The sequence below is a fragment of the Saccharomonospora cyanea NA-134 genome, assembly GCF_000244975.1.
GTDB lineage: Bacteria > Actinomycetota > Actinomycetes > Mycobacteriales > Pseudonocardiaceae > Saccharomonospora > Saccharomonospora cyanea.
In genome coordinates this window covers 1,968,325-2,082,256 of sequence record NZ_CM001440.1, presented here as the reverse complement: position 1 = coordinate 2,082,256, position 113,932 = coordinate 1,968,325, and the positions used below count along the sequence as shown (strand labels likewise).

At 70.7% G+C, this 113,932-nt stretch carries 107 protein-coding genes and 1 riboswitch (1 of these 108 cut by a window edge); of the genes, 49 read left to right on the top strand and 58 right to left on the bottom strand.

The window, feature by feature from the left end; genetic code table 11:
* A protein-coding gene (locus SACCYDRAFT_RS09970) for a serine hydrolase (protein WP_005455848.1) crosses the window boundary here: on the top strand, positions 1-430 show its 3' end. Its footprint begins 494 nt before the window's first position; the window shows 430 of its 924 coding nt (coding positions 495-924); the start codon falls outside the window, past its left edge; its stop codon occupies positions 428-430.
* 20 nt (positions 431-450) lie between these two features.
* Here SACCYDRAFT_RS09970 and SACCYDRAFT_RS09965 read toward each other — a convergent pair whose 3' ends face one another.
* A complete protein-coding gene (locus tag SACCYDRAFT_RS09965) occupies positions 451-1,230 on the bottom strand; it encodes an SDR family oxidoreductase (RefSeq protein WP_005455847.1) in 780 nt (259 codons plus the stop codon).
* Entirely contained in the window at positions 1,227-1,979 is a 753-nt protein-coding gene (locus SACCYDRAFT_RS09960; protein WP_005455846.1) for an SDR family oxidoreductase, read from the bottom strand. The genes SACCYDRAFT_RS09965 and SACCYDRAFT_RS09960 overlap by 4 nt, the downstream gene beginning before the upstream one ends.
* A 44-nt stretch (positions 1,980-2,023) precedes the next feature.
* Between SACCYDRAFT_RS09960 and SACCYDRAFT_RS09955 the strand changes: the two genes are divergently transcribed.
* Positions 2,024-2,650 carry a TetR/AcrR family transcriptional regulator gene (locus SACCYDRAFT_RS09955; protein ID WP_005455845.1) on the top strand — a complete coding sequence of 209 codons (627 nt, stop codon included), beginning with the start codon at positions 2,024-2,026 and terminating at the stop codon, positions 2,648-2,650.
* A gap of 109 nt (positions 2,651-2,759) precedes the next feature.
* On the opposite strand, the gene SACCYDRAFT_RS09950 is transcribed toward SACCYDRAFT_RS09955, so the two are convergent.
* Positions 2,760-3,545, bottom strand: a complete 786-nt coding sequence (locus SACCYDRAFT_RS09950; protein WP_005455844.1) for a DeoR/GlpR family DNA-binding transcription regulator — start codon at positions 3,543-3,545, stop codon at positions 2,760-2,762.
* 185 nt (positions 3,546-3,730) lie between these two features.
* On the opposite strand from SACCYDRAFT_RS09950, the gene SACCYDRAFT_RS09945 reads away from it, so the two are divergent.
* The 10 genes from SACCYDRAFT_RS09945 to SACCYDRAFT_RS09900 all read left to right on the top strand — a co-directional run bounded on the left by SACCYDRAFT_RS09945 (position 3,731) and on the right by SACCYDRAFT_RS09900 (position 13,861).
* Positions 3,731-4,681 (top strand): 1-phosphofructokinase family hexose kinase, encoded by a 951-nt coding sequence (locus SACCYDRAFT_RS09945; protein ID WP_005455843.1) that lies wholly within the window; start codon positions 3,731-3,733, stop codon positions 4,679-4,681.
* Positions 4,682-4,871: 190 nt separating this feature from the next.
* The gene (locus SACCYDRAFT_RS09940) at positions 4,872-5,024 is read left to right on the top strand and encodes a hypothetical protein (protein WP_157606479.1); all 153 of its coding nucleotides are present in this window, start codon (positions 4,872-4,874) and stop codon (positions 5,022-5,024) included.
* Positions 5,025-5,440: 416 nt separating this feature from the next.
* Positions 5,441-6,865 (top strand): Gfo/Idh/MocA family protein, encoded by a 1,425-nt coding sequence (locus SACCYDRAFT_RS09935; protein WP_005455841.1) that lies wholly within the window; start codon positions 5,441-5,443, stop codon positions 6,863-6,865.
* Between the two features lie 5 nt (positions 6,866-6,870).
* A complete protein-coding gene (locus SACCYDRAFT_RS09930) occupies positions 6,871-7,890 on the top strand; it encodes an NEW3 domain-containing protein (RefSeq protein WP_157606478.1) in 1,020 nt (339 codons plus the stop codon).
* A 43-nt stretch (positions 7,891-7,933) separates the two neighbouring features.
* Entirely contained in the window at positions 7,934-9,157 is a 1,224-nt protein-coding gene (locus SACCYDRAFT_RS09925; RefSeq protein WP_005455839.1) for an extracellular solute-binding protein, read from the top strand.
* A gap of 71 nt (positions 9,158-9,228) precedes the next feature.
* Positions 9,229-10,149: a carbohydrate ABC transporter permease gene (locus tag SACCYDRAFT_RS09920; RefSeq protein ID WP_005455838.1), complete on the top strand. Its 921-nt coding sequence runs from the start codon at positions 9,229-9,231 to the stop codon at positions 10,147-10,149.
* Between the two features lie 10 nt (positions 10,150-10,159).
* A complete protein-coding gene (locus tag SACCYDRAFT_RS09915; protein ID WP_005455837.1) occupies positions 10,160-11,089 on the top strand; it encodes a carbohydrate ABC transporter permease in 930 nt (309 codons plus the stop codon).
* Between the two features lie 7 nt (positions 11,090-11,096).
* Positions 11,097-12,140, top strand: a complete 1,044-nt coding sequence (locus tag SACCYDRAFT_RS09910) for an ROK family protein (RefSeq protein ID WP_005455836.1) — start codon at positions 11,097-11,099, stop codon at positions 12,138-12,140.
* Positions 12,137-13,021 carry an SIS domain-containing protein gene (locus SACCYDRAFT_RS09905; RefSeq protein ID WP_005455835.1) on the top strand — a complete coding sequence of 295 codons (885 nt, stop codon included), beginning with the start codon at positions 12,137-12,139 and terminating at the stop codon, positions 13,019-13,021. Before SACCYDRAFT_RS09910 ends, SACCYDRAFT_RS09905 begins: the two co-directional genes overlap by 4 nt.
* Positions 13,022-13,024: 3 nt before the next feature.
* On the top strand, positions 13,025-13,861 hold the full coding sequence (locus tag SACCYDRAFT_RS09900; protein WP_005455834.1) for a class II fructose-bisphosphate aldolase: 837 nt from the start codon (positions 13,025-13,027) through the stop codon (positions 13,859-13,861).
* Between the two features lie 155 nt (positions 13,862-14,016).
* Here SACCYDRAFT_RS09900 and SACCYDRAFT_RS09895 read toward each other — a convergent pair whose 3' ends face one another.
* Genes SACCYDRAFT_RS09895 through SACCYDRAFT_RS09860 form a run of 8 tightly spaced genes read right to left on the bottom strand, consistent with a single transcriptional unit; the run spans position 14,017 to position 23,913 of the window.
* On the bottom strand, positions 14,017-14,631 hold the full coding sequence (locus SACCYDRAFT_RS09895; RefSeq protein WP_005455833.1) for a TetR/AcrR family transcriptional regulator: 615 nt from the start codon (positions 14,629-14,631) through the stop codon (positions 14,017-14,019).
* Positions 14,621-15,472, bottom strand: a complete 852-nt coding sequence (locus SACCYDRAFT_RS09890) for an SDR family oxidoreductase (protein ID WP_005455831.1) — start codon at positions 15,470-15,472, stop codon at positions 14,621-14,623. The genes SACCYDRAFT_RS09895 and SACCYDRAFT_RS09890 overlap by 11 nt, the downstream gene beginning before the upstream one ends.
* A gap of 53 nt (positions 15,473-15,525) precedes the next feature.
* Entirely contained in the window at positions 15,526-16,683 is a 1,158-nt protein-coding gene (locus SACCYDRAFT_RS09885; protein WP_005455829.1) for an acyl-CoA dehydrogenase family protein, read from the bottom strand.
* A complete protein-coding gene (locus SACCYDRAFT_RS09880) occupies positions 16,680-18,674 on the bottom strand; it encodes an ATP-binding protein (protein ID WP_005455827.1) in 1,995 nt (664 codons plus the stop codon). The genes SACCYDRAFT_RS09885 and SACCYDRAFT_RS09880 overlap by 4 nt, the downstream gene beginning before the upstream one ends.
* A gap of 7 nt (positions 18,675-18,681) precedes the next feature.
* Positions 18,682-20,289, bottom strand: a complete 1,608-nt coding sequence (locus tag SACCYDRAFT_RS09875; RefSeq protein ID WP_005455826.1) for an acyl-CoA carboxylase subunit beta — start codon at positions 20,287-20,289, stop codon at positions 18,682-18,684.
* Complete coding sequence (locus tag SACCYDRAFT_RS09870; protein WP_005455824.1) at positions 20,286-21,440, bottom strand: acyl-CoA dehydrogenase family protein; 1,155 nt, start codon at positions 21,438-21,440, stop codon at positions 20,286-20,288. The genes SACCYDRAFT_RS09875 and SACCYDRAFT_RS09870 overlap by 4 nt, the downstream gene beginning before the upstream one ends.
* A complete protein-coding gene (locus SACCYDRAFT_RS09865; RefSeq protein WP_005455822.1) occupies positions 21,437-23,122 on the bottom strand; it encodes an acyclic terpene utilization AtuA family protein in 1,686 nt (561 codons plus the stop codon). The genes SACCYDRAFT_RS09870 and SACCYDRAFT_RS09865 overlap by 4 nt, the downstream gene beginning before the upstream one ends.
* Entirely contained in the window at positions 23,119-23,913 is a 795-nt protein-coding gene (locus tag SACCYDRAFT_RS09860) for a TIGR03084 family metal-binding protein (RefSeq protein WP_005455820.1), read from the bottom strand. The genes SACCYDRAFT_RS09865 and SACCYDRAFT_RS09860 overlap by 4 nt, the downstream gene beginning before the upstream one ends.
* A gap of 184 nt (positions 23,914-24,097) precedes the next feature.
* Between SACCYDRAFT_RS09860 and SACCYDRAFT_RS09855 the strand changes: the two genes are divergently transcribed.
* The 4 genes from SACCYDRAFT_RS09855 to lysX all read left to right on the top strand — a co-directional run bounded on the left by SACCYDRAFT_RS09855 (position 24,098) and on the right by lysX (position 27,515).
* Positions 24,098-24,958, top strand: coding sequence for an enoyl-CoA hydratase-related protein (locus tag SACCYDRAFT_RS09855; protein WP_005455818.1), 861 nt, complete (start codon positions 24,098-24,100; stop codon positions 24,956-24,958).
* On the top strand, positions 24,955-25,578 hold the full coding sequence (locus tag SACCYDRAFT_RS09850) for an acetoacetate decarboxylase family protein (RefSeq protein ID WP_005455816.1): 624 nt from the start codon (positions 24,955-24,957) through the stop codon (positions 25,576-25,578). Before SACCYDRAFT_RS09855 ends, SACCYDRAFT_RS09850 begins: the two co-directional genes overlap by 4 nt.
* A gap of 120 nt (positions 25,579-25,698) precedes the next feature.
* Positions 25,699-26,019, top strand: a complete 321-nt coding sequence (locus SACCYDRAFT_RS09845) for a helix-turn-helix domain-containing protein (protein WP_083844737.1) — start codon at positions 25,699-25,701, stop codon at positions 26,017-26,019.
* Positions 26,016-27,515 (top strand): bifunctional lysylphosphatidylglycerol synthetase/lysine--tRNA ligase LysX, encoded by a 1,500-nt coding sequence (gene lysX / locus SACCYDRAFT_RS09840; protein ID WP_005455811.1) that lies wholly within the window; start codon positions 26,016-26,018, stop codon positions 27,513-27,515. The genes SACCYDRAFT_RS09845 and lysX overlap by 4 nt, the downstream gene beginning before the upstream one ends.
* Here lysX and SACCYDRAFT_RS09835 read toward each other — a convergent pair.
* Positions 27,502-28,467 carry a helix-turn-helix domain-containing protein gene (locus SACCYDRAFT_RS09835; protein ID WP_043536338.1) on the bottom strand — a complete coding sequence of 322 codons (966 nt, stop codon included), beginning with the start codon at positions 28,465-28,467 and terminating at the stop codon, positions 27,502-27,504. The genes lysX and SACCYDRAFT_RS09835 overlap by 14 nt on opposite strands.
* A 75-nt stretch (positions 28,468-28,542) precedes the next feature.
* Here SACCYDRAFT_RS09835 and SACCYDRAFT_RS09830 point away from each other — a divergent pair, with 75 nt between their 5' ends.
* The 6 genes from SACCYDRAFT_RS09830 to SACCYDRAFT_RS09805 all read left to right on the top strand — a co-directional run bounded on the left by SACCYDRAFT_RS09830 (position 28,543) and on the right by SACCYDRAFT_RS09805 (position 37,319).
* Positions 28,543-30,042, top strand: a complete 1,500-nt coding sequence (locus SACCYDRAFT_RS09830) for a flavin-containing monooxygenase (RefSeq protein WP_005455809.1) — start codon at positions 28,543-28,545, stop codon at positions 30,040-30,042.
* A gap of 204 nt (positions 30,043-30,246) precedes the next feature.
* Complete coding sequence (locus SACCYDRAFT_RS09825) at positions 30,247-32,712, top strand: ribonucleoside-diphosphate reductase subunit alpha (RefSeq protein WP_005455808.1); 2,466 nt, start codon at positions 30,247-30,249, stop codon at positions 32,710-32,712.
* A gap of 35 nt (positions 32,713-32,747) precedes the next feature.
* A complete protein-coding gene (locus tag SACCYDRAFT_RS09820; protein ID WP_005455807.1) occupies positions 32,748-33,797 on the top strand; it encodes a ribonucleotide-diphosphate reductase subunit beta in 1,050 nt (349 codons plus the stop codon).
* 322 nt (positions 33,798-34,119) lie between these two features.
* Positions 34,120-36,015, top strand: a complete 1,896-nt coding sequence (locus tag SACCYDRAFT_RS09815; RefSeq protein WP_005455806.1) for a diguanylate cyclase domain-containing protein — start codon at positions 34,120-34,122, stop codon at positions 36,013-36,015.
* A complete protein-coding gene (locus SACCYDRAFT_RS09810; RefSeq protein WP_005455805.1) occupies positions 36,012-36,470 on the top strand; it encodes a peroxiredoxin in 459 nt (152 codons plus the stop codon). Before SACCYDRAFT_RS09815 ends, SACCYDRAFT_RS09810 begins: the two co-directional genes overlap by 4 nt.
* 140 nt (positions 36,471-36,610) lie before the next feature.
* A riboswitch (cobalamin riboswitch) is annotated at positions 36,611-36,838 on the top strand.
* Between the two features lie 46 nt (positions 36,839-36,884).
* Positions 36,885-37,319 (top strand): acyl-CoA thioesterase, encoded by a 435-nt coding sequence (locus SACCYDRAFT_RS09805; RefSeq protein ID WP_005455803.1) that lies wholly within the window; start codon positions 36,885-36,887, stop codon positions 37,317-37,319.
* Positions 37,320-37,395: 76 nt separating this feature from the next.
* Here SACCYDRAFT_RS09805 and SACCYDRAFT_RS09800 read toward each other — a convergent pair whose 3' ends face one another.
* The 3 genes from SACCYDRAFT_RS09800 to SACCYDRAFT_RS09790 all read right to left on the bottom strand — a co-directional run bounded on the left by SACCYDRAFT_RS09800 (position 37,396) and on the right by SACCYDRAFT_RS09790 (position 41,278).
* Positions 37,396-38,568 (bottom strand): LCP family protein, encoded by a 1,173-nt coding sequence (locus tag SACCYDRAFT_RS09800; protein WP_198285010.1) that lies wholly within the window; start codon positions 38,566-38,568, stop codon positions 37,396-37,398.
* Positions 38,569-38,705: 137 nt separating this feature from the next.
* On the bottom strand, positions 38,706-39,413 hold the full coding sequence (locus SACCYDRAFT_RS09795; RefSeq protein ID WP_005455800.1) for an alpha/beta family hydrolase: 708 nt from the start codon (positions 39,411-39,413) through the stop codon (positions 38,706-38,708).
* The gene (locus SACCYDRAFT_RS09790; RefSeq protein ID WP_005455799.1) at positions 39,410-41,278 is read right to left on the bottom strand and encodes an ABC transporter ATP-binding protein; all 1,869 of its coding nucleotides are present in this window, start codon (positions 41,276-41,278) and stop codon (positions 39,410-39,412) included. Before SACCYDRAFT_RS09790 ends, SACCYDRAFT_RS09795 begins: the two co-directional genes overlap by 4 nt.
* A 131-nt stretch (positions 41,279-41,409) precedes the next feature.
* Here SACCYDRAFT_RS09790 and SACCYDRAFT_RS09785 point away from each other — a divergent pair, with 131 nt between their 5' ends.
* On the top strand, positions 41,410-42,765 hold the full coding sequence (locus tag SACCYDRAFT_RS09785; protein ID WP_005455798.1) for a glycosyltransferase family 87 protein: 1,356 nt from the start codon (positions 41,410-41,412) through the stop codon (positions 42,763-42,765).
* Here the strand turns inward: SACCYDRAFT_RS09785 and SACCYDRAFT_RS09780 are convergent.
* From SACCYDRAFT_RS09780 to SACCYDRAFT_RS09770, 3 genes are all read right to left on the bottom strand, one after another.
* The gene (locus SACCYDRAFT_RS09780; protein ID WP_005455797.1) at positions 42,752-42,961 is read right to left on the bottom strand and encodes a helix-turn-helix domain-containing protein; all 210 of its coding nucleotides are present in this window, start codon (positions 42,959-42,961) and stop codon (positions 42,752-42,754) included. The genes SACCYDRAFT_RS09785 and SACCYDRAFT_RS09780 overlap by 14 nt on opposite strands.
* Before the next feature lie 371 nt (positions 42,962-43,332).
* Positions 43,333-44,961: an ABC-F family ATP-binding cassette domain-containing protein gene (locus tag SACCYDRAFT_RS09775; protein WP_005455793.1), complete on the bottom strand. Its 1,629-nt coding sequence runs from the start codon at positions 44,959-44,961 to the stop codon at positions 43,333-43,335.
* Between the two features lie 138 nt (positions 44,962-45,099).
* A complete protein-coding gene (locus tag SACCYDRAFT_RS09770) occupies positions 45,100-45,768 on the bottom strand; it encodes an acVLRF1 family peptidyl-tRNA hydrolase (RefSeq protein WP_005455791.1) in 669 nt (222 codons plus the stop codon).
* A 51-nt stretch (positions 45,769-45,819) separates the two neighbouring features.
* Between SACCYDRAFT_RS09770 and SACCYDRAFT_RS09765 the strand changes: the two genes are divergently transcribed.
* Positions 45,820-46,047, top strand: a complete 228-nt coding sequence (locus SACCYDRAFT_RS09765) for a hypothetical protein (protein ID WP_005455789.1) — start codon at positions 45,820-45,822, stop codon at positions 46,045-46,047.
* 36 nt (positions 46,048-46,083) lie between these two features.
* The gene (locus tag SACCYDRAFT_RS09760; protein WP_005455787.1) at positions 46,084-46,461 is read left to right on the top strand and encodes a TA system VapC family ribonuclease toxin; all 378 of its coding nucleotides are present in this window, start codon (positions 46,084-46,086) and stop codon (positions 46,459-46,461) included.
* A gap of 3 nt (positions 46,462-46,464) precedes the next feature.
* Here SACCYDRAFT_RS09760 and SACCYDRAFT_RS09755 read toward each other — a convergent pair whose 3' ends face one another.
* From SACCYDRAFT_RS09755 to SACCYDRAFT_RS09745, 3 genes are read right to left on the bottom strand one after another with little or no spacing between them, the layout of a single operon-like run.
* Positions 46,465-48,039, bottom strand: a complete 1,575-nt coding sequence (locus SACCYDRAFT_RS09755) for a deoxyguanosinetriphosphate triphosphohydrolase family protein (protein ID WP_005455785.1) — start codon at positions 48,037-48,039, stop codon at positions 46,465-46,467.
* 40 nt (positions 48,040-48,079) lie between these two features.
* Positions 48,080-48,742 (bottom strand): response regulator transcription factor, encoded by a 663-nt coding sequence (locus tag SACCYDRAFT_RS09750; RefSeq protein ID WP_005455783.1) that lies wholly within the window; start codon positions 48,740-48,742, stop codon positions 48,080-48,082.
* Complete coding sequence (locus tag SACCYDRAFT_RS09745; RefSeq protein WP_005455782.1) at positions 48,739-49,986, bottom strand: sensor histidine kinase; 1,248 nt, start codon at positions 49,984-49,986, stop codon at positions 48,739-48,741. The genes SACCYDRAFT_RS09750 and SACCYDRAFT_RS09745 overlap by 4 nt, the downstream gene beginning before the upstream one ends.
* A gap of 368 nt (positions 49,987-50,354) precedes the next feature.
* On the opposite strand from SACCYDRAFT_RS09745, the gene SACCYDRAFT_RS09740 reads away from it, so the two are divergent.
* Positions 50,355-52,331, top strand: a complete 1,977-nt coding sequence (locus SACCYDRAFT_RS09740; RefSeq protein ID WP_005455780.1) for an ABC1 kinase family protein — start codon at positions 50,355-50,357, stop codon at positions 52,329-52,331.
* Between the two features lie 112 nt (positions 52,332-52,443).
* On the opposite strand, the gene SACCYDRAFT_RS09735 is transcribed toward SACCYDRAFT_RS09740, so the two are convergent.
* The 7 genes from SACCYDRAFT_RS09735 to SACCYDRAFT_RS09705 all read right to left on the bottom strand — a co-directional run bounded on the left by SACCYDRAFT_RS09735 (position 52,444) and on the right by SACCYDRAFT_RS09705 (position 58,921).
* Positions 52,444-52,848, bottom strand: a complete 405-nt coding sequence (locus SACCYDRAFT_RS09735; RefSeq protein WP_005455778.1) for a metal-sulfur cluster assembly factor — start codon at positions 52,846-52,848, stop codon at positions 52,444-52,446.
* Positions 52,845-53,297 (bottom strand): Fe-S cluster assembly sulfur transfer protein SufU, encoded by a 453-nt coding sequence (gene sufU / locus SACCYDRAFT_RS09730; RefSeq protein WP_005455776.1) that lies wholly within the window; start codon positions 53,295-53,297, stop codon positions 52,845-52,847. The genes SACCYDRAFT_RS09735 and sufU overlap by 4 nt, the downstream gene beginning before the upstream one ends.
* Positions 53,297-54,586, bottom strand: coding sequence for a cysteine desulfurase (locus SACCYDRAFT_RS09725; RefSeq protein WP_005455774.1), 1,290 nt, complete (start codon positions 54,584-54,586; stop codon positions 53,297-53,299). The genes sufU and SACCYDRAFT_RS09725 overlap by 1 nt, the downstream gene beginning before the upstream one ends.
* 37 nt (positions 54,587-54,623) lie before the next feature.
* A complete protein-coding gene (gene sufC, locus SACCYDRAFT_RS09720; RefSeq protein WP_005455772.1) occupies positions 54,624-55,388 on the bottom strand; it encodes a Fe-S cluster assembly ATPase SufC in 765 nt (254 codons plus the stop codon).
* Between the two features lie 62 nt (positions 55,389-55,450).
* Positions 55,451-56,629, bottom strand: coding sequence for a Fe-S cluster assembly protein SufD (gene sufD, locus SACCYDRAFT_RS09715; RefSeq protein ID WP_005455771.1), 1,179 nt, complete (start codon positions 56,627-56,629; stop codon positions 55,451-55,453).
* A gap of 1 nt (position 56,630) precedes the next feature.
* Positions 56,631-58,079 (bottom strand): Fe-S cluster assembly protein SufB, encoded by a 1,449-nt coding sequence (sufB, locus tag SACCYDRAFT_RS09710; protein ID WP_005455769.1) that lies wholly within the window; start codon positions 58,077-58,079, stop codon positions 56,631-56,633.
* Positions 58,076-58,921: a helix-turn-helix transcriptional regulator gene (locus SACCYDRAFT_RS09705; RefSeq protein WP_005455768.1), complete on the bottom strand. Its 846-nt coding sequence runs from the start codon at positions 58,919-58,921 to the stop codon at positions 58,076-58,078. Before SACCYDRAFT_RS09705 ends, sufB begins: the two co-directional genes overlap by 4 nt.
* 120 nt (positions 58,922-59,041) lie before the next feature.
* Between SACCYDRAFT_RS09705 and mptB the strand changes: the two genes are divergently transcribed.
* The 5 genes from mptB to SACCYDRAFT_RS09680 all read left to right on the top strand — a co-directional run bounded on the left by mptB (position 59,042) and on the right by SACCYDRAFT_RS09680 (position 64,611).
* A complete protein-coding gene (mptB, locus tag SACCYDRAFT_RS09700; RefSeq protein ID WP_043537182.1) occupies positions 59,042-60,649 on the top strand; it encodes a polyprenol phosphomannose-dependent alpha 1,6 mannosyltransferase MptB in 1,608 nt (535 codons plus the stop codon).
* Between the two features lie 25 nt (positions 60,650-60,674).
* The gene (locus SACCYDRAFT_RS09695) at positions 60,675-61,601 is read left to right on the top strand and encodes an ABC transporter ATP-binding protein (protein WP_043537181.1); all 927 of its coding nucleotides are present in this window, start codon (positions 60,675-60,677) and stop codon (positions 61,599-61,601) included.
* Positions 61,598-62,404 carry an ABC transporter permease gene (locus SACCYDRAFT_RS09690; protein ID WP_005455762.1) on the top strand — a complete coding sequence of 269 codons (807 nt, stop codon included), beginning with the start codon at positions 61,598-61,600 and terminating at the stop codon, positions 62,402-62,404. The genes SACCYDRAFT_RS09695 and SACCYDRAFT_RS09690 overlap by 4 nt, the downstream gene beginning before the upstream one ends.
* Before the next feature lie 147 nt (positions 62,405-62,551).
* On the top strand, positions 62,552-63,523 hold the full coding sequence (locus SACCYDRAFT_RS09685) for a COX15/CtaA family protein (RefSeq protein ID WP_043536333.1): 972 nt from the start codon (positions 62,552-62,554) through the stop codon (positions 63,521-63,523).
* A 143-nt stretch (positions 63,524-63,666) separates the two neighbouring features.
* A complete protein-coding gene (locus SACCYDRAFT_RS09680) occupies positions 63,667-64,611 on the top strand; it encodes an acyl-CoA desaturase (RefSeq protein WP_005455758.1) in 945 nt (314 codons plus the stop codon).
* A gap of 18 nt (positions 64,612-64,629) precedes the next feature.
* Here SACCYDRAFT_RS09680 and SACCYDRAFT_RS09675 read toward each other — a convergent pair whose 3' ends face one another.
* From SACCYDRAFT_RS09675 to SACCYDRAFT_RS09660, 4 genes are all read right to left on the bottom strand, one after another.
* Positions 64,630-65,502 (bottom strand): ATP-grasp domain-containing protein, encoded by an 873-nt coding sequence (locus SACCYDRAFT_RS09675; protein WP_005455756.1) that lies wholly within the window; start codon positions 65,500-65,502, stop codon positions 64,630-64,632.
* Positions 65,499-66,635 (bottom strand): phosphatase PAP2 family protein, encoded by a 1,137-nt coding sequence (locus tag SACCYDRAFT_RS09670; protein WP_232283806.1) that lies wholly within the window; start codon positions 66,633-66,635, stop codon positions 65,499-65,501. Before SACCYDRAFT_RS09670 ends, SACCYDRAFT_RS09675 begins: the two co-directional genes overlap by 4 nt.
* Positions 66,636-66,707: 72 nt before the next feature.
* A complete protein-coding gene (locus SACCYDRAFT_RS09665) occupies positions 66,708-67,403 on the bottom strand; it encodes a DUF3159 domain-containing protein (protein WP_005455747.1) in 696 nt (231 codons plus the stop codon).
* 103 nt (positions 67,404-67,506) lie between these two features.
* Complete coding sequence (locus SACCYDRAFT_RS09660) at positions 67,507-68,481, bottom strand: DMT family transporter (protein WP_005455745.1); 975 nt, start codon at positions 68,479-68,481, stop codon at positions 67,507-67,509.
* A 114-nt stretch (positions 68,482-68,595) separates the two neighbouring features.
* On the opposite strand from SACCYDRAFT_RS09660, the gene SACCYDRAFT_RS09655 reads away from it, so the two are divergent.
* Positions 68,596-69,567 (top strand): quinone oxidoreductase family protein, encoded by a 972-nt coding sequence (locus tag SACCYDRAFT_RS09655; RefSeq protein WP_005455744.1) that lies wholly within the window; start codon positions 68,596-68,598, stop codon positions 69,565-69,567.
* A 62-nt stretch (positions 69,568-69,629) separates the two neighbouring features.
* Here SACCYDRAFT_RS09655 and SACCYDRAFT_RS09650 read toward each other — a convergent pair whose 3' ends face one another.
* From SACCYDRAFT_RS09650 to SACCYDRAFT_RS09640, 3 genes are all read right to left on the bottom strand, one after another.
* The gene (locus SACCYDRAFT_RS09650; RefSeq protein WP_005455743.1) at positions 69,630-70,241 is read right to left on the bottom strand and encodes an FKBP-type peptidyl-prolyl cis-trans isomerase; all 612 of its coding nucleotides are present in this window, start codon (positions 70,239-70,241) and stop codon (positions 69,630-69,632) included.
* 10 nt (positions 70,242-70,251) lie between these two features.
* Positions 70,252-72,651, bottom strand: coding sequence for a HelD family protein (locus tag SACCYDRAFT_RS09645; protein ID WP_005455742.1), 2,400 nt, complete (start codon positions 72,649-72,651; stop codon positions 70,252-70,254).
* Positions 72,652-72,800: 149 nt separating this feature from the next.
* Positions 72,801-73,781 (bottom strand): heme o synthase, encoded by a 981-nt coding sequence (locus SACCYDRAFT_RS09640; RefSeq protein WP_005455741.1) that lies wholly within the window; start codon positions 73,779-73,781, stop codon positions 72,801-72,803.
* Positions 73,782-74,160: 379 nt separating this feature from the next.
* On the opposite strand from SACCYDRAFT_RS09640, the gene tkt reads away from it, so the two are divergent.
* The 7 genes from tkt to SACCYDRAFT_RS09605 all read left to right on the top strand — a co-directional run bounded on the left by tkt (position 74,161) and on the right by SACCYDRAFT_RS09605 (position 83,963).
* Positions 74,161-76,254 carry a transketolase gene (tkt, locus tag SACCYDRAFT_RS09635; protein ID WP_005455740.1) on the top strand — a complete coding sequence of 698 codons (2,094 nt, stop codon included), beginning with the start codon at positions 74,161-74,163 and terminating at the stop codon, positions 76,252-76,254.
* Between the two features lie 89 nt (positions 76,255-76,343).
* Complete coding sequence (gene tal, locus SACCYDRAFT_RS09630; protein ID WP_043536330.1) at positions 76,344-77,465, top strand: transaldolase; 1,122 nt, start codon at positions 76,344-76,346, stop codon at positions 77,463-77,465.
* Positions 77,465-79,081 carry a glucose-6-phosphate isomerase gene (locus tag SACCYDRAFT_RS09625; RefSeq protein WP_005455738.1) on the top strand — a complete coding sequence of 539 codons (1,617 nt, stop codon included), beginning with the start codon at positions 77,465-77,467 and terminating at the stop codon, positions 79,079-79,081. Before tal ends, SACCYDRAFT_RS09625 begins: the two co-directional genes overlap by 1 nt.
* Positions 79,078-80,607, top strand: a complete 1,530-nt coding sequence (gene zwf, locus SACCYDRAFT_RS09620) for a glucose-6-phosphate dehydrogenase (RefSeq protein ID WP_005455736.1) — start codon at positions 79,078-79,080, stop codon at positions 80,605-80,607. The genes SACCYDRAFT_RS09625 and zwf overlap by 4 nt, the downstream gene beginning before the upstream one ends.
* Before the next feature lie 114 nt (positions 80,608-80,721).
* Positions 80,722-81,819, top strand: a complete 1,098-nt coding sequence (gene opcA / locus SACCYDRAFT_RS09615) for a glucose-6-phosphate dehydrogenase assembly protein OpcA (RefSeq protein ID WP_005455734.1) — start codon at positions 80,722-80,724, stop codon at positions 81,817-81,819.
* The gene (pgl, locus tag SACCYDRAFT_RS09610; RefSeq protein WP_005455733.1) at positions 81,816-82,610 is read left to right on the top strand and encodes a 6-phosphogluconolactonase; all 795 of its coding nucleotides are present in this window, start codon (positions 81,816-81,818) and stop codon (positions 82,608-82,610) included. Before opcA ends, pgl begins: the two co-directional genes overlap by 4 nt.
* Positions 82,611-82,751: 141 nt before the next feature.
* Positions 82,752-83,963, top strand: a complete 1,212-nt coding sequence (locus tag SACCYDRAFT_RS09605) for a sensor histidine kinase (RefSeq protein ID WP_005455731.1) — start codon at positions 82,752-82,754, stop codon at positions 83,961-83,963.
* A 139-nt stretch (positions 83,964-84,102) separates the two neighbouring features.
* On the opposite strand, the gene SACCYDRAFT_RS09600 is transcribed toward SACCYDRAFT_RS09605, so the two are convergent.
* The 6 genes from SACCYDRAFT_RS09600 to SACCYDRAFT_RS09575 all read right to left on the bottom strand — a co-directional run bounded on the left by SACCYDRAFT_RS09600 (position 84,103) and on the right by SACCYDRAFT_RS09575 (position 88,661).
* The gene (locus tag SACCYDRAFT_RS09600) at positions 84,103-84,444 is read right to left on the bottom strand and encodes an RNA polymerase-binding protein RbpA (RefSeq protein ID WP_005455730.1); all 342 of its coding nucleotides are present in this window, start codon (positions 84,442-84,444) and stop codon (positions 84,103-84,105) included.
* 54 nt (positions 84,445-84,498) lie between these two features.
* The gene (gene secG, locus SACCYDRAFT_RS09595) at positions 84,499-84,729 is read right to left on the bottom strand and encodes a preprotein translocase subunit SecG (protein ID WP_005437548.1); all 231 of its coding nucleotides are present in this window, start codon (positions 84,727-84,729) and stop codon (positions 84,499-84,501) included.
* A gap of 60 nt (positions 84,730-84,789) precedes the next feature.
* Positions 84,790-85,575: a triose-phosphate isomerase gene (gene tpiA, locus SACCYDRAFT_RS09590; RefSeq protein ID WP_005455729.1), complete on the bottom strand. Its 786-nt coding sequence runs from the start codon at positions 85,573-85,575 to the stop codon at positions 84,790-84,792.
* A complete protein-coding gene (locus tag SACCYDRAFT_RS09585; protein WP_269744654.1) occupies positions 85,575-86,777 on the bottom strand; it encodes a phosphoglycerate kinase in 1,203 nt (400 codons plus the stop codon). The genes tpiA and SACCYDRAFT_RS09585 overlap by 1 nt, the downstream gene beginning before the upstream one ends.
* 10 nt (positions 86,778-86,787) lie before the next feature.
* Positions 86,788-87,792, bottom strand: a complete 1,005-nt coding sequence (gene gap, locus SACCYDRAFT_RS09580) for a type I glyceraldehyde-3-phosphate dehydrogenase (RefSeq protein ID WP_005455724.1) — start codon at positions 87,790-87,792, stop codon at positions 86,788-86,790.
* A gap of 401 nt (positions 87,793-88,193) precedes the next feature.
* Positions 88,194-88,661, bottom strand: a complete 468-nt coding sequence (locus SACCYDRAFT_RS09575) for an SRPBCC family protein (RefSeq protein ID WP_005455721.1) — start codon at positions 88,659-88,661, stop codon at positions 88,194-88,196.
* Positions 88,662-88,743: 82 nt separating this feature from the next.
* Between SACCYDRAFT_RS09575 and SACCYDRAFT_RS09570 the strand changes: the two genes are divergently transcribed.
* The 7 genes from SACCYDRAFT_RS09570 to SACCYDRAFT_RS09540 are packed head-to-tail and all read left to right on the top strand — an operon-like array spanning position 88,744 to position 93,767.
* Positions 88,744-89,214 carry a hypothetical protein gene (locus SACCYDRAFT_RS09570; protein ID WP_005455720.1) on the top strand — a complete coding sequence of 157 codons (471 nt, stop codon included), beginning with the start codon at positions 88,744-88,746 and terminating at the stop codon, positions 89,212-89,214.
* Between the two features lie 47 nt (positions 89,215-89,261).
* Positions 89,262-90,257, top strand: coding sequence for a phytoene/squalene synthase family protein (locus SACCYDRAFT_RS09565; protein ID WP_052309183.1), 996 nt, complete (start codon positions 89,262-89,264; stop codon positions 90,255-90,257).
* A complete protein-coding gene (locus tag SACCYDRAFT_RS09560) occupies positions 90,257-90,622 on the top strand; it encodes a lycopene cyclase domain-containing protein (RefSeq protein WP_005455718.1) in 366 nt (121 codons plus the stop codon). Before SACCYDRAFT_RS09565 ends, SACCYDRAFT_RS09560 begins: the two co-directional genes overlap by 1 nt.
* Entirely contained in the window at positions 90,619-90,939 is a 321-nt protein-coding gene (locus tag SACCYDRAFT_RS09555) for a lycopene cyclase domain-containing protein (protein WP_005455717.1), read from the top strand. Before SACCYDRAFT_RS09560 ends, SACCYDRAFT_RS09555 begins: the two co-directional genes overlap by 4 nt.
* Positions 90,936-91,676: a class I SAM-dependent methyltransferase gene (locus tag SACCYDRAFT_RS09550; RefSeq protein ID WP_005455716.1), complete on the top strand. Its 741-nt coding sequence runs from the start codon at positions 90,936-90,938 to the stop codon at positions 91,674-91,676. The genes SACCYDRAFT_RS09555 and SACCYDRAFT_RS09550 overlap by 4 nt, the downstream gene beginning before the upstream one ends.
* Positions 91,673-93,244: an FAD-dependent oxidoreductase gene (locus tag SACCYDRAFT_RS09545; protein WP_005455714.1), complete on the top strand. Its 1,572-nt coding sequence runs from the start codon at positions 91,673-91,675 to the stop codon at positions 93,242-93,244. Before SACCYDRAFT_RS09550 ends, SACCYDRAFT_RS09545 begins: the two co-directional genes overlap by 4 nt.
* A gap of 10 nt (positions 93,245-93,254) precedes the next feature.
* Positions 93,255-93,767 (top strand): MSMEG_6728 family protein, encoded by a 513-nt coding sequence (locus SACCYDRAFT_RS09540; RefSeq protein WP_005455712.1) that lies wholly within the window; start codon positions 93,255-93,257, stop codon positions 93,765-93,767.
* Between the two features lie 35 nt (positions 93,768-93,802).
* Here the strand turns inward: SACCYDRAFT_RS09540 and SACCYDRAFT_RS09535 are convergent, their stop codons facing one another.
* From SACCYDRAFT_RS09535 to uvrC, 7 genes are all read right to left on the bottom strand, one after another.
* Positions 93,803-94,843, bottom strand: a complete 1,041-nt coding sequence (locus tag SACCYDRAFT_RS09535) for a DUF5914 domain-containing protein (protein WP_005455710.1) — start codon at positions 94,841-94,843, stop codon at positions 93,803-93,805.
* Between the two features lie 66 nt (positions 94,844-94,909).
* The gene (locus SACCYDRAFT_RS09530; protein ID WP_005455708.1) at positions 94,910-95,335 is read right to left on the bottom strand and encodes a PPOX class F420-dependent oxidoreductase; all 426 of its coding nucleotides are present in this window, start codon (positions 95,333-95,335) and stop codon (positions 94,910-94,912) included.
* A gap of 17 nt (positions 95,336-95,352) precedes the next feature.
* Positions 95,353-96,366 carry a glucosyl-3-phosphoglycerate synthase gene (locus SACCYDRAFT_RS09525; protein WP_005455707.1) on the bottom strand — a complete coding sequence of 338 codons (1,014 nt, stop codon included), beginning with the start codon at positions 96,364-96,366 and terminating at the stop codon, positions 95,353-95,355.
* A 221-nt stretch (positions 96,367-96,587) separates the two neighbouring features.
* A complete protein-coding gene (gene whiA, locus SACCYDRAFT_RS09520) occupies positions 96,588-97,574 on the bottom strand; it encodes a DNA-binding protein WhiA (protein ID WP_005455705.1) in 987 nt (328 codons plus the stop codon).
* Positions 97,575-98,543: a gluconeogenesis factor YvcK family protein gene (locus SACCYDRAFT_RS09515; RefSeq protein WP_005455703.1), complete on the bottom strand. Its 969-nt coding sequence runs from the start codon at positions 98,541-98,543 to the stop codon at positions 97,575-97,577.
* 8 nt (positions 98,544-98,551) lie between these two features.
* Positions 98,552-99,409 carry an RNase adapter RapZ gene (gene rapZ / locus SACCYDRAFT_RS09510; RefSeq protein WP_043537176.1) on the bottom strand — a complete coding sequence of 286 codons (858 nt, stop codon included), beginning with the start codon at positions 99,407-99,409 and terminating at the stop codon, positions 98,552-98,554.
* A gap of 50 nt (positions 99,410-99,459) precedes the next feature.
* Positions 99,460-101,451: an excinuclease ABC subunit UvrC gene (gene uvrC / locus SACCYDRAFT_RS09505; RefSeq protein WP_005455693.1), complete on the bottom strand. Its 1,992-nt coding sequence runs from the start codon at positions 101,449-101,451 to the stop codon at positions 99,460-99,462.
* A gap of 71 nt (positions 101,452-101,522) precedes the next feature.
* Here uvrC and SACCYDRAFT_RS09500 point away from each other — a divergent pair, with 71 nt between their 5' ends.
* Positions 101,523-102,137 (top strand): GNAT family N-acetyltransferase, encoded by a 615-nt coding sequence (locus tag SACCYDRAFT_RS09500; RefSeq protein ID WP_005455692.1) that lies wholly within the window; start codon positions 101,523-101,525, stop codon positions 102,135-102,137.
* Positions 102,138-102,257: 120 nt separating this feature from the next.
* On the top strand, positions 102,258-103,037 hold the full coding sequence (locus tag SACCYDRAFT_RS09495; protein WP_043536327.1) for an exodeoxyribonuclease III: 780 nt from the start codon (positions 102,258-102,260) through the stop codon (positions 103,035-103,037).
* Here the strand turns inward: SACCYDRAFT_RS09495 and SACCYDRAFT_RS09490 are convergent.
* A complete protein-coding gene (locus SACCYDRAFT_RS09490; protein WP_043536325.1) occupies positions 103,027-103,929 on the bottom strand; it encodes a LysR family transcriptional regulator in 903 nt (300 codons plus the stop codon). The genes SACCYDRAFT_RS09495 and SACCYDRAFT_RS09490 overlap by 11 nt on opposite strands.
* Positions 103,930-104,002: 73 nt before the next feature.
* Between SACCYDRAFT_RS09490 and SACCYDRAFT_RS09485 the strand changes: the two genes are divergently transcribed.
* A complete protein-coding gene (locus SACCYDRAFT_RS09485; protein ID WP_005455689.1) occupies positions 104,003-104,965 on the top strand; it encodes a DMT family transporter in 963 nt (320 codons plus the stop codon).
* A 4-nt stretch (positions 104,966-104,969) separates the two neighbouring features.
* Here the strand turns inward: SACCYDRAFT_RS09485 and SACCYDRAFT_RS09480 are convergent, their stop codons facing one another.
* The 9 genes from SACCYDRAFT_RS09480 to SACCYDRAFT_RS09440 all read right to left on the bottom strand — a co-directional run.
* On the bottom strand, positions 104,970-105,434 hold the full coding sequence (locus SACCYDRAFT_RS09480) for a PH domain-containing protein (protein WP_005455687.1): 465 nt from the start codon (positions 105,432-105,434) through the stop codon (positions 104,970-104,972).
* 14 nt (positions 105,435-105,448) lie between these two features.
* A complete protein-coding gene (gene ribH / locus SACCYDRAFT_RS09475) occupies positions 105,449-105,955 on the bottom strand; it encodes a 6,7-dimethyl-8-ribityllumazine synthase (RefSeq protein ID WP_005455684.1) in 507 nt (168 codons plus the stop codon).
* Positions 105,952-107,271 (bottom strand): bifunctional 3,4-dihydroxy-2-butanone-4-phosphate synthase/GTP cyclohydrolase II, encoded by a 1,320-nt coding sequence (locus tag SACCYDRAFT_RS09470; protein ID WP_005455683.1) that lies wholly within the window; start codon positions 107,269-107,271, stop codon positions 105,952-105,954. Before SACCYDRAFT_RS09470 ends, ribH begins: the two co-directional genes overlap by 4 nt.
* Positions 107,272-107,273: 2 nt before the next feature.
* A complete protein-coding gene (locus tag SACCYDRAFT_RS09465; protein ID WP_005455682.1) occupies positions 107,274-107,900 on the bottom strand; it encodes a riboflavin synthase in 627 nt (208 codons plus the stop codon).
* Positions 107,901-108,977: a bifunctional diaminohydroxyphosphoribosylaminopyrimidine deaminase/5-amino-6-(5-phosphoribosylamino)uracil reductase RibD gene (gene ribD / locus SACCYDRAFT_RS09460; protein ID WP_005455681.1), complete on the bottom strand. Its 1,077-nt coding sequence runs from the start codon at positions 108,975-108,977 to the stop codon at positions 107,901-107,903. It abuts the gene before it with no gap.
* The gene (gene rpe, locus SACCYDRAFT_RS09455) at positions 108,974-109,645 is read right to left on the bottom strand and encodes a ribulose-phosphate 3-epimerase (RefSeq protein WP_005455680.1); all 672 of its coding nucleotides are present in this window, start codon (positions 109,643-109,645) and stop codon (positions 108,974-108,976) included. The genes ribD and rpe overlap by 4 nt, the downstream gene beginning before the upstream one ends.
* A gap of 207 nt (positions 109,646-109,852) precedes the next feature.
* Positions 109,853-111,280: an RsmB/NOP family class I SAM-dependent RNA methyltransferase gene (locus SACCYDRAFT_RS09450; protein ID WP_005455679.1), complete on the bottom strand. Its 1,428-nt coding sequence runs from the start codon at positions 111,278-111,280 to the stop codon at positions 109,853-109,855.
* A complete protein-coding gene (gene fmt, locus SACCYDRAFT_RS09445; protein ID WP_005455678.1) occupies positions 111,277-112,209 on the bottom strand; it encodes a methionyl-tRNA formyltransferase in 933 nt (310 codons plus the stop codon). Before fmt ends, SACCYDRAFT_RS09450 begins: the two co-directional genes overlap by 4 nt.
* Before the next feature lie 231 nt (positions 112,210-112,440).
* On the bottom strand, positions 112,441-113,932 hold a 1,492-nt coding region (locus SACCYDRAFT_RS09440; protein WP_005455675.1), incomplete at its 5' end, for a hypothetical protein.

Genomic DNA, 113,932 nt, shown 5'->3' with positions numbered 1-113,932 from the left:
CGACGACTTCGGGCTGGCCCTCGAACTGGCGATCCGGGACGACGCCACGCGCCGCTACTCCATCGAAACCCTCGATCCGGCGCACGGCAACGTCGGCACCGCGACGGCCCTGGTCGATCTGTTGCAGCGAGTCTGGCTCGACCGGATCTCGCACCCGTCGGCCAGCGCGGAGCTACGGCGGCTGATGGGCCTACAGGTGTTCACCCACCGGCTCTCCAGCGACCTGCGCACCGACACGGTGAAGATCAGCGGCAAGACCGGCACGTTCCTGCACCTGCGGCACGAGATCGGCGTCGTCACGGCGGAGTCCGGAGACCGAGTGGCGATCGCCGCGTTGACCCGCTCCCGTCGCAGGGCGAGCATCGCGCACGACATCGACCTCGCGATCGGCGCCGCCGCGCGGACCGCGTTCGAAAGCCTGCGCCGCTGAGCCGGGCCGGCCGGCCACCGTCACGACGCGTCGTCGAGTTTGCGCTGGAGCTTGTTCATCCCGGTGAGCCAGCGTTCGGTCTGCGTGGCGCGGTGCGCGTAGTACTCGGCGACCTCCGGGTGCGGCAGGATGAGGAACCGGCCGTCGCGCAAGCCGTCGACGGTGACGTCGGCGACCTGCTCCGGCTCGATGGCACCCGGCCCCAGCAGCGCCTCCCCCGCCGGTCCGGCGTCGGCGAGCATGTCCGTGCGCACCCCCTGCGGGCAGATCGCCTGCACCCGGATTCCCCGGTGCCGGTACGTCACGGCGAGCCACTCGGCGAAGCCGAGCGAGGCGTGCTTGGTCACGGAGTAGGGCGCCGACCCGAGGTTGGTGAGCAGCCCCGCGGCCGACACGGTGGCGAGGAAGTGCCCCCGGCCGCGCTCCAGCCAGCGCGGCAGCAGTTCCCGTGCGGCGCGGACGTGGGCCATGACGTTGACCTCCCACACCCGCGCCCACTCCTCCTCGGGCGCCTCGGGACCACCGGACACGGCGATACCCGCGTTGGCGCAGAACAGGTCGATCTCCCCCAGGTGGGCTCGCGCGGCGGCGACGAGGACACGCACACCCTCCTCCGACGCCGCGTCACCGGCCACGGCGAGACCGCCGATCCGCTCGGCGACGGCCGACGCGGCGTCACCGTCGAGGTCGGAGACCACCACCCGCGCGCCCTCGGCGGCCAGCCTGGCCGCGAGTGCCGCGCCGATGCCCCTACCGCCACCGGTGACGACGACGCCGGCTCCGGCGAGCTCCGATGTCACAGTCCACCGCCGAGCGTGACACCGCCGTCGACGACGAGCGTCTGGCCGGTGATCCATGCCGCCTGTTCCGACAGCAGGAACACCACCGCACCGGCCACATCGGACGGAACACCGAGTCGCTTCATCGGGTACGAGGCGGCGACCTCGTCCTCCCTGTCGGCGTACAAAGCCGTGGCGAACGACGTCTTCACCACGGCGGGCGCCACGGCGTTGACCCGGATGGACGGTGCCAGCTCCTGGGCGAGTTCGGTGGTGAGCCGGATCAGTGCCGCCTTGCTCACGCCGTACATGCCGATGCCCGGCGACGTGCGCAGTCCCGCGATCGACGACACGTTGACGATCGCACCGCCGTGCTCGCCCAGCCACGCGTCGCGGACCTTCCGCGTCCACGCCAGCGGTGAGAGCACGTTGACCCCGAAGATCTTGGCCGCCGCCTCGGGCTCCACGTCGAGAATCGACCCGTAGACGGGGTTGATGCCGGTGTTGTTGACGAGGAAGTCGATGCGACCGAAGGTCTCCAGCGTGCGCTTCACCACCTCGTCCTGGTGGGCGGAGTCGTCGGCCTTGCCCGGCACCCCGAGGGCGACCCCCTCACCGCCGAGCTTCTCGACCGCCTCGGCGAGGGGGTCTGGTTTACGGGCGGTGATGGCGACCTTCGCCCCGGCGTCGACGAGTGCCTGCGCGACCCCGAACCCGATTCCCCGGCTGGCCCCTGTCACAATGGCGACACGGTCTGTCAGTGCTCCCACGGCCGTTCTCCAATCCACGCTAAGCGCTCGCTTACAATTCGGGCATGACGATGTCGTTGTCGGCCGAGCTGTGGCCGGATGTCCAACCGGACGCGGCCCGCCGCCTCATGCTGGCCGGGGTCGAGTCCTTCGCCCAGCGTGGCTACCACGCCACCACCACCCGCGACATCGCGACCAACGCGGGCATGAGCCCGGCCGCGCTGTACGTGCACTTCCCCTCGAAGGCCGCGCTGCTGTTCGCGATCAGCCGTAGCGGGCACGAACAGGCACTCGAACTCGTCAGGACCGCCGCCGAGTCGGCCGACGCACCCACCCGCGCGATGCGGGAGATCGTGGAGCGGTTCGTGGCCTGGCACGCGCGGCGCCACACGATCGCCCGTGTGGTGCAGTACGAGCTCGGTGCGCTGCCGGAGAAGGAGTACCGAGTCGTCGCCGAACTGCGCCGTGACATCGAGCGCATCGTGCACGACCTCGTGGTGAAGGGCGCGAACGCGGGCGTCTTCACCGTGTCGGACCCCATGACGGCCGCCCGCGCGGTGCTCTCGCTCGGCGTGGACGTCGCACGCTGGTACACGGACCGCTCGCGCAAGTCCCCCACCGCACTGGGCCGGGAGTACGGCGAACTCGCGTTGCGCATGCTCGGCGCCGACCCCGCCCGCTCGCCGAGCTGACCGCGTCGCACGCACACCTCCCGCACCGTCACGCCGGTTCGCTCCCGCCGGCCAGCGACATACTAAGCGCTTGCTCAGGCGCTGCGCCACCCCCGCTCTGGACCGCCGCTCACACCCGAACCACCTCCACGCCGCTTCGGCGCAGCTCCTTCACCAGCCCCCGGTCGGCTCCGGTGTCGGTGACCAGCGTGTCCACCGCCTCGATCCCGCAGATGGTGGCGAACGCCGTCCGGCCGAGCTTGGCCGAGTCCGCCACCACCACCACGCGGTTCGCCCGCGCGACGAGCGCACCATTCACCGCCGCCTCACCCTCGTGGTGCGCCGCGGCGCCACGCGTGGCGTCGATCGCGTCGACTCCGAGGAACAACACGTCCAGCGAGACCTGCTCCAGGATCGGCGTCGCGAGCGGCCCGGTCAGCTCGTAACTCAGTGCCCGCGCCACTCCCCCCGTGACGACCACCCGCAGGTGCGGACGCACGGCCAGCTCGTTGGCGATGTTGACGGCGTTGGTGACGACGACGACCTCGTCGCCGGGGGCGGGAGCACGCAGTTCGGGTCGCAACGCGATCTCACGCGCCACCTCGGTGGTCGTGGTGCCGCCGTTGAGACCCACCACCTGCCTCGGCTCCACCAGCGACGCCGCCTCCCGCGCGATGCGCGTCTTCTCCTCGGCGTGCCGCGTCGTCTTGTACCGCAGGGGGAGGTCCGATGAGCCGGGGGCGGTCGTGGCGCCGCCGCGCGTGCGCGTGATGAGCTGCTGCTCGGCGAGCTCGTCGAGATCACGCCTCACCGTGGCCGCCGAGACACCGAGCTCGCGCACGAGGTCGTCGACGTGGACGCTCTCTCGTTCGATGACGAGTTCGAGCAGTCCCGCTAGCCTCTCATGGCGCTTCATCGACACTTCTCTTCCCTTTGTCATGTCCCGGCGACGGTGTCCAGTGCTATCGTCCTCATCGTACTGCGCTCGTGATGAAAAGTGATTGAAACTCCGGAAAAACGAGCAGTAGAGAGCATTTCAACACTGTGACACTCCGGACACTGCGGGCTGCCATCGCATCCGGCAGCGGGAAGTGAGCACCCATGATCCTCACGATCACACCCAACCCCGCCCTCGACGTCACCTACCACCTCCAGCGGGTGCACTGGGGAGACGTGAACCGGGTCGAGGCGGTCTCCGAGACAGCCGGAGGCAAGGGCGTCAACGTGGCCCGAGTGCTCCACCAGCTCGGCGAACCGGTGACGTGCACGGGATTCCTCGGCGGCGAGACCGGTGAACGGCTGCGCGGACTGCTCACCGGCGTCGAACAGCGGTGGGTTGCGGTCTCGGCCCCCACCCGGCGCACGACCGCCGTCGTCGACTCCACCGGAACGACACTGTTCAACGAACCCGGCGCCCCGGTGCCTGACGAGGCGTGGACCCGGCTGCGCACGCTGGCCACCGACCTGGTCGGCGACGGGGACGTGGTGGTGGCGTCCGGTTCGATGCCACCCGGCACGTCCGAAGCGGCGGTGACCTCACTCGTCACGACGGTGGTGAAGCGCGGCGCGCACGTCGTCGTCGACACCTCCGGCCCGCTGCTGCGTGCCGCCGCCCGTGCCGGCGCCACGCTCGTCAAACCGAACCACCACGAACTGCGCGCCGCGACGGGGCGCGACGACGTGCTCGCGGGTGCCCGCGTTCTGCTCGGCGACGGGGCCGGCTGCGTGGTGGTGTCGAGGGCGGAGGCGGGCCTGCTCGCCGTCGTCCGGCAGGACACGGACGCCGACGATCCACTCCGGACGTGGCACGCACGGCCGGGGTCGGTCGTGCGGGGCAACCCGACCGGTGCCGGTGACGCGGCCGTCGCCGCGCTCGCCCGCGCGTTGCACCGTTCGGACAGGCCGCTTCCGGACATCGTCGCCGCCCAGCTCGCCGACGCCGTGGCGCTGTCCGCGGCGGCTGTGGCCAAGCCGGTGGCGGGTGAGGTCGACCTGGCGTTCTACCGGCGCGCCCGGTCCGCAGTGGTGATGTCGGGGCCCGACGACCGCTGAGGGCGCGCCCTCGTCTTATCCGCCGGGGAGTGCGCGGCGCCCTCACCACGGCCGCTCGGCAACGTGACCGAGGACCACTGCCCCTCTCCGCGACCGGCTCGAAGGCCCCGCGACCGCCCTTCCCACGAGTGGTGCCGGTGAGCCGATCGTGTTCACGGTCACCGGAAGTGGGTACCTCGGCGGAGCCCAGGTGACCGTTCGAGGAGCCCGGATCGGCGCGGACGGCACGTTCGGCTTCTTCTGGAGCACGTTCGCGGCCGCCGACGGCACGGTCACGATGCGGCTCCCGGTTCCGCGCGTTCCCGGCATCACGATCACGGTGAACGGCATCCGCCCAGGCTGACCGGAACCGGTCACGTGGAGCGGATCCCGCCTGGCTTCGTGGTGCGTCGGGCAACGCCGGCACGAGGAGACGGAAAGTCACGCGCGGCGGTCTCGGCGGCTTACCACCGCTCGGTCGTGGTCCCGCCGTCCGGGCCGGTAGGCCGGTCGACGACGCTCGTTGCTCCGTTCGCCGTACCGGAACTGCGAACGCCTGTACGCCAGGTGCGGACACGCGTGCACAATCTGCGGACACGATGTCGTCTTGATTGATTTTGATCGGAACTGCGTCGGTCCAATCAACTCTTGACAGCTTGTTGGCGGCAGGGCAAAGATTGCCGCCACGCAACGGAGCAGACGGCATCCCGCGGTTCCCGCACCCGGCGACACCGGGGTTCGCACCGATGCCGACCACGTCGACGCCGACAGGGAGAAGTCATGGTGGAAGCCAGGCCGAGCCGACGGTCGTTCTTGCAGAGCATGGGACTGGCAGCGGGAGCAGCGGGGGCACTCGCCGCAGGTGGCGCGCTGCCAGCGAACGCGGAGACGAGCACCGCCACCGCACCGGCACGCGCGGCGGGGCAACGCTCGATGATCGGCGTGCCGTTCGAGCGCCACGACGAGGTCCGGATCGGTCTCATCGGACTGGGCAACCGTGGCATGGGCATGCTGTCCGGCTGGGTCGCCGTGCCCGGCGCCGTCGTCACGGCGGTGTGTGACACGCTGCCCGACCGCGCGAACCGGGCCGCCGACACCGTCCGGTCGAAGACCGGACTGCGGCCCACCGTGTACACCGGTGGCGACCACGCCTACGAGGAACTGTGCGCGTCCGACGAGGTGGACCTGGTCTACGTCGCCACGCCGTGGGAATGGCACTTCCGGCAGGGCATGGCCGCGCTCGAGGGCGGTAAGCACGTCGGTATCGAACTGCCGATCGCCACCGAGCTGAAGGAGCTGTGGAAGCTCGTCGACACCTCGGAACGCGCGCGGCGCCACCTGTTCCTCATGGAGAACTGCTCGTACGGGCGCAACGAGCTCGCGATCCTGCGCATGGCCCACGACGGACTGTTCGGCGAGCTCACCAACGGGCACGGCGGCTACCTGCACGACCTGCGCGACCTGCTCTTCAGCGGCTACTACGAGCCCGACGACTGGCGGCGGGCGTGGCACACCAGGATCGACGCGAGCTTCTACGCCATGCACGGTCTCGCCCCGATCGCCGCGTGCATGGACGTCAACCGCGGTGACCGGTTCACCTATCTCACCGCGACGAGCTCCGCCGCTCTCGGGCTCGCCGACTACCGTGAGCGGTTCATGCCCGCCGACCATCCGTCGTGGACGGAGACCTACGTCAAGGGCGACCGCACCACGAGCATGCTGATGACGGCCAAGGGTCGCATGGTGCGCGCCGAGCACGACGTCAGCTCGCCACGCCCCTACAGCCGCATCAACAGCATCGCGGGCACGCGGGGCCTGTTCGAGGACTACCCCACCCGAATCTACGTGGAGCCGGACCACAGCGGACACCAGTGGGCCGACGCCCAGCCGTACCTCGACCGCTACGACCACTGGCTGTGGCGCAAGGTCGGTGACGACGCCGCGAACAACGGCGGCCACGGCGGCATGGACTACATCCTCCAGTGGCGGATCGTGCAGCAGATGCGCGCGGGCCTGGTGCCGGACATCGACGTGTACGACTCGGCGGTGTGGTGCTCGTCGGTTCCCCTGTCGGCGGAGTCGATCCGTAAGGGGAGCCGGCCCGTGGCGGTGCCGGACTTCACCCGCGGACGCTGGCAGGAACTGCGCCCGGGACTCGACTCGGAGGAGACCGACATGCCCGCCGTGGCGAGAAAGGGGCGGTGAGGCCGGTGAGGCGCCGTACCCCCAGTGTCCTCGCCGGTGCACTCGCGGCCGGTGTCGCGCTCACCCTGATCGTGGGCGCGACACCGGCCACGGCGGCCCCAGTGACGACAGCGGCGACAGAGACGGCGACGACGGAGGACGCCGACGCTCCCGCAGCCGTCACCGTGGGCGCGATCGACCTCGACGGTCCGCGCATCTCGCCGGTGACGGTGACCGTGGAGAACACGGGCACCACCAAGCTCCAGCGGTTGGAGGTGTCGCTGCGGGGCCCACTCGGCTGGAGCGTGTACCCCGCCACCGTCGAGGTTCCGGGCTCTCTGAAGCCGGGTCAGGAGACCACCACGACGTTCGACGTCCGCGTTCCCGAGCCCACGGACGACTTCCGGCTTCGCACGTTCACCGCGACCGCGACCTACCGCGCCCAGGGCACGACGGGTGAGGTCACCGGCAGCCGGACACAGCACACGGGAACCGCCTACCCGTCGCTGGCCGAGGCGTATGACAACGTCGGCGTCACCGACGACGCGAACCCCACCGTCGGCGACTTCGACGGCGGCGGCAACAGCTACTCCGCTCAGGCTCTCGCCGAGGCCGGGGTCGAACCGGGCACCGCCCTCTCCGCGTTCGGGGCGAGCCTGACCTGGCCGGACGTCCCGGTGGGCACCCCGAACAACGTGGCGGGCGGGCGCACGATCGCGGTCGACGCCTCCGGTGAGCGACTGGTGTTCCTCGGCGCGGCCACCGGGTTCGGGGCGGGCACGGTGACCGTCACCTACGCCGACGGCGCGGTGAGCAGGCTCCCGCTCGGGTTCCCCAACTGGTGCTGCGCCGACCCGAACGAGCACGGGGCCGTGCCGGTGATCCAGACCCACTACCGCAACACTCCGAACGGTCCCGCCAACCACGGAATCGCCTACCGCGTGTACGCGAACGCCGTGCCGCTCGACCCGACTCGCACGGTCGCGTACGTGACGCTGCCGTCGAGCACCCACCTGCACGTCTTCGACTTCGCCGTCGTGTCCTGACGGTGAGGCACAACCAGCACACCGACATGAAGGAGAAACGGCCGTGACCCGACGGACGCGAGCCACGGCCCTGGTCGCGGCGACCGCCATGACGCTCGCCGCGTGCTCGGGCGGTGATTCAGCAGAGGACGGCACCGTCGAGCTGACCATGCTCGCGGCGTCCTACTCGGACAACACCAAGAAGCTGTGGGAGGAGGTGATCGCCGGGTTCGAGAAGGCCAACAAGGGCGTGACCGTGAACCTGGAGATGCAGTCCTGGGAGAACATCAACGACGTCATCCGTACGCGGGTGCAGTCGAACGAGGCTCCCGACATCCTCAGCATCGACGCGTTCGCGGGCTACGTCGAGGACGAGCTGTTGTACTCGGCCGAGGAGGTGCTGTCGCAGGAGACGATCGACGACTTCCAGGACTCGTTCCGCGAGAACGCGTCCGTGAACGGCACCCAGTACGGGTTCCCGCTGATCGCCTCGGCGAGGGCCCTGTTCGTCAACAACGACCTGCTGGAGCAGGCGGGGGTCGAGGAACCGCCCACGACCTGGGACGAGCTGTACGACACGGCCAAGGCCGTCACCGACAACACCGACGCGTACGGTTACGGCCTGCCGCTCGGTTCGGAGGAGTCACAGGCCGAGGCGGGCATCTGGTTCCTCGGCGCGGGCGGCGGTTACGGCACGCCCGAGAAGATCACCGTGGACACGCCGCAGAACCTGGAGGCGGCGCGGTTCATGAAGAAGCTCCACGACGACGGGCTCACCCAGCCCGATGCCGGGGCCACGCAACGCACCCCGATGCTCGACCAGTTCATCCAGGGGCGCTTCGGCATGGCGATGGGCCTGCCGCCGATCGTGGGCATGATCGAGGAGAAGAACCCCGACCTCGACTACTCCATCGTGGACATCCCCACCAAGGACGGGGAGAAGGTGACGCTCGGTGTCGCCGACCACCTCATGGCCTTCCGCAACGACGAGGACAAGGCCGAGCAGATCGGCGCCTTCCTCGACTACTTCTACCAGGCCGAGAACTACGTGAAGTTCGTCGAGACGGAGGGCTTCCTGCCCGTCACCAAGTCGGGCGCGGAGCAGAGCACGAACGAGGCCATGAAGCCGTTCCTCGACCTGCTGCCGCACGCGCGCTTCTACCCGTCCACCAACCCGACGTGGGCCACCACGCAGGCGGCGATGCAGTCGCAGATCGGACTGATCGCCACGGGTAAGGACCCGAAAGAGGTCCTGGCCGGAATCCAAGCCGAGGTCGACAACGCCTGAGGCGCGAGAGCCGGGCGCGGTCCGCGAACGACGCCGACCGCGCCCGGTGCGTCCACGAAGAGGGAACGTCCATGCCACGCACACCAGCCGACACCGCACGCCGCGGCGGATCAGCCCGTGATCTGCTGAGGGCACTGCCGTGGATCGGCCCCAGCCTGCTGCTCATCGCCGGGGTCGTCCTCTACCCGGCGGTGCTCATGATCGTCAACTCCACGCGGGAGATCTCGCAGACGGGCAAGGACCGGGGAAGCGCGGGGTTCGAGAACTACGAGGCGCTGTTCGACCTGCCCGCCCTGTCCGGCGTCCTGCTGCGCACGGTGGTGTGGGTGGCGGTCGTGGTCGTGGTCACCATCGTGCTGTCGATGGCGCTGGCGAACCTGCTCAACAAGGCGTTTCCGGGACGGCAGTTCGTGCGGCTGGCGGTGATCGTGCCGTGGGCGGCATCGGTGGTGATGACCACGACGGTCGTCTACTACGGTCTCGAACCCGGCTACGGCATCGTGCAGCAGTTCCTCCACGACGTCGGGGTCATCGACTCGCCGGACTTCGGGTTCACCAAGTCGATGCCGTCGGCGTTCCTCGTGGCCATCGGCATCGCGATCTTCGTGTCGTTGCCCTTCACCACCTACACGTTGCTGGCGGGACTGCAGTCGGTGAGCCCGGAGCTGCTGGAGGCGGCCCGGATCGACGGCGCGTCCCCGCGGGTGACGTACTTCCGGATCGTGTTGCCGCACCTGCGGCCCGCCCTCGCGGTGGCCACGATCATCAACATCATCAACGTCTACAACAACTTCCCGATCCTCGCCGTCGTCACCGGCGGACTTCCGGGCTACGACGCCGACACCACCACGACGCTGATGTTCAAGATCCTCCAGGACATGCGTGACTCCGGCATGGCCTCGGCGCTCGCGGTGATCAACCTCGTCATCGTGATCGCGGTGATCGCGGTGTACGTGCGGATCGTGAAACCACTGAAGGCGATCGACGAATGAGTACTGACGAATGAGCACTGTTGCCGACACCACCGCCCCGGCCGGGGCACCGGATTCCCCGACCGCCCGGCGGATGTCCCGGCGGCGCGCCCGGCGGGTCCAGGAAGCACCCGGTGCGCGCGGCTCGACCCCGCTGCGGATGGTCGCGGGCGCCGTCGTCGCGCTGGTCTTCCTGCTGCCCTACGTGGTGATGCTCGTCGGCTCGTTCAAGTCGCGGCCCGAGATCCTCCGCGTTCCGCCGACGTACCTGCCGGAGGAGTGGCATCCGGACAACTACGTCTCCATGTGGTCCACTCCGGAGACGCCGCTGCCCGACAACCTGACCTCGACCCTCGTCATCGCGGGCTGCGCCACGCTGCTGACACTGGCGGTGGCCACGCCCGCCGCGTACTACACGGCCCGGTTCCGTTTCCCCGGCAGGCTGGCCTTCCTGTTCTGCGTGCTGATCACCCAGATGCTGCAGCCTGCCGTGCTGGTCGCCGGGTTGTTCCGGCAGGTGCTGTCGTGGGGCATCCAGGACACGTGGCTCGCGATGATCCTCATCAACGCGGCGTTCAACATGTCGTTCGCCACCTGGATCATGCACTCGTTCTTCGCCTCGATCCCGAAGGAACTCGACGAGGCCGCGCAGATCGACGGCGCGAGCCGGTGGACGGTGTTCTTCCGCGTCACGTTGCCGCTCGTGTGGCCCGGCATCGTCACGGCCGTCATCTTCACGTTCGTCGCCGCGTGGAACGAGTTCGCCGCCTCGCTGGTGATCCTCACGTCAGCGGAGAACCAACCGCTGTCGGTGGCGCTCACCAAGTTCGTCGGCCAGTACGACTCGGCGTGGCAGTACGTGTTCGGCGTCTCCATCGTGGCGATCGTGCCGGTGGTGCTGTTGTTCGCCGGGATCGAGAAACGACTCGTGGCGGGACTCACCGCCGGAAGCGTCAAGTAGGTGGGGCGTGTCCGACGCACTCGACACCAGCGCACCGGCACCGCACCGGCCCGCCGTCGTCGCCCTCGACGTGGGCGGAACGTTCGTCAAGTGGCTCGTCGCCGACCACACGGGCGTGCTCCGGCAGGGCAGCTCCCCCACGCGCGCGGCGGACGGCCCCGAGCGCGCCTTCCGGGGCGTGCTGGACACGGTGGACGCCGCGCTGGCAGCCATACCCGCGACACACACCGCGGTGGGCGTCGGTGTCGCCGTCCCCGGCACCGTCGACGAGCGGCGGGGGGTGTGCGTGCACTCGGAGAACCTCGGATGGCGTGAGCTGCCCGTGGCGCGGCGTCTCCGGGCGCACACCGGCCTGCCGGTGGGGTTCGGCCACGACGTGCGCACCGGAGCGACGGCGGAGTGGCGGCTCGGTGCGGGCCGGGGCGTGGCGGACCAGGTGTACGTGTCGGTGGGTACCGGTCTGGCCGCCGCGCTGCTGCTCGACGGGCGGATGGTGAGCTCGGGCGGCTACGCGGGCGAGATCGGCCACGGTGGCGCCGCCGACGGGGAGGCGTGTGTGTGCGGCGGGCGCGGCTGCGCCGAGACCGTCGCCTCGGCCGCCGCGATCGCCCGCCGCTACACCGCGGCCTCCGGTGTGGCCGTCGACGGTGCCCGGGACGTCCTCGCCCGTGCCCTCGACGGCGACCTTCTCGCCCGCCGCGTGTGGGACGACGCCGTCGAGGTGCTCTCCGCGCTGGTCGCCGACCTGGTCCGGGTGACCGGCGCCGCGCACGTCGTCGTCGGCGGCGGCCTGGTGCACGCGGGCGACGCCCTGCTCACACCGCTGCGGGAGCAGGTCCGCGCACGGCTCACCGTGCACCCCGACCCGCGGATCGTGCCCGCCGCGCTCGGTGGGTCCGCCGGGTCGTGGGGCGCGGCGCTCCTCGGTTGGCAGGCCGCCGAAGCCGACCTCGACCCGATAGTCGCCGCGTACGCGGACGAGGCGCGAAGACCTGCCGAGCGCCCTCACCGCACCCCAGGCCACCCGTTTCGACAAAGGAGCGAACAGTGACCACTCCCCTCGTCTCCGAGGAGATCGCCAGTCAGCCCCACGCCTGGCGTCAGGCCGCGGCACTCGCCGCCTCGGCCCCGCTGCCCGCCCGCGGTCTGCGGGTCGCCGTCGTCGGCTGCGGTACGAGCTGGTTCGTCGCCCAGGCGTACGCCGTGCGCCGGGAGAGCCTCGGACACGGCGTGACCGACGCCTTCGCGGCGAGCGAGTTCCCGGTCGAGCGTGACTACGACCTCGTCGTGGCCATCTCGCGGTCGGGAACCACGACGGAGGTGCTGGACCTGCTGGGCACGCTGCGAGGCCGGGTGCGCACGCTCGCCGTGATCGGCGACCCGGAGTCTCCCGGCCGCGGTGCCGCCGACGACGTCGTCGTGTTGCCGTTCGCCGACGAGCGGTCGGTGGTGCAGACCCGGTTCGCCACCTCCGCGCTGACCCTGTTGCGCGCCGGGCTGGGTGACGACACCGAGTCGCTGGCCGCCGCCGCGGACGAGGTGGTGCACTGGCCCGTGCCCGAGGCGCTGCTGGAGCGCACCCAGTTCACGTTCCTCGGCCGGGGCTGGAGTGTCGGGCTCGCCCACGAGGCCGCGCTCAAGGCACGTGAGGCGGCCATCGCCTGGACCGAGTCGTACCCGGCCATGGACTACCGCCACGGTCCGAAAGCCATCTCCGACTCCGACTCGGCCGTGGTGTTCCTCGGCGAGCGGCCGGACGGCCTCGTGGCCGAGGTGGAGGCCACGGGAGCGCTGGCGCTGTGGTTCGACGAGGACCCGCAGCTCACGCTGGTGCGCTGCCAGCGGTTCGCCGTGGAGTACGCGCTGTCGAAGGGACTCGACCCCGACCGGCCCCGCAACCTGACCCGCTCGATCGTCCTGTCGGGAGAGTGAACAGTGCCTCTGGTCACCCCACACGCGGCGCTGCGGCGAGCCCACACCGAACGGCGTGGGCTGGCGGCGTTCAACGTGATCCAGCTCGAACACGCGGAGTCGTACGCGACGGCGGCGGAAGCGGCGGGACGCACGATCGTGCTCCAGATCAGCCAGAACGCCGTGCGCTACCACGGCGCGCTGACACCGCTGGCGAAGGCGGTGATCGCCGTCGCCGAGGCCTCCACGGCGCCGCTCGTACTGCATCTCGACCACGCCGACGACCGGACGCTCGTCCGTGAGGCGCTCGATCTGGGGTTCACGTCGGTGATGTTCGACGCCTCCGCCCTGCCCTACGAGGACAACGTCGCGAACACGGCCGAGGTCGTGGCCGAGGCGCACGCCGTCGGCGTCACGGTGGAGGCGGAACTCGGCGAGGTCGGGGGCAAGGACGGCGTCCACGCGCCGGGCGTGCGGACCGATCCCAAGGAGGCCGTGGCGTTCGTCCGCGACACCGGGGTGGACTCACTCGCCGTGGCCGTGGGCTCCTCGCACGCGATGACCGAACGCACGGCCAGCCTCGACCTCGACCGCATCACCGAACTCCGGGAGGCTCTGGACGTGCCGCTGGTGCTGCACGGGTCGTCGGGCGTGCCCGACGAGACACTGACCGCAGCGGTGCGGGCGGGCATGACGAAAATCAACATCGCCACGCACCTCAACCACGCGTTCACCGACGCGGTACGCGCCTATCTCGCCGAGCGGCCCGAGGTGGTGGATCCCCGCAAGTACCTCGGCGCGGGTCGCGCCGCGATGACCGCCGAGGTGATCCGCCTGCTGGACGTCCTCGACGCGGTGTGAGGTCCCGCGAAGACCTGGAGAAGCAGCGGCACGGCACCTGCTGTTGGAAGCAGGTGAGACCTTCCAGCTCAGAGGAGCGATCGCCCCGGACACTGGGGCACGTGACCTGGTCCACACGGAGACCCGACCCGCCGCCACACGCGCCGAGACCGCACTCACGGTACGGGTCGGTCTCCACCCTCCCCGACGATGGGTTCGAGCACCTTCGCCCACTGGCGTACCAGGCGCTGCCGGCGTTTCGAGTCGTCGCTGAGCAGGTCCGCCAGCCCGAGGCCACGGGCGAGGTCGAGGGTCGCCTGCACGGTCTCGCGCACGCCCGGCCGGGACTCGTCCGCGCCGAGCAGGTCGACGGCCACGCGGTGCGACTCCCGGCCCACCTTCGCCTCCAGCGGGGCCAGCACGGCCCGCAGTGCGTCGTCGGTGGACGCCGCCACCCACAGGTGCAGCGCGGCCCGGAACTTCGCCCCCGTGTAGAGGTTCAGGAGCATGCGCGCCACCGGTTCGGCGCGGCCCCGGCCCTGCGGCAGGGTCTCGGCCCGCCGCCGGACCTCGGTGATCTGTTCCTCGGTGAGGAACTCGACGGTGGCCACCACGAGGTCCTCCCGCGTCGGGAAGTGGTGCTGGGCCGCGCCCCGGGACACACCCGCCCGTTCGGCGACGACACCCACCGTGGTGCCGGTCCAGCCGAGTTCGGCCAGACACTCCACGGTGGCGTCGATCAGCCGACGGCGGGTCGTCCGGCTGCGCTCCTGCCGGGGTTCACGCGCCATCGGTGCCGTCGGCGGGCTCGACCCAGAAGTCGAGTTGCAGGTCCTCCTCGCGCTCGGCGAGCCGGTAGCGGGAGAAGTCCGTGACGCCCTCGGCGGCCAGCACCTCGTCGTCGATGAGGAACCGCCCCGTGAGCTCGCGGCTCGGCTTCGTGAGCACCGCGTACGCCGCGTCGGCCATGATCTCCGGTGTGCGCGACCGGCTCGACAGTTCCGAACCGACCACGTTGCGGATGGCCGCGGTGTCGATGGTGGTGCGCGGCCACAACGAGTTCACGGCCACCCCGGCGTCCTTCAGCTCCGCGGCGAGCCCCACGGTGACCAGGCTCATCGAGTACTTCGCGATGCTGTAGGCGAGGTGGCCGCCGGTGAACCACTTCTCCTCCAGCCGGATCGGCGGCGACAACGTCAGGATGTGCGGGTTGTCCGAGCGGCGCAGGTGCGGGATCGCCGTGCGCGACAACAGGAACGAGCCGCGCGCGTTGATGTCCTGCATGAGGTCGTAGCGCTTCATGGGGATGACCTCGGACGGCGTGAGGTCGATGGCGCTCGCGTTGTTCACCACGATGTCCACGCCGCCGAACTGCTCGACGGCGCTCTCGACCGCCCGCACCACGGTCTCGTCGTCACGGATGTCACCCACGATCGGCAGCGCGTGGCCGCCCGCGGACTCGATGGCCTTCGCCGCCGTGTGGATGGTGCCGGGCAGCTTGGGGTGCGGATCGGCGGTCTTGGCGAGCAACGCCACGTTGGCGCCGTCGCGCGCCGCGCGCACGGCGATGGCCTCGCCGATGCCGCGGCTGCCGCCGGACATGATGATGGTCTTGCCTGACAGGTCGGTCACGGACAACTCCTCGTTCGAATCACGGGTCGGTAGGACTTCGGAAGTCCCGGACTTCAGTAGGACTTGGGAAGTCCCAGACTGTGCTGGGCCACGTAGTTCAGGACCATCTCCCGGCTCACCGGGGCGATCCTGCCCACCCGCACCGCGGCCAGCATCGTGCCAAGACCGTACTCGGAGGCCAGTCCGTTGCCGCCGTGCACCTGCACGGCCTGGTCGACGGCACGCACGGCCACCTCGGCCCCGGCGTACTTGGCCATGTTGGCGGCCTCACCCGCCGCGGCGTCGTCACCCGAGTCGTAGATCGCGGCGGCCTTCTGGGTCATGAGCCTCGCCAGTTCCAGTTCGATCTTCACCTCGGCCAGTGGGTGGGCCAGCCCCTGGTGCGATCCGATGGGTACCCCGAACACGCTGCGCTGCCTGGCGTAGGTCACCGCCTTGTCCAGGGCGTAACGCGCGATGCCTGCGGAGAACGCCGCCCCCATGATCCGTTCCGGGTTCAGCCCCGCGAACAGCTGCGCGATCGCCGCGTCCTGGCTTCCCACAAGGGCGTCACCGGGCAGCCGCACGTCGTCGAGGAGCAGCTCGAACTGCTTGTCGGCCGACACGAGATCCATCGGGATGGCCCGGTACTCGAAGCCCGGCGTGTCGGTGGGCACGACGAACAACGCGGGCTTGAGCCTGCCCGTGCGGGCGTCGGAGGTGCGGCCCACCACGAGCACCGCGTCCGCCTCGTCCACTCCGGAGATGAAAACCTTGCGTCCACTCAGGATCCAGTCATCGCCGTCGCGGCGGGCCGTGGTGGTGATGCGGTGGGCGTTCGACCCGGCGTCGGGTTCGGTGATGGCGAAGGACATCCGCACCACTCCGGTGGCGAACCCGGGAAGCCAGCGGGACTTCTGCTCGTCGGTGCCGAACCGCGCGATCACCGTCGCGCAGATCGCGGGTGAGACGACCATGAGCAGCATCGGGGTACCCGCAGCGCAGAACTCCTCGCACACGGCCGCCAGCTCGCCGATGCCCGCACCCCCGCCGCCGTACTCCTCCGGCACGGACACGCCGAGGTAGCCGAGCCTGCCCGCCTCGTCCCAGAGTTCGCTGGTGTGTCCGCCGCCGCGGGCCTTCTCCAGGTAGTACTCGTGGCCGTACTTCGCCGCGAGCTCGGCCACGGCTTCGCGCAGCGCCGACCGTTCGGCGGGTTCGGTGAAGGTCACGCTGACTCCTCCGTTGTCTCGACTGCCCCGACGTCGGTGGCTTCCCCTGCGGTGACGACGGCCATGACCGCACCCTGCTCCACCTGAGCGCCCTCGGCCACGGCGAGCTCGGTGACCACGCCGTCGGCGGGTGCGGTGACACGGTGCTCCATCTTCATCGCCTCCAGCCACAACAGCGGCTGTCCCGCCCGCACCTCGTCACCGACGGACACGGCCAGGCGCACCACCGTGCCGGGCATGGGCGCCACGAGCGAACCCTCGGCGAGTTCGGCGGCCGGGTCGGTGAAGCGCGGCACGGGTGCGAGGCTCACCGAACCCAGCGGGGAGTCCACCACGACCAGACCGGGATGGCGAGTCACGTGGAACGTGCGGCGCACGCCGTCACACGACAGCAGCACCCGCTCCGGCGTCACGGCCACCACGGTGACCTCCGGGTGTTCCTCCAGCACCGGACCGGTGCGGGTGGCGCTGTAGCGGACGGAGCGGTCGGTGCCGTCGTGCCGGTACGTCTTCACCTGCGGGGCCGACGGCACGTTGCGCCAGCCGCCGGGGAGCGACCCGAGCACCCGGGCGTGCGTTCGGTTGTGCTCCGCGTCCGCCAGCGCGGCGGCCAGTACCGACAGCCGCGCGCCCGCCTCGCCGGGCCCCGCGTCGAGCACGCGGTCGGCATGCCGGGTGAGGAAGTCCGTGTGGGTGTCGCCGGCGAGGAAGTCGGGGTGCCGCAGCACGGCCACCAGCAGGTCGCGGTTGGTCACGGGCCCGTGCACGCGGGCCGAGGCGAGTGTCCCGGCGAGCATCCGCGCCGCCGAGGTGCGGTCCGGGCCCCAGGCGATCACCTTGGCGAGCATCGGGTCGTAGTGCACACTCACCTCGGTGCCGTCGGCGACACCGCTGTCGAGCCGGATTCCGTAGCGATCGGGCACCGTGAACTCCGCCCGCACGTCCCGCACCGCGAACCGGTGCAGCGTCCCGCTGCCGGGACGCCAGTCGGAGCGCGGGTCCTCGGCGTAGAGGCGGGCCTCGATCGCGTGGCCCCGGGGTCGCGGCGGCTCGCCCTGCAGAGCCTGCCCCTCGGCGATCCGCAGCTGCCACGCCACGAGGTCGAGCCCGGTGACGCATTCGGTGACGGGGTGCTCCACCTGCAAGCGCGTGTTCATCTCCAGGAAGAAGAACTCGCCGTCGTCGGTGACGAGGAACTCCACGGTGCCCGCGCCGACGTAGTCGGTGACCCGGCACACCTCACGCGCGGCCTCGAACAGCCGCTGCCGCAGTCCTTCGTCCACACCGGACGGAGCTTCCTCCACCACCTTCTGGTGCCTGCGCTGGATGGAGCACTCGCGTTCCCCGACGGCCCACACGGTGCCGTGGGTGTCGGCCAGCACCTGCACCTCGATGTGTCTGCCGCGTTCGAGGAAGCGTTCACAGAACACGGCCGAGTCCCCGAACGCCGACGCGGCCTCGGCACGGGCCGCCGCCACGGCCTCGGCGGCCTCGGCCCGGTCGCGGACCACACGCATGCCACGACCACCCCCGCCCGCCGACGCCTTCACCAGCACGGGCAGGTCTTCCTCGGTGAGGCTCTCCGGGTCGAGCTCGGCCAGCACGGGCACTCCGGCGGCGGCCACCACGCGCTTGGACTCGGTCTTCGAGCCCATGAGCGCGATGCTCTCCGGCGACGGCCCCACCCACACCAGGCCCGCGTCGAGCACGGCGCGGGCGAACTCCGCGTTCTCGGACAGGAAACCGTATCCGGGGTGGACCGCGTCCGCGCCCGCGGCGAGCGCGGCCGACACCACCGCGTCCACCCGCAGGTACGTGTCGGCCGGAGCGGCCCCGGGCAGGCGGACGGCGGCGTCCGCGGCGGCGACGTGCAGCGCGTTCGCATCCGGGTCGGAATGCACGGCGACGGTGCCGACACCCCACTCACGGCACGTACGGAAGATCCGGAGTGCGATCTCGCCACGGTTGGCGACCAGCAGATTCGTGATCACGACAACCTCACATCCGGAAGACGCCGAAGCCGGTGCCGTCGAACGAGGCACCCTGGACGGTCTGGGAATGCACGGCCGACAGGCACAGACCGAGCACCGTGCGCGTGTCCCTGGGGTCGATCACGCCGTCGTCGTAGAGACGGCCGGACAGAAACAGCGGCAGCGACTCCGCCTCCACCTGCGCCTCGACCGCCGCGCGCAGCGCCGCGTCGGCATCCTCGTCGTAGTCCTGGCCCCGCGCCTGTGCCGCGTTGCGCGCCACGATGGACAGCACCCCGGCGAGCTGCGCGGGCCCCATCACCGCCGACTTCGCGCTCGGCCACGCGAACAGGAACCGGGGGTCGTACGCGCGGCCGCACATACCGTAGTGCCCGGCTCCGTAGGACGCTCCCATGAGGACGGACAAGTGCGGCACCCGGCTGTTCGACACGGCGTTGATCATCATGGCGCCGTGCTTGATGATGCCGCCCTGTTCGTAGTCCCTCCCGACCATGTACCCCGTGGTGTTGTGGAGGAACACGAGCGGGGTGCTCACCTGGTTGGCGAGCTGGATGAACTGCGCGGCCTTCTGGGACTCCTCGCTGAACAGCACGCCCTGGGCGTTGGCGAGCACCCCGACGGGGTAGCCGTGGATGCGGGCCCAGCCCGTGACCAGGCTGGCGCCGTAGAGCGGTTTGAACTCGTCGAAGTCCGAGTCGTCCACCACCCTGGCGAGCACGTCCCTCGGGTCGAACGGCACCTTGAGGTCGTCAGGCACGATGCCCAGCAGTTCCTCGGGGTCATAGCGCGGCGGTGCCACGACGGCGGGCGCGGGACCGCGCTTACGCCAGTTCAGCCGCTTCACGATGTTCCTGCCGATCCGGATGGCGTCGACCTCGTCGCGCGCCAGGTGGTCGGCCAGGCCGGAGGTACGCGCGTGCATGGCCGCACCCCCGAGCGACTCGTCGTCGGAGACCTCTCCGGTGGCCATCTTCACCAAAGGCGGACCGCCGAGGAACACCTTGGACCGCTCCTCGACCATCACGACGTGGTCGGACATTCCGGGCACGTACGCGCCACCGGCCGTGGAGTTGCCGAACACGAGCGCGATCGTGGGGATTCCGGCCGCCGACAGCCGGGTGAGGTCGCGGAACAGCCGCCCACCCGGAATGAAGATCTCCTTCTGGCTGGGCAGGTCCGCCCCACCCGACTCGACGAGGTTGATCACGGGCAGCCGGTTCTCCAACGCGATGTCGCACGCCCGGAAGATCTTGCGCACGGTCCACGGGTTGCTCGCGCCGCCGCGCACCGTGGGGTCGTTGCCGACGACGAGGCATTCGACGCCCTCGACGACCCCGATCCCGGTCACCACGCTGGCACCCACCGGGTAGTCGCTGCCCCAACCCGCCAGCGGGGAGAGTTCGAGGAACGGGGAGTCGGGGTCGAGGAGCAGCTCGATGCGCTCCCGCACGAGCAGCTTGCCGCGGCGGCGGTGCCGCTCGACGTACTTCTGCCCTCCACCCGCGACGGCCTTGGCGTGCTCGGCCTCGATCTCGGCGAGCCTGGCGAGCATCGCCTCGCGGTAGGCGGTGTGGCGCGGTTCCGTGGTGTCCACGCCCGACTTCAGGATCGTCATGCGGCGTACCCCAGTCGCTTGGCGGCCAGTTGCGTCATGATCTCCGACGTGCCACCCCCGATACCCAGGATCCGCACGTCCCGGTAGTGCCGTTCCACTTCGGACTCCCGAAGGTAACCGAGCCCGCCGTGCAACTGGACGGCCTTGTCCACCACCCAGGCTCCCGCCTCGACGGCCGTGTTCTTGGCGAAGCACGTCTGTGCGACGACCTCCTCGCCGGCCGCGTGCCGCACCGCCACCTGCCGCACGTAGGAGCGGGCGACGTCGACCCGGCGGGCCATCTCCGCGAGCGTGTGCTGCACGGTCTGCCGGGAGATCAGCGGCCTGCCGAACGTCTCCCGCAGGCGGCACCACTCCACGGTGAGGTCCAGGGCGCGCTGCGCCGTCGCGTACGCCTGCACGGCCAGCGTGAGCCGTTCGGTGACGAACTGTGTCGCGAGCTGGGTGAACGCGCTGTTCTCGGCTCCCACCCGGTGCCGGACGGGTACCCGGACATCGCTGAACGACAGCTCGGCCGTGTCGGAGCAGTGCCAGCCCAGCTTCTCCAGCCTGCGGCTCACCGTGAAGCCCGGCGTGCCCTTCTCGACCACGAGCAGCGACAGGCCGTGGGCGCCCTGCTCACCGGTGCGCACCGCGGTGGTGACGAAGTCGGCCCGACAGCCCGACGTGATGAAGGTCTTCGCCCCGTTGACGACGTAGTGGTCGCCGTCGCGGACGGCGGTGGTGCGCAGGGCCGAGACGTCCGAACCGCCGTCCGGCTCGGTGACGGCGAGTGCCCCGACGGTGCGGCCGGCCAGAGTGGGCCGCACCCACCGGTCGATCTGCTCGGTGTCGCCCGCCGCGACGATGTGCGGCAGGGCGATGCCGCCGGTGAACAGCGCCGCGATCACACCGCCCGACGCACCCGCGTAGTGGGCTTCCTCGACGACCGTGACGACGTCGAGGACGTCACCGCCGGAGCCGCCGACACTCTCCGGGAACGACAGCCCGAGCAGCCCGAGCCCCGCCGCCTTGCTGTGGAGCGTGCGGGGCAGCTCGCCCTCCCGTTCCCAGTCGTCCAGGTACGGCAGCACCTCGGTGGTCACGAATCGCCGCACCGTCTCACGCAGCATCCCGCGTTCGGGGGTGGCGAAGGGGTCGGTCGGGGTCACAGCAGCACCTCCGGAACGTCGACGAGGCGACTGCGCAGCCACTCGCCCAGCGCCTTGCCCTGCGGGTCGAACCGGGCTCGCGAGGCCACTCCCTCGCCGAGGATTCCGTCGACGACGACGTTGACCGCCCACAGGTTGGGCAGGAGGTACCGGCGCACCGGCAGGTCGGCCACCTCGGGCAGCAGCGTCCGTACCGCGTCGACGGTGAGCGTGTGAGCGAGCCAGCGCCACGCCTCGGGGGAACGCACCCACACGCCGATGTTCGCGCTGCCGCCCTTGTCACCGCTGCGAGCGCCCGCGACCGTGCCCAGCGGCACACGCCGGCTCGGCCCGTCGGGCAACGGCGCGGGCAGCGGGGGCTCGGGCACCTCGGTGAGTTCCCTCCTCGACGCGGGCGGGGCGATGTCCATCCTGGTCCCGTCGGGAAGCACGGCGACGTGCGGCACGGTGGCCGCGTCCACGAAGGCGTCGCCGAACACGCCGTACGGAGCCGCTTTTCCCGGCGGCGCGGTGAGATGGAAACCCGGGTAGCTGGACAGGCCCAGCTCGACCGCCGCACCGCTGAACGCGCGCCCCACCACGTCGGCGTCGTCGTCGCGGACCGCGCAGTGCAGCAACGCGCTCGCCGTCTCCTCGGTGTCGGCGTCGGCGTGGTCGGTGCGGGCCAGCGTCCACCGGACCGAACGTGGGGGGGCCTCACCCAGCGCCTCGGTGAGCTGGTGCCGCACCCACTGGGCCTTGGCCTCGACGTCGAGTCCGGTGAGGACGAACGTCACCTCGTTGCGGTACCCGCCGAGGGTCGTGCAGCCCACCTTCAGCCGCGGGGGAGGCGGTTCCCCGCGCACTCCGCTCACCCGTACGCGGTCGGGTCCGTCCTGTTCGAGCCGGATGCTGTCGAAGCGCGCCGTGACGTCGGGTCCGGCGTAGCGCGGGCCCGCGATCTCGTACAGCAACTGCGCCGTGACCGTGCCGACGGTGACGGCGCCTCCGGTGCCGTCGTGCTTGGTGATGACGCTGGAGCCGTCCTCGGCGATCTCCGCGACCGGAAAGCCGGGGAGGCCGCGCGGGTGTTCGGTGAAGAACGCGTAGTTTCCGCCCGTGGCCTGCGCACCGCATTCGAGCACGTGACCGGCGACCACGGTACCGGCGAGCGCGTCGTGGTCGGCGGGCGTCCAGCCGAAGTGCGCCGCGGCGGGACCGACGACGAGCGAGGCGTCCGTGACCCGCCCGGTCACCACCACGTCGGCGCCCGCCCGCAGGCTTTCGGCGATCCCGAACGCGCCGAGGTAGGCGTTGGCCGTCACGGGTGTGCCCAGGCCGAGTTCCTCCGCCCGGGCGACCAGGTCGTCGCCCTCGACGTGGGCGACCTTCACGGTCACCCCGACCCGCTGCGCGAGCTCACACAGCGCCTCGGCCAAGCCCGCGGGGTTGAGGCCGCCTGCGTTGGCCACCACCGTCACGCCCGCGTCGACGGCCAGTCCGAGGCACTCCTCCAGCTGCCGCAGGAACGTGGTGGCGTAGCCGCGCGCGGGGTCTCTCAACCGGTCCCTGCCGAGGATGAGCATCGTGAGTTCGGCCAGGTAGTCGCCGGTCAGCACGTCGAGCGGGCCGCCGGTGAGCATCTCGCGCACGGCCGAGAACCGGTCACCGTAGAAACCGGAGGCGTTGCCGATGCGGATCACTGCCGGGTCCCCTCGCGGGCGCGGCCGGGCCCCGGCGGACCGGCGAAGGCCTGCGCGATGTCCAGCCACGCCGTGGCCTGCTCACCGTCGGCGCGAAGGTCGGTGTCGGCCCTGTGCACCCGTTGGGTGACGAGCAGGCAGAAGTGGTGGGCACTTCCGGTGACGCGCTGCGCCGCGTCCTCCGGCCCGAACGTCCAGGTGTCGCCGTCGGGCGCGGTGAGCTCCACCCGGAACTCCTCGGTCGGCGCCGCCAGCCCGCGCACGCCGAAGGCGAAGTCGCGGGTGCGCACCCCGAGCCGGGCGACGTGCCACAGCCTGCCCGTCGGCGCGCGGCGCACGCCGAGGGCGTCGGCGATGTCCTGGCCGTGGGCCCACGTCTCCATCAGGCGGGCCGAGGCCATCGACGCCGCGCTCATCGGCGGGCCGAACCACGGCAGTCGCGTGCCGGAGGGCACCGCGCGCAGCGCCTCGCCGAGCTCCCGGCGCTGTCGCCGCCACGTCTCCAGCAACCGGTCGGGTGGTGTCCGGGCGCCGGCTTCGGCTCCCTCGTCGACGTAGTTCCCGCCCCCGGCCAACGCGGAGGCGACCTCCTCGGCGAACGCGTCCGGCGTGCGGACGGCGATCAACGTCTTGGCGTCGGTCCACACCAGGTGCGCGATCTGGTGGGCGATCGTCCACCCCGGCGCGGGCGTCGGTAGCGACCATCGCGGCGGGTCCAGGTCGGCCACGAGGGCGTCGACCTCCTCGCTCTCGCCGTCCAGGTCCCGCAGGACCGCGCTCGCTCCCGCCACGTGCCACCTCCTCGTGGACGGCCACGCCGCCCTGCCGACCGCCTCAGCCTGACATCGGGAGGTCAAAAAAAGCAAGCACGCATGATTGTTTTCCCTCTGTTGGCGTCGTGTCGTCTGTGGTGCAATGACAGCGCCGACGACGCGACAGCGCTCGACATCGCGCGAGAGTGGCGGGGAGACGTTCATGACGGAGACCGGACGCGACTACGCACAGATCACGTACTCGGTCGCCGAGCGGATCGCGACCATCTCCCTCGACCGGCCGCACGCCCGCAACGGGTACACCGTCACGATGGCCGACGAACTCGCCGACGCGCTCGGTAGGGCGGACCACGACGCCGACGTGCGTGTCGTCGTGCTCACCGGAAACGGCCGCGACTTCTGCGTCGGCGCCGACCTGTCCCAGGGAGACTTCGACTTCGACACCGAAACCGGGCCCGACGCCGCGTGGCGGGAACCCGCGGGCCGCGTGTCACGCCGGATGTTCGCGTCGAACAAGCCGGTGATCGCCGCGTTGAACGGCGCGGCGGTCGGCGCGGGGATCACCATCGCGCTCGCGGCCGACTACCGACTCGCCGCCACCGACTCACGGTTCGGGTTCGTGTTCACCCGCCGCGGCATCTACCCCGAGGGCGCGTCCGCGTGGTTCCTGCCCCGGCTCGTCGGGATGGGGCGGGCCCTCGACTGGATGATCAGCGGTCGGGTGTTCGGCGCCGACGAGGCACTGCGGTCCGGGCTCGTCCACGGTGTGCACGAACCCGAGCAACTGCTGTCCGCGGCTTACGACCTGGCCGCCGAACTCGTCACCACCACGGCTGCCGTGTCGGTGGCCGTCACCCGACAGCTCCTCTACCGCATGTCCGGCATGGACTCCCCCGGCCCACTCCACGACCTCGACTCCCGCCTGGTCGCGAGCATTCCCCACAGTCCGGACGCCGTCGAGGGAGTACTGTCGTTCCTCCAGAAGCGGCCACCCGACTTCCACGGGCGTGTCCCCGAGGACCTGCCCGGCTTCCTGCCCTGGACCCGGGAGGACACCACGTGAACGCCGAGTACCCGGACGAACCGTGGCGGCTGGCAGGCGAGGCCTTCGTGTCCGTGTGGACGGTGCCGCACCGAAAGCTTCCCCGATTGAGCGACGCCGTCACCCCCCACACCGTCGGAGGACGGGCCGTGGTCGTCACGGCGTGGATCGACTACACCCCGCCGGGACAGCTCAGTTACCACGAGTTGCTCGCCACGGTCGCCGTGCGGCACGGACTGTCACCGGCGGGCAGCATCACCGAGATCTGGGTCGACAGCGAGACCTCGCTCGCGGGCGGGCGCGCGTTGTGGGGCATCCCCAAGGAACTCGCGAGCTTCGAACTCGACCGCGCGGACGCGTTCACCGCGTCGGCCGCCACTCCGGACGAGTGGATCGCCACCGCGACGTTCGTCCCACGAGGCCCGTCGGGGCCCGAGACCCGGGCGAGGTTCTCGATCATCCAGTCCGTCGCAGGCAGGCCCCTCGTCAGCCCCGTACGGGCCCGCGTCCGTCCGCGGTCCACCTCCGCGACGTGGTCGGTGAACCCGGACGGCCCGCTCGGCTACCTCGCCGGGCGCCGTCCCCTCGTCAACACCCACCTGCGCGACGCGCGCCTGCTCTTCGGCACCACCCGACGGTGACGTCCGCGGTCACGACGCCAGGAACACCAGCGTGACGGCGAGCGTGAGCGCACCCGCGACGAGCACGAACACCACTGCTCTCCGGCGAAGGCCGGGACCGCAGACGGGTGTCTCGCGGCGCTGGCCCTGCGTCCCGACGTGCCGGTGAGCAGGCGGGCGCTGCTGAGCGACGTATGGGGGTCGCAGGCTCCGGAGGGCAACGTCGTCCAGGTGTACGTCTACCGGTTGCGCAAGTACCTGCGACGCGGCGGCGACTGCGATCCGGTGATCGGCAGGGACCGGTTCGGCTATCGCTTCTCCGGGGCCGGGCCAGCACTCGACGTCAGCCGCCTCCACGAGGCCGTCCTGCGGGACGAGCCGCCCGGTGGCCGGTGGCCGGCGCGGCGTAGCCGGGACGTCTCGCACCCCGGCCTAGCTGGGCGGATACACTCGTCGCTGTGAGTGACGCGCTGGACGATTTCCACGAGGACCTACCCGAGCAGATGCGTATCCGGCGAGCCAAGCTGGATCGGCTGCGCTCCTCGGGCAGGGAGCCCTACCCCGTCGGTTTCGGCAGGACCACCACGATCGCGGAGGTCCGCGAACGGCACGGTGGCCTGGAGCCCGACCACCACACGGGCGAGCGCGTCTCGATCACCGGTCGCGTCATGCTGTACCGCACGGGCGGCAAGCTCTGCTTCGCCACGATCAAGGACCCCGGCGCCCAGATCCAGATCATGCTGTCGCTCGACAAGGTCGGCGCCGAGGCACTCGACTCCTGGAAGAGCGACGTCGACCTCGGTGACCACGTCGGGGTCACCGGCGAGGTGATCACCTCCAAGCGCGGTGAGCTGTCGGTGCTGGTGGACGAGTGGACGCTGACGTCGAAGGCACTGCGTCCGCTGCCCGAGAAGCACAAGGGCCTGACCGACCCCGAGGCCCGCGTGCGGCAGCGCTACGTGGACCTGATCGTCAACGACGAGGCCCGCGACATGGTGCGCAAGCGCGCCGCCACCGTCCAGGCGCTGCGGCAGGGCCTGCTGGAGCGCGGGTTCCTCGAGGTGGAGACACCGATGCTGCACCAGGTGCACGGTGGAGCCACCGCCCGTCCGTTCACCACCCACATCAACGCCTACGACCTCGACCTCTACCTGCGCATCGCTCCCGAGCTGTTCCTCAAGCGACTCATCGTGGGCGATCTCGACGCCGTGTTCGAGATCAACCGGTCGTTCCGCAACGAGGGCGCCGACTCCACACACAACCCCGAGTTCACGATGCTGGAGTGGTACCGCGCCTACGGCGACTACAACGACGGCATGGGCATCACCCAGGACCTCGTGCGCCGGGCGGCGGAGGCGGTGTTCGGCGAGACCATCGTGCGCAACCCCCGCTACGGGGAGGTCGACCTCAGCGGCGACTGGCCTCAGATCACCCTCTACGGGTCGGTGTCGGAGGCGCTGGACGCCGAGATCACCCCACGCACGTCGATCGACGTGCTCCGCAAGCACGCCGACGAGCGGGAGATCAGCTGGGACCCGGCGTGGGGACCGGGCAAGTTCGTTGAGCACCTGTTCGAGGAGCTGGTCGAGCACACGCTGATCCAGCCCACGTTCGTGCGGGACTTCCCGGTGGAGACGAGCCCACTGACCCGCCAGCACCGCGACGACGAGCTGCTCACCGAGAAGTGGGACCTCATCGGGTTCGGCATGGAACTGGGCACCTGCTTCTCCGAGCTGGTCGACCCGGTGGAGCAGCGCAGGCGGCTCACCGAGCAGTCCCTGAAGGCCGCGGGCGGCGACCCGGAGGCCATGCAGCTCGACGAGGACTTCCTGCGCGCGCTGGAATACGGGATGCCGCCGACCGTCGGCGCGGGCATGGGCATCGACCGCCTCCTGATGGCCTTCACCGGCAAGGGCATCCGGGAGACGATCCTGTTCCCGATGGTCAAGCCCGTCTAGGAACCGGCCGTTTCCCCCGGCCCGTCCGCGCGTACCGACCGGGGGAAACGCCCGTCCACCGCATGAAGGCGCGGACGAACGCAGCCGCATCGCCGTAGCCGAGCCGGTGGGCCACCTGCTCGACCGACATCGAGCGGGTGGCGAGGAGTTCCTCGGCGAGGGCCTGCCGAACCTCGTCGAGCAGTGCCCGGAACCCGGCGCCCTCGGCGGCCAGCCGCCGTCGCAGCGTCCTCGTGGTCATGCCGAGCTCGGCGGCCACCGCTGCCATACCGAGGCCGAGCCCGTCGACGGCGAGCAGCCGGTCACGCACCGTCCTCGCCACGCCGTCCCGCGCCCTCCGCTCGGCCAGCAGGTTCCGGCACTGTTCCTCGCACATCGCTGCGGTGTGGTCGTTGGCCTGCGGCATCGGGCGGTCCAGCAGCTCGCGGGGCAGGGTGAGAGTTCCGCACCGGAGAGGCGGGGTGGGTGTGATCCCGAGCAGGTCCTCGATCAGGGTGTGGATCGCGGCCACGTCACGGGCGAGCAGGAACGGCCGGACGTCGGCGGGCACGGTGTCGGTGCGGCAGTCGAGCACCGCGAGATCGCCCTCGACGCGCAGGTCGGGAACACAGAAGACATACGTCAGTTCGACGTAACGCAGAGCGAGCCGCATGGCGTCGCCGACGGTGCGGCTGCTGGTGACGGCGAAACCCCAGATGCCGTAGACGGTGGCGTGGTAGCGGCGGCCGAGGTCGCTGCCGAGTTCGGCGTCCGAACCGGCACAGCGGGCGAGCAGGTTACGCACGACCGCGAGTTCCTGCCGCGCTTCCGCCTGTGCGTACGGGTTCCGCACCGTGGAGAGGTCGAGCCCGGTGCCCTTCAGCACGTCGTCGGGCGGAACACCCCGTTCGGCGGCGAAGTCGACGAGAAGCGCGACGCTCGCGACGCCGCGAGGGAAGTCCCAACCGGCCACGTGTCCGAAAATATCAACTTCCGGTCCCGCGAGGACCTGGAACGGTCTCCGCACCGACTCTAGCCTTCCGGGTTCATGGGGATCATCGACACCAGTGTGCTCGTGATCGGCGCGGGCTTCGGGGGCATCGCCATGGCCGTGGAACTACGGCGGGCAGGCATCCACGACGTCGTCGTGCTGGAGGCCGCAGGCGACGTGGGCGGGGTGTGGCGGGAGAACACCTACCCCGGTGCGGGGTGTGACGTGCCGTCACCGCTGTACTCTTTCTCGTTCGCCCAGAACCCTGACTGGCCCCGGCGCTACGCGTTGCAACCCGACATCCTGGCTTACCTGCGCCGGGTGGCCCGCCGGTTCGGTGTGTACAACCTCGTGCGGTTCCACAGCGAGGTCACCTCGGCCGACTTCGACGCCGAAACCGGGCGCTGGCTGGTGCGTACCGCCGACGGCACCGGCTACTCCGCACGGGTGCTGGTGCCCGCCACCGGGCAGCTGTCGCGGCCGGTGTACCCGTCCGTCCCCGGAGTCGACACCTTCACGGGGACGTCGTTCCACTCGGCACGGTGGGACCACGGCTGTGAGCTCTCGGGCAAGCGGGTCGCGGTGATCGGCACCGGCGCCAGCGCCGTGCAGTTCGTGCCGTTCCTGGGACAGCGGGCCGCATCGGTGACCGTGTTCCAGCGGACCGCACCGTACGTTCTGCCCAAACGCGACCGCGTTTACACCGAACGCGACAAGGCGATCCTCCGCGCGTTTCCGGTTTTGCAGAAGATCGACCGGCTCGGTTTCTGGCTCTACACCGAGTTCGCGCAGCAGTGCCTGTCCAAGTGGCGGTTCCTCAGTCCACTGTTCTCAGTCCAAACACGACGCCATCTTCGCCGATCGGTGTCCGATCCGGACCTGCGGGCCGCTCTGACACCGGATCACCAGCTCGGCTGCAAGCGCGTGCTGTTCAGCAACGACTACTACCCCGCGCTCGCCTCATCCACTGTCGACGTCGTCACCACGGAGGTCGTCGCCGTCACTCCCACCGGCGTCCGCACTGCCGACGGAACCCACCACGAGGTCGACGTCATCGTCTACGGAACCGGCTTCGCCGCGACGGAGTTCCTCGGCTCCATGACCGTGCGGGGCCTGGAAGGCCGCGACCTTTCGGACGCGTGGCGGGACGGCGCGCGGGCCCACCTCGGAATCACGGTGCCGGGTTTTCCCAACCTGTTCCTGCTGTACGGACCCAACACCAACCTCGGTGGCGGCTCGATCGTCCACATGCTCGAAAGCCAGGCACGTTACGTTCGTGAAGCGGTGCGGTGGCTCGCCTCCCACTCCGACCACTACCTCGACGTGCGCCCCGAGGTGGAGCAGCGGTGGGACCGTGAGGTGCAGGACAGGCTCGCGCGGTCGGTGTGGACCCGCTGCCGTAGCTGGTACCGCGACGCGGGCGGGCGGGTGGTGTCCATCTGGCCCGGACGCACGTCCGAGTACCGGCGTCACACGCGAGCTCTGCGGCTGGCCGACTTCCGTCTCGGACGTGTCCGCACGCCCTCGACGACGCCCGAACCGGCCCCCGTACGGTGACGCTCAGGAGTCTCCGCCCAGGTCATCCAGCGGTACACCGCCGTGACGCGATGTGACGACACGCCCATATCTTGGGTGCTGCCCACTCTCGGACCACCACATGTAGGCTTCGATCACCGAGAGCTGAGCACAACCAAACACCGGCCGAACTCGCGGGCGCCCCTGCCCGCGAGACGGTCGAACGCACCCTTTTGGAGTCGTCGCATGTCAGTGGAAACCGCACCGGAAGCTGCCCCGTCCCGCTCGGGCAGGGCCACGCAGGTGCCGTGGGACCGCGTCGAGAAGGCCGTACGCGAGGCCGTCGCAGGCCTTCCGGACACCTCCGCCGAGGCGGTCCTCGCCGAGTTGGAACGCAACGTCTACGACGGCATCAGCGCAGGTGACCTCGCACTCGCGCAGGTCATGGCGGCCCGCACGCTCGTGGAGCGCGAACCGGACTACTCGTTCGTGGCCGCCAGGCTGCTGCTGGACTCGCTGCGCGGTGAAGCCGTCGGCTACCTCGCGGGCGAGCCCCGGCACCCGGACTACCCCGAGATGGCCGCCACGTACGGCGACTACTTCCGCGACTACCTCCGGCGCGGGGTGGAACTGCACCTGCTCACCGAGGACCTCGCGACGTTCGACCTCGACGTCATCACGGCGGCGCTGCGCCCCGAACGCGACCTCGACCTCGGCCTGCTGGGCCTGCAGACGCTGTACGACCGTTACCTGCTGCGCGACCCCCACGCCGGCACGCGCTTCGAGCTGCCGCAGGCGTTCTTCATGCGGGTGGCGATGGGGCTCGCCGTCGCCGAACCCGACCGCGAGGCCAGGGCCGTCGAGTTCTACGAACTGCTGTCCTCACTGCGGTTCATGACCTCCACGCCGACGCTGTTCAACTCCGGCACTCGCCGCCCGCAGCTGTCGTCGTGCTTCCTCACCACGGTGTCCGACGACCTGGCCTCCATCTTCAGCGGCTACCGCAACAACGCGATGCTGGCGAAGTACTCCGGCGGGCTCGGCAACGACTGGACCCCGGTACGCGGCCTCGGCGCCCACATCCGGGGCACCGGAGGCAAGTCGCAGGGCGTCGTGCCGTTCCTCAAGATCGCCAACGACACCACGGTGGCGGTGAACCAGGGCGGCAAGCGCAAGGGTGCCGCGTGCGCCTACCTGGAGACCTGGCACATCGACATCGAGGAGTTCCTCGACCTGCGCAAGAACACCGGTGACGACCGCAGGCGCACCCACGACATGAACACCGCCAACTGGGTGCCCGACGAGTTCCTGCGCCGGGTGGAGACCGACGAGGACTGGACCCTGTTCTCCCCCGACGAGGTCTCCGATCTGCACGACCTCTACGGCACCGCGTTCGCGGAACGCTACCGGGCGTACGAGGAGGCCGCCGACGCGGGAGAGATCCGGGTGTTCCGCCGGGTGAGCGCGAAGCAGCTGTGGCGGCGGATGCTGACCATGCTGTTCGAGACGGGCCACCCGTGGATCACGTTCAAGGACCCGTGCAACCTGCGGTCGCCGCAGCAGCACGCCGGTGTGGTGCACTCCTCGAACCTGTGCACGGAGATCACGCTCAACACCAGCGCCGACGAGATCGCCGTGTGCAACCTCGGCTCGGTGAACCTCGCCCGCCACGTCGGCGAGGACGGCCTGGACGTCGAGGCACTGCGCCGCACGGTGACCACCGCGGTCCGCATGCTCGACAACGTCATCGACATCAACTTCTACACCGTGCCGGAGGCGGAGCGGTCGAACCTGCGCCACCGGCCGGTGGGCCTCGGCCTCATGGGTTTCTCCGACGCGCTGTTCGAGCTGGGTGTCCCACAGGCGTCGCAGGCTGCCGTCGAGTTCGCCGACCGCAGCATGGAGGTGCTGAGCTACCACGCCATCTCGGCGTCGGCGGACCTCGCCGAGGAGCGGGGCGCGTACTCGTCGTTCGACGGGTCGCTGTGGAGCCGGGGAATCCTGCCGATCGACTCGCTGCGGCTGCTGGCCGAGGCGCGGGGTGAGGGCGAACTCGACATCGACACCACCACCACTCTCGACTGGGAGTCGCTGCGCGAGCGCGTACGCACGGTCGGCATGCGCAACTCCAACGTGCTTGCCATCGCCCCGACGGCGACCATCTCGAACATCTGCGGAGTCGGGCAGTCGATCGAGCCGCTGTTCTCGAACCTCTTCGTCAAGTCCAACATGTCCGGTGAGTTCACCGTCGTGAACCCGCACCTCGTGCGCGACCTCAAGCGGCGTGGCCTGTGGGACGACGACATGGTCGCCGAACTGAAGTTCCACGACGGGGTGCTCGCCCCCATCGACCGCATCCCCGACGACCTCAAGGCGCTGTACGCGACGGCGTTCGAGATCGACAGCCGGTGGCTGGTCGACGCGGCGTCGCGGCGGCAGAAGTGGATCGACCAGGCGCAGTCGCTCAACCTCTACCTCGCCGAGCCGAGCGGGCGTGCGCTGGACGCGCTGTACCGGCACGCGTGGCGACGTGGTCTCAAGACGACCTACTACCTGCGTTCGCGGGCCGCGACACAGGTCGAGAAGAGCACGTTGCGCGGCACCGACGGGCGACTCAACGCCGTCACTCCCACGGTGCCCGCCGCTGTCGTCGAGGCGAGTGCCACCGCGGCCTGCCGGATCGACGACCCCGACTGCGAAGCCTGCCAGTGAGCACCCGACAACCGATCTCTTCGAAAGGACACTCGTTGAGCCAGAACCTCACCCTCGACTTCGGTGCCGCGCGCGTGAACGTGGACGACAAGGCGATGATCAACGCGCGCGCCGACGTCAACCAGCTGCTGCCGATGAAGTACGGCTGGGCGTGGGAGAAGTACCTCGCGGGGTGTGACAACCACTGGATGCCCACCGAGGTCGCGATGCAGGCCGACATCGCGCTGTGGAAGTCGCCGGACGGCCTGACCGACGACGAGCGGCTGATGCTCAAGCGCAACCTCGGTTTCTTCGCCACCGCGGAGTCGCTGGTGGCGAACAACCTGGTGCTCGCCGTCTACCGGCACCTCACCAATCCCGAGTGCAGGCAGTACCTGCTGCGGCAGGCGTTCGAAGAGGCCGTGCACACCCACACCTTCCAGTACGTCTGCGAGAGCCTCGGTCTCGACGAGGGCGAGCTGTTCAACGCCTACCGCGAGGTGCCGTCGATCGCGGACAAGGACTCCTGGGCGTTGCGGTACACGCGCAACCTGGAGAACCCGGACTTCCGCACGGGCACCGTGGAGGCCGACCAGGAGTTCCTGCGCGACCTCGTGGCCTTCTACGTCGTGTTCGAGGGCATGTGGTTCTACACCGGGTTCGCCCAGGTGCTGTCACTGGGCAGGCGCAACAAGATGGTGGGCATCGCGGAGCAGTACCAGTACATCCTGCGTGACGAGTCGATCCACCTGAACTTCGGCATCGACTGCATCAACCAGATCAAGGCGGAGAACCCCCACCTGTGGACGCCGGAGTTCCAGCGCGAGGTGCGCGACATGCTCGTGGAGGCATGCGCGCTGGAGGTGGCCTACGCCCGGGACACCATGCCGAGGCCGATGCTCGGGTTGTCGGCGGAGCTGTGTGAGCAGTACATGCACTTCATCACCGACCGCAGGGCCGCCCAGCTCGGGTTGGAACCCGTGTTCGGCGAACCGGAGAACCCGTTCCCGTGGATGTCGGAGGCCATGGACCTGCGCAAGGAGAAGAACTTCTTCGAGACCAGGGTCACCGACTACCGCAGTGGTGCGGCACTGGAGTGGGACTGACCTCTCCCGCCACGGAAAGCCCGTCCGCGGCACCCGGCATGGCCACCTGCGAGGATGACCGGCGGCGTCATTGGTGAGCAGAGGGTACGGTCGGACCCGGCGGGGGTGAACCCGCCGGGTCCGACCGCCGTCAGGCCCTCGCCGGAAGTCGCACAGGCAGTAGCGCCGCGCGACACGGTGGTGTGATCAATCCACCCTTCCAGGCGGTAGACAAGATGCTCATTGCATGATGCTGTTGCAGAGTTGCGGACCGTGGTCCGGAAAAATCCGCCGCTGTGCGGGCAACAGCCCCATGGGTCGACGACGTTGTGCGAGGTGAAGCGTGTCGGAACCTGGTGACACGCCAGGGCTGGGTGACATCGTGCGCCGCTGGGCCGCGCGTCTTGGCGAGGTCGACGGCGTGTCGTTGCCCGCGGAGACGTTGGAACCCGCGCTGCTCGCGGTCGCGCGCGAGGCACAGGCGGAGGCACGGACGGCCCGCGACGCGGCCGCTCGCCGGTTCGCCGATCTCTATGCCGCCACACCGATCGGCGTCGTGCTCGGGGCCGCGGACGGCACGATCCACGACGTCAACCCCGCCTTCGTCGAACTGGTCCACCACACCCGCGCCGAACTCGTCGGGCAACCGCTCACGCGGCTCGCCGCCACACCGAACGACGCGCGGGTGCTGGCCGCGGCCGTCGACGAAGCGCTCCTGCCGGCCCGGCGGCCCCGGCAGGAGCGAGTCACGCTGACGCACGGCCGGGACGGCACACTGCGGACCCGAGTGACCGTCGCCACCATCACCGCCGACGGCCCAGGACTCCCCCATCCGGTGCTGCTGATCGAGGACATTCACGAACTCGCCCTGCTCAGCGAGCAACTGCGCAGGCAGAACGTGCAGGACCCGCTCACAGGGCTGCCGAACTCGTACCACTTCGACAACAAGCTGGACACCGCCCTCGCCACGTCGCCAGGTGGCCGGGTCGCCCTCGTCTATCTCGACATCGACGGGTTCCGGGTCGTCAACGACGGCCTGGGTCCGGGCGCGGGCGACGAGGTCCTCCGGCAGGTGGCGCGCAAGCTCGAGGCCGGATTCGCCGCACAACCGCAGTACGAGGCGGTGGTGGCCAGGTTGTCCGGTGACGGTTTCGCCGTACTCCTCCACGACGGGCAGGACGGCGAACTGGACACCGCCACCGTGGTCAATCTCGTCGAGGAAACGATGCGCGACCTCGCCGAACCCGTGTACGTGGACGGCACGGGCGTCGGGGTCAACGTCAGTGTGGGCATCGTCGTCAGCGAGGTGCCCGGGCGTACCCGCGAGGAACTGCACCGCGCGGCCGAGCTGACCCTGCACCGCGCCAAGGAGAACGGCAAGGCCCAGTGGATGCTGTTCGAGCGGGAACTGCACGACCGCGACCGGCGGCGCTTCGGCATCGGCGCCGCGATCGGCGGTGGTCTGGAGAACGGTCAGTTCGGCGTGGACTACGAGCCCACGGTCACACTCGACGGCCACGAACGCATCGCGGTGGTCAACGCCCAACTCCGTTGGGACCACCCCGAACACGGGGTGTTGCGGCCACGCGACTTCTCCGCGCTGGCCGACACCACCGGCATGACCCCCGCCTTGGGGGAGCTGCTGCTGGCCCAGTCCATCGCCGACGCCGCCACGTGGCAGCGCGAGTTCGGTGGCGCGCCCGATCTGTGCGTCCGGCTGCCCACCCGGCTCGCCATCGACCCGAACCTGGTCCGTATCGTGCGCACCGAGCTCGACCGCACCGGCCTGCCACACGACAAACTACGCATCTGCGCCGACAGCGCGGACCTGACCGATCCCCGTGGTGAGGTGCTGGAGAACCTGTCCGTCCTCGCCGAACTCGACGTCAAGATCACCCTGGCGGTGTCCGGTGCCGCCGACCTCGAACTGATCCACCGGCACCGGCTCCCCGTCGGCTTCGTCATCGTGTCGGGCACGTTGGTCGACGCGCTCGCCGAGGACGGCGAGAGCTCGCAGGGAGCACGCCGGCACTTCGCCATGCTGGTGGAGCGCGCCCGGGAACTCGGAATCTTCCGGATCGGCGTCGACGGCGTGCACGGCACCGAGCACGCGCGCAGGCTCGCCGAGCTGGGCGCCGTCGCGGGTCGCGGCAAGCTGTTCGGGGAGGAGGTCGACGCGGCGGGGATTCGATCGCTGCTCGCCGAGTCCGCCGGGCGCATGGGACCATCGCGGCCATGAAACAGTCGGCCACCGCACCGGACTTCACGTTGCCCGACGAGGCGGGTGTTCCCCGCCGGCTGACCGAGTTCCTCGCGACCGGCCCCGTCGTGCTGTTCTTCTACCCGGCGGCCATGACCGCGGGCTGCACGGCCGAGAGCTGCCACTTCCGGGACCTCGCCTCCGACTTCGCCGAGCTCGGTGCCCGACCGGTGGGCGTGAGCCCCGACCCGGTGGACACCCAACGGGCGTTCTCCGAGGCCCACGCCCTCGGCTTCCCGCTGCTTTCCGACGCCGATGGCACAGTCGCGAGCCGGTTCGGCGTGCGGCGGGCGTTCGGTCCACTGCGCACCAGGCGACACACGTTCGTCATCGACACCGACCGGACCGTTCTCGCGGTGATCCGTAGCGAGCTCCGCATGTCCGTCCACGCCGACAAGGCCCTGGAGGTCCTGCGTTCGCGCGGGAGGGCTTGACCACCGCGCGAGTCGTGGGAAACCCCGGCGTGACGCGGAACAAGCCCGTGATGTTCGTCGGCCGCTCGCCGCACAGGAGCGGGACGATGGTTCGACCACCGCCGGAGCCTCGGCCTCACCGGCCTCACCGGCCGCGCCGTAAGGTGGTGTGCGCAGTGGGTTCGCCCCGTCCCCGGGGCGTCGTAAGAGGGAACCCGGTGCGAATCCGGGACTGCCCCGCAGCGGTGAGTGGGAACGACCGCCGTCATCGAGCACTGGGCCACCCGGCCTGGGAAGCGACGGCCAGTAGGAGCCTGTCCTCCGGATCCCTTCCGGAAGCGACCGAAGTGCCCACGAGTCCGAAGACCTGCCCGCCGCCCGTGCGCGACCACGCGCACGGTGCCGTCCCGCCGCGACTCGCGAAGGAGAGATCACGTGGCCGACCAGAGCACGGTGCGTTCCACGCCCAAGACCCCAGCGGATTCCCAGGTCACCCTCGCTCACATCATGAGCGAGCACGACACCAACCTGTACGGCACCATCCACGGTGGTGTGGTGATGAAGTTGATCGACGACGCGGCGGCTGCCGCCGCGGCCCGCCACGCCGACGGTCCCGCCGTGACCGTGTCGGTGGACCGGATGACCTTCCTGGCCCCGGTACGGGCCGGTGACCTGCTCAGCGTCCACGCCGAACTGGAGCGAGCCGGACGGACCTCGATGACCACCGTGGTCAGGGTGACCTCCGAACGGTGGAACACCTCAGGGCCGGTGACGGAGGTTGCGACCGCTCGGTTGACGTTCGTCGCGATCGACGCGGACGGCAGGCCCCGGCCGGTCCCGGCCCTGGTGTCGCAGGCCCGGCAGAACTGACCTCACGAGGACGCTTTCGAGCGATCGAGACCGCCACGGCCGTGTGGGACACGGCCGTGGTCCACACGGCCGTCGGTCACTCCATGAGGATCTCCTCAGGAATCGGCGAGTCGGTACGCAATGCCTCGAACAGCGTCTCCGACTTCGCCGGATCCCAGGTCTCGGCGGAGGCGGAGGTGACCGGCACGGTGGTCGTGACCACGCCGCCGTCACCGATGCCCCGCATGGCCCATGCCAGTCCCACGAGGTGGTGCAGGTTGTCGTCGGTGTCGAGCGTGAGCGCGTCGGGCACGGCACCCAGTAGCGGGAACACGTCGAACGGGTTCAGCAGGGTGGCCGGGCTCGCGATCTCGTTGGCGAGTGCCCCGATGAACTTGCGCTGGTTCGCCACGCGGTCCAGATCCGACCGCGGAGTGGCCTCGCTGTAGCGCATACGGACGAACCCGAGCGCCTGCGCCCCGTCGAGTGTCTGCCTGCCCTCGGGGATCACGATGCCGGTCTTGGTGTCGCGCATTTCCTGCGGAATGTCCATTTCGACACCGCCGATGGCGTCGACGACCTCCGCGAACCCACCGAATCCGATCTCGGCGTAGTGGTCGATGCGCAGTCCCGTGGCCTGCTCCACCGTCTTCGTCAGCAGCGGGGCACCGCCGAAGGCGAACGCGGCGTTGATCTTGTTGACGCCGTGGCCGGGGATCTCGACCCGCGAGTCGCGCGGCAGGCTCAGCAGGGTCGGCTTCGTGTCGTTGTCCGGAATGTGGACGAGCATGATCGTGTCGGTGCGCCTGCCGCCCGCGTCGCCGGTGGACAGTTCCGCCATGCGGTCCTCGTCGAGCCCCTCACGGGAGTCCGAGCCCACGAGCAACCAGTTGGTGCCCTCGGCCGCCGCCGGCCTGCCCTCGTAGTCGTCGGGCAACGCGTCGATGCGGTTGATGGAGAACTCCAGGTAGAGCCACACGGCTCCCAGGAGCAGGACGAACACGAGCACCAGGCTCAGCAACACCTTGGGAAACGAGGCCCGCCTACGTCGGGGACCACCACCCGAAGACGGTTTCCGGTCGCCGGGTGGCGGCGGCTGTGGCGGTCGCGGAGCGACCCGCGTGGGCTGAGGCGGCCGCGCCGCCTGCCGTGCCCGGTTGCTGCCCGGGACAGGCATCATCTGCGCCTGCTGTTGTTGCCGGGGCCCTCGCGGCGGCCTCCGGCCCGGAGGCGGTGGCCGGTGTCCGCCCTGGTGCCCGCCGTAGGTCATGGCCACTCCGATCGCTTCGTGCGGCTGTCGTGCTGCCCGCATACCTAACCGCATGTCCGACCGCGTAGACGCAGCATCCCCCGGTGAGGTTGTGCCTCGCGCGAGGAAAAAAGGAGATCCGGCCGAAAAAGACCTGGTCAGAGTAGTAGCCGCCACCGAAGAGGCGCATCGTGAGCGAAAGCACGGGCCAAAAGTCCGTGCTGGGGAACCAGTCCTGCGGTCTGGACCGCGAACTCGGCGGCGAGCCGGTTCCACAGGGCGGGCCTGCGCAGCAGCGCGTGACTCTCCGCCGTCACGTCGAACCGCGCCAACCGCGCGGCGTGGGCGTCGGCACGTTGCGCGTACCGGTAGGAGTCCCCGGGGCTGGTCACGCTGTCGAGCGCACCGTGCGCGATCACGACCGTGCGGCCCGCCACCGGCTCCACGGGCTCGGCGTCGGGCGTCCACGGCGCGAACGCGCACGCGCCCCGCACCGCCTCGTCGTCGCACACCCGCAGCGCCACGCGGCCTCCCATGGAATGCCCCACCAGCACCACGGGCAGGCCCGGGCGTTCAGCCCGGATCCGCTCCAACGCCCACCGCGCGTCCTCCACCGGGTGCCGGTCGGGTTCGTTCCACCCGCGAACCCGGTTGCGCAGCAACCTCACCTCCAGGCCGTGCCGGGCCCCCGCCGCCCGCACGGCGTGGGCCACCGGCACCATCCGCAGGTACGCCAGCCGCCACGGCCGGACGACGGCGGCCCCGTACTCGGCGCCGCCGTGCAGCACGAGCGCGACCGCCCTGGGCCGCGGAGCACTCGGCGGCAGAGTGGTCAACGAGGGCCGCGCCACGACACCGGGCTTCACGCGGCCGACCGTTCGTCGGTGGCGAACTGGGTGTTGTGCAGCTCGGCGTACCGGCCGCCGAGCGCCAGCAGCTCCTGGTGCGTGCCGCGTTCGACGATGCGGCCGTCCTCGACGACGAGGATCGCGTCGGCCGCCCGTACCGTGGACAGCCGGTGGGCGATGACGAGTGCCGTCCGCCCGGTCAACGCATCGGCCAGTGCCTCGCCGACCGCGGCCTCGGACTGGGAGTCCAGGTGCGCGGTGGCCTCGTCGAGCACCACCACGCGGGGCCGGGCGAGCAACAGCCGGGCGATGGTGAGTCGTTGCCGCTCGCCGCCGGAGAGGCGGTAGCCGCGCTCGCCGACCACGGTGTCCAGGCCGTCCGGAAGTGAACGCACGAGCTCCTCCAGCCGGGCCCGGCGCAGCGCGTCCCAGATCTCGTCGTCGCTCGCCTCCGGACGGGCGTAGGCGAGGTTGGCCCGGATGGTCTCGTGGAAGAGGTGTCCGTCCTGCGTGACGAACCCCACCGTGCGCCGCAGCGACTCGAACGAGAGGTCCCGGACGTCCACGCCGGCCAGCCGTACGGCCCCGGAGTCGACGTCGTAGAGCCGAGCGACCAGTGAGGCGATGGTCGACTTGCCCGCCCCCGACGCTCCCACGAGCGCCACCATCTGGCCCGCCTCGGCCCGGAAGCTCACGCCGTGCAGCACCTGCTCCCCGCCCCTCGTGTCCAGTGTGGACACGTCTTCGAGCGAGGCCAGTGAATAGCCCTCCGCGGAGGGGTAGGCGAAACGAACGTCGTCGAACTCGACGGACACACCGCCCGAGGGCAGCGGCGTGGGGTCCGGCTTCTCGGTGATCATGGGCTTGAGGTCGAGCACCTCGAAGACCCGTTCGAACGACACGAGCGCCGTCATGACGTCCACGCGGACGTTGGCCAGCGCGGTCAACGGCGTGTAGAGGCGGGTGAGCAGCAGAGCCAGCGCCACGACGGTGCCCGCGTCGAGCCTGCCGGTGAGCGCGAGCCAACCGCCGAGGCCGTAGACGAGTGCCTGGGCCAGCGCCGACACCAGAGTGAGGCTGGTCATGAACCAGCGGGTCAGCATCGCCGTGCGGACCCCGATGTCACGGACCCGGCCGGCACGCTCGCCGAACTCCTCCGCCTCCACCTTCGGCCTGCCGAACAGTTTGACCAGCGTGGCACCGGCCGCCGAGAACCGCTCCGTCATCTGGGTTGTCATGGAGGCGTTGAGCTCGGCCGACTCGTGCTGCAGGTCGGCCATCCTCCGGCCGATCCGCCGGGCGGGCAGCACGAAGATCGGCAGCAGCACGAGCGCGAACAGGGTCACCTGCCACGACAGCGTCACCATCACGGCGAGTGAGAGGACCAACTGGATGACGTTGGTGACGAGGCCGGACAGTGTCGCGGTGAACGTGCGCTGCGCACCGATGACGTCGTTGTTCAGTCTGCTCACCAGCGCGCCGGTGCGGCTACGCATGAAGAACGCCACGGGCATCCGCTGGACGTGCTCGAACACCGCCCTGCGCAGGTCGAGGATGAGTCCCTCACCGATGTGGGCGGACTGCCAGCGTTCGGCGAGCCCCAGCGCCGCGTCGGCCACGGCGATGGCCGCGATGGCCACGGCGAGCCAGACGACCGTGGAGACGGCCCGCCCTCCGACGATGGTGTCGACCACGCGCCCGGCCAGCAGCGGAGTGGTGACGGCCAGTACGGCCGACAGGACCGTCAGCGCGAGGAAGACGAGCAACCTCCGCCAGTGCGGCCTGGCGAAGGAGGCCACTCGGCGAACGGTCCCCCTGCGCAGCCCTTTCGGAGCGTCGGCCGAGTTCATCGCCCCCCGCAGCAGCGACCACGTGTTGTCCACTCGCCAACAACTCCTCTCCCCATGTGTGCTCAGCACAACAGCGGTGACGTCGCGGATCTTCCCGCGCCGCTTCCGGGCGATTCTGCCGGTCGCCACCGACAGTCCCGACTCCCTCGGTAGTCTCGACCGCCATGGGGACACAGGCACAGCAGGGGGCGGAGCCCGCACCGGTCGGCGCGTTCGGCCGCATGCGATCGGCACTGGGTCGGCGGCCACTCGCCGTCGACGCCCTGCTCTACCTGGGCTGCGCCTGCTACGCCTTGGTCATGGCGTTGACCGACAAGCACTTCGGCTACCGGGTATGGGGCGGTTTCGCGGTGGCCGGCTACGGGCTCGCGCTGGTGCACACCTGTTGGCTACTGCTCACACCGAACGCCCGGCACTCCCGGTCACGATCACGCTGGGTGGGCGTGGGAGCGGTCGGTGTCGTCGGCATGCTCGCCCCGATGGTGACGTTGCTCGTGCGGCGGGAAACCTCGGGCGGCGACTGGACCGACGCCGAAGGGCTGTGGAACGCCCAACCCGAGGTGTGGGTGATCGAGCGAGCGGCGAGCACCCTGCTGGACAGCGGAACGCCCTATCTGGACATCGCGGCGCTCGACCGAGCCCCGAACGTCCACGACTACACGCCGTACGGCCCCGTGATGGCGGTGTTCGGTCTGCCGCGCGCGCTGCTGGGCGGCTCGCCGTTCACCGACGTGCTCACCGACGCCCGCGTCGCGTTCGCGCTCGTGGCCGCCGTCTGCGTGGTCGCGAGTCTGCGGCTGCTGCGGGTGCCGTCGATACCGGTTCGAGGTGCCCAACTCGCGGCGGTGTTCCCTCTGACGGCGCTCACCTGGGCGACCGCCGGTCCCGACCTGGCGATCGTGGGACTGATCGTGCTGACCGTCGCCCTCGCCGCCACCGACCGGTCCGGCTGGGCGGCACTGACGTGCGCGCTCGTGACGAGCGCGAAGCTGATCGCCGCACCCGCCGCCGTCGTGGCCGGTTTCCTCGTCGCGAGCCGACTGGGTGGACGCGCTCTCGCCCGGTCCTCGGTGGTGTTCGTCGGTGTCACCGCACTGGTGACCGTGCCCGTCTGTCTGGTGAATCCCAGAGCCTTCGTCGAGCACGTACTACTGTTCCCGTCGGGTCTCGGAGAGGTCGCGTCCCCCGCCGAGAGTCCGCTGCCGGGCCGACTGATCGCGAGCACCGGCCCCGTGGGCACCGTGATCGCCCTGGTGCTGCTCGTCGCCGCGGGGCTCGCCGTGCTGCTGTGGCTGGTTCGCCGCCCGCCGCGGACCGCGGCCGACGCGGCCCTGCGGATCGCGGTCGGACTCGCCGCCTTCACGTTGCTGACGACGGCCACCCGCTTCGGCTACCTGGTCTACGTCTCCGTGTTGCTGGGAGCGGTGCTGGTGTTCCGGAACCGGGCCACGGCCCCCCTCGGCACCGACGAACCCGGCTCCGGAACCCACGGAGATCCTGTCCCTCTTACTTCTTCTTGACGCGCGTGGCGCCTCCCCTGCCCCGAAGTTGCACGCCGGATTCCGACAGGACCCGGTGCACGAAGCCGTAGGAGCGTCCCGTCGACTCGGCCAGAGCGCGGATGCTCGCCCCCTTCTCGTACTTCTTCTTCAGGTCAGCGGCCAGCTTGTCACGCGTGGATCCGGTGATGCGCGCACCCTTCTTCAGGTCTGCCACGTCAATCCACCTTCCGCCCGTTGATGTTTCGGGCCACTTTCAGCCCCTGCCGTGGCAATGATCGAACACGACGCCGCCGAATGCCAGACGACAACGGGAAAACATGCTCGAATGGCGTCGAAAACGTCCGATACGGTACTTGCTGTAGACCGAACAATGACGGAACGCGTAAAAGGCGCCTGGTTGTGGCGGCCGGTGACACACCACACTCCACCCGAAAGGGGGGGCCACTCCACCGATCCGGGAGTCGCCACAACAACACTGGTCAGAAAGCTGTGGGTGATCTTTTGGTCACCCGGCGAGCACATCGGACCGGCGACCGGTGCGCGCCCTTACGAAGAAGTCGCACATTTTCTCGGCAAAACACCCGATCAGGCGAGCTCGACCAGTTCACGATAATCGTCGGACCACAGATCTTCGGTGCCATCCGGCAAGAGGATCACCCGTTCGGGTTCCAGTGCCTCGACCGCACCAGGATCGTGTGTCACAAGAACCACCGAGCCCTCGTATCGGCGCAATGCGTCGAGCACCTGTTCACGGCTCGCGGGGTCGAGGTTGTTCGTCGGTTCGTCGAGCAGCAGCACATTCGCCGCGCTGGACACGAGCCCCGCGAGCGCGAGCCGGGTTTTCTCCCCACCCGACAACGTCTTGGCGGGCTGGTCGAGCTGCTCGCCGCTGAAGAGGAACGACCCCAGCAGGTTGCGCAGCTCCTGCGCGCCGGTGTCCGGAGCGAGATGGCGGATGTTCTCCCACACCGTCGCCTCGTGGTCCAGCGTCTCGTGCTCCTGGGCGTAGTACCCGAGCCGGAGACCGTGGCCGGCCACGACCTGGCCCGTGTCGGGCTTCTCCAGCCCGGACAGCAGGCGCAGCAGCGTGGTCTTGCCCGCACCGTTCAGCCCCAGCACGACGACTCGCGAACCGCGATCGACGGCGAGGTCGACCCCGGTGAAGATCTCCAGCGAGCCGTACGACTTCGACAGGTTCTCGGCCGTCAACGGGGTACGGCCGCACGGGGCGGGCGCGGGGAACCGGATGTTCGCGACCTTGTCGGCCTGGCGCTCCTCGTCGAGGTTGGCCAGCAACTGCTCCGCGCGGCGGGCCATGTTCTTCGCCGCCACCGCCTTGGTGGCCTTCGCACCCAGCTTGGCGGCCTGTTGCTGCAACGCGGCCGCCTTCTTCTCGGCGTTGGCACGCTCCCGCCTACGGCGTTTCTCGTCGGTGGCGCGCGCGTCGAGGTAGCGCTTCCAGTTCATGTTGTAGCTGTCGAGCTCGCCACGCGTGGCGTCGAGGAACCACACCCTGTTGACGACCTCGTCGAGCAGTTCGACGTCGTGGCTGATGACCACGAGGCCTCCGGTGTGGGCCTTCAGGAATCCGCGCAGCCACGTGATCGAGTCGGCGTCGAGGTGGTTGGTGGGCTCGTCGAGCAGCAGGATGGTGCCCGAGCGGCCTCCCGCACCGGCTTCCGAGGCGGCGAACAGGATGCGCGCGAGTTCGACGCGGCGCCGCTGCCCGCCGGACAGCGTCCGCAACGGTTGCGGCAGCACGCGGTCTTCCAGGCCGAGGTTGGCGCAGATACGCGCGGCCTCGCTCTCGGCTGCGTAACCGCCCAGCGCGGCGAAGCGTTCCTCCAGCCGCCCGTAGCGGCGGACCGCCTTGTCGCGGGCGGCGTCGTCCACGAGTTCGGCCATGGCGCTCTGCGCCTTCTCCATGTCGCGCAGCAACACGTCGAGGCCGCGTGCGGAGAGCACGCGGTCCTTGGCGGTCACCGACAGGTCACCCTCTCGGGGGTCCTGCGGCAGGTAGCCGATCTCGCCGGTGTGGTGCACCTCGCCCGCGTACGGGTCGCCCTCACCGGCGAGCACGCGGAGCGTGGTGGTCTTGCCCGCACCGTTGCGCCCGACGAGGCCGATGCGGTCGCCCGGTTGCACGCGCAGCGTGGTGTCGGACAGCAGGATGCGCGAACCGGCGCGCAGTTCGAGGCCGGTAGCCGAGATCACTTGGCAGACTCCGTGGGGTGGACGTGGTGGCCGGACAAGGTGTGCACGGGGCGCGAGCGCGCGCCTACTCCAGTCGAACGACCACGTTCCCCAGTGTAGGGGCGGGTGTCCAGTCGTTTTCCGCGACGGTGGCGTGGGTCACCGCACGATGATCTCCACGGCACGTGCGCGCTCGGCCGCGTCGTCGAGCACCGAGCGACGCGGTTCGGCCACGTCGAGCACGCGGGGTTCCGCCTTGGCGAAGACCGCGGCGAGCCTCCGATCCGCTCGCAGCTCCTCCAGGGCCCGGCGGTCACCCCCGAGTACGACGGCGTCGAGCTCGGCGACACGGGCGCCGAGGACGTCGGCGGTATCGTCGGCCGCCGCGCGCAACGCCTGTCGTGCCTGGCCGTCGCGGCGGCGAGCGAACCGCTGCTGCGACCACCCTCCTGCGGCGCTGCGCCCGTGCACCAGGTGACGGTCGGTACGGGACACCGTGACCCGCCCACCCTCGGCGACGCCGACGCTGTGCCCGCCGAGCCGTACGAGCAGCAGGCCGATACGGCGTGGTCTGCGCACGTGGTCGACCAGGACTTCCACGGCCGCACCGTCGTGCCGGGTACCGGGTTCGACGGCGAGCGGCTCGAACGGCACGGAGACCGTCGCGGTGACGCCGTTACCGCCCACGACACGCACCTGTCCCGGGTCGAGCTCGGTGTTCGCCACGCCGTCGTTGCGCTCGGCGAAGCGATCGAACCACCGGGCCAGTCGCTCCGGCTCCACCTCGACGGCCGTCCCACCGCCCGGCACCTGCCGTTTGCGCGCCATCCGTACTCCGATCTCCGCGCATCGTGATGTTCTGAAACTACGCTTCGTGGCATGAGGACGGCCATCGATCTGCCCGACGACCTGTACCGGCAGGCCCAGTCCCTCGCGCGGGACACCTCCCGTACCTTGAGCGAGATCGTCTCGGAACTCATGCGCCGGGGGCTGGGCCAGGTCAAGCCAGCCGAGACGACGCGTAGCGCCAGGACCGGGCTTCCCGTGGTCACTCTCGGCAGAGTCATCACCACGGACGACGTCCGTTCCCTGGAGGACGAGCGGTGACCACGCTGCTCGACGCGAAACGTCCTGATCGCTCTCGTGGTCGCCGATCATGTCCACCATGACGTCGCCGAGAAGTGGTTCGCGGACTCCGACGGTGGATTCGCCACGTGCCCGGCCACGGAGGGCGGTCTCCTCCGGCTGCTGATCCACGAAGGGCAGTCGGCGGACACCGCCCGGCTCGTTCTCGACGCGCTGAAGGACGACGAGCGGTACGAGTTCCGGCCCGACACGATCAGTTACGGCGAAGTGCCGCTGAACGGCGTCCCCGGACATCGACAGGTGACCGACTCCTACCTCGCACAACTCGCGCGGTCGCGCGGCGGCCGGATCGCGACCTTCGACCAGGGCCTCGCCCAGTTGCACGCCGACGTCGCGGACCTGCTGCCCACCGTTCCCGCGCAGCCCACGCGCTGACGGTCAGAGCACCGACGGTTCCGCCCACGGTTGTGCCGAGCGGCCCGAGATCGCGTCGAGCATGGCCGCCGCCTGCTGGTCCGTGAGCGAAGCCACGAAGTCGATCACCGCCCTGCCCCGCGCCAGGGCCCGCACCGCGTCGGCGCCGCGCACCGGCTCCCCCGTGGCACCCACCAGCAGCTCGGGCGCGTCGTCGGCGAGTTCGCCGTACTCGGCCTGCGCCAGCTCGACGAGGTCGTGCAGCCTGCGCGGCAGCCGGGAGGCCTCCTCGCGGTCGGTCAGCCACGCGTCCAGCGCGTCCACCAGCGTGACGATCAGACTCGCCTGTCCCCGCTGGTGCAGTGCCAGGTCGGGGCGCTGCAACACGAACCGCTTGTGGACGAACTTGAGCACCTGCACCTCGTGCCACTGCGCGGGGGCGAGGGTGACGTGACCGGTGCGGGGTGAGGGTGACGGTGTGACGACCACCCCGTCCGCCAGCCGCGCGGTCCAGCGCGCCGAGAACCGAGCGGTGGCCTGCTCGGCCTCCACCGACCCGTCGAACGGGATGCCGAGCAGCTCGTCCACCAGCTCGGCGCGCACGCGGGCGACCGCATCGGCGAACGCTCCGGCGTCGGCGATCCAGGAGTCCTTGGCGTGCAGGCGGCGACGCAGGTGCTCCAGCGAACGTCCCGGCTTGCGGTGCGTCTCGACGAGCTCGGCCTCGGGCAGCACGGCGAGTTCACTGCTCCGCGACAACCAGTGACCCAGTTCCGTGGCCACCGCCGCGTGTTGCAGCACGCCGATGCGGTGGAAGTCCTGCAGATCGTGGATGGCGTACGCGATGTCGTCGGCGAGGTCCATCACCGACGCCTCCACCGTCTGCTGCCAGTACTCGATCCTGTCGGCGAACGGTGCCCGGCACGCCTCCAGCTCGTCCAGCTCGGTGGAGTAGGCGGAGAACTTGGCCGAGCCCGAACCGGGAGCCTGCGGCGGCTCGGCGGCACCGCGAGGCGGTACGGGCAACGCGGACGGGTGAGGCCGCGGACGGTGCAGGCGCGCCCACGGGTACTTCAGCAGCGACGCGCGGACCGCTGCCGTGAGGTTCAGGCCGCGAGGTACCGGGCCGCCCACCTCGGTGGTGGTGACGATCCGGAACGTCTGGGCGTTGCCTTCGAACCCGTCGGCCAGCCCGTACCGGTGGCGGGCGATGCGGTCGAGCACCTGTTCCCCGAGATGGCCGAACGGCGGATGCCCGAGATCGTGGCCGAGTGCCGCGGCCTCCGCCACGTCGGGATCACAACCGCCGAGTTTGGCGACGAGCGCGCGCGTGTCCTCGGCCGAGGAGATGCGTTCGGCGATCGACCGGGCCACCTGGGCGACCTTGAGACTGTGGGTGAGGCGGTTGTGCAGCAGCGCCGAGCCACCCGCACTGACCACCTGCGTCACCCCGCTCAGCCGGGCGAAGAACGGGGAGGCGACCAGCCGGTCGCGGTCGACCCGGAACGGGCTGGACTGCAGTTCGGCGAACCCACCCGATTCCGCCGCCTCGTCCCGGCGCCTGGCGCGGGGATCGGGGGGCGTTACCACGCTCACCATGCCCCACACCGTACGTGAGAACCCGGTTCGCGAACCGACGTCATCGCCGGTCTCCGCCCGGAGACACGAATCCCGACTCGTACGCCGCGATCACCGCCTGGGTACGGTCGCGGGCCCCGAGCTTCGCGAGGACGTTGCCGACGTAGGTCTTCACCGTCTCGACGCCGAGGAACAGCTCGCCCGCGACCTCGGCGTTGGACAAGCCCGCGGCCATCAGCCGCAGCACCTGCCGCTCCCGTTCGGTGAGCCCCGCCTCCCGCAACCGCGACCCGGTCACGGCGTGCCGGGCCGCCATCCGCCGCAACGCCGACGGGTACAGCAGCGAGTCGCCCGCGCACACCGTCCGCACGGCCGCGACGAGTTCCTCGGGGCGAGCGCGTTTCAGCACGAAACCGCTGGCGCCCGCCCGCAGCGCCGAGTAGACGTAGTCGTCGTTGTCGAACGTGGTCACCACGATGATCTTCGGCGGGTCCGGCACCACGGACAGGAGGTGTTCGGTGGCCGCGATGCCGTCGACGACCGGCATGCGCACGTCCATCAGCACGACGTCGGGACGTACGCGGCGCACCAGGCCGGCCACCTCGGCGCCGTCGGCCGCCTCGCCCACCACGGCCAGATCGTCCTCCGACTCCAGGATCGCTCGCAGCCCCGTCCTGATGAGCGGCTCGTCGTCCACGAGCACGACACCGATCGTCCGCGTCACGACGCCGCCCTTCCCGTGGGCAGCCGCACGTCGACCACCCAGTCGTCCGCATCGGGGCCCGCCTCCAGCGTCCCCCCGAGCACGTCGACGCGCTCCCTCATCCCCCGCAGTCCTCTCCCGCCGCGCCCACCTCGCGCCCGGCCGGGGTCGGCGATCCGGTTGCGCACCGTGATCGCGACCGTCGGTCCGATGACCTCCACTCGCACGGTCACCGGCACCCTACCGGCGTGGCGGACGGCGTTGGTCAGGCATTCCTGCACGATGCGGTACGCCTCGCGCGACACCACGGGCGCGACGGCCTCCGGATCACCCCGGACGTCGGCGTCGACCGACACCCCGGCGAGCCTGGTGGCCGACAGCAGCGCGGGTAGGTCACTCAGCCCGGCCCGCGGTGCCCGCGACACCGCCTCGCCGTCCTCGCGCAGCAGCCCGAGCACGTGGTCGAGGTCGTCGAGGGCGGCCCTCGCCGCGGCCTCGATCGCTTCGAGGGCCGTTTCGGAGGCATCCGCGTCCCTTCGCAGCAGCCGCCTGGCGGCGCCCGCCTGCACTGCGACGATGCTGAGCGCGTGCCCCACCGAGTCGTGCAGTTCCCGCGCGAGCCGCGTGCGTTCGAGCAACCGGTCGGTCCTGCGTTCCAGCCGCGCGATCCGATCGGCGACGCTCGGCCCCAGCAGGGAGACCGCCATCCGCCGGAACACCGCCCCGGAGGTGGCCACCACCGGCACCAGCGCCAGCGTCGTCAGCACGGCCAGCACCGGTATCCACGCTCCAGCCCAGCCTCGCGGCACGAGCACCGGCTCGGGAACCCCTAGCGAGATCCGCCCGGTGAACGGCACCGGGATCGTCATCGCCACGAGCACCGGTAGTGCGAGACTCAGTGTGCTCAGCACACCACCCGCGAGAACGTGCGCGGCGAACATCACCGCCGACCGCACACGCACCGACCAGTCGTCGGTCGCGCCGAACTCGGCGTCGGGCACCGGGTCGTCGAGCAGTTCCCGCACGGCCGCGCCCTCCAGCACCCGCACGGCGGGCAGGAACCCCACCGCGCCGAGCACCAGCAACGCGGCACCGCCACCGATCAGCAGTGCGCCGAGCGCGGTGGCGGCCACCGGTACGACCGCAGGCACGAGCACCGCCCCGAACAGCAGGAACGGCACGAAGAGCGCGCCGCCGAGGATGAAGTACACCCACCGGCGATAGGTCGCGGGACGGGCGAACCACCCGAACAACCACCGTGCCATACGGCAAGCCTGCCAGAACGGCTCCGCGCTGCTCGCCGGGCGCCTCCGACCGCCTCCGACCGCCTCGGAAAAACCGTCCGAAGCAGACGGAGGCGCACGTCCGGTCGGCGTGCCGGCCGAGCGCGACAGTCGGGTTCGGACAGTGTGTACGGACGGCAGCTTGCCGGTCCGCCTGCCCGATCGGTTCCGTCGTTCCCTGCCGGAAGGCCCTCGCGGAGCCCCGGACACACCGGAGAACGGCACGCTCCCCGCCCTGTCCGCGGGCCATGGACGCGTGCTCGCAGCTCACGGACGTTCGGCCGGATACGGTACTGTCGGCGGTCACACTGCCGCGCTGCCCGTTCCGGGCCGGATCTTCAGGGTCGTCGATGTCCTCGGTGTTGCTCGCTGTTCTGAGTCTGCCGCTCTACCTGTTGATGCTGTGGCCACTCGTGGTGGCCTCCCGACGGGTTCTCGGCGTGCCGATCGGCACCGTGCGGGCCTTCGCCGCCGCCCTGTTCGGGTGGGCGATCGCGGGTTTCGTCGTGTCACGATTGCCGCTGTTCGAGGTCCGCGAAGACCCCAGCGTCGGGTTCTGGCTGCTCATCCCGGTGGCGGGCGTGGGATTCCTGGCCACGCTCGTGTTCCTGTTCGTCGCCGAGATGGCGTTCCCCAGCGGTTCCGGACTCGGACCGATCGGCAGGATCCGAGCCCTGCGGCGCCGTGCCTCCCGCACCCGCCGCTACTCGCGCATCACGACCATCGCCGTCCGCCACGGCCTCGGGCCGTACCTCGCCGGACGACGCGCCGGCCACGACACCGACGTCCGGCAGGCCACTCTGGCCCGGTCGCTGCGTCGCGCGCTGGAGGAAGCCGGGGTCACGTTCGTCAAACTGGGTCAGGTGCTGTCCACCCGCACCGACCTGTTGCCGCCCTCGTTCATCGACGAGCTGAGCCGCCTGCAGAGTCAGGTCACCGCGGCCCCGCAGGCGGAGATCGAGCGCGTCCTGCGCGACGAACTCGGCAGACCCGTGCACGAGGTGTTCGCCGAGTTCGACTCCGAACCGCTGGCGTCGGCCTCGATCGCACAGGTGTACCGCGCCCGCCTGCACAGCGGTGAGGAGGTGGTCGTGAAAGTGCAGCGTCCCGACATCCGGGAACGGGTGGAGCGGGACATCGACATCGTCACCCAGCTCGCCAGAACACTGCACCGCCGCGCGGCGTGGGCCCGCGCACTCGGCGTGCTCGACCTCGCCGACGGCTTCGCCTCCGCCCTGTTCGAGGAGCTCGACTTCCGCATCGAGGCCCGCAACGCCGAAGCCATCGCCAAGGCCGCCGCGGCGACACCGAAGGCTGCCGTGCGCATCCCCCGCCCGCATCCGGAGTGGACGACGGAGCGCGTGCTCGTCATGGAACGGCTCCAGGGCACTCCGGTGACCCAGGCCCGCCTACCGGACGACCGCGACGAGCGGCGCGGCCTGGCCACCGCGTTACTGACCTGCCTGTTGCGCCAGATCCTCGACGCGGGCACGTTCCACGCCGATCCGCATCCGGGCAACGTGCTCGTGCACGACGGCACCCTCGGCCTGCTCGACTTCGGCTCCGTCGGACGGCTCGACCTCGGGTTGCGCGAAGGCCTGCGGTCACTGTTCGTGGCGGTCGACCGCAGTGATCCGGCGGCGTTGCGCGACAGCCTGCTGCTGGTCCTCGAACATCCGGACGACCTCGACGAGCAACGGCTCGAACGCGCGCTCGGCGGACTCCTCGCGCAGCACCTGCAGAGCGGCGCCGGCCCGGACGCCGCGCTGTTCACCGATCTGTTCCGGCTCGTCGCGGAGTTCCGGCTCTCCGTTCCCGCGCCGATAGCCGCGGTGTTCCGTGCGCTCGCGACACTGGAGGGCACTCTCACGGCCCTGGCCCCCGAGTTCGACCTCCTCGGTGCTGCGCGCGCGTTCGCGGCGGACGAGATCGACGCCCGGCTGCAGCCCACCTCGGTGAGGGACGCCATGGCACGCGAACTGCTCAGCGTCCTCCCGCTGCTGCGGCGGCTTCCCCGCAGGGTGGACCGCATCACCGGCGCGCTGGAACAGGGCAGGCTGTCGGTGAACGTGCGGCTGCTGGCCGACCCACGCGACCGCCGCCAGGTCACGCGGTGGCTGCACGAGGTGTTGCTGGCGTTCCTCGGCGCGGCGACCGGGCTCATGTCCGTTCTGCTGCTCACCGGGGGTGGAGGTCCGGCCGTGCTGCCCGACGTGACACTGCACCAGCTTCTCGGCTACAACCTGCTGGTCGTCAGCGCCCTCGTGGGACTACGCCTGTTGTTCCTCGCGTTCCGTGCCCAACACGACGATCCTGACGAGTCCTGACGGCGTACGCAGGCTGCGAACACCCGTACACAGAATGCGGACACGCCGGCGAGGTTTCCACCCACCGGCGTGTCCGCAGTTTGTCGACGCGTGTTCGCAGTCCAGGGACGGCTCAGACCGTGAAGCCCAGCGCCCTCAACTGCTCGCGGCCGTCCTCGGTGATCTTCTCGGGACCCCACGGCGGCATCCAGACCCAGTTGATCCGGAAATCCTTCACCACGGGAGTGGCCCCGGTGAGCACCGATGCCGTCTGGTCCTCGATGACGTCGGTCAGCGGGCAGGCCGCCGACGTCAACGTCATGTCGATGGTGGCCGTGTTCTCCTCGTCGACACGGATGTCGTAGACCAGCCCGAGGTCGACGACGTTGATCCCGAGTTCGGGGTCGACGACGTCGCGCATGGCCTCCTCGATGTCCTCGATCTTGGCCACGTCACCGCTCGGGGCGGGCTGCGTCTGCTCCGGCAGGTCCGCCGCCGTGCGACCCTCGCGGTGGTCGGCCGTCCCGGTCTCGCTCATCGTGCTGTCACCTCACTGGTCGACGTCCTGCCCACAGCATCCTTGAATGCCATCCAGCCGAGCAAGGCGCACTTCACCCGGGCCGGATACTTCGCGACGCCGACGAACGCGACGCCGTCCTCCAGCACGTCCTCGTCGGGCTCGACATCACCACGGCTCTGCATGAGCTGGGTGAACGCCTCCAGCTTCACGAGTGCCTCGTCGAGCGGCCGCCCGATGACGAGGTCCGTCAGCACCGACGTCGACGCCTGGCTGATCGAACACCCCTGACCCTCGTACGACACGTCGGCCACGAGGTCGCCTTCGAGCCGCACCCGCAACGTCACCTCGTCGCCGCAGGTGGGATTCACCTGGAACGACTCGGCGTCGTACGGGTCACGAAGGCCGCGGGCGTGCGGGTTCTTGTAGTGGTCCAGGATGATCTCCTGGTACATGGATTCGAGGTCCATCAGACCGCTCCCCCCACACCGAAGAACCGCTGTGCCTCGCGCACACCCTCAACGAACGCATCCACCTCGGACTCCTCGTTGTAGAGGTAGAACGACGCCCTGGCCGTCGCGGGAACACCGCACGAGCGGTGCAGCGGCCACGCACAGTGGTGCCCGACCCGCACGGCGATGCCGAGGCTGTCCAGCACCTGGCCCACGTCGTGTGGGTGCACGTCGTCCACCACGAACGCCACGGTGGCACCCCGGTCGACGGTGTCCTGCGGACCGATGACCCGCACGCCCGGCAAGGACCGCAGTCCCTCCAGGGCCCGCTCCACGAGCAGGTGTTCGTGCGCGGCGACGCGGTCCATGCCGATCGCGTTCAGATAGTCCACGGCCGCGCCGAGCCCGATCGCCTGGGAGGTCATGGGCACCCCGGCCTCGAACCGCTGCGGCGGCGGGGCGAAGGTCGACCCCTCCATCCGCACCAGCTCGATCATCGATCCGCCGGTGAGGAACGGAGGCATGGCCTCCAGCAGCTCGCGCCGACCGTAGAGCACACCGATGCCGGACGGGCCGAGCATCTTGTGCCCCGAGAACACCGCGAAGTCCACACCCAGTTCGGCGAAGTCCACCGCGAAGTGCGGCACCGACTGGCATGCGTCGAGCACCACCAGCGCACCCACCTCGTGGGCTTTGCGAACCAGCGTCTCCACCGGGTTGACCGTGCCGAGCACGTTCGACTGGTGCGCGAACGCCACCACCTTCGTGCGCTCGGTGATCAGCTCGTCGAGCTGCGACAGGTCGAGCCTGCCGTCACCAGTGACACCGAACCAACGCAGCGTGGCACCGGTGCGCTGGCACAACTGCTGCCAGGGCACCAGGTTGGCGTGGTGCTCCATCTCAGTGACGACGACCTCGTCACCCGGCTTGAGGGTGAAGCGCTCCGCCTCCGGGCCCGCCGTGGCGGCGTTGCTCATGGCGTACGCGACGAGGTTGATGCCCTCCGTGGCGTTCTTCGTGAACACCACCTCGCCCGGCGAGACCCCCACGAAGGCGGCGATCTTCGCTCGCGCGCCCTCGTAGGCGTCGGTCGCTTCCTCCGACAGCTGGTGCGCACCCCGGTGCACGGCCGCGTTGGACGTCTCCACGAACCGTCGCTCCGCGTCGAGCACCGGCCTCGGGCGCTGAGAGGTCGCACCGGAGTCGAGGTACACCAGCGGTTTGCCGTCGCGAACGGTGCGGGACAGGATCGGGAAGTCGGCGCGCACCGCCGTGATCTCCAGTGGCCGCGAGTCCGTGCTGGTCATCGCGCCAACTCCTTTCGACGTTCCCTGTCCACCCGCGTCAGACAGCGGCCTTGTCGCCGGTGTACTTCACGTACCCGTTCTCCTCCAGCTCATCCGCCAGCTCCTTGCCGCCCGACTCGACGACCTTGCCGCCGGCGAACACGTGCACGAAGTCCGGCTGGATGTGCTTGAGGATGCGCGTGTAGTGGGTGATCAGCATGACGCCGACCTCGTTGTTCGCCTTGTAGTCGTTCACGGCGTCCGACACCACGCGCAGCGCGTCGACGTCCAGGCCCGAGTCGGTCTCGTCGAGCACGGCGATCTTCGGCTTGAGCAGCGCGAGCTGGAGGATCTCGTGGCGCTTCTTCTCACCGCCGGAGAAGCCCTCGTTGACGCTGCGCTCGGCGAACTCGGGCGCGATGTCGAGCTTGCCCATCTCGTCCTTGACTTCCTTGACCCAGTGGCGCAGCTTCGGCGCCTCGCCGCGCACCGCGGTGGCGGCCGAGCGCAGGAAGTTGGACATCGACACGCCCGGCACCTCGACCGGGTACTGCATCGCCAGGAACAGACCGGCGCGGGCACGCTCGTCGACGCTCATGTCCAGCACGTTCTCGCCGTCCAGCAGCACCTCGCCCGAGGTCACCTCGTACTTGGGGTGCCCGGCGATGGCGTAGGACAGGGTCGACTTGCCGGAGCCGTTCGGGCCCATGATCGCGTGGGTCTCGCCCGAGCGGATCGTCAGGTTGACGCCCTTGAGGATCTCCTTGTTGCCCTCGTCGGTGACGACGTCGGCCCGCAGATCCTTGATTTCCAGTGTGGCCATGCCTTCTCTTCGATCTTTCCGTGAGTCTTCGTGAGCGTGGTCAGCTTCGTGGTCGGGCCGGCTCAGGCACCGATGGCCTGGAGCTCCTCCTCGATCGCGGCCTCGAGGCGCTCGCGCACCTCGGGGATGTCGATCTTCATGAGGATCTCGTGGAAGAACCCGCGCACGACGAGCCTGCGCGCCTGCTCCTCCGCGATGCCCCGCGACTGCAGGTAGAACAACTGCTCGTCGTCGAACCTTCCCGTGGCGCTGGCGTGGCCCGCGCCCTCGATCTCGCCCGTCTCGATCTCCAGGTTCGGCACCGAGTCGGCGCGAGCGCCCTGGGTGAGGACGAGATTGCGGTTCAGCTCGAACGTCTCCGTACCTTCCGCGGCGGCCCGGATGAGCACGTCACCGATCCACACCGAGTGCGCGTCGTCGCCCTGCAGGGCGCCCTTGTAGAGCACGTTCGACTTGCAGTGCGGCACCGCGTGGTCGACGAAGAGACGGTGCTCCTGGTGCTGGCCCGAGTCCGCGAAGTTCAGCCCGAGCATCTCGACGCTGCCTCCGGGGCCGGAGAACGTGGCCGTGGGGCTCACGCGCACGAGGTCGCCGCCCAGGGTGACGACGATGTGCTTCAGCGTCGCGTCGCGGCCGAGCTTCAGGTGCTGCTCGGACACGTGCACCGCGTCGTCGGCCCAGTCCTGCACGCTGACGACGGTGAGGTTCGCGCCGTCGCCGATCACGAACTCGATGTTGTCGGCGTAGGTGCCGGAACCCACGTGGTCGAGCACGATCGCGGCCTCGGCGAACCGCTCCGCCCGCACCTGCACGTGCCCGTAGGCGGTCTTGCCCTCGCCGGGTCCGGTCAACCGGACCAGGGTGCGGGTCGACGCCTTGGTCTCCTTCGGCACGGTGATCAGCGTGGCCTTCTCGAAGGACGAGTACGCCTGCGCCGCGACGCGGTCGCTGGGCACGCCGGCCTCACCGAGCCGCGCGTCGTCCCGCGCCACCGTCTCGACCGTGACCTCGGGCGCCGCCTCGGCGTCCAGAGTGATCTCACCCGTGGCGGGCGCGGACCCGTCGTGCAGGCCGCGCAGCCGCTTCATCGGCGTGAACCGCCAGTTCTCCTCACGACCGCCCGGTACCTCGAACGCCTCGACGTCGTAGGAGGTGAACCGCTCACCGCGGGAGGCGGCGGGCACGAGCGCCTCGGCCGCGGCGGCGGTGTTGGCGGTGTTCGTGTTCTCGGCGACCGTCATGTCAGCCGACGGCTCCTTCCATCTGCAGTTCGATCAGGCGGTTCAGCTCGAGCGCGTACTCCATGGGCAGCTCGCGCGCGATGGGCTCGACGAATCCGCGCACCACCATGGCCATCGCCTCTTCCTCGGTGAGACCGCGCGACATCAGGTAGAACAGTTGGTCCTCGCTGACCTTCGACACGGTGGCCTCGTGCCCCATCGACACGTCGTCGTTGCGGATGTCGACGTACGGGTAGGTGTCCGACCGCGAGATCGTGTCCACCAGCAGCGCGTCACACACCACGCTGGACTTGGAGTTGTACGCCCGCTTCGCGACCTTCACGAGGCCCCGGTACGAGGTACGGCCACCGCCGCGCGCCACCGACTTCGACACGATGGTCGAGGACGTGTGCGGCGCGAGGTGCTCCATCTTGGCGCCCGCGTCCTGGTGCTGCCCCTCACCGGCGAACGCCACGGACAGCACCTCGCCCTTGGCGTGCTCGCCCATGAGGAACACCGACGGGTACTTCATCGTCACCTTGGAGCCGATGTTGCCGTCGATCCACTCCATGGTGGCGCCCTCTTCGGCCTTGGCGCGCTTGGTGACCAGGTTGTAGACGTTGTTCGACCAGTTCTGGATCGTCGTGTAGCGGCAGCGGCCGCCCTTCTTCACGATGATCTCCACGACGGCCGAGTGCAGCGAGTCCGACTGGTAGATCGGCGCCGTGCAGCCCTCGACGTAGTGCACGTACGCGCCCTCGTCGACGATGATCAGCGTGCGCTCGAACTGGCCCATGTTCTCGGTGTTGATCCGGAAGTAGGCCTGCAGCGGGATGTCGACGTGCACACCCGGCGGCACGTAGATGAACGACCCACCGGACCACACGGCCGTGTTCAGAGCGGAGAACTTGTTGTCACCCGCGGGGATGACGGAGCCGAAGTACTCCTTGAACAGCTCCGGGTGCTCCCTCAGGCCGGTGTCGGTGTCGAGGAAGATGACGCCCTGCTTCTCCAGGTCCTCGCGGATCTGGTGATAGACGACCTCGGACTCGTACTGCGCGGCCACACCGGCGATGAGGCGCTGCTTCTCCGCCTCCGGGATACCGAGCTTGTCGTAGGTGTTCTTGATGTCGGCGGGCAGATCGTCCCAGCTCGTGGCCTGCTTCTCGGTGGAGCGCACGAAGTACTTGATGTTGTCGAAGTCGATCCCCGACAGGTCGGCGCCCCAGTTCGGCATCGGCTTGCGCTCGAACAGCTTGAGTGCCTTCAGGCGCGTCTCGCGCATCCACTCCGGCTCGGACTTCTTCGCGGAGATGTCGGTGACGACGTCCTCGTTCAGTCCTCGACGGGCGCTCGCGCCCGCCGTGTCCGGGTCGGCCCAACCGAACTGGTACTTGCCCAGAGCCTCGATGGTCTCTTCCTGGCTCAGCGGCTCGGTGGTGGGATTGCGCTGCTCGGCAGCGGCAGTCATGCGGTAGTCCCTCCGTTCGGAGTTGCACTGTCGATGTCCTGGTGCTCCACGGCACTGTCGGCCGAGGGGGGCGGATGTCGACGGCTCCCTTCACTACCCACCGGATCGGCGGGTACGTGCGTGGTGCACGCGGCGTCGCCGCGTGCGATCGTCGCCAGCCGCTGCACGTGTGTGCCGAGCAGCTCGGCGAACGCCTCGGTCTCCGCCTCGCACAGCTGCGGGAACTCAGCTGCGACGTGCGCGACCGGGCAGTGGTGTTGGCACAGTTGCGCACCGTGCGTCACCGCGTTCGAACCCGGTGTCGCCACCTTGCGGGTCGACGCAGCGTAGCCCTCCCTGGTGAGGGCGCTTGCAAGGGCCTCGGCCCTCGACTCGGCGTCGGCGTGCCGGGTCACCGCCTCGCGGTACGGGCCCACGAGGGCCGACACCCGACGTTCGGCGAACGCCTTGACGGCCTGTTCCCCGGCATGTTCGGCGAGAAACCGGATGGCCGAGACGGCGAGGTCGTCGTAGGCGTGTCCGAACCTGGCCCTACCCTGCTCGGTGAGCAGGAAGAGCTTGGCGGGTCTGCCGCGACCGCGACGGCCGCGACGGGAAGCCTGGCGCGTCTGCGCCTCGTCGTCGGCCACCAGCGCGTCGAGGTGCCTGCGCACCGCGGTGGCGCTGATGCCCAACTGCTCGGCGACGGCCGCGGCCGACAACGGCCCCTGTTCCAGCAGGAGCCTGGCGACCTCATGGCGGGTCCGGCCCTCCGTCATCACCGGAGTCACCGGAGCAGAGGAGTCCGGCACGGCGGGCGGCGCACCGCCACCGTGCTCGTCGAACGTCCCCTGCTTTTTCACAACATAAGTGTGTCGTATTTCCGGAACAGGGGCAAAGTCGGCCCGAAGCCGAGTGACCGGACTCACGTGGCGACGGGAGTCGATACCCTCACCCCCGTGGTTGTGGGCAAGGGCGGGATCATGACGCGATCACCGGTTGACCCGGGTGGGACGGACCCGCTCGACGCCGATGAGACACGCGCGCTGGGAGTGACGCGCCGCTTCGGCATCGTCGGAGCGCTGCTCCTGGCGTTCGGCTCCCTCGGCGCTGGAGCGGCACCGATCCTCAACCCGGTACTGGAGATTCCGGTCCTGCGGCTGTTCACCCGCATTCCCACCGTGTCGGTCGCGATCGCGTTCACCGGCATGGGGATGATGGTGATCGCCTGGCTGTGGCTGGGCCGCTTCGCCAGACCCGGCCGCGACCGGGTCGCGAGTCAGGGCCAGGTGCTGCGCACGCTCGTCACCTGGACGCTGCCGCTGCTGGTCATCCCCCCGCTGTTCTCCCGGGACGTCTACAGCTACCTCGCGCAGAGCGAGATCGTGCGGCGCGGGTTCGACCCCTACGCCCTCGGGCCCGCCGAGGCACTCGGCGTGGCCGACCCGTTCACCGCGGGCGTGTCGAACATGTGGCGCGACACCCCCGCACCGTACGGACCGCTGTTCCTTGAGATCGGCAGCTGGCTGGGCGGCGTCGTCGGCACGAACGTGGCCGTCGGTGTCCTCCTGCAACGCCTGGTGGCCCTCGTCGGCTTCGGACTCATCGTGTGGGCGCTGCCGCGCCTGGCGCGCCGCTACGGCGTGGCCCCCGGCACGGCCCTGTGGCTGGGTGCCGCCAACCCACTCGTGCTGTTCCACCTGGTGGCGGGCGCCCACAACGAAGCGCTCGGCATCGGGCTCATGCTCGCGGGCCTGGAGCTCGGCATGCGCAGGCTCGCCGTCCGCGTGAAGGGCGAACCCCCACCGCCCTGGGGCAGGGGCGAGCTGGCCTACATCGTGCTCGGCGCGGTGGTGATCTCGCTCGCGGCGATGGTGAAGATCCACGCCATCGTGGCGCTCGGATTCTTCGGCGTGATGATCGCGAGGCGGGGCCGGGGGCGCTTCGCCGACCTCGCCGTCGCGGCCGTCGTCATGCTCGTCGTGTTCATGGCCGTCACCCTGGCCGTCGGCTTCGGCACCGGGCTCGGATTCGGCTGGATCGGGGCGCTGGAGACACCGTCGAAGGTGTGGAGCTGGCTGTCACCCGTGGCCGAGCTGGGCCAGCTCGGCGGTGTGCTCGGCATCGTGCTGGGTCTCGGCAACCACACGGGGTCGGTCATCGCGATCCTCGGCCTGCTCGGCTACGGCGTGGCCGGCGCGGTGACGTTGAAGTTCCTGTGGGACAGCTTCCACTGGCGGTACCGCCCGATCATCGGGCTGGGCGTCTCGCTCGGCGCCTTCATGATGCTGCACGTGTCGATGCAGCCGTGGTGGCTGCTGTGGGCTGTGATCCCGCTCGCCGCCGCGGCGGGCACGTCGCGGTTCCGCAACGCCGCCACCGTCGTGAGCGCGACCCTGGCCCTGCTCATCCCGCCCACCGGAAGCCCGTTCGACAACCGGTCGTACATCCTCCACCAGGCGTTCGTCGCCGCGCTGGTCGTCGTCGCGCTCATGGTGCTGATCGCATGGCGCCGCGCGCCGATGCTGCTGCGGCGCCCCGGAAAGCCCAGCCGGTCCGGCCGTGCCGGTCGCCCGGCGGTCGGTCACTGACCCGTTCGCTCTACCCTTGTCAGTCGTGGAAGCAACGGCCGTGGAAATCACCGGCTTGGTGAAACGGTTCGGTGCCGTCACGGCCGTTTCCGGCCTCGACCTGACGATGCCCCGGGCCACGGTGCTCGCCCTTCTCGGCCCCAACGGAGCGGGTAAGACGACCACCGTCGAGATCTGCGAGGGGTTCCAGAACCCCGACGAGGGCACCGTCCGGGTACTGGGGCTCGATCCCGCCCGCGACGGTGCCGCGCTGCGCCCGCGCATCGGTGTCATGCCTCAGGGTGGTGGCGCCTACCCCGGTGTGCGAGCGGCGGACATGCTCCGGCTGGTGGCCTCCTGCGCGGCGAACCCGTTGGACTCCGAGTGGCTTCTCGACGTGCTCGGGCTGTCGTCGGCGCGCCGCACCCCGTTCAAGCGGCTGTCCGGCGGACAGCAGCAGCGACTGTCACTGGCGTGCGCCCTGGTCGGACGCCCCGAACTCGTGTTCCTGGACGAACCGACCGCCGGCATGGACCCACAGGCCCGGCGCCTGGTGTGGGAGCTGCTCGCGGCGTTGCGCGACGACGGCGTGAGCGTGTTGCTCACCACCCACCTCATGGAAGAGGCCGAGGCGCTGGCCGACACCGTGGTCATCGTCGACGGCGGCCGGGTCGTCGCCTCCGGTTCACCGAGCGACCTCACCGCCGAGCACGCCGACGACGCGCAACTGCGGTTCCGCGCGCGACCGGGGCTCGACACCGACCTGCTGGCCGCGGCGCTGCCCGAGGGCTACCTGGTCAAGGAATCCTCGCCCGGCAGCTACCGGGTGTGCGGTGCCGTCGACCCGCAGGTGATCTCCACGGTGACGGCATGGTGTGCCCAGCAGGGCGTACTCGCGGAGGAGCTGCACATCGGCAGGCGCGACCTGGAGGAAGTCTTCCTCGAACTCACCGGACGGGAGCTACGCGCGTGACCACCATGCGAGCCGCGGGCCGACCGCGTTTCGAGCCCGGCACGTTCACCCCGGCGCCGGGACGCGGCCGGATCGGCACGATGCTGTTCACGCACGCCCGTACCGAGATCGGCCTCACTCTGCGTCACGGCGAGCAGATCCTGCTCACGCTGCTCATCCCGCTGGCACTGCTCGTGGGGTTGAGCGTGCTCGACGTCGTGCCCGTTCCCGACGGCGTCACGCAGCGCGTCGACTGGGTCGCCCCGCGCATCCTCGCACTCGCCGTGATGTCGTCGGCCTTCACCGGGCAGGCCATCGCGCTCGGTTTCGACCGCCGCTACGGAGTGCTGAAGCGGCTCGCAGCCACCGCGCTGCCGCGCTGGCTGCTCGTGCTGGGCAAACTCGTCGCCGCTCTCGTCGTGGTGGCCGTCCAGGTCGTGGTGCTCGGCGGCACCGCCGTGGCACTCGGCTGGTCGCCCTCCGCGTCCGGGATCGCCGCCGCCCTCGTGTTGCTCGTGGTGGGCACGGTCGCCTTCGGCGCACTCGGCGTCCTACTCGGCGGTGCGCTGCGCGCGGAGGCCGTGCTCGCCCTGGCCAACATCGTGTGGTTCGTCCTGCTGCTCGCGGGCGGTATCGTGATCGGTCCCGGCACGCTGCCCGGGTTCCTCGCCGCCGTCGTGCCCTACCTGCCCTCGGGAGCGCTGGCGGAGGGCCTGCACGCCGCCCTCGCCGACGGAGCCCTGAGCTGGACGGCCGTGGCCGTGCTGGCCGCCTGGGCCCTCGCCGCCACGGGCCTGGCCACCCGCACCACGAAGCTGACCTGACCCACCTCCACCGTGTGCGCAGCCTGCGCACGCGTGTCCGCAACTCCTGTACGCGCGCCCGCAGCAGCGCTACGCACGGTAGTGGCCGACCTCTTCCCCACCACCGCCCAAACGGACGCGCTACGCGCGGTAGTACTCTTTGGGACCGTGCAGCTGTCTTCGCTCGTCGGTCGCCTGCCCTACCCCTCGCAGGGCCTGCAACGAGCTCTCGCCATCTCCGCCATCATCACGCAGGCCGGCATCGGAGTCACCGGCTCCATCGTGCGCGTGACCGGGTCCGGCCTCGGCTGCCCCACTTGGCCGCAGTGCTTCCCCGGCAGCATGGTCCCGGTCGAGCACCCCGAGTACGCCACGCTCAACCAGTGGATCGAGTACGGCAACCGCCTGCTGACCATCGTCGTGGTGTTCGTCGCGGCCCTGTGCGTGCTCGCGGCCTGGCGGGTCTACCTCGACCACCCGAACCGCAAACGCCTCGTCAAGCTCGCGTGGATCATGCCCGCGGGCGTCGTCGCGCAGGCGATCATCGGCGGCATCACCGTGCTCGCCGATCTGCTGTGGTGGGTCGTCGCCCTGCACTTCCTCCCCTCCACCGTCCTGGTGTGGATGGCGGTCGTCCTGCTACGCGCCTTCAACGAGGGTGACGAACCGCCCCGGTCGCTCGTCCCACGCGCCAGCCGCCCCGTGCTCGGTGCGCTCGTGGTCGCCCTCTCCGGTCTGATCATCGCGGGTACCGTGGTCACCGGAGCAGGCCCACACGGCGGCGACCCGGACGTCGAGCGGCTCGACGCCCCGATCGAGACCCTCACGCGGATCCACTCCTTCTTCCTCTACGCGTTCCTCGCGGTGCTCGTGATCCTGGGAGTCCAGTGGTACCGGGCGCGGGTCGAGAAGAAGCTGTGGGCTCGCTACGCCACCGTGTGGGGCATCGCGCTCGCGCAGGGGCTGCTGGGCATCATCCAGTACCGGCTCGGTATCCCCGAGGCCCTCGTGTCGCTGCACGTGCTCGGTTCGATGCTGGTGATCGCCGCCACCGCCGCGCTGTGGTGTGCCACCCGCGACCGGGGTCCCGTCGTCAGTGCGGCCCCCGCGACCGACCGCCACGCCGTCGGCGCCGCCTGATCACCGGCCGCTCGACCTCCTGCGCACCGCCGCAGCACGGGTCTTCGGTCCGCATGCGATCGCCGCTACGCTGTGCTGCACTGAGTTCGGGATCCCATTTCTGCCCGTTCTCCCTTTCCGCGATTTGAGGTCACAAGCACACGATGAGCAGTACCGTACAGTCGTCCAGCGAACGTCCTTCCGGACCGAAGCCTCTCGTCGGGCACGAGCGCTCCACCGCGCAGATGATCGTGCTCAAGGCCTTCCTGTTGATCCCGTTCGTCGCTCTCGTCGTGGCGATCCCCTTCGCGTGGGGATGGGGGTTGACCTGGCTCGACCTCGCCCTCGCCGCGGTGTTCTACACGGTCGGCACCCTCGGTGTCACCGTCGGATACCACCGGTACTTCACCCACGGCGCGTTCAAGACCAACCGCCCGCTGCGCATCGCGCTCGCCATCACCGGCAGCATGGCCGTACAGGGCTCCGTGATCTTCTGGGTCGCCAGTCACCGCAGGCACCACGCGTTCGCGGACAAGGAGGGCGACCCGCACTCCCCGTGGCTGTTCGGCACGTCGCCGCTGGCGCTGCTGCGCGGTTTCTGGCACGCGCACATGGGCTGGATGTTCAAGCGGGAGGTCACCAACTACGAGAGGTTCGCCCCCGACCTGGTGTCGGACAAGGACCTTCAGGTGGTCAACAAGTTCTTCTGGCTGTGGATCGTGGCGAGCCTGGCCCTGCCGGCCCTTCTGGGCGGGCTGATCACCTGGTCGTGGTGGGGCGCGGTGACGGCGTTCTTCTGGGCCGGCCTCGTGCGTATCGCGTTCTCCCACCACGTGACGTGGTCGGTGAACTCGATCTGCCACATGGTCGGTGAGCGGCCGTTCGCCAGCCGTGACAAGGCCGCGAACTTCTGGCCGCTCGCGATCCTGTCGATGGGCGAGTCCTGGCACAACAGCCACCACGCCGACCCGACGTGTGCCCGGCACGGCGTGCTGCGCGGGCAGATCGACATCTCCGCACGGCTGATCTGGCTGTTCGAGAAGTTCGGCTGGGCTCACAACGTCCGCTGGCCGAAGCCGGAGCGGCTCGCGGCCAAGCGCATCGCCTGACCCCTCCGCCGTTCGCGCTCAGTCGAGCTGGGCGCGAACGGCGGCGGCGAACCGCGAGGAAGCGGCGGAGTCGGCGTGGGCGAAGCCCAGGTACGGCTCCGTCAGCTCCAGTTCGAGCAACAGCGGGGCACCGTCGTTGCCGGTCACCACGTCCACCCGCGCGTACAGCAGGTCGGACCGCGTGACGCCCAGCAGCCCGATGGCCGCGTCCAGCGCCTCCTCGGCGGCCCTCCGGTGAGCGGGCTCCGGCCGGGCCGCCGTGAGCTTCTCGGCCCCGGAGACACCCGTGCCGTCCCGGTGGACACCGGTCAGCATGGCCGCCTTGGTGAACGCGTGCGAGTACACCCCGCCGATAAACACGAGCGCGGTCTCGCCGTGGGCGTCCACGTGAGCCTGGTAGGGCTGCACGAGAGCCGCGCGGCCGTCCGCGTGCAGGTCGCGCAGGTGCTCGGCGGCGCGGTCCCGATCTCCCGGCCCGAACCTCCTCGCCCCCAACGATCCGGCACCGACGACCGGTTTCACCACGTACTCCCCGTCGGGCCAGCACGCGGTGTCCCCGATCTCCACCAGGTCGGTGGGCACGATCGGCACACCGGCCTCGGCGAGATCGAGCAGGTAGCGTTTGTCGGTGTTCCACCGCGCCACGGCGGCGGAGTTACGCAGGTGCGGCACACTGTCACACCACGCGAGGAACTCGTCCCGGCGCCCGGAGTAGTCCCAGGTCGCCCTCAGCACGACCAGGTCGGCGGCGGTGAAGTCGACGTCGCCGTCGTCCCACACCGCCCAGCGCGACTCCACGCCAGCGTCGGTGAGCGCCCGAATGACGGCGTGTTCGTCGCCCGAGCCCTCGGGCAGCTTCCTGCAGCCTGCGAACAGTACCCGTGCGGTCACCGGCGGGCCAGCGGACCGGCCATCCGCCTGCGGTGCTCGGCGCCGATCACCGTGGCGCCCACGGTCTCGGCGTCCCACTCGGCGGCTTCCACCCCGTCGACCGCCTCGATCAGCGCCTCGCCCGTCTCGACGCTCGGCACCACGACGTCGCCGAGGGCACCGTCGTCGCCCACGAGCACGACCCTCGCTCCGGCACGCCCGATGCGCTGGACGACGGCCTTCACGGGCTTACCGTGTTCGGTGACGAACGCGCGAGCGGCGGCCAGCTGCGCGGGCTTCACGGGGACTGGGGCTGTGGCGTCGGTTGCGGTCTCAGTCACGGCGTCAGTGTAGGGCGGCCGACGCGGCCGCCACAGCGTTCGCCGGGAGGAAGCGGCCCACGTCACCGACCGACCACCGAGAGCGTCGGCGGCCCGGGCTCCCAACCAGACCACGACCACGCCACCGAGGGCGTCCAGCCAGTAGTGGTTCCCCGTGGCCACGATCACCACGAACGTCACGAACACGTGCCCGGCGCTGGCCACCTGTGCCGCGCATGGGGCACCGGCGCGCGCGAGGGCCACCGAAGCCCACAGCGCCCAGCCGAGGTGCAGCGAAGGCATGGCAGCGAGCTGGTTCGCGCCCTCGACCATGGGAGAGCCCCACGAGCCCCAGGTTCCGCCCAACCGCACGGTGTCGAGGAATCCGGCTCCGGGCAGCAGCCGCGGTGGCGCCACCGGATACAGCCAGAAGCACAGGATCGCGACGAGGTTGACGGCCACGAACGCGTTGCGCCCCCACACGTAGTGTTCGGGCCTGCGCCGATACAGCCACACCAGCGTGATCAGCGTGACGGCGAGATAGCTGAACGCGTACTCGTAGTTGGCCACGATCGTGAGCCAGCCACGGTCGGCGATCCAGTGGTTCACCGACCGCTCGAAGTCGGTGTGGAGCGCGGCCTCCAGAGCGAGGATGTCCTCACCGTTGGTGACGGCCCGCCGGTCGTGTCCGGGCAGCGGGAGCCCACCCAGCAGCGAATACACGCCGAAGAGGACGAGTCCGAGCAGGATCTCGACCCACCACCTCGGACGCCGGCGCCGCCGTTTGCCGGTGGGGCCTGGGGTGGTGCCCGTCACCGACCCTGCCGTGAGCACACCCTCCGTATACCACGCACCGGACGGTGCCGCGCACACGCGCGATCGGCAGGGTGACGGCGGCGGCGCGGATCAGGCGGGCACGGGTGCGGGGGTGGGCTTGCGGCCGAGCCGGAGGGTCACGTCAGGCAGTGAACGCAACGAGCGCCAACCGTGTCCTGCGCAGATCGCGATGGTGAGCGCCGTCAACAGGCCGCTGAGCACGCCACGGGAGAACAACCCGGCGTCGACGCTCCACTGCAGGAACGCGAGGGTCATGGCGCCGTCGAGCAACCGCGACCCGCCCCACATGAGGGCGACGTTGACGAACACCTTCTGCACCCGCTGGTGGGCGAAGAGTTCGGCCGGTAGGTGCACGAAGTCGCGGGCGAGCCGCGCCGTGATTGGCTTGCCGAGCATCGCGCTGCCGACGAACAGCAGGAACATGAACACCGATCCGACGACCGGTTGGAGCACGTAGACGACGGCGCTGGACGTGACGAGCGCGAACAGTGCTCTGGCCACCAGCATGCCGGTGGCCAGCAGGAGCGTGTGCGGCACCTGGCGGCGCAGCAGCCTGCGCATACCGATGACGAACGCGCTCCAGCCGAGAACCGCCACCAGCCCGGGGACGAGGCCGGCCACGTTCAGCAGCAGCATGAACAGCAGCGTGGGCACGACCGCCGTTTCCAGTGCCAGCACGACGGCGTGGGTGATGGTGGCCCGCAGGTGCGGGATCTCGATGACCAGGCGCCGGTCGTCGGACGAATCCGAAGCGTTGTGGGGCACGATGAGGGATCTTTCGGGTCGGGGCCAGGGCCGGGGGGAACGGCCGTGACGCCGGGCGGACGTGTCCTCATCGCCAGGATGACTCACCCGCCCGGGCCGTGTCCTAAACGTTACCTCGAATGGGGTAAACTCCGTGTGTCGCGGTGCTACGTGTCTCTAACCTCACAGCAGGCGAGTGCGCCAGGCCGAGCGCGCCGACGACCAGCAGGACGCCCGCCACGCCCACGGCGGCGAGCGGGCCCGGTTCGGTGGAGGGCACGGCGTTGAACACCAGCAGTCCGATCGTGAAGCTCACACCGGGGTTCACGGTGGACATCACGGCCACCGCCGCCGAGAGGGAACCCGACCCGTAGGCCTGGTGGCCGAGGACGAGCCCCGACAACGTCGTGACGGCGAGCAGGTAACCCGGCCAGTCCTTGGCCGTCGCGGCCACTCCCTCGTCGGCCAGGCTGTCCGCGGTGAGCTTCATCATGGCGGCGCTCATCGCGTAGCAGATTCCCGCGCCCGCGGCGACGAGCGCGCTGTAGGCGAGCGGTCCCTGATGCTGGGCGATCTGCAACAGCGTGACGATCGTGAGCGCGGCCACCACGACCGCGATCACGAGCCGATCGCGGTCCGGCTCGCCCTCCATCGGCGCCGCACCCTCCACGGACAGGAACAGCGCCACACCACCGGTGATGGCGAGAGCGGCGAGCCAGTCCCGCAACGGAGGCCATCGGCGCACGGCCGCGGACGCCATGGGCAGCGCGAAGAGCAACTGGGTCACCAGCAGCGGTTGCACCAGAGCGACCGAGCCGAAGTGCAACGCGGCGGCCTGACTGGCGAACCCCCCGAGGTTCGTGGTCCACCCCGCGAGCCACACCCGCTGCCGCAGCAGCCGTCGGAACAGCCACAGCACGGGAAGCCGGTGAGTGCTGGCCCGGTGCTCGGAGTCGGAATCGGCCGCGTGCAACACCGCGCGGCGTTGCAGCGCCGCCGAGGCGGCGAAGAGGAACGCCGCCGTGAATCCGAGAGCGACAGGCAGTACCACGTTGAAGACCAGCGCCGAGACGGCGCGTGCGATTCCCGAAGACGTCACGCGATGAGGTACGTCGCATTCATCAGGGTACGCCGACGACGCCGCCCTCGGTTCCCGAAGAAGATCGTGTTGAGTGGAGGTCACACAACCACACGGATCAGGAGGAGGACACGCATGGTCACGGCGATCCGCATCGAACGGACCGGAGGACCGGAGGTGCTCGACGTCGCCGACATCGACGTCACGGCGCCAGGACCGGGGGAGATCCTGGTCGAGGTGGTCGCGGCCGGGGTCAACTACATCGACACCTACCAGCGCGGTGGCATCTACCCGGTGCCCCTGCCCTACACGCCGGGTATGGAGGGCGCGGGCCGGGTGGTCGCGGTGGGTGACGGGGTCACCGAACTCTCGGTAGGCGACCGGGTGGCCTGGCAGGGAGTGCCGGGTAGCTACGCCGGGCAGACCGTCGTGCCCGCCGACGTCGCGGTGAGGATTCCCGAGGGTGTGTCGGAGGAGACGGCGGCCGCGGTCATGCTGCAGGGCATCACCGCGCACTACCTCACCGCGTCCACCCATCCCGTCAGGGAGGGTGAGACCGTGCTGGTGCATGCGGCGGCGGGTGGTGTCGGGCTGCTTCTCACGCAGTTGGCGAAAGCCCGGGGAGCGCGGGTGATCGGCACGGTGTCGACACCGGAGAAGGAGCGGCTGGCCCGTGACACCGGTGCCGACGAGGTCATCCGCTACACCGAGCAGGACTTCGTGACCGTCACTCGCGAGTTGACCCACGGCGAGGGCGTCGACGTGGTGTACGACGGCGTCGGCGCCTCGACCTACGAGGGCAGCCTGTCCTGCCTGCGTCCGCGCGGCCTTCTCGCGCTGTTCGGCGCGGCGAGCGGGCCGGTGCCCCCGATCGACCCGCAACGTCTCAACAAGGGCGGTTCGTTGTTCCTCACGCGTCCCACGAGCGCCGACTACACGCGCACCCGGCAGGAACTCGAGTGGCGGGTCGGCGAGTTGTTCGACGGACTCGCCAAGGGACGGCTGACCGTCCGGATCGGCGCGCGGTACGCGCTGACCGACGCCCGGAAGGCCCACGAGGATCTGGAAGGACGCCGTACCACCGGCAAGGTGCTGCTGCTGCCCTGACGCGCGTGTCGTGAGTGGACGGGCGGGAAACGCCACGTCCACTCACGACGCGGGCAGGTGGGTCACTGCTGCGGCGCGATGTCCACGACCTCGGCGACCACCACGAGGGTCTCGCCGGCCAGGGGGTGGTCGCTGTCCTGGGCGAAGCCCATGTCCTGGGGCACGACGACCAGACGCCGCGTGCCCTCCTGGGCACCCTGCAACGCCTCGTTCCACCCCTCGAATCCCGGCTGCTGCTCACCGAGCTGGACGCTCAGCACACCGAGCTCGCCGAAGGAGTTCTCCTTCACCTCGCCGTCCGACCACGAAACGATCGAGTAGTCGACGTCGAGCTGGTCGCCCTCGGCGGCGGGCTGACCGGTGCCGGGCTGCAGCTCGCGGGTCAGCAACTCGGTCGGCGCCGCACAGTCCTGGGGGATCGTGACCTGGTAGCCCTCGCCTTCACCGGCCTGAGCGACCTCGATGTCCTCGGCCGTGCAGGCCTCGCCCTGGTCGCCCTGCGGCGACGTGGGCGACGTCGGCCGCTGGGTGCCCTGTGCGGGCTGCGCCGCCTGCTCCGACGGCGTGGTGTCGGCTCCTGGAGGCAGGTCCGAGGGCTGCTCGTTCGGCGGCGAGCACGCCGCGAGCGCCGCGGCGACGGCCGCCACGGTAATGATCTTGCCAGCGTTGCGCATGGTTGACACCCTATCCGGCCGCCGACGAGGACCTTTGCTCGCCTGAGAGTGCGGGCATCGGCGATGCCGTGTGGACGATGCCCAACCGCTGAGTGGCCCGGGTGAGAGCCACGTACAGGTCGTTGAGGCCCCGCGGCGACGCCGCGACGATGCCCTCCGGGTCCACCACGAGCACGGCGTCGAACTCCAGCCCCTTCGCCCGGTCCACGGTGAGCACGGACACCCTCGGGTTGTCCTCCGTGTCGTCGAGTCCCGCGGCGGCCTGCGTCCCGGCGAGCTCGGCCGCCAGGCGTCCCTCCTCGGAATCCGGGCACAGCACCGCGAGCGTCCCACCTCCCCGCTCCCGCGTGAGTGCGGCCAGTTCCTCGTCCACCCATCGGCGGACGTCCGCGGCGAGCGAGTCGGAGGAACTCGATCGCTGCCAAGGCTCGACGCCGGACTTGCGCACCGACCTGGGGGCGGACAGCCGAGGGTTGATCTCGGCGAGCACCGCGGAGGCCAGCTCCATGATCTCGGCGGGTGTGCGGTAGTTCACGGTGAGCTCACGGAACCGCCAGCGGTCGGCGACGTACGGCCGCAGCACCCGGTCCCACGACGAAGTGCCCGCGGCCGATCCGGTCTGCGACACGTCCCCCACCAAGGTCATCGACCGGCTGGGACATCGGCGCATGAGCAACCGCCAGTCCATTTCCGACAGTTCCTGGGCCTCGTCGACGATGACGTGCCCGAACGTCCAGGAGCGGTCGAGCGCCGCACGCTGGGCCGCGGTGAGGTCACTGGCGGCCTCCTGCCGCTCCGCCAGCAGCTCCGCGTCGAGGACGTCGCGTACCCGGACGACCTCCTCATCGATGATCTCGTCGTCCTGCTCCAGGACGTGCAGCACGCCCTCGGCGTAGGCGCGTTCCTCACGGCGCTGCCGTTCCCTGCGGGCGCGGGCCTCGGTGTCGTCCTCGCCCAGCAGTTCGGCGAGCTCGTCCAGCAGCGGCACGTCGGCGGGCGTCCACAGCGACCCCGGCCTGCGCAGCAGCGTCCGCCACTCCTCCTCCGCCAGGACGTCCGCGGCGGCCGAGCCCAGGCGTTCGGAGTCGGTGAGCAGGTCGCTGAGCAGCTCCTGCGGGGTGAGCTTCGGCCACAGCGACTGCAGCGCGGCCTGCACCGCCGGGTCCTCGGCCAGTTCCTGGCGGATGGTGGCGTGGTCGCGCGCGTCGAGCATGGGACCGCTGTCCGTCTCGTCGGCCGCCAGCGGGATCTCGGGCAGGTCGTCGAGCACGTCCGACTCGAGTTTCCGCACCGACTGGTCGGCCAACGCGTCGAGCAGTCGGTCCACGAACACCCGGCGCGCGAGGTTGTGGGGCCGCAGCGTCTGGCGCGCCTTCGACCTCGCCCGCTCACACGTCTCACGGTCGAGAACCAGGACCTCCCCGCCCTCGACCGGCACCTCCAGGACGTCATCGGGAACGGTCTGGCGGTCCCGCACGGCCTGCGCGAGCACCTCGGTCATTTCCAGCCTGCCCTTGATCTCCGCGACCTCGGGGCTGTCGATCCCCGTGGCGGACAGCCCGGGGAACAGCTCACCGATGGTGGAGAGCAGCACGCCCGTCTCACCCAGCGACGGCAGCACCTGTCCGATGTAGCGCAGGAACGTACTGTTGGGCCCGACGACGAGCACACCGCGCGTGGTGAGCTGCCTGCGATAGGTGTAGAGCAGGTACGCGGCGCGGTGGAGCGCCACGGCGGTCTTGCCGGTGCCGGGGCCGCCCTGCACCACCAGCACACCGTTCAGGTCGGCGCGGATGATGCGGTCCTGCTCCGCCTGGATGGTGGACACGATGTCGGACATCTCGCCGGTGCGTCTGCGCTCCAGCGCCGACAGCAGCGCGGCCTCACCCGCGAGACCGAGGTGGTCGGTGTGTTCGCCCGCGCCGAGGTCCAGCACTTCGTCGTCGATGCCGACGACCCGGCGGCTCAGCGTCCGGATGTGCCTGCGGCGGCGGACGCCCTCCGGGGAGGCCGCCGTGGCGAGGTAGAACGGGCGCGCGACGGGCGCCCGCCAGTCGATGAGCAGCGGACGGTAGTCGTCGCTCTCGTCGAACAGGCCGACACGGCCGATGTAGATGGTCGGGTCGTCGTCGGCGGCGCCTTCGGCGAAGTCGAGCCTGCCGAAGCACAACCCCTGCTCCACGGACTTGAGCTGGGCGAGCCGGTCGCTGTAGGTGGCGGTGGCCGCCTCACGTTCGGCCGCCGCCTGCGGTGGCCCTCCCGAAGCGCGCAGCGTGTCGGTGAGCCTGCGGTCGGCGAGCTCGCGCTCGGCGTCGAGCCGGTCGTAGAGCATCGAGACGTACGCCTGCTCCGCGGCGATCTCGGCGCTCCTGGCCTGCTTCGGCTTCGAGGTCTGCGGGTCGAACGTCATTGTGCTGTCGGGTTCCCGATGATGCGGGGACACGGACACAATCAGCCCACTTTCGCGGTCGGGGGACGGAATGGCCCAGGAATAACGAACGCGGAACGCGGGTAATTCCCGCGTCCCCCCATCCGGTGACGCGGTGGACGACGGGCGGGCTAGAACGGGAGCCCGAGCACCGGCATACCGATCGCGGCGTCCACGGCGAGCGCCACGAACACGATCATCAGATACGTGTTCGACCGGTGGAACAGCGCCATCGGCTTCGTCTTCTCACCCCGTGCCACACCCGCGTACAGCCGGTGCGCGTAGAAGAGGAACCACGCGCCCGCCAGCACGGCGAACGCCGTGTAGAGCCAACTGGTGGCCGGGATCAGCAACAACGTCCACGCCACCATGACCCACGAGTACACGAGGATCTGCTTCGCCACGTGCTTCGGGGTGGCCACGACGGGCAGCATGGGCACGCCCGCGCGCTCGTAGTCCTCCCGGTACCGCATCGCGAGCGCCCACGTGTGCGGCGGCGTCCAGAAGAAGATGACCCCGAACATCACGAACGCGGGCCACTCCACGGTGCCCTGGACGGCGGCCCAGCCGATGACCACCGGCATGCAGCCCGCCGCGCCGCCCCAGACGACGTTCTGCGGTGTCCGCCGCTTGAGCACCAACGTGTACACGAAGATGTAGAAGAGGATCGTGACGACCGCGAGCACCGCGGCGAGCAGGTTCACCGTCGCGTAGAGCAGCCCGAACGAGGCCACTCCCAGGGCGATACCGAAGATCAGCGCGTTGCGCCTCGGCACGGAGTCCCGCACCAGCGGACGCCGCCGGGTCCGGTTCATCACCTTGTCGATGTCGGCGTCGATGACACAGTTCAGCGCGTTGGCGCTGCCCGCGGCCATCGTGCCGCCGACGAGCGTGGCCAGCACCAGCCACGGCGACGGGATCTCCCGGCCCGCGAGGAACATCGCGGGAATCGTGGTGACGAGCAGCAGCTCGATCACCCTCGGTTTGGCGAGCGCGGCGTACGCGCCGATGACCTCACGCAGACCTCGCCGGCCACCAGCTTCCGACTCGCCAGTGGGATGCACGGCGCTGGTGTGCTCACTGCGCCCGTGCGCAGCGTTCACCAACGACATCTCGCTCCCTGTGCCTTGATTTCGTCTCGGGCGTCGGCATGGACGCGATACCTTGACAGATCGTAGTAGAGCGCGAGCGGACACCGCCCGGCGGCACCCGGCGAGGGGACCCACGTCACGCCGGTCCGGCACTCGCGGCGAACCGCGTCCCCGGCGTGCCCATGATCTCCGACCGACCCACCCGCGTCGACTAGGCTGGCCCTCGAATTCACCGGTACCCGCCACCGGAGCTCGCCACAGTGTCGAATCCGTGCAGGCCAGGTCTGCTGAGACGGCAGGCACACGGGGTTCAGGATCGATTAAGATCGTCTGTGACGGCCACGACCGGGTAACCGGGCAAGTGAACAGCCAACGTGCGAGACCTCAGGGAGCCGAGTCAGTGTCGGAGATCGCCCCTTCGGAGAACAACCCACTGTTGCGCCGGAACTATCCGGCCGACTGGACGGATCTGGACACCCGCGCGGTGGACACGATCCGCGTGCTGGCGGCCGACGCCGTCGAGCACTGCGGCAGCGGGCACCCCGGCACCGCCATGAGCCTGGCGCCGGTGGCCTACTCGCTGTTCCAGCGCGTCATGCGCCACGACCCCGCCGACCCGGAGTGGCCCGCGCGGGACCGGTTCGTGTTGTCGGCCGGGCACAGCAGCCTCACGCTCTACCTCCAGCTGTTCCTCGCCGGCTACGGGCTGGAGATGGAGGACCTCAAGCAGCTCCGGAAGTGGGGGTCGGCGACCCCCGGCCACCCCGAGTACCGGCACACGCCCGGCGTCGAGACCACCACCGGCCCGCTCGGTCAGGGCCTGGCCAACGCGGTGGGCATGGCGATGGCGGCGCGGCGCGAGCGCGGCCTTCTCGACCCGGACACGCCTCGTGGCGAGAGCCCGTTCGACCACTACATCTACGTCATCGCCTCCGACGGCGACATCGAGGAGGGCGTGACATCCGAGGCGTCCTCCATCGCGGGCAGGCAGGAACTGGGCAACCTCGTCGTCGTCTACGACGACAACAAGATCTCCATCGAGGACGACACCAACATCGCGCTGTCCGAGGACACGGCCAAGCGCTACGAGGCCTACGGCTGGCACGTGCAGGTGGTCGACGGCGGTGAGGACGTCGTCGCGTTCGAGAGGGCCATCGAGGCCGCGAAGGCGGAGACGACGCGCCCGTCGTTCATCCTGCTGCGCACCGTCATCGGTTATCCCGCGCCGAACAAGATGAACACCGGCAAGGCCCACGGCGCGGCCCTCGGCGCCGACGAGGTCGCCGCCGTCAAGGAGGCGCTGGGCTTCGATCCCGAGGTCAGCTTCCACATCGACGACGACGTGCTGACCCACACGCGCAAGATCGGCGAGCGCGCCAGGGCCGAGCGGGAGAAGTGGCAGCAGGCCTTCGACGCGTGGGCTCAGGCCAACCCGGAGCGCAAGGAGCTGGCCGACCGGCTGCGCACCCGGACGCTGCCGTCCGGGTGGGCCGAGAAGCTGCCGAGCTGGGAGCCCGACGCCAAGGGCATCGCGACCCGCAAGGCGTCCGGCGAGGTCCTCAACGCCATCGGCGAGGTGCTGCCGGAGCTGTGGGGCGGGTCGGCCGACCTGGCCGAGAGCAACAACACCATCATCAAGAACTCCGACTCCTTCGGGCCGGAGAGCGCGTCGACGGGGATGTTCACCACGCACCCGTACGGCCGGAACCTGCACTTCGGCGTCCGTGAGCACGCCATGGGCGCGATCCTCAACGGCATCGCCCTGCACGGCGGCACGCGCCCCTACGGCGCGACGTTCCTCATCTTCAGCGACTACATGCGGCCGTCGGTCCGGCTGGCCGCGCTGATGAAGGCGCCCGTGGTGTACGTGTGGACGCACGACTCGATCGGCCTCGGCGAGGACGGTCCGACACACCAGCCGATCGAGCAGCTCGCCTCGCTGCGCGCGATCCCCGGACTGAACGTCGTGCGACCCGCCGACGCCAACGAGACCGCGGCGGCGTGGAAGGCGGCGCTGGAGGACACCGAAGCCCCCACGGGGCTGGCGCTGACCCGCCAGAACGTGCCGGTGCTGGAGGGCACCGACACCGAGGGTGTGGCCAAGGGCGGTTACGTGCTCGCCGAGGCGTCGAACGGCTCCCCCGAGGTCGTGCTCATCGCCACGGGCTCGGAGGTGCAGCTCGCGGTGGAGGCCCGTGAGGTGCTCGAGGCCGAGGGCACGCCCACCAGCGTGGTGTCCATGCCGTGCGTCGAGTGGTTCGACCAGCAGGACCAGGCCTACCGCGACGCCGTCATCCCGCCGACCGTCAAGGCGCGGGTCGCGGTCGAGGCCGGCGTGGCCCAGCCGTGGTACCGGTTCGTGGGTGACGCGGGCGAGATCGTGTCGATCGAGCACTTCGGCGCCTCTGCCGACTACAAGACGCTGTTCGAGAAGTTCGGGATCACCACCGAGGCCGTGGTGGCCGCGGCCCGCCGCTCGCTGGCCAAGAGCTGACGTCGCGGCACGCAGTCCGGCGGGTGGGCGTCGCGGTAACGACGCGACGCCCACCCGCGAGGAGTCGAAACGTGGGAAGGGATGACGTCATGGGCAACACGAACAGGCTGGCCCAGCTGTCCGAGGCAGGAGTGTCGGTCTGGCTCGACGACCTGTCGCGGGAGCGGCTGCGCTCCGGCAACCTCGCAGAACTGATCCGCGACAAGCACGTTGTCGGGGTCACCACCAACCCGACCATCTTCGCGGGTGCCCTGTCGAAGGGCGAGGCGTACGACGAGCAGATCCGCGAGCTCGCCGCGCGCGACGCGGACGTACACGCCGCCGTCCGCGAGCTGACCACCAGCGACGTGCGTGAGGCAGCGGACCTCTTCCGCGACGTCTACACCGCCACGAACGGCGTCGACGGCCGCGTGTCGATCGAGGTCGACCCCGGGCTGGCGCGCGACACCGAGCGCACCGTGGCCGAGGCCGAGGAGCTGTGGAAGACCGTCGACCGGCCCAACATCTTCGTCAAGATCCCGGCCACCGAGCAGGGCCTGCCCGCCATCACGCGGACCCTGGCCGACGGCATCAGCGTCAACGTGACCCTGATCTTCTCGGTGGAGCGCTACCGCGCCGTGATCGAGGCGTTCTTCGCCGGTCTGGAGCAGGCGAAGGCGAACGGGCACGACCTGTCGCGGATCCAGTCGGTGGCGTCGTTCTTCGTCTCGCGTGTCGACAGCGAGGTGGACAAGCGGCTGGAGGCCATCGGCAGCGACGAGGCGCTGGCCCTGCGCGGCGAGGCCGCCATCGCCAACGCCCGGCTCGCCTACGCCGCGTACGAGGAGCTGTTCGCCGGTGAGCGCTGGGCGGCGCTCAAGGAGGCGGGAGCCAACCCGCAGCGCCCGCTGTGGGCCTCCACCGGCGTGAAGAACCCGGACTACTCCGACACCCGGTACGTGGACGAACTCGTCGTCGCGGGCACCGTCAACACGATGCCCGAGAAGACCCTCGAAGCCGCGGCGGACCACGCGAACGTCCACGGTGACACCGTGACGGGCACGGCCGCGCAGGCGCAGCAGGTGTTCGACCGGCTCTCCGCCGCCGGCATCGACATCAGCGACGTCTTCCGCACGCTCGAGGACGAGGGCGTGGAGAAGTTCGACAAGTCCTGGGCCGAACTGCTCGACACGGTCCGCGGCCAGCTGGACTCGGCGAAGGCGCAGAGCTGATGGCGGAGCACACGACGGTCGACATCACCGACGCCGCCCTCGCCGACGCGGCGCGCCCGCTGGTGGACCGGCTCGTCTCCGACCGGGTGGCGAGCGCGCTCGCCGCGCAGACCGCGACGCTGTGGGGCGACGAGGCCGAACCGGAAGCGTCGATCCGCCTGTCGTGGACCACGCTGCACAAGAGCTCGCGACCGCTGATCGGTGAGGTCGAGGCGTTGCGGACGGACCTGCGTTCGGAGGGCGTCGACCGGATCGTCCTCGCGGGAATGGGCGGCTCGTCGCTCGCACCGGAGGTGATCACCGGCACCGAGGGCGTGGCGCTCACCGTGCTGGACACCACCGACGCGGGCCAGGTGGCCGACGCTCTCGCCGGTGACCTCGAACGCACGGCACTCGTGGTGTCGTCGAAGTCCGGCACCACCGTGGAGACCGACAGCCACCGGCGTATCTTCGCCGAGGCGTTCGCCAAGGCCGGAATCGACGCCGCCCGACGGATGATCGTCGTCACCGATCCCGGCTCGCCCCTGGCCGAGCTCGCCGAGTCGGAGGGTTACCGGAAGGTCTTCCTCGCCGACCCGCACGTGGGTGGCCGCTACTCCGCGCTGACCGCGTTCGGCCTCGTGCCCGCGGGGCTGGCGGGTGCGGACGTCGCGCGGCTGCTCGACCAGGCCGCGGGCGTGGTCGAGACACTGGCCACCGACTCCCCGGACAACCCGGCTCTCCGCATGGCCGCCGCGCTGGCCGCCGCGCACGCCGACGGCGCTGAGAAGGTCGTGCTCGCGGACACCGGGTCCGGCATCGCCGGTTTCGGCGACTGGGCCGAGCAGCTCATCGCCGAGTCCACCGGCAAGCAGGGCACCGGCCTGCTGCCCGTGGTGGTCGAGGGTCCGACCGCGCCCGGCTTCGCCGACGCGGGAGCGGACGCCACCGCCGTGGCCGTGGGTCCGTCCGTGGAGGGCGCGGCCATCTCGACCGCCGGGCCGCTCGGGGCGCAGTTCCTGCTGTGGGAGTACGCCGTCGCGGTGGCGGGCAGGCTGCTCGGCATCAACCCGTTCGACCAGCCCGACGTGGAGGCCGCGAAGAAGGCCGCGCGGTCGTTGCTCGACAACCCACAGGCGCTCTCCGGCACCGAGGAGCCGTCGGCCGTGATCGGCCCGGTGGAGGTCTACGGCGCCGTGGGTGACGCGGGGACCGGCACGCTCACCGACGTGCTGCGGGAGTTCGTCGACGGTGTCGCCGACGACGGCTACCTCGCCGTGCAGGCCTACCTCGACCGGCTCGACGACGCGTCCGCCACCCTGCTGCGGAGCGAGCTCGCGCGGCGGTCGGGACGGCAGACCACCTTCGGCTGGGGGCCCCGCTTCCTGCACTCCACCGGGCAGTACCACAAGGGCGGTCACCGGAACGGCAGTTTCCTCCAGATCACGGGGTCGGTCGAGGAGGACGTGGCGGTGCCGGGCCGCCCCTACACACTCAGCACGTTGCAGCTGGCCCAGGCCCTCGGTGACGGGCAGGTGCTGGCCGACACGGGCAGGCCCGTGCTCCGGTTGCACCTCACCGACCGGGCCGCGGGCCTCGCGGACGTGGTCCGAGCCGTACAGGAGCTCACTCGATGAGGCAAGGTTGGACCAACCCGCTACGCGACCCGAGGGACAAGCGGCTGCCGAGGATCGCCGGGCCGTCGAGCCTGGTGATCTTCGGCGTCACCGGCGACCTGTCGCGTAAGAAACTCATGCCCGCGATCTACGACCTCGCCAACCGGGGTCTGCTGCCCGCGGGTTTCTCGCTCATCGGCTTCGCCCGCCGGGAGTGGGCGGACCAGGACTTCGGTCAGCAGGTGCACGACGCCGTGGCCGAGCACGCGCGGACGCCGTTCCGGGAGTCGGTGTGGAACCGGCTGGCCGAGGGCATCAGGTTCGTCCAGGGGTCCTTCGACGACGACGACGCGTTCGACCAGCTCGCCGAGACCGTGAAGAAGCTGACCGAGGAACGCGGCACCGGCGGCAACACCGCGTTCTACCTGTCCATCCCGCCGTGGGCGTTCCCCGTGGTGACCAAGCAGCTCGCGCGCTGCGGGCTCGCGGAGTCCAGTGAGGACGTGTGGCGACGGGTCGTCGTGGAGAAGCCGTTCGGTCACGACCTCGCCAGCGCCAGGGAACTCAACGCCGTCGTCAACGACGTCTTCCCCGAGGATTCGGTGTTCCGCATCGACCACTACCTCGGCAAGGAGACGGTGCAGAACATCCTGGCCCTGCGGTTCGCGAACCAGTTGTTCGAACCGCTCTGGAACGCGAACTACGTCGACCACGTACAGATCACGATGGCCGAGGACATCGGCCTCGGTGGTCGGGCGGGATACTACGAGGGCATCGGCGCGGCCCGCGACGTCATCCAGAACCACCTGCTCCAGCTGCTCGCCCTCACGGCGATGGAGGAGCCGGTGTCGTTCGATCCGAGGGCGTTGCGCGCCGAGAAGGTGAAGGTGCTGGGGGCGACCAAGGCCGTGGGCCCGTTCGACGAGACCACGGCGCGAGGCCAGTACACCGGGGGCTGGCAGGGCGGCAAGAAGGTGCCGGGCCTGAACCAGGAACAGGGTTTCCCCAAGGACTCCACCACCGAGACGTACGCGGCCGTGACCCTGGAGGTGCGCAACCGCCGCTGGGCGGGCGTGCCGTTCTACCTGCGCACGGGCAAGCGGCTGGGGCGGCGAGTCACGGAGGTGGCCGTGGTGTTCAAGAGGGCACCGCACCTGCCGTTCGACTCGACGTCCACCGAGGAGCTCGGTGAGAACGCGCTGGTGATCCGGGTCCAGCCCGACGAGGGCGTGACGATGCGCTTCGGCTCGAAGGTGCCGGGCACGACGATGGAAGTCCGCGACGTCACGATGGACTTCGGCTACGGACACGCGTTCACCGAGAGCTCGCCGGAGGCCTACGAGCGGCTGATCCTCGACGTGCTGCTGGGCGAGCCGTCGTTGTTCCCCGGCAACGAGGAGGTCGAGCTGTCCTGGCAGATTCTCGACCCGGTGCTCGACCACTGGGCCAAGCTCGGCACCCCGGAGCCGTACGAGCCGGGGTCGTGGGGGCCGCCGTCGGCGGAGGCGATGCTGGCACGCACGGGCCGCAACTGGAGGCGTCCGTGACCGACACTTTTCGGCGGTCAGGGACGCCGACCGGGTGCGGAGGTCCCGCAAGACACTGGAGGCGTCCGTGACCGACACCGGGCCGGCTTCCGGGGATCAACACAGGAGACTTCGATGATCATCGATCTGCCGTCGACCACGACGTCGCAGTTGAACAAGAAGCTCGTCGAGATCCGTGAGCGTGGCGGGGCGGTGGCGCTGGGCCGGGTGCTGACGCTGGTGATCGCCGCGGAGGACGACGAGCAACTCGAAGACGCCATCGACGCGGCCAACGAGGCGAGTCGTGAGCACCCGTCGCGTGTGATCGTGGTGGCCAAGGGAGCGCGCACGGCAGCTCCGCGCATCGACGGTCAGATCCGCGTCGGCGGCGACGCGGGCGCGAGTGACGTCATCGTGCTGCGCCTGTACGGGCCGCTCGCGAACCAGGGCAGGAGCGCGGTGGTGCCGCTGTTGCTGCCCGACACGCCCACCGTCACGTGGTGGCCGGGCAAGGGACCTAAGGCGCCGTCGAAGGACCAGCTCGGCCAGCTCGCGCAGCGCCGCATCACCGACTCGGCGGCCGAGAGCAACCCCATCCGGGCCCTGACCACCCGCAGTAAGTCCTATGTGGATGGTGACACGGACCTGGCGTGGACTCGGTTGACCAACTGGCGTGCGCAGTTGGTGTCGGCGCTCGACCTTCCACCGTACGAGCCGATCACCGGCGCGTCGGTCACGGGCGAGGCCGACTCACCCTCGACGGAGCTGCTCGCGGGCTGGCTTGCCGAGTACCTGAACGTTCCGGTGAAGCGCGTCAAGACCACCGAGGCACAGGGCATCGTGGCGGTCCGCATCGACCGGCCCTCAGGCCCCATCGAGCTCTACCGTCCCGACGGCAAGACGGGCACGTTGACCCAGCCGGGGCAGCCCGCACGGCGGATCGCGCTGCACCGGCGGGACAACCGGGACTGCCTCATCGAGGAACTGCGCAGGCTCGATCCCGACGAGGTCTACGAGGCCGCGTTGCGCGGGCTCACGAAGTTCTCCCCCGCCCGCAAGCCCACCAAGTCGCCCTCGCCTGTCACGGACAAGGCGGCGCGGAAGGGCCGGAAACCGCCCGCGAAGGCGGCCCGGAACACGGGAAACGCGGGGAACACGCGGAACACGGAAGACTCGAACACGGACAAGGCCATGCCGACGTCACCGGACGCGGAAAAGGAGACGGAGGCATGAACACCACTCCCGGCACCGACTCCACTGTCGTCGTCCACCCCGACCAGGACGTCCTCGCCGCGGCCACCGCGGCGAGGCTGCTCGCCACCCTCAGCGAGGTGCAGGCACGCAAGGGTTCGGCTTCGCTCGTGCTGACCGGCGGCGGGACGGGCATCGCCGTACTGGAACAGGTTCGCAGCAGCCCCGCCCGTGACGCCGTGGACTGGTCGCGGCTGGACGTCTACTGGGGCGACGAGCGGTTCGTTCCCGCCGACGACGACGAACGCAACGAGAAGCAGGCACGTGCGGCGCTGCTGGACCATGTGCCGGTGGACGAGTCACGGGTCCACCCGATGGCCGCCTCCGACGGCGCCTTCGGCGACGACCCGGACGCGGCGGCGGCGGCCTACGCCGAAGTGCTCGCCGCGTCCGCCCGTTCGACCGGCACAGCGAGCGGATCAGCGGTGGAGGTCCCCTCGTTCGACGTGCTCCTGCTCGGGCTCGGCGGCGAGGGCCACACGGCGTCGATCTTCCCGGACACCCCCGCCGCCCGGGAGGGCCGGGCTTCGGTCGTGGCCGTCCGCGACTGCCCGAAGCCGCCACCCACGCGGCTGTCGCTGACGTTCCCCGCCATCCGCGCCGCCCAGGAAGTGTGGCTACTCACCGCGGGAGAGGCCAAGGCTGACGCCGTCGCCCTCGCATTGGCCGGCGCCGACCCGGTGAGCCTTCCGGTGGCCGGAGCCCGCGGAAAACAGCGCACCGTGTGGTTGCTCGACAAGGCCGCAGCGGCGAAGGCCCAGCCCACTCACTGAAACGGAGACGACGCGCGGGACACGTGAACCACACGTGTCCCGCGCGTTTCGTTGCAACCGCACACGGCTCAGGGGTTGCGCTCCCCGACAGGCCGCAGAAACCTCTCTGTGTCGAGTCCACAAGACGAGAGGTCGAAACCAATGACCACACAGGGAATCTCCCTCACCGGAGTCCCGGTCAGCGGTCCTGGCTCGGGGACTGCCGATCCGCCGCGGAAACACACCGCGGCACTGTCCGTCCGGTCACGCGTGCTCTCGAGAAATCCCGCTGTCACAGCGGTGGCAACAGACATCGCGTTCGTCGTCATCGCGATGCTCGACGTGTGGCTGGTGGTTCCCGAGGAAGCGCCGTCGTACTCAATCTATCTTTCCGCGGCCAGCTGCGCGGCGCTGCTGCTGCGCCGCAGGTTGCCGTTCACCGCGGTCGTCCTCGCCGTCCCCGGGTTCTTCGCGGGCTGGGCCCAACTCGCGGCCATGTTCGCGTTGGGATCGCTGGCGAGCCGCAAGCCGTTCCACTGGCACATGTGGACCGGTGCCGGGCTGGTGTGGTTGTGCCGGTTCATGCTCTGGCCACTGGCCGACTTTCTCGCCCTCACGTGGCGGATGCACATCCTCGACGCCATCTACGGGGTGATAGTGGCCGGTATGCCCGTGGCGATCGGGCTGCTGATCGCGGCGAGGACGGAACTGGCCGCCCGCCTGACGGAACTGGCCGCGAGCCGCGACCGGGAACGACAACTGCACGCGCAGGCGGTGCGCGCCGAGGAACGTGCTCGGCTCGCGCGGGAGATGCACGACGTCGTGTCCCACGACATCACGCTCATCGCCATGCAGGCGGGGGTGCTGTCCGCGGCGAACGTCGACGACGACGCCAAGAAGACCGCCGACACGATCCGCGCGCTCAGCACGCGCACGCTGGAGGAACTCCGAGGACTCGTGGGGGTTCTGCGGTCGGGCGCCGACATGGCCGTCCAGGCGGACCTCCGTGACCTCGACGACCTCGTCCAGCAGGCCGGTGTGCCGGTGCAGGTCAGGGTGGAGAACGTGCCGACGTCCCTGCCCGCGCAGGTGTCGGCGGCGGCATACCGGACGGTGCAGGAGGGTTTGACCAACGTCCGCAAGCACGCGCCCGGTGCGACCGCGTTCGTCAACGTGTCGGTCACGCGCGACACCGTGTGCGTGGACGTCCGTAACGACAGCCCGAAGTCACGACGCAACCTCGCGCTGCCCCGCGGCGGTGGTTACGGGCTCGCCGGGCTCGCCGAACGCGCGAAGCTGTTGGGCGGCACGTTCGAGACCGAGGCCACCGACGACGGCGGCTTCCGTATTCACGCCCACTACCCGTTCGGTTGACCGCGAAGGCCGCTTTTCCTGTGCAAGTGAAGGCCACCTTTCCCTGCGGCTGGCGCAGGAAAGGTGGCCTTCGCGGTTTCCCGTGTGTTGTTGTCGTCTCCGGCCCGCCCCCTCACCGAGGTGGGCGGGCCCGAGCTGGTCAGCCCTCGCGGCGACGCCGCAGCCGCTCCAACGCCTCGGCGAGGATGGCCTCGCCGTCGGCGTCGCTGCGGCGCTCCTTCACGTACGCCAGATGGGACTTGTACGGCTCCGTGCGGGGAGCCGCGGGAGGGTTCTCCCTGTTACGCCCCGCGGGAAGACCGCACCGAGGACAGTCCCACTCCTCCGGGATCTCCGCGTCCATCGCGAACGACGGACGCGACTCGTGCCCATTGGCGCACCAGTAGGAGATCCGGCGACGCGGAGCAGCCTCCCCACGCTCCGACTCGCCGGACGGGCCCGCCCCGATCCGCGTGCCTCGAATCGCGTTACCGCCAACCATGAATCGTCACCCCACCAGATGAGTTGGCGTACGCTCCTCGCACGCCAACGTCGATCAGAGTTTCACCAGCAGGCCGAGCCCGACGATGGCGATCACCCACACCGCCCCGAGTCCGAGCGTGATGCGGTCGAGGTTCTTCTCGGCCACGCTCGAACCGGAGAGGCTCGACTGCATACCGCCACCGAACAGGGACGACAGCCCGCCGCCGCGACCACGGTGCAGCAACACCGCGATGATGAGCAGCACGCTGGAGACGATCAACAAAATTTGCAGGAACAGTTCCATGTCATCCTCTGTGTACTGCGTGTGGCGGGAAATTCAAGAGTAGCGTAAACGCCACCCCTGTCACGGGAGTGGGCCGCCCGCGGCGAGAGCGCACAACTTGGTGAACTCCTCGCCGTCGAGACTGGCACCACCGACGAGCGCTCCGTCGACGTTGTCGCACTTCACGAGGTCGGCCACGTTGCCCGACTTGACCGAACCGCCGTAGAGCACACGGATTCCCTGGGCGAGTTCGGCGCCGTACTTGTCCGACAAGGCGGACCGCAACGCGGCGCAGACCTCCTCGGCGTCGGCGGGTGTGGCGACACGGCCGGTGCCGATGGCCCAGACCGGTTCGTACGCCACGACCACCTGCTCGACCTGCTCGGCCTTGAGGCCTTTCAGTGCCGCGATGAGCTGCGAGGTCGTGTGCTCGATGTGGTTGCCGGCCTCCCGCACGTCGAGTTTCTCGCCGACGCACAGGATCGGGCTGATGCCGTGCTTGAGGGCCGCGCGGACCTTCTTGTTCACCACCTCGTCGGTCTCGGCGTGGTACTCGCGCCGCTCGGAGTGACCCACGACCACGTAGGTGCAACCGAGCTTGGCGAGCATCGCCCCCGAGACGTCCCCGGTGTAGGCGCCGGAGTCGTGCGGAGACAGGTCCTGCGCGCCGTAGGTGAGCAGGAGCTTGTCGCCGTCGACCAGCGTCTGCACGCTACGGATGTCGGTGAACGGCGGCAGCACCGTCACGTCCACCTTCGCGTAGTACTTCTCCGGCAGCGAGAACGCGATCTTCTGCACCAGAGCGATGGCCTCGAGGTGGTTGAGGTTCATCTTCCAGTTGCCTGCGATCAGCGGCTTGCGGGCCATCAGCGCTCCTCACTCAGCACGGCGACACCGGGCAGTTCCTTGCCCTCCAGATACTCCAGGGACGCACCGCCTCCGGTGGAGATGTGCGAGAAACCGTCCTCCGGCAGTCCCAGCAGACGCACGGCGGCGGCGGAGTCGCCACCGCCGACGACGCTGAACGCCTGGGACTCCGCGATCGCGGTCGCCACTCCCCTGGTGCCCTCCGCGAACGGCGCCATCTCGAACACGCCCATCGGGCCGTTCCAGAACAGCGTGCGCGCGTCGCGGACCGCGGCCCCGAACGCGGCCACGGTCTCGGGACCGATGTCGAGGCCCATCCAGCCGTCCTCGATGCCGGTGGCGGGCACGGTGCGCGTGTCGGCGTCGGCCGCGAACGCGTCGGCCACCACGACGTCGACGGGCAGCACCAGCTTGTCGCCCGCCTCGGCGAGCAACCGCTTGCAGGTCTCGACCATGTCGCTCTCCAGCAGCGACGAGCCGACACCGTGGCCCTGGGCGGCGAGGAACGTGAAGCACATGCCTCCGCCGACCAGGAGTCGGTCGACCTTCGGCAGCAGTGCCTCGATGACGGCGAGCTTGTCCGACACCTTGGAACCGCCGAGCACGACGGCGTACGGGCGTTCCGGGTCGCCGGTCAGGGTCCGCAGCACCTCCAGCTCGGCGAGCACGAGGCCGCCCGCGTAGGCGGGCAGGGTACGCGCGACGTCGTACACCGACGCCTGCTTGCGGTGCACCACGCCGAACCCGTCGGAGACGAACGCGCCGTCGTCACCCGTCAACGCAGCGAGCTCACGAGCCAGTTCACCGCGTTCCGCCTCGGACTTGCTGGTCTCCCTCGCGTCGAACCGCACGTTCTCCAGCAGCACGACGCCACCGTCACCGAGCGCGGCGACAGCGGCCTTCGCCTGCTCGCCCACCACGTCACCGGCCAGCGACACCTCGGTGCCGAGCAGCTCGCCGAGCCGGTCGGCGACGGGCCGCAGGGAGAACGCGGGATCGGGCGCGCCCTTGGGCCTGCCGAGGTGTGCCGTCACGATCACTCGCGCCCCCGCCTCCGAGAGCGCCCGGACGGAAGGCAGCGCGGCGCGGACCCGGCCGTCGTCGGTGATCTTCTGCCCGTCGAGCGGCACGTTGAGGTCGGCGCGCACCAGCACGCGCCGACCTTTCACGCCCTCGCCGAGCAGGTCGTCGAGAGTCTTCACCGCCATGTCGTCAGGACAGCTTCGAGCCGACGAGCTTCACCAGGTCGGCGAGGCGGTTGGAGTAGCCCCACTCGTTGTCGTACCAGCCGACGACCTTCACCTGGTTGTCGATGACCTTGGTCAGCGGCGCGTCGTAGATGCACGAGGCCGGGTCGGTGACGATGTCCGAGGACACGATCGGCTCCTCGCTGTAGCGGAGGATGCCCTTCAGCGGCCCGTCGGCGGCGGCCTTGTAGGCGGCGTTGACGTCCTCGAGCGAAGCGCTCTTCGACAGCGTCACCGTGAGGTCGGTGACGGAGCCGGTCGGCACGGGAACGCGCAGCGCGTAGCCGTCGAGCTTGCCGTTCAGTTCGGGCAGCACCAGACCGATGGCCTTGGCCGCGCCGGTGGAGGTCGGCACGACGTTCAGCGCGGCGGCACGGGCGCGGCGCAGGTCCTTGTGCGGGCCGTCCTGCAGGTTCTGGTCCTGGGTGTAGGCGTGGACCGTGGTCATCAGGCCCTGCTGGATGCCGAACTCGTCGTGCAGCACCTTCGCCAACGGGGCCAGGCAGTTGGTGGTGCAGGAGGCGTTCGAGATGATGGTCTGCGACCCGTCGTACTCCGAGTCGTTGACCCCGAGGACGACGGTGAGGTCCTCACCCTTGGCCGGCGCGGAGACGATCACCTTCTTGGCGCCGCCGTCGATGTGCGCCTTCGCGGCCTCGGCCTTGGTGAAGAAGCCCGTGGACTCCACGACCACGTCGACGCCGAGGTCGCCCCACGGAAGCTTGGCGGGGTCCTTCTCGGCGAGGGCCTTGATCGTCTTGCCGCCGACGACGATGCCCTCGTCGCTGACGGAGACCTCTTCGCTCATCCGGCCCAGGATGCTGTCGTACTTGAGCAGGTGAGCCATCGTGGCGACGTCACCGAGGTCGTTGAAGGCGACGATCTCGATGTCGTGGCCGCTGGCCTGCACGGCGCGGAAGAAGTTGCGGCCGATCCGGCCGAAGCCGTTGACGCCTACGCGAACCGTCACTGCTCTGCTCTCCTCGGGGGTTCCGCCCGGCCGGAACCGGGCTCACACTTCTTCGGGTTCCACCAGCCACCCTAGCGTGCTGGCCAGCGGGTATCCGAGTACCCCGACGCGAGATATCGCGCACGCCCGCCGAACAGGCGAATCGATTAAGAAACCCAGGTCACACGTCGCTGCAACCAGGCTGCAGCCAGTCCGGAATGTGGGACGGTGATGAGTTAGTGCCTGCTCGGTGGGCATGGGTCAGCGACCGCAGGCGATGCTGGATCGACGCTCGCTCGGCGTCCACGGCGAGGCGGGCGGGAGCCGACGCCCGGCACGGTCTCCTCAGGGCTGTGTCGGGCTCCGGAACGGCGACCCGGGTCCTGTGTCCGTGATCACCGCGGCCTGCGGCTCCGAGCCGGTCACGACCCCGCCGTCGGGGGCGGCGGAACGTCACCACGCCAGGCCCCCGTCTCGTGACCTCGGCGTTCGACGAACTCCTTGAAGCGGTGCAGGTCGCCGTTGATGCGCCTCTCCAGCATCCCGGTCCGGTCGGCGACCTTCTCCAGGAAGCCGTCCGGGTCGATGTCCATCTGGGCCGTGACCCGGGTGCGGTTGGGGTCGAGCCGGTGGAAGGTGATGACTCCGGCGTGGGTCGGGCCCGAGTCGGAGGCCCACGCCACCCGCTCGTCCGGGTGCTGCTCGGTGATGGTCGCGTCGAACTCTCGCGTCACACCGGCCACCCGGGTCACCCAGTGGGTGTGGGTGTCGAGCTGGCGGACCTGCTCGACGCCCTCCATGAACTCGGGGAACGACTCGAACTGCGTCCACTGGTTGTAAGCGGTGGACAGCGGGACGTCCACGTCGACAGCCTTCATGACCGTGCTCACGGGTGTCACCTCCTGGGCAGTCCTGCCGCGCCGGAACATCCGGCGCGCATCACGAGTGCACACTCCGGGTACCCGACCACCCATGAGGCACACATCGCAGCCCGACACCGCCACCGTGCGCGCCGTGGGCAAGCTGACCGAGGCGCTGGAAGTGGTGGAGGAGGCACGAGGTCACCTCTACGCGTTCCACCGCCTCACCGGCACCGCCGACTTCACTCTGGAGGAGGCGATCGGCATGCTGCGCGACGCCGGTCACACCGAGCTCGCCACGCGGCTGGACCGGGAGCTGCTGGGCCGCAACGTGCTTCCGGGACGCTGGACGTACCAAGTGGTCGAGGACTACGAGGACACCTACTACGGGGTGTTCCGGGAGTTCGCCGACGAGGTCAGGGCGCTCACGCCCGGTCGGCGGCACGCGTACGAGGCCGAGCTCAAGCGCACTCGCCGCACCCCGGAGCTTCCCGGTCACGAGGCCGAGCCCCGCGACGTGGCCGGAGCCGAGGACACCCGCACCGCCACCGACCGCGCGGTGCCGTCCAACACCTCCCGCTGACGGCGGGGACCGTGCTCGCCGGCCGGGGCAGCGCCGAGAGCGGCGCCATGCGCAGTGCCGTCCGCCGGGAACTCGCGGCGGCACAGGTCACCGAGCCCCCTCTCCGGGCGGCCTACGTGCGCTGCCGCCAGCTCAACGCCCGGCACGGGCGCACGTACTTCCTCGCGACGCGGTTGCTGCCCGCACCACGCAGGCCCGCCGTGCACGCGCTGTACGGCTTCGCCCGGCACGCCGACGACATCGTGGACAGTGGCCTGTCCCACGACGAGGCGACCGCGCGGCTGGCGGCGCTCGACGCGACGCTGCGCACGGCGCTCGCCGAGCGGCACAGCGACGATCCCGTGCTCGCCGCGCTGACGGACACGGTGACGCGCTACGACATCGACCCCGACCTGTTCACCCGGTTCCTGCGGTCGATGCGGATGGACCTGACCACGTCGGACTATCCCACGCGCGCGGCGCTGGAGGAGTACGTGCACGGCTCGGCCGAGGTCATCGGCCTGCAACTGCTGCCCGTGCTGGGCACCGTGTGCGATCCCGATGAGGCCGCTCCCCGCGCGGCCGCGCTCGGCTCGGCGTTCCAGCTCACCAACTTCCTGCGCGACGTCGCCGAGGACCTCGACCGGGGCCGCGTCTACCTGCCCGCCGACGAGCTGGCCGCGTACGGCGTGGACCGCGAGCTGCTGCTGTGGTGTCGCACGGTGGGACACGCCGACCCGAGGGTGCGGCGCGCCACGGCCGACCAGGTGGAGCGCACCCGCCACGTCTACCGGCGCGCATGGCCCGGGGTCGCGTTGCTGCGGCCGGAGTCCCGGCCGTGTGTGGCGACCGCGTTCACGCTGTACTCACGCATCCTCGACGTGATCGCCGAGGCGGGCTACGACGTCTTCGCGGGCCGCGCCGTGGTGAGCGCCGCACGCCGCCTGGCGCTGGCCACCGGCACGATGGTGCGCACCTGGGCCGGACCACCCCGCCGGAGCGCGCCGCTACGGCGCCGTCAGGTGAGCTTCGAACCGACGGACCCGACGAAGGAGTGGAGCTGATGCCCGCCCCGCCGAACGCCGCGACGTTCCCACCCGACCAGTGGCACTACGCGCTCGTGCTCGCGGCCTGCCTCGCCATCACGCTCCCGCTGGAGTTCGCCGGGGCCCGGGTGTACCGGCGGCCGCGCCGCCTGGCCCGCGCGCTGGCGCCCGCGCTGCTGTTCCTGGCCTGGGACGTGGCAGCCATCGCGGCGGGCGTGTGGGAGATCAGGCCGGGACACACGCTGGGAGCGTGGCTCGCCCCCGGTCTCCCGATCGAGGAGGTGCTGTTCTTCGTGACGATCCCGCTGTGCGCGTTGCTCACCTTCGAGACCGTGCGCCGGATCGAGACCGTGCGCCGGACGCGGGTGGGTGATCGCGAATGAGCGGCCTCGGCTACACGGTGCCGGCACTGGCCTCGGTGGTCGCCGTGGTCGTCGCCGAACTGGCGTGGCTGCGTACGGGACTGTTCCGGCGCCGCGCGTACTGGATCACGATGGCGATCGTGCTGGCCTTCCAGGTGCCGGTGGACGGCTGGCTGACGAAGCTCTCCGCCCCGGTGGTCGTCTACGACCCCGCTCACCACCTGGGCCTGCGGTTTCCCTTCGACATCCCCGTCGAGGACTTCCTGTTCGGGTTCAGCCTCGTCACCGCGGTCCTGCTGGCCTGGACGGGGGCCGAGCGGCGGGAGCGCGCCTCGTGACGGCGCGGGCGGAGCCGTCCCGGTTCGCCGTGCCCTCGGCGTTCGACCGGGCCGCGCGGGACTACGACCGGCTCGTCGGCCTCAACCCCGGCTACCACGCGCACCTGCGGTCCGCGGCCCGCACCGTGGCCCGGACGGTGGGACCGGGTGCCCGGGTGCTGGACGCCGGGTGCGGAACCGGGGCGTCGACGGCGGCCCTGCTGTCCACACTCGTCGACCCGGACGTCGTGGCCGTGGACGCCTCCGAGGGCATGGTCGAGGTCGCGCGGCGCAAGGTGTGGCCGGGATCGGTGCGGTTCGTGCACGCCGCCGTGGACGACCTGCCGACGCCGGCGATCTCCGGCCCGTTCGACGCGGTGTTCGCGGCCTACCTGCTACGCAACGTCGCCGACCCGGACGCGACCCTGGCGAGGCTGCACCGGCTCCTGCGGCCACGCGGACTGCTCGTCCTGCACGACTACACCCTCACCGAACACCCGCTGCCCCGGCTGGTGTGGACCGCGGTGAGCTGGTCGGTCATCATCCCGGCGGCGTGGCTGGTCAGCCGGGACACGCGGCTGCACCGGTACCTGTGGCGCAGCGCGCGGAGCTTCGACTCCCCGTCGCGGCTGCGACGCCGCCTGCTCGACGCCGGGTACACCGGCGTCCGACACAGCACCGCGAGCGGCTGGCAGCGGGGCATCCTGCACACCGTCGCGGCCACCGTGCCGCCCGCACCGTGCCGGGCAGCGCCGTGACCCCGCCGCTCGGCCGGGACCGCCTGCGACGCACGATCGCAGCCCCCTCCGGCACGCCCACGGTGGCCCCGCAGCGCCGCGCCGTGGTGGTCGGCGGTGGGATCGCCGGGCTGGCCGCCGCGACCGGGCTGGCCGAACGCGGAGTCGCCGTCGAACTCGTCGAGCGGCAGCCGTATCTCGGGGGCCGGGTGGGTGGCTGGACGGTTTCGCTGCCCGACGGCCACCGAACCGGCATGAGCCGCGGCTTTCACGCGTTCTTCCGCCAGTACTACAACCTGCGGGCGCTGCTGGCCCGCGCGGAGCCCGACCTGTCGGTGCTGCGCCCCGTGCCCGACTACCCACTCGTGGACGCCCACGGCCGCGTGGACTCCTTCCGGGGGCTTCCGCGGACACCGCCGTGGAACGCCCTCGCCTTCGCACTGCGGAGCCCGACGTTCGGCGCGTCCGGCCTGCTGCGGGTGGCCGCGCGTGAGGCCCTGCCCCTGGTCGACGTGCGGCTGCCCGACGTCTACACGACGCTCGACGACCTCGACGCCCGCACGTTCCTGGACCGGGTGCGGTTCCCCGACGCGGCCCGGCACCTGGCGTTCGACGTGTTCTCACGCAGTTTCTTCGCGCCTTCCGAGCGGTTGTCGGCCGCCGAGCTGGCGGTGATGTTCCACCTGTACTTCCTCGGCTCGGCGGAGGGACTGGTGTTCGACGTGCCGCACCGGCCGTTCCACACACTGTGGCAGCCGCTGGCCACCCACCTGGCCACCCACGGCGTCCGCGTCCGCACCGGGGTCGCCGTCGAGGGGATCGAGCGCACGGGCGAAGGGTTCCGCGTGCACGCGGGTGACACCGCGACCGCGGCCGACGCCGTCGTCCTGGCGGCGGACGTGCCCGGCCTGCGGGAGTTGGTGGCGTCCTCTCCCGGCCTCGGCCCGCCGTGGTGGCGCGACCAGGTGGCGGGCCTTGCGACCGCGCCACCGTTCTGCGTCCTGCGGGCGTGGCTCGACCGGCCCGTCGACCCCGCCCGGCCCGCTTTCCTCGCCACGGGAGGCAGGCCACCGCTCGACAACGTGAGCGTGCTCGACCGCTACGACACCGACGCGGCGACGTGGGCGTCGCACACGGGCGGTTCGGTGGTCGAGCTGCACGCCTACTCCGTCACCGACGGAAACGACGCCCGGGTACGCCGCGACACGCGTTCCCGGCTGTGGCGGAGGCTGCGGGAGGTGTACCCGGAGACGCGAGCGGCGCGGGCGGTCTCGGAGGAGGTCCTGTGGCGGGCCGACTGCCCGCTCTTCCCGCCCGGCTCCTTCACGTCCCGCCCCGGCATCAGCACGCCGGTGCCGGGGTTGGTGCTCGCGGGCGACGGAATCCGGGTGGACCTGCCCGTGGCGTTGATGGAGCGCGCCGCCACCACCGGCCGGCTGGCGGCGAACCACCTGCTCGCGGGCTGGGGCGCCGCCGGGCACGACGTGGTCACCGTCCCCACCCGGGGGCGCAACGCGGCGCTGCGCGCGCTGGCCGCCCGGTTCGGCGCCCGTCCCGACGGTGTCGCCGGTGAGCACGCACCGGTGTGAGGAGGCCCGAGTGCAGACGTTCCTGCCGTACCCAGACTTCGCCGCGACCGCCCGCGTACTGGACCAGCGGCGACTCGGCAAGCAACGGGTTGAGGCCCTCCAGGTACTGCGTGCCCTCACCGTGCCGGGACACGGCTGGCGGCACCATCCCGCCGTGCGTATGTGGGCGGGCTACGAGGAGGCGCTCACCCGGTACGGGGTCACCATGTGCGAGTACTGGACCGCACAGGGCCGCGCCGACACGTGCGCGGTGAAGCTCGTCGCCGACCTCGCCGGAGCGCTCGGCATCACGACCGTGCGCGACCAGAACGCCCTGGCCGCCGCGCACGAGCTGCCGCCGTGGTTCGGTGACGAGGCGTTTCACCGCAGCCACCGGTCGGCGCTGGTGCGCAAGGACCCGGAGCACTACCGCCCGGCCTTCCCCGACGTGCCCGACGATCTGCCCTACGTGTGGCCGCCGTCCGACCGGCCGCAACTCACCGCCCCGGACCGGGACACCGGGGAGGCCGGGGAGGCCGGCTGACGCCGGGCGCCGGGCGCCGGGCGCCGGGGCCACCGTCAGCCGGTGCGGCGCAGGGCGTAGCGGCGTTCGGCGTAGGCCAGGTCGTCCCGCCACAACCGCGTCGCCGCCCTGCGCACGAGTGGCCGCAGCGCGGGGGCGAGCCCGCGCGCCAGGACGAAACCCGGACGAGGGGACGTGGCCACGACCGCCTCGATGACGGCCGAACGCTCCCGCCCGTCGGGACCCGGACCGAGCGGGGTCGCATGCGTCTCCACGACGCTGCCCTCCCCCTCGCCCGAGGTGATGCGCATGACCACGGTGCGCGGCTCCGGGCAGGTGAACTCCGCCCGCACCGGAACACCGAACCGCGACCCGACGCGGAAGGTCACGTCCACCGAGAACCGGTCCTGCCCGTTCGTCGCGTCCACCGCCGGGGCCTCCACGACCCTCAGCCTCGTGAACGAGTAAGGGTGGAACCACGCGCCGTGCCACGGGTCCAGCCGGTTGGCCACCACGTCCACGGGCTCGCACACCCCGTCGAGCCGGGTCACCGCCGACAGGGCCTCCGGCAGCGCCGGGCGCGACGGCAGCACCGGGCGCGGCGTGGGCGGCTCGCCGTCGACGTCGTCGAGCCGCACCCACACGAGCACACCGTCGTCGTACGAGGGCAGCGGGCACCACCCCCAACCGGGCAACCCGGAGGCGGGCACCGCGAGCCCGTGCCACCGGCACACCAACCGGTGATCGACGATCCGGCCCTCCGCCAACGCGGCTCCGAGGTGAGGGCACACCCCGGAGCCGACGACGGCCTGGCCGCGCTCGTCACGCCAGGCCACCAGCTCACGACCCGCGATCGTCATGCCGTAGGGGCGATCGGCGCGCACGAGCCGGGAGTCGGCGACGACGAACCAGTTACCCGAGGGCCGCGCCTGCGCCCGCTTCACCGCCGCGTCGATCACCGCGACGTCGGCCTGGCCCACCGTCGGCCGCTGTCTCCCCCAGTCCTGACGCGGCAGCGGCCGCAGCGGCCAGTGCCCGGGCCAGCGATCCAGGACCGCCGCGGCCGGTCCCCGCACCCTTTGTCGCCGTTCGACCACGAGCAGCACCTCCGATCGAGACGGGTGTTGCCGAGCTGCCCCACCACCAAACCCGCGCGCCGTCCCTCAGTCGGCGATCGCGGCGTGCGCCAGCACGTTCGTGATCCGAGCCGTCACCAACAGCTCACCGGGCACGGCGTTGCGCCTGCCGAACGCCTCGGCCCGCTCCGCCCCCATGTACCGTTCGCCGAGCCGCACCGCCCACGGCAGCATGGCCGCCACGTCGTCGGACACGCTCGCCTGGGCGGTGAACTGCACGTACGAGAAGGGCGGCTCCTGGTCGTCCACGACCATCGACACTCGCGGGTCCCGCCGCAGTGCCCGCGCCTTGACGGTGCCGTCTCCGGTCGTGAACACGAACGCGTCCCCGCCGAGCTCGGTCAACACGAACCAGATCGGCGTGACGTGCGGCGCGCCCCGCGCCGTCACCACGGCGAGCTTGCCCGTCCTGGTCCCGTGCCCGGCGAAGGCCCACCACTCGTCGCGCGCCATCACGTACACGGCGGGACCTATCCGGGGGGACGCGGTGGCCGGACGGTGCGCAGCGGCGGCCGCTCCTGCACGGCGAGATCGGTGACCACGAGCTCGCGGTCGACACCGCCCGCCGCCCGGCGGAACTGCGCCAGCAACGTCGACGGCGCCTCCTGCGCCGCGAGCCGCCCGCTGCGGTCGAGCCGGTCCATGACCGTCAGCATGATCTGACCCGCCATCCGCCCCAGCGCCTGCGTGCTCTGGTGCCGGTGGGTACGCATCCCGAGGTCGACCTGGGCGAGCGCGTCCAGCCCCCGCCAGCGCAGCAGGTCGATGAGGTGCGCGACCTCCACCCCGTAGTGCGTGACGAACGGGATGCTCTCCAGCACGTCCCGCCTGCCCGCGTACTCACCCGCGAGCGGCTGCACGAAACCCGCGAGGTCGGGCCAGTACATGTTCAGCAGCGGCCGGGCCACCAGCTCGGTCACCCGCCCACCGCCGTCGGCGTCGGTGTGCGACCCGTTGACCAGCGGCCGGTGGTAGAAGCCCTTGACGTAGTCCACGCCGGGGTCGGTCAGCAGGGGACCGAGCAGGCCGATGACGTAACCCGCCGTGAAGTCGTAGAGGTCGCCGTCGACGAAGACGACGAGGTCACCGCTGGTGGCGGCGAGCCCCTTCCACAGTGCCTCGCCCTTGCCGTGCATGCCGGGCAGCGGGCGCAACACGGCGTCCTGTGCCACCACCCGTGCCCCGGCCTCGGCCGCCACGCGCGCCGTGTCGTCCTGCGACCGGGAGTCGACCACCAGTACGTCGTCGACGAGCTGGTCCTCCTCCATCAGCGCCGTGCGGATCGTGCGCACGATCTGCCCCACCGTCTCCTCCTCGTCCCGCGCCGGGATGACGACGCTGACGGTGCGCTCGCCCTTGAGGGCGGCCAACTGGGCTGCCGTCCAGTCGTCGGCGCGCCAGGACCTGCGTCGTAACCAGGAGCGGACCCGTGGGGAGAGGGTGAGTTCGGCGTCCGGGGCCAGACCGATGCGTGTCGTGTCCACGAGGTCCCCTTTCGTGCGAGAGCGACCGTCGAACCTGCGCGGGAAGCGTCGGCCCTTCACGTTTCGGGCCGTCGACCGGGCTGAAACAGCTCGGTGACGACCTGACCTCTACACCCGAATGGACGTAACGCGGTCGGTTCACACCTCGAAAGCGGCAGCAAATTGCATCACTCCCCGCCGCGGCATCGTGATGACGGGGAGTGAAGGGGCCGGCGAATCGGTTACAGGGTCTCTTCGAGCAGTTCCTGGGTGACGGCGGACTCGGTGTCGGGCACGCCGAGCTCCTTGGCCCGCTTGTCTGCCATCGCCAACAACCTGCGGATCCGGCCCGCCACGGCGTCCTTCGTCATGGGCGGATCGGCGAGCTGCCCGAGTTCCTCCAACGACGCCTGCCGGTTGGTCAGCCGCAGCTTCCCCGCGGCGAGCAGGTGGTCCGGCGCGGTGTCACCGAGGATCTCCATGGCCCGCTCCACACGCGCCGCCGCGGCCACCGCCGCCCTCGCGGACCGGCGCAGGTTGGCGTCGTCGAAGTTCGCGAGCCGGTTCGCGGTGGCCCTCACCTCGCGGCGCATGCGCCGCTCCTCCCACGCGAGCACGCTGGAGTGGGCTCCCAGCCGGGTCAGCAGCGCCCCGATGGCGTCGCCGTCGCGCACCACCACGCGATCCGCGCCACGCACTTCCCGCGACTTCGCCTGGATGCCCATGCGCCGCGCCGCACCCACCAGCGCCAGCGCCGCCTCCGGTCCCGGGCACGTCACCTCCAGCGACGACGACCGGCCGGGCTCCGTCAGCGACCCGTGCGCCAGGAACGCGCCACGCCACGCGGCCTCGGCGTCGGCCACACCGCCCGAGACGACCGATGCGGGCAGCCCCCGCACAGGGCGTCCCCGCTGGTCGATCAACCCGGTCTGGCGGGCCAGCCCCTCACCGTCCTTGACCACGCGCACCACGTACCGGGTGCCCTTGCGCAACCCACCCGAAGTGATCACGTGCACGTCGGACGTGTGCCCGTACAGCTCGTGGATCTCCTTGCGCAGCCTGCGCGCCACCGACCCGGTGTCGAGCTCGGCCTCGACGACGACCCTTCCGGCGACGATGTGCAGCCCACCCGCGAACCGCAACAGCGCCGACACCTCCGACCGGCGCGGACCGACCTTGGTGATCTCCAAGCGGCTGAGCTCGTCCTTGACCGCCGCCGTCATCGCCATCTACTGCCCCTCCTCCACGCTCTCGGAAAGACACAGCCCGAGAGCCTCTCGCACACAGTCCGCCAGAGCATCCGGATCGTGCCTGCCCGCCCCTCCGGGGGCGGCGACCGACGCCAGATGCGCTCGCCCGCCCAGCGCCTCGGCCGCGCGGCGCAACCGCGCGGGAGTGGGTACGGAGTCACGGTCGGCGATCACCGCGTCCACCTTGAGCCGGGGAGCGTGTTCGAAGAGTACGTGCAGGTGCCGTTCCGGTGAGAAGCCAGCCGTCTCCCCCGGCTGCGGCACCAGGTTGAGGACCACCACCTTCGTGGCCGACGTCGTCACGAGCGCGTCGTGCAGGTCGGGCACCAGCAGGTGCGGCAGCACGCTGGTGAACCAGGAACCGGGGCCGAAGAACACCACGTCGGCGCCCAGCACGGCCTCCACCGCGTCCGCGCACGCCACGGGAGGCCGGTTCGGGCGGCCGGGGTTGTGCAGCCTGATGCGCCGCACCTGCCCAGGGGTGCTGGCCACGGCGACCTGACCCCGGATACGACTGACCTGACCGTTCTCCAGCCCCGTGACGTCCGCCTCGATCTCCAGCGGCTCCGCCGACATCGGCAGCACCCGGCCGGTGATGCCCAGGAGCTTGGCGGCCTCGTCGAGCCCCGCCACCGGGTCGCCCAGCACCTCGAACAACCCCGCGAGCAGCAGGTTCCCGACGGCGTGGCCGGTGAGGGCCCCCGTGCCGCCGAACCGGTGCTGGAACACCTCCGCCCAGAGCGTGCCACCGTCCTCCGCCGCGGCCAGTGCCGCCAGCGCCTGACGGAGATCCCCCGGCGGGAGCAGACCCAGCTCCCGCCGGAGACGTCCTGAGGAACCGCCGTCATCGGCGACGGTCACGACCGCGGTGACGTCAGGGGTCAGCCGCCGCAACGCCGACAGCGTCGCGTGCAGGCCGTGCCCACCACCGAGTGCGACGGCACGCATCCTCGGTCTCACTCCCTGCCCAGATCCCGGTGCACCACCTTGACCGCCATGCCGTCCTCCTTGGAGAGCCGCTTCGCCAGCTCCTCCGAGATGGCCACGCTCCGGTGCTTGCCACCCGTGCAGCCGACGGCCAAGGTCAGGTACCTCTTGCCCTCACGCTTGTACCCGGCGCCCACGAGCCGCAGCAACTCGTGGTACTGCTCCAGGAACTCCTCCGCGCCCTCCTGCCCGAGCACGTAGTTGCGCACGTCGCCGTCGAGACCGCTCTGGTCGCGCAGCTCGGGAATCCAGAACGGGTTCGGCAGGAAGCGCACGTCCATCACCAGATCTGAGTCCATCGGCAGGCCGTACTTGTAGCCGAAGGAGAGCACCGTCACCCGGGTCCGGGTGCTCGACTCCGTACCGAACGCGTCCTCGATCTTGGCGCGCAGGTCGTGCACCGACAGCGCCGACGTGTCGAGCACCAGGTCGGCCTCCTCCCGCAGAGGAGCGAGCAGCGCGCGTTCCGCGGTGATGCCGTCGACCAGCCGACCGTCGCCCTGCATGGGGTGGCCGCGCCGCACCTGCTCGAAGCGGCGGACCAGCACCGCGTCGGTGGCCTCCAGGAACAGCACCCTCGGCTTGTAGCCGCGCGCGTCGAGGTCCTTGATCACCGAGGCGAGGTCGTCGGTGAACGCACGCGACCGCACGTCCATGACCACCGCCACCTTGGTGATGGCGCCCCTGGCCTGCACGCCGAGCTCCACCATCGTGGAGATCAGCTCCGGCGGCAGGTTGTCCACCACGAACCAGCCCAGGTCCTCCAGGCACTTGGCGGCGGTGCTGCGACCGGCACCGGACAGGCCGGTGACGACCGCCACCTCCATGCCGGAGCCCCGGTCACCTGACGCCCTGGCGTCCTGGATGTTGGATTCGGTCACGTCTGCGACTCCCCTCTGCTGTCGGTGCGCTCCCCTGCGAGCGCGGCGTGCACGACCTCGGCCGTGCGGGTGCCGACGCCCGGCACCTGCGAGATCTCGGACACGGTGGCCTGTCTCAGCCTCTTCACCGAGCCGAAGTGCTTGATCAGGGCGGTCTTCCGGGCCTGTCCGAGGCCGGGAATGCCGTCCAGTGCCGAGGCCTGCACCCGCTTCGAGCGCTTCTGCCGCTGGTACGTGATCGCGAAGCGGTGCGCCTCGTCCCTCACTCGCTGGAGAAGGTACAGCGCGTCCGACGTCCTCGGCAGGATGACCGGGTCGGCCGAGTCGACAGCGTCGTCACTGTCGGCGGGCAGCCACACCTCCTCCAGCCGTTTCGCGAGTCCGACGACGGCGACGTCGGTGATCCCGAGCTCGGCCAACACGTCCGCCGCGGCGGTGGCCTGTGCCCCGGCCCCGTCCACGACCAGCAGGTTGGGCGGGTAGGCGAACTTGCGCGGACGTCCCGTCTCCGGGTCCAGCGCTCCCTCGGGCGGGCTCTCCATCCCGCTCGCGGCGGCCTCGCTCGTCTCCTTCAGATACCGCGAGAACCGGCGCCGCACCACCTCGGCGATGGCGGCCACGTCCCCCTCGGTGGCGGCCTCACGCAGCGCGAACCGGCGGTACTCGGACTTGCGGGGCAGGCCGTCCTCGAACACCACCAGCGAGGCGACCACATCGGTTCCGGCGAGATGACTGATGTCCACGCATTCGATACGCAGCGGCGCGCTGTCCAACCCCAGGTGTTCCTGAAGCTCCGACAGCGCCGCCGAACGCGCGGTGAGGTCTCCCGCCCTGCGCAGCTTGTGCTGGGTGAACGCCTCCTCGGCGTTGCGGGCCACCGTCTCGGCCAGCGCGCGCTTGTCGCCGCGCTGCGGGACCCGGAGCCGAACCCGCGAACCGCGCAGCTCGGACAGCCACTGCTCCATCGCCTCCGTGTCGGCGGGCAGCTCCGGCACCAGCACCTCGCGGGGCACCACGTTGCCGTCGGTGGGCGCCTCGGCGGCCAGCTCGGTCTGTTCGGCGTAGAACTGCGACAGGAACTGCTCCACCAGGGCGGGCACGTCCATCTCGTCGACCTTGTCGATCACCCAGCCGCGCTGCCCGCGCACCCGGCCGCCACGGACGTGGAAGATCTGGACGGCCGCTTCCAGCTCGTCATGGGCGAACGCGATGACGTCGGCGTCGGTGCCGTCGCCGAACACCACGGCCTGCTTCTCCATCGCCCTGCGCAGCGCGCCGAGGTCGTCGCGGAGCCGGGCGGCCCGCTCGAACTCCAGCGCTTCCGAGGCCTCCGCCATCTCCTTCTCCAGCCGGCGGACCATCACGTCGGTACGGCCGGAGAGGAAGTCGCAGAACTGGTCGACGACCTCGCGGTGCTGCTCGGCCGACACCCTGCCCACGCACGGCGCGGAGCACTTGTCGATGTAGCCCAGCAGGCACGGTCTGCCGATCTGGGCGTGCCTGCGGAACACGCCCGCCGAGCACGTGCGCGCGGGGAACACCCGCAGCAGCAGGTCGAGCGTGTCGCGGATCGCCCACGCGTGGGCGTACGGGCCGAAGTAGCGCACCCCCTTCTTCCTCGGCCCCCGGTAGACGTGCAGGCGCGGGAACTCCTCGTCCAGCGTCACCGCGAGCACCGGGTACGACTTGTCGTCCCGGTAGCGGACGTTGAACCGCGGGTCGAACTCCTTGATCCAGTTGTACTCGAGTTGGAGCGCCTCCACCTCGGTGCCCACCACGGTCCACTCCACGCTCGCGGCCGTGGTGACCATCTGCCGGGTCCTCGGGTGCAGCCCCGAGAGGTCGGCGAAGTAGGAGTTCAGCCGGCTGCGCAGGCTCTTGGCCTTGCCGACGTAGATGACCCGGCCGCCGGCGTCGCGGAACTTGTACACGCCGGGCGAGTCGGGGATGGTCCCCGGCGCGGGTCGGTAGGTGGAAGGGTCGGCCACGCCGTTCAGCCTATGGCGCCCGCCCGACAAACCGTTCGGCCCCTTCCCGAGGGTGTGGCACAGTCGTACCGATGTCCGGAGAACCCCTGGTGAGAAGAGCCGTACCCGCCGACGTTCCCGTGGCCGTGACCACGCTGACCCGCGCGTTCGCGGACTACCCGTGGACCCGCCACACCCTCGCGGCCGACGATCACTCACGACGCCTCGCGCGGTCGCAGGAGCTGTTCCTGACCCGTGTCGGGCTGCCGCACGGACGCGTGTGGGTGGCGCGCGACGGGCTGGCCGTGTCCGTCTGGACGACACCGGACCGCGAGGGCCTCGACGCGGTGTTCGCCGAACTGGCCCCCCGGTTCACCGAGCTCGCGGGCGACCGCGCGGCCGCGGCGGAGACGGCCGAAGCGACGCTGGCGCCACACCGGCCGCGAGAGCCCGTGTGGTACCTCGGCACGGTCGGTGTCGACCCCGCGCACCAGGGCGCCGGCCTCGGCAGCGCGGTCGTCCGCCCTGGACTCGCCGCAGCCGACGCCGATGGCGTACCCGTGTTCCTCGAAACGTCGCTGCCCGCGAACGTCCGCCTGTACCGAAGGCTGGGTTTCACGGTGACGGCCGAGGTGGAGCTGCCCGACGGAGGACCGACGACGTGGTGCATGCTGCGCCGCCCGCTCACCTCCCCGGCTCGTAGGTGAGCTGATTCCGACGTCGCCAAAGGCGGCTCGGTGAGAAATCGTGAACCCGAGCCCGTGCGTATAGGTCGTTATACAAGGCTGGTCACCGAGTGTGTCGCACCGGTGTGCGATTCTCACGGCATGCGCATCGCGACGTGGAACGTCAACTCGATCACCGCCCGGCTGCCTCGCGTGCTCGCGTGGCTGCGCTCCGCCCAGCCCGACGTGCTGTGCCTGCAGGAACTCAAGTGCGGCGACGAGGCGTTCCCCCGCGACGAGATCACCGAACTCGGCTACGAGGTCGCGAGCCACGGCACCGGCCGCTGGAACGGCGTCGCGGTGCTCTCCCGCGTCGGGCTCACCGGCGTCACGCGCGGGCTCGCCGACGAACCCACCTACGAGGACGCCGCTGAGCCCCGCGCCATCGGCGCCACCTGCGGCGGCGTCCGCGTGTGGTCGGTCTACGTGCCCAACGGCCGCGAACCCGACCACCCCCACTACGCCTACAAGCTGCGCTGGCTGGAAGCCCTGCACACCACCGTGCTCGCCGAGAACGGACCGGACAGGCCGTTCGCGGTCCTCGGGGACTTCAACATCGCCCCCACCGACGACGACGTGTGGGACGTCTCGGTGTTCGCCGGCTCCACCCACGTCACCGAGCCCGAACGCAAGGCCCTCGCCGCGCTGCGTGACGCCGGCCTGTCCGACGTCGTGCCGCGACCACTGAAGTACGACCACCCGTACACGTACTGGGACTACCGGCAACTCGCGTTCCCCAAGAACCGCGGCATGCGCATCGACCTCGTCTACGCGAGCAGGGTGTTCGCCGACGCCGTGACCGACGCCTACGTCGACCGCGAGGAACGCAAGGGCAAGGGCGCCTCCGACCACGCTCCCGTGGTGGTGGACCTCACGCCCTGACCGCCGCCTCGGAGCCCACCACCTGCCGGAGCAACTCCACCGTGCGCACCACGGCGAGGTGGTCGGCGACGGCCTTGCGAACCGCCACGTTGATCCGCCGCACAGGCGTCGGCGACACCACCGGCCGCGAGACCAGGCCCGCCGGCAGGTCGCCCCGCGCCAGCCTGGGCAGAACCGTGATCCCGATGCCACTGGCCACGAACGGGATCGCCGTCCGGTAGTCCCGCATCTCCACCGAGAACCGGGGCGCGAAGCCCACCTCGGCGCACGCGGCCAGCAACACCTCCCGGCAGGCCCCGTTCCTGAGGTCGTTGTCGATCCACGCCCGGTCGGCCAGTTCCGGAAGCGCCACGGACCCGCGCGTCGCGAGCGGGTCGTCCTCCCTCATGACGACCTCGTAGGGGTCGTCGATCAGCGGGTACACGACGACCTCCTCGGAAGGCCGAGCACCGCGCGCCTCGACGTACACGTTGACGTCGAGGTCGGAGGGCTGTTCGTCGAGCACCTCCGTCCAGCGCAGGTCGAGACGCAGTTCGGGGAACTCCTCCCTCAGCGCGGTGACCACGGAGGGCAGCCACGCCGCGCCCGCCGACGCGAAGTACCCGATCACCAGGCCGCCGGTACGGCCTGCCCGCAGGTCCCGGGCCAGACCGTCGAGGCGGCTCAATTCCCGGAACAGTGCCTCGGACTCGGCGGCGAGCGCGCGCCCTGCGGCGGTGGGCTCGACACCTCGGCCCACGCGGTCGAGCAACCGCAGTCCCGTCTCGCGTTGCAGGGCCGCGAGCTGCTGGCTGACGGCCGACGGCGTGTAGTCCAGAGCGGCGGCCGCCGCCCGGATCGACCCCTTCGCCACCACGGCACGCAACACCCGCAACCGGCTCACGTCCAGCACAACCCGACTGTACAGCGGGACTGAACAGTGATCCATGATTAATCGCTTGTCCTGTCGGGTCGCCTTGGTAACGATGGCCGGTGTGACATCGTTGCTCTCCTCTGCCCGCACCCCACGCTCCGAAGGAACGAAGGCCGCCGTCGCCGCGGCCGTGACAATGGTGCTGTGGTCGTCGGCGTTCGTGGGCATCCGCGCCATCGGCGACGTGCTGTCCCCCGCGCCCCTCGCGTTGCTCCGCCTCGCCGTGGCCTCCGTGACGCTCACCCTGCTCATCGGCGTCTCCGCCAGGCGCCTGCCGCCCCTTCCACGCGATCGCACGTCGTGGCTGCTCGTCATCGCCTACGGCGTGCTGTGGTTGTGCTGCTACACCGTCTCGCTCAACGCCGCCGAGCTCCACCTCGACGCCGGTACGGCCGCCCTGCTGGTCAACATCGCGCCGCTGCTCGTCACGTTCGGCGCCGGGTTCCTGCTCGGCGAGGGTTTCCCCAGGGCGCTGCTCGTCGGAGGCGCCGTCGGCATGGGCGGCATCGTCATCATCGGTCTGGGCACCGAGAGCCAGGGCGACTGGATCGGCGTCGCACTCTGCCTGCTCGCCGCCGTGCTCTACGCGAGCGGCGTGCTCATCCAGAAGGCGGCACTGCGAGGCGTCGACGCCACGACCATCACCTGGCTGGGCTGCCTGATCGGCACCGCGGCCCTGCTGCCGTGGACGCCGCAGCTCGTCTCCGAACTCTCGGCCGCCCCGACCTCCGCCGTGCTCGGCGCCGTCTACCTCGGGGTCTTCCCCACCGCCATCGGATTCAGCACCTGGGCCTACGCGCTCAAGCGCACGAGTGCGGGCAGGCTCAGCGTCTCCACGTACGCGGTGCCCGCGCTGTCGGTGCTGCTGTCGTGGGTGCTCCTGAACGAGGTCCCCACCGTTTACGGCCTCGTGGGCGGAGCGGTCTGCCTGGCCGGGGTCGCGCTGTCACGCCACCGGCCGCGCCGGGTGAAGGCCGGCACGGCCGAGCCGACCACCACCGGCGCGGCGTCCTGACCGGTCAGCCGCGGTTCGCGGCGTGCAGGCGGCGCAGTGCACGCACCGCCTGCACGGCGTGCTCCCGGTCCACCGCCTGAATGGCCATCATCGAGTAGTACTCGTAGTCGGGCAGCTCCAGTCGCGCGAACGACGCACCGTCGGGGAAGCTCACCGACAGCACCTCGTCCCAGGTGAACCTGCGGGACACGCCGATGTTGCGCACGTACACGCCGTCGCGATCGGCGCGGACCCTCGGCGTGGCGAAGAGCATGGCGGCACCCGCCAGCATCACACCCACCCCGATCATCGCGATCTGGTCGCTGACCATGAAGATCACGCCGGTGTCCTGCGAGCGCAACAACAACGCCACGGTCACGAACACCGTCAGCAGCAACAGCGCCAGCGCCCCGGACATCCACACCACCCGACGCGGCCGGACCACGACGGTGTCGGTGGTGTCGGTGGTGTCGCCCTTCTTGTCGGCCATGTCCGCCGCCCGAGTCACACGAAACCTCGTTCCGTCCACGGCTGACGGAGGCCGCGCAGCACGTTGGCGGTGGTCAGCGCGGCCACCGTCGCCTCCCGTCCCTTGTCCTCCTTCGAGGAGGGCAGCCCCGCCCTGGCCAGGGCCTGCTCCTCGGTGTCGCACGTCAGCACCCCGTTGCCCACGGGCGTGCTCTCGTCCAGCGCCACCCGGGTCAACCCGGCCGTCACCGAGTCGCACACGTAGTCGAAGTGCGGCGTGTCCCCACGGATCACCACACCGAGCGCGACGACCGCGTCGTGGTTGCGGGCGAGCGCCTGTGCCACCACGGGCAGTTCGACGGCCCCGGCCACACGCAGCACCGTGGGCTCCTCCGCCAGCTTCACCTCACCCGCCGTGCGCAGCGCGGAGGCCAGCAGGCTGTCCGTGATCCGGGCGTGCCAGCGCGTGGCCACGATGCCCAGCCGGAGGTTCTCGCACTCCCGCAGTTCCTGTCCCTCGTCGGGACGGCCTTCTCCACTCATGCTCCACCCACCACTGGGTCTTCCGCCGGGCCGTCGCCGTTACGGCTGACGTCGGAGACCCCGGCACCGACCTCGTCGAAGTGCTCCAACTGGGACAACTCGTGTCCCATCCTGTCACGCTTGGTCCGCAGGTAACGCAGGTTCTCCGGATTGGGCGAGACCGGCAACGCCACCCGGCCGACCACCCGTAGCCCGTAACCCTCCAGCCCGACGCGCTTGGCCGGGTTGTTGGTGAGCAGGCGCATCGAACGCACACCCAGGTCGGACAGGATCTGCGCACCGGTGCCGTAGTCACGGGCGTCCGCGGGCACCCCGAGCGCCAGGTTGGCGTCCACCGTGTCCGCTCCGGCGTCCTGGAGCTGGTACGCCTGCAACTTGTGCAGCAGGCCGATCCCCCGGCCCTCATGGCCCCGGACGTAGAGCACGACGCCCCTGCCCTCGGCCGCCACCGCCTCCAGCGCCGCCTGCAACTGCGGGCCGCAGTCGCAGCGCAGCGACCCGAACACGTCGCCCGTCAGGCACTCCGAGTGAACCCGCACCAGGATGTCCTCGCCGTCACCGATGTCGCCGTAAACGAACGCGACGTGCTCGATGCCGTCGAGCAGGCTGTCGTAGCCGATGGCGCGGAACGTGCCCGCCGCCAGCGGGATGCGGGCCTCCGCCACGCGTTCGACCTGCTTCTCCGTACGCCTGCGGTAGGCGACGAGGTCGGCGATGGTGATCAACCGTAGGTCGTGGTCGGCCGCGAAGATCTCCAGCTCGTCGCGGCGGGCCATGTCGCCGTCGTTCTTCTGCGACACGATCTCGCACAACACGCCCGCGGGCGCGAGCCCGGCCATGCGCGCCAGGTCCACGGCGGCCTCGGTGTGTCCCGGCCTGCGCAGCACGCCGCCGTCCTTCGCTCGTAACGGCACGACGTGGCCGGGCCTGCGGAAGTCGGACGGCTGCGACTTGGGGTCGGCCAGCAGCCGGATCGTGTGGCTGCGGTCGGTGGCCGAGATGCCCGTGCCGATGCCCTCGGAGGCGTCCACCGTCACCGTGTACGCGGTACCGCGCCGGTCCTGGTTCGAGTGATACATCGGCGGCAGGTTCAGCCGGTCGCAGTCCTCGCCGGTCAGCGACACGCACACGTAGCCGGACGTGTAGCGCACCATGAAGGCGAGCAGCTCCGGCGTCGCCTTCTCCGCCGCGAAGATCAGGTCTCCCTCGTTCTCGCGGTCCTCGTCGTCGACCACGATCACGGGGCGGCCGTTCGCGATGTCCTCGATTGCCCGTTCGATGGACTCGACGTCCACCGACGGAGCGGGCTCGATCATCGTCACCTGTCCTCCTCGCCCTCGCCATTCTCCACCGCTGCCGGGGGCAGGTGGACGGCGGCCAGTTTCTCGACGTACTTCGCGAGCACGTCGACCTCCAGATTCACCGCGTCACCCGGCTCGTTGCGACCCAGCATCGTGGCGCGCAGCGTGGTGGGGATCAACGCCACGGCGAACTCCTCCCGCGACACCTCGGCCACGGTGAGCGAGACGCCGTCCACCGCGATGGAGCCCTTCTCGACGACGTAGCGCGACAGCTCGGGCGGACACGCGAACCGGGTCAGCCCGTCGGGGTCGCGCGACAGGAAGGTGCCGGTGCCGTCCACGTGGCCCTGCACGACGTGCCCTCCGAAGCGGCCGCCGGCGGCCATCGCCCGCTCCAGGTTCACGCGCCGACCGGGCTCGACACCGTCCAGGCTGGTGCGCTTCAACGTCTCGGCGACGACGTCGACGGTGAACTCGTCACCGGAGGTGTCCACCACGGTCAGGCACACACCGTTGACCGCGATCGAGTCACCGTGCCCGGCGTCCTCGGTCACCAGCGGCCCCCGCACGGTCAGCCGCGTGACCCCCTCGCCCGGCTCCACCCGAGTGACCTCGCCGAGCTCCTCGACAATCCCGGTGAACACCTAGTCGCCTCCCTCGCCCGTGACCGGAACGGCGGAGATCCGCACGTCCTCACCGCTCATGGTGACCCCTTCGACCCGCCAACGGTGCGCTTCGGTGATGGTCGACACTCCCGCCTCTCCCAGTGCGGCGGGTCCGCCGCCCAACAGCGTCGGTGCGACGTAGGCGACGATCCGGTCGACGAGGCCCGCCGCGACGAACGCTCCCGCCAGAGTCGGACCGCCCTCCAACAGCACGTCGACGACGCCCCGCGCGGCCAGTCCGGCCAGCACCTCGCCGGGGTCGTGGGTGGCGAACACCACCGTCTCCGCCGTGCTGTCCAACACCCGCGCCCCCTCCGGTATGCCGCGTGTGCCCATCACCACACGCAGCGGCTGCCGGGCCGCGAGCTCACCATCCTCGTGCCGCACCGTGAGCCACGGGTCGTCGGCGAACACGGTGCCGGTGCCCACGACGACGGCGTCCACCCGCGCCCTCAGCTCGTGCACCTCGGCGCGTGAGGCCGGGCCCGAGATCCAGCGGCTGGTGCCGTCGACCGCGGCGACCCGGCCGTCGAGGCTCGCCGCGTACTTCCACGTGACGTGCGGGCGTCCGGTGCGCTCGCGGTGCAACCACGCCCGCAAGGGCCCTGTCTCCACCTGCCGGGCCAGCAGCCCGCCCTCGACGTCCACTCCCGCGGCCCGCAGCACCTCCGCCCCACCCGAGGCGGCGGGGTGCGGGTCGGCCACGGCGAACCGCACGGCGGCCACCCCGGCATCGAGCAGGGCCCGCGTGCACGGCGGGGTGCGCCCGTGGTGGGAGCACGGCTCCAGCGTGACGACGGCGATACCGCCACGCGCGCGTTCACCCGCTTCCCGCAGGGCCATCACCTCGGCGTGCGGGCCGGGCGGCGGTTGGGTGGCGCCCGCACCGACCTGGTGTCCCCGGGCGTCGAGGATCACCGCGCCCACGGGCGGGTTCGGGCTGGTGGTTCCGCGTACGCCGTCACTCAGGGCGAGCGCGGTCTCCATCGCGGCCTCCACGGCCTCGCGGAGTTCCGGCCCCCAGGCCGACGATGCCGACGCAGCCGACGTGCTCACCGCGCGCGGGCCGCCCTCGCGCGGTCACGCAGCGCCGCGACCGCGCGAGCCGGGTCGTCCGCGCCGTAGACGGCGGATCCGGCGACGAAGCAGTCGACCCCCGCCTCCGCGGCCTGTTCGATGGTGTCGGCGTTGATACCGCCGTCGATCTCCACCAGCAACGTCAGGTGCCCCGTGTCGACCAGCCTGCGTGCGGTGCGCACCTTGTCGAGCACCTCGGGGATGAACGACTGCCCCCCGAAGCCGGGCTCCACGGACATCACCAGCAGCGTGTCGTAGTGCCTGAGCGTGTCCAGATGGTCTTCGAGCGGCGTGTTCGGCTTGATCGACAGTCCGGCCTTCGCTCCCGCGGCACGCAGGTTCTTGGCGAGCATCACCGGGTCACGAGCGGCCTCGACGTGCACGGTGACGTTGTGGGCGCCCGCCTCCGCGTACCCCGGCGCCCAGCGGTCGGGATCCTCGATCATGAGGTGGCAGTCGAGCGGGAGCTCCGTGCGCTTCAGCAGCGATTCCACCACGGGCAGCCCGATGGTGAGGTTGGGGACGAAGTGACCGTCCATCACGTCCACATGCACCCAGTCGGCGCGACCGTCACCGGATCCGGTGATGGCGTCGATCTCCGTGCCGAGACTCGCGAAGTCGGCGGAGAGGATACTGGGAGCGATCATCGGTTCGTGCGCCACTCTCCCGAGTGTAGAGGGATCCTCGGCGCACGGGCGCGCACGGACCCCTTTCCGGCCACTCTCCGGGTCGGCGTACCTCCCGACCCGGTGCCGCGGCAGGGCCGTCGGCTCCGCCGCGCCACACCGCCCGGCGAGACCGTCCAGAGTGGCCGGTTCGTCCGGCGCGGGCCGCAGCCCCTCCGCCCGGTGCGCTCAGCGCTTGCGGGTCACCGCGCAGAACATCGCGTCCGTGCCGTGCCGGTGGGGCCACAGTTGCACGTACGGCCCGTCCCCGAGCCCCGGCACACCCGGGAACAGCTCCCGCGCGTCGAGGACCTCGGCGCCGCCACGGCGCGCCGCCTCCGCGACGATGCCCTCGGTCTCGGCCAGGTGGGGCGAGCACACCACGTACGTCACCACGCCACCGGGGCGCACCAACCGATACGCCGAGGCGAGCAGTTCGCTCTGGAGCTGGGTGAGCTCGGCGATGTCGCCGGGCTGCTTACGCCACCGCGCCTCGGGCCTGCGCCGCAACGCGCCGAGCCCGCTGCACGGCGCGTCCACGAGAATCCGGTCGTAGCCCTCCTCGAGTCCGGGGTCACGACCGTCGGCGACGTGCACCGCGACGGGCAGGTCGTCGGTGGCCTCACGCACGAGCCGGGCCCGGTGCTCGGCCACCTCCACGGCGTCCACCGTCGCACCCGACACCTGCGCGAGGCAGCCCAGCACCACGGTCTTGCCGCCCGGCCCGGCGCACAGGTCGAGCCAGCGCTCGTCCTTCCCTCCGGCCAGGGGCGCGGCGGTGGCGGCCACGGCCACCAGCTGGCTGCCCTCGTCCTGCACCGCGGCGAGCCCCTCGGCGAGGACCTCGGATTCGGCGAGGTCTCCCCCGCCGGACGACAGATGCACGCCGTAGGGCGAGTAGGGCGCCACGTCGCCGCCGGTGATGGCGGCCAGCTCGTCGGCACTGACCTGTCCCGGCTTGGCCAGCAGGTGCACGGCAGGACGCGCGTCGTCGGCCTCCAGGGCCGCCCGCAGCTCGTCGCCCGTGTCGCCGAGCGCCTCCGCGAACGCGCGCGCGATCCACCGGGGATGTGACGTGCGCAGCGCCAACCGTGCCAGCGGGTCGGACGCGGTGTCGGCCTCGATCTCCTCCAGCCACTGTTGCTCGTCCTTCTCGGAAACCCGGCGCAGCACCGCGTTGACGAAACCCGCGAGTCTCGACCCGGCGTCCTCCCGCACGAGGTCCACAGTGGATGCCACGGCAGCGTGGCGGGGAATGCGGGTGCGCAGCAGCTGGTACGCCCCGATCCGGAGCGCGTCAAGCGCCATCGAGTCCACTGTGTCCAGTGATCGGTCCACGCAGCGGGTCAGCACCGCGTCGAGCAGCCCGGTGGCCCTCGCCGTGCCGTAGGCGAGTTCGGTGGCCAGTGCCGCGTCCCGGCCGGCAACGCGCCGCTGCCGCAGCAACTCCGGCAGGACCAGGTTGGCGTAGGCGTCGCGCTCGCTCACCGCGCGCAGGACGTCGAACGCGGCCCGTCGCGCCGGATCGTGCACCGGAGGTTTGCGCGGGCCCTGCTTGCGGGGCGCGGGACGACGTCCGCGCTGCCCGTGGCGGTGTCCCCGCCGCTCGCCGGTCATGTCAGGTGTTCCCCCTGTTCGATCCTGCTTCCACGGGCCCAGTCGGTGGCCGCCATGCGCTTCTTGCCCTGCGCCTGCACCTCGCCGAGTACGAGCGCCGAGGTGGCGGTGCCCACGAGCACGCGGCGACGCTCGACCAGCAGCTCTCCGGGCGCGAGGCCGGTGTGCTCGCCGTCGGTGACGCCGACGGCGCCGAGCTTGAGCCGCTGTCCCCGGAACTCCGCCCACGCGCCCGGCTCGGGCGTCACCGACCGGAGGTGGCGATCGATCGCCAACGCGGGGCGGTCGAAGGAGATCCGCGCGTCCTCGACCGTCACCTTCGGCGCGTAGGTGATCCCGTCGGCCGGTTGCGGCACGGCCCCGACGGTGCCGTCCTCGATACCGTCCAGCGTGGACACCAGCAGGCCTGCTCCGGACACCGCGAGCCGGTCCAGGAGTTCCCCGGCGGTGTCGGTGGGTTTGACGAGCTCGGTGACGGTCCCGAACACCGGGCCCGCGTCGAGCTCCCGCACGATCCGGAACGTCGTGGCGCCGGTGATCTCGTCACCGGCCCTGACGGCCGCCTGGACCGGCGCGGCGCCACGCCAGGCGGGCAGCAGGGAGAAGTGCAGGTTGATCCAGCCGTGACGCGGCACCGCGAGAGCGGACTCCGGCAGCAGCGCGCCGTAGGCGACGACGGGGCATGCGTCCGGCGCCAGCTCGGACAACCTGGCCAGGAAGTCCTCGTCACCGGGACGCCGGGGGGTGAGGACCTCGATGCCGTGTTCGTCGGCGAGGGCGCCGACAGGGGAACGCACCAGTCTGCGCCCTCGGCCCGCGGGCGCGTCGGGACGGGTGACGACGGCGACGACGTCATGACGCGGCGAGTCGATCAGCGCGCGCAACGACGGCACGGCAGGCGCGGGTGTTCCCGCGAACACGAGCCTCATCGGCGGTCCGGGAAGAGTCGAGGAACCAACATCGCATCCAGTCTAGAGTGCCCGAGCGAGCCACCCGATGCGCCGTGTCCGCAGCTGACGTACGCGTGTCCGCACTCCCCGTACGCGTGTTGTCCGTTGGGGGCTCTCCAGCCGGACCGCACCTTCCGTTGGTGCTGCGGCGGTGTCGCTGAACCGCGGACACCCGTGCGCAGACTGCGGACACGGTCGCCGGCTACGCCGTCACACCGGGCTCGGCGGATCGAGTTGGATGCGCACCACATCGGCCGCCTTACGGGCGTCCCGTACCGCGCGGACAGCGTGGACCGCCTCCGCCAGTGCCCGGCCGTACTGCCGGGGCACGCGCAGCAGCGCGCGCTCCCGTTCGGATCTGCCCTCCTCGTCGATCTCCCCCAGCGGCACCGGCCCGAGTACCTCGGCGGAGTCGGGCAGGGAGATCTCGTCGAGTAACCCGGCCACGGCGTCCGGCGTGCCCTCCACACTCGCCATGCGCACGTGCGGCGGGAAGCCGAGCTCCTCGCGCTCGGCCAGCTCCAGCGAGGCGTGCCAACCGGGGTCCCAGCGCACGAGTGCCTGGACGGCGGGGATCCCCGCCTCGGCGCCGACGACCACCCGGCCGCCGTCCCGCGCGGGCCGCACCAGGGTCGCAGCCGCCATCCAGCGACGCAGCGTCTCCTCCGCGGCACGCAGGTCCTGACGTCCCAGCAGCGCCCAGCCGTCCAGCAGCAGCGCGGCGCCGTAACCCCCCTCGGCGACGGGTTCCGCCCCCGGCGTGGCCACCACCAGCGCGGGCCTGGCGGGCACTGTGTCCAGCACGTCACCACCACCCGACGTGCGCACCGCGACCCCGGGAAAGGCCCGGCCCAACTCCTCGGCCGTGCGCGCCGCACCCACCACGACGGCCCGCAGCCGACCCGAACCGCACGCCGGACAGCGGTACGCCGCGTCCGCCACCCCACACCAGCGGCAGCGCGGCACCTCGGAGGCCCCCCCACCGGGCAGCAACAGCGGTCCCGCGCATCGGCGGCACCGCGCGGGCGTCCGGCACCGCCCACACGCGAGTCCGGGCACGTAGCCGCGGCGGGGCACCTGGACGAGCACGGGCGCACCGGCGGCCAGGCTGCCCCGCGCGGCCTCGAACGCCACGGCGGGCAGCCGCGCGGCCCGGGCCGCCTCGTCGCGTGCGACGTCGAAGTCCTCCCCCGTCGGCGTCACGCGCGGTGCCTGCGCACGCAGCTCCTCCCGGGCCGCGGCGATCGGGTGAGCCCAGCCCGTCTCCACCAACAGCTGGGCCTCCGCCGTCCGGGAGTGGCCCGCCACCAGCACCGACGCCGAATCGATGTGCGCGCGCAACATCAACACGTCGCGCACCTGCGGGTACGGCGCGTGCGGGTCCACGTGCAGGTCGTCGCCGTCGTCCCACACGACGTAGAGCCCCGGATCGGCGACGGGGGCGAACATCGCCGCGCGGGTGCCCACCACGATCCGCACGGTTCCGCGCACCACGGCGAGCCACCGGCGGTACCGCTCGGCGGGTCCCAGCCCCGCCGACAACGCGACCACGGCGTCCTCCCCCGCGAGTTCCGCACAGGCAGTGTGCAGGCGCGCCACGTCGCGGTGGTCGGGCACGACCAGCACGGCACCGCGCCCTGTGGCGGCGACCGTGGTGGCGAGTTCGGCCAGCCTGCGCGGCCAGTCCTCACCCGGCAGCGCC

What these genes read in the sequence shown, in the direction of transcription:
- SACCYDRAFT_RS09955 (WP_005455845.1), top strand. Translation starts at nt 2,024, where the DNA reads ATGACGATGTCGTTGTCGGCCGAGCTGTGGCCGGATGTCCAACCGGAC.
- SACCYDRAFT_RS09950 (WP_005455844.1), bottom strand. Translation starts at nt 3,545, where the DNA reads ATGAAGCGCCATGAGAGGCTAGCGGGACTGCTCGAACTCGTCATCGAA.
- SACCYDRAFT_RS09945 (WP_005455843.1), top strand. Translation starts at nt 3,731, where the DNA reads ATGATCCTCACGATCACACCCAACCCCGCCCTCGACGTCACCTACCAC.
- SACCYDRAFT_RS09935 (WP_005455841.1), top strand. Translation starts at nt 5,441, where the DNA reads ATGGTGGAAGCCAGGCCGAGCCGACGGTCGTTCTTGCAGAGCATGGGA.
- SACCYDRAFT_RS09920 (WP_005455838.1), top strand. Translation starts at nt 9,229, where the DNA reads ATGCCACGCACACCAGCCGACACCGCACGCCGCGGCGGATCAGCCCGT.
- SACCYDRAFT_RS09915 (WP_005455837.1), top strand. Translation starts at nt 10,160, where the DNA reads ATGAGCACTGTTGCCGACACCACCGCCCCGGCCGGGGCACCGGATTCC.
- SACCYDRAFT_RS09895 (WP_005455833.1), bottom strand. Translation starts at nt 14,631, where the DNA reads ATGGCGCGTGAACCCCGGCAGGAGCGCAGCCGGACGACCCGCCGTCGG.
- SACCYDRAFT_RS09875 (WP_005455826.1), bottom strand. Translation starts at nt 20,289, where the DNA reads ATGACGATCCTGAAGTCGGGCGTGGACACCACGGAACCGCGCCACACC.
- SACCYDRAFT_RS09855 (WP_005455818.1), top strand. Translation starts at nt 24,098, where the DNA reads ATGACGGAGACCGGACGCGACTACGCACAGATCACGTACTCGGTCGCC.
- SACCYDRAFT_RS09830 (WP_005455809.1), top strand. Translation starts at nt 28,543, where the DNA reads ATGGGGATCATCGACACCAGTGTGCTCGTGATCGGCGCGGGCTTCGGG.
- SACCYDRAFT_RS09825 (WP_005455808.1), top strand. Translation starts at nt 30,247, where the DNA reads ATGTCAGTGGAAACCGCACCGGAAGCTGCCCCGTCCCGCTCGGGCAGG.
- SACCYDRAFT_RS09810 (WP_005455805.1), top strand. Translation starts at nt 36,012, where the DNA reads ATGAAACAGTCGGCCACCGCACCGGACTTCACGTTGCCCGACGAGGCG.
- SACCYDRAFT_RS09800 (WP_198285010.1), bottom strand. Translation starts at nt 38,568, where the DNA reads ATGACCTACGGCGGGCACCAGGGCGGACACCGGCCACCGCCTCCGGGC.
- SACCYDRAFT_RS09785 (WP_005455798.1), top strand. Translation starts at nt 41,410, where the DNA reads ATGGGGACACAGGCACAGCAGGGGGCGGAGCCCGCACCGGTCGGCGCG.
- SACCYDRAFT_RS09770 (WP_005455791.1), bottom strand. Translation starts at nt 45,768, where the DNA reads ATGGCGCGCAAACGGCAGGTGCCGGGCGGTGGGACGGCCGTCGAGGTG.
- SACCYDRAFT_RS09765 (WP_005455789.1), top strand. Translation starts at nt 45,820, where the DNA reads ATGAGGACGGCCATCGATCTGCCCGACGACCTGTACCGGCAGGCCCAG.
- SACCYDRAFT_RS09755 (WP_005455785.1), bottom strand. Translation starts at nt 48,039, where the DNA reads ATGGTGAGCGTGGTAACGCCCCCCGATCCCCGCGCCAGGCGCCGGGAC.
- SACCYDRAFT_RS09745 (WP_005455782.1), bottom strand. Translation starts at nt 49,986, where the DNA reads ATGGCACGGTGGTTGTTCGGGTGGTTCGCCCGTCCCGCGACCTATCGC.
- SACCYDRAFT_RS09740 (WP_005455780.1), top strand. Translation starts at nt 50,355, where the DNA reads ATGTCCTCGGTGTTGCTCGCTGTTCTGAGTCTGCCGCTCTACCTGTTG.
- SACCYDRAFT_RS09735 (WP_005455778.1), bottom strand. Translation starts at nt 52,848, where the DNA reads ATGAGCGAGACCGGGACGGCCGACCACCGCGAGGGTCGCACGGCGGCG.
- sufU (WP_005455776.1), bottom strand. Translation starts at nt 53,297, where the DNA reads ATGGACCTCGAATCCATGTACCAGGAGATCATCCTGGACCACTACAAG.
- SACCYDRAFT_RS09725 (WP_005455774.1), bottom strand. Translation starts at nt 54,586, where the DNA reads ATGACCAGCACGGACTCGCGGCCACTGGAGATCACGGCGGTGCGCGCC.
- sufC (WP_005455772.1), bottom strand. Translation starts at nt 55,388, where the DNA reads ATGGCCACACTGGAAATCAAGGATCTGCGGGCCGACGTCGTCACCGAC.
- sufD (WP_005455771.1), bottom strand. Translation starts at nt 56,629, where the DNA reads ATGACGGTCGCCGAGAACACGAACACCGCCAACACCGCCGCCGCGGCC.
- sufB (WP_005455769.1), bottom strand. Translation starts at nt 58,079, where the DNA reads ATGACTGCCGCTGCCGAGCAGCGCAATCCCACCACCGAGCCGCTGAGC.
- mptB (WP_043537182.1), top strand. Translation starts at nt 59,042, where the DNA reads ATGACGCGATCACCGGTTGACCCGGGTGGGACGGACCCGCTCGACGCC.
- SACCYDRAFT_RS09680 (WP_005455758.1), top strand. Translation starts at nt 63,667, where the DNA reads ATGAGCAGTACCGTACAGTCGTCCAGCGAACGTCCTTCCGGACCGAAG.
- SACCYDRAFT_RS09655 (WP_005455744.1), top strand. Translation starts at nt 68,596, where the DNA reads ATGGTCACGGCGATCCGCATCGAACGGACCGGAGGACCGGAGGTGCTC.
- SACCYDRAFT_RS09650 (WP_005455743.1), bottom strand. Translation starts at nt 70,241, where the DNA reads ATGCGCAACGCTGGCAAGATCATTACCGTGGCGGCCGTCGCCGCGGCG.
- SACCYDRAFT_RS09645 (WP_005455742.1), bottom strand. Translation starts at nt 72,651, where the DNA reads ATGACGTTCGACCCGCAGACCTCGAAGCCGAAGCAGGCCAGGAGCGCC.
- SACCYDRAFT_RS09640 (WP_005455741.1), bottom strand. Translation starts at nt 73,781, where the DNA reads ATGTCGTTGGTGAACGCTGCGCACGGGCGCAGTGAGCACACCAGCGCC.
- tal (WP_043536330.1), top strand. Translation starts at nt 76,344, where the DNA reads ATGGGCAACACGAACAGGCTGGCCCAGCTGTCCGAGGCAGGAGTGTCG.
- SACCYDRAFT_RS09625 (WP_005455738.1), top strand. Translation starts at nt 77,465, where the DNA reads ATGGCGGAGCACACGACGGTCGACATCACCGACGCCGCCCTCGCCGAC.
- zwf (WP_005455736.1), top strand. Translation starts at nt 79,078, where the DNA reads ATGAGGCAAGGTTGGACCAACCCGCTACGCGACCCGAGGGACAAGCGG.
- opcA (WP_005455734.1), top strand. Translation starts at nt 80,722, where the DNA reads ATGATCATCGATCTGCCGTCGACCACGACGTCGCAGTTGAACAAGAAG.
- pgl (WP_005455733.1), top strand. Translation starts at nt 81,816, where the DNA reads ATGAACACCACTCCCGGCACCGACTCCACTGTCGTCGTCCACCCCGAC.
- SACCYDRAFT_RS09605 (WP_005455731.1), top strand. Translation starts at nt 82,752, where the DNA reads ATGACCACACAGGGAATCTCCCTCACCGGAGTCCCGGTCAGCGGTCCT.
- SACCYDRAFT_RS09600 (WP_005455730.1), bottom strand. Translation starts at nt 84,444, where the DNA reads ATGGTTGGCGGTAACGCGATTCGAGGCACGCGGATCGGGGCGGGCCCG.
- secG (WP_005437548.1), bottom strand. Translation starts at nt 84,729, where the DNA reads ATGGAACTGTTCCTGCAAATTTTGTTGATCGTCTCCAGCGTGCTGCTC.
- tpiA (WP_005455729.1), bottom strand. Translation starts at nt 85,575, where the DNA reads ATGGCCCGCAAGCCGCTGATCGCAGGCAACTGGAAGATGAACCTCAAC.
- SACCYDRAFT_RS09570 (WP_005455720.1), top strand. Translation starts at nt 88,744, where the DNA reads ATGAGGCACACATCGCAGCCCGACACCGCCACCGTGCGCGCCGTGGGC.
- SACCYDRAFT_RS09565 (WP_052309183.1), top strand. Translation starts at nt 89,262, where the DNA reads ATGCGCAGTGCCGTCCGCCGGGAACTCGCGGCGGCACAGGTCACCGAG.
- SACCYDRAFT_RS09560 (WP_005455718.1), top strand. Translation starts at nt 90,257, where the DNA reads ATGCCCGCCCCGCCGAACGCCGCGACGTTCCCACCCGACCAGTGGCAC.
- SACCYDRAFT_RS09555 (WP_005455717.1), top strand. Translation starts at nt 90,619, where the DNA reads ATGAGCGGCCTCGGCTACACGGTGCCGGCACTGGCCTCGGTGGTCGCC.
- SACCYDRAFT_RS09530 (WP_005455708.1), bottom strand. Translation starts at nt 95,335, where the DNA reads ATGGCGCGCGACGAGTGGTGGGCCTTCGCCGGGCACGGGACCAGGACG.
- whiA (WP_005455705.1), bottom strand. Translation starts at nt 97,574, where the DNA reads ATGGCGATGACGGCGGCGGTCAAGGACGAGCTCAGCCGCTTGGAGATC.
- SACCYDRAFT_RS09515 (WP_005455703.1), bottom strand. Translation starts at nt 98,543, where the DNA reads ATGCGTGCCGTCGCACTCGGTGGTGGGCACGGCCTGCACGCGACGCTG.
- rapZ (WP_043537176.1), bottom strand. Translation starts at nt 99,409, where the DNA reads ATGGAGGTGGCGGTCGTCACCGGCCTGTCCGGTGCCGGTCGCAGCACC.
- SACCYDRAFT_RS09500 (WP_005455692.1), top strand. Translation starts at nt 101,523, where the DNA reads ATGTCCGGAGAACCCCTGGTGAGAAGAGCCGTACCCGCCGACGTTCCC.
- SACCYDRAFT_RS09495 (WP_043536327.1), top strand. Translation starts at nt 102,258, where the DNA reads ATGCGCATCGCGACGTGGAACGTCAACTCGATCACCGCCCGGCTGCCT.
- SACCYDRAFT_RS09485 (WP_005455689.1), top strand. Translation starts at nt 104,003, where the DNA reads ATGGCCGGTGTGACATCGTTGCTCTCCTCTGCCCGCACCCCACGCTCC.
- SACCYDRAFT_RS09480 (WP_005455687.1), bottom strand. Translation starts at nt 105,434, where the DNA reads ATGGCCGACAAGAAGGGCGACACCACCGACACCACCGACACCGTCGTG.
- ribH (WP_005455684.1), bottom strand. Translation starts at nt 105,955, where the DNA reads ATGAGTGGAGAAGGCCGTCCCGACGAGGGACAGGAACTGCGGGAGTGC.
- SACCYDRAFT_RS09470 (WP_005455683.1), bottom strand. Translation starts at nt 107,271, where the DNA reads ATGATCGAGCCCGCTCCGTCGGTGGACGTCGAGTCCATCGAACGGGCA.
- rpe (WP_005455680.1), bottom strand. Translation starts at nt 109,645, where the DNA reads ATGATCGCTCCCAGTATCCTCTCCGCCGACTTCGCGAGTCTCGGCACG.
- SACCYDRAFT_RS09450 (WP_005455679.1), bottom strand. Translation starts at nt 111,280, where the DNA reads ATGACCGGCGAGCGGCGGGGACACCGCCACGGGCAGCGCGGACGTCGT.
- fmt (WP_005455678.1), bottom strand. Translation starts at nt 112,209, where the DNA reads ATGAGGCTCGTGTTCGCGGGAACACCCGCGCCTGCCGTGCCGTCGTTG.